The following is a 114,894-nucleotide window of genomic DNA, read 5'->3' as shown; positions in this document are numbered from 1 at the left end:
GCGATGGTGAGGCGATGCCAGGCTGGCGGGTTGCGACGACGGTCTCATCTGGCGCCGGGCACCCATTCCGTTTCGATCAGCGGAATTTGCGGCGCGCAATCGCGCGGCAGGGTGCCCTTGATCCTGGGATCATCGGTGATTTCGAAACCGGTTGCATAGGGTTCAAATCCGCAAGCCCGGTAGAAACCGATAACGCTGTGATGATCGAAGCTGCTGGTGTGCAGCCAGATGCGGATGGGGCCTAGGCGCCATGCCTGGTCGAGCGCGCCCGCCATCAGCCGTTTGCCGAAGCCTTGGCCAGTCAAGGAGGGAAACAGGCCCAAATAGGTGATCTCGATCTCGTTGCTGTCGGCGACCGAGAATTCGACCATGCCGACATGGCCCCCACTCTCATCACGGCCGTAGTAGAGATGCTGACGTGGGTCGGCGAAATGCGCCGCGATGTCGGCGTCCGACATTTCGGCGGCGCGGTCCCAGAGCCAGGGAGCGCCGATCTCGAGGAAGACTGCGCGGTAGATGGCGGGATCGGGCTTGGTGACGCGGGTCATCGCTAGCGGATGCGCGAGACCGGGCACCGGGGCACGCGCCTCCATCCACGTCACCGCATTGATGATTTTGCCTGCCGGCACGCGCCGGTAACCCGGCGCCAGATCGGTGGTTTCATCCGGCAATGAGCCTTCAGTGACTTGCATCTGTCCTCGGTCCTCCGCCGCGCAGCCTGGCCGGCATGTCAAGAAGCTGATGCCAACTCTGCGACCGCCTGCCAAGTAGCTCCAGAGGTGGGCCATGATTTTGACCCGCCTGTCGCCTTGCCTTTTCGAAGAATGGCATATGAGATATGATACACCATCCCTGGAGAAGCGGAATATCATGCCTGAGCGAATTGCGGACGAGGCCATCTTGCGGGCGGTCGACGATGGCTTCGACCGCCAGCTCGCCTTCCTGGCGGACCTCGTACGCTTTCCCTCGCAGCGCGGTGAGGAACACGCCGCGCAATCCTTCATGGCGGCTGCCTATGAAGCCAACGGCTATGCGGTCGATATGTGGCGTGTCGATGTCGATGCGATCCGCGACCTGCCTGGTTTCTCGCCCGTAGCGGTTTCCTACGATGACGCGTTCAACGTCGTCGCCACCCACACGCCGAAAAACGCCACCGGTCGCTCGCTGATCCTCAACGGCCATATCGATGTGGTGCCGACCGGACCGCTCGACCGCTGGGTGCGAGATCCCTACGATCCGGCGATCGAGGATGGCTGGATGCATGGGCGCGGCGCCGGCGACATGAAGGCCGGCCTGTCGGCCTGTCTCTATGCGCTGGCCGCCTTGCGCGGCCTCGGCTATCAGCCGGCGGCGAAAGTGTTCCTGCAGTCGGTGGTCGAGGAGGAGTGCACCGGCAATGGCGCGCTCGCTTGCCTGCAGCGCGGTTATCGCGCCGACGCCGCCTTCATTCCCGAACCGCTGGAACCAAGATTGATGCGGGCGCAGGTTGGGCCGATCTGGTTCAAGGTCGAGGTCGACGGCGATCCGCAGCACGCGTCGGGCGCCTTTTCCGCCGGCGCCAATGCCATCGAGAAGGCGTTTCTCATCATCCAGGCGCTGAAGCAACTCGAAATCGTCTGGAATGCCAGAAAGGTTGACGACAGGCATTTCTGTAATCACCCGCACCCGATCCGATTCAACCTCGGCAAGATCCAAGGCGGCGAATGGACATCGAGCGTTCCCGCCCGCTGCGTCTTCGAGATGCGGGTCGCGACCTATCCCGGCCAGAAGCTCGAGGACGCCAGGGCCGAACTCGAGGCCTGCATCGCCGATGCCGCCCGCGCCGATCCGTTCCTCGCCAATCGCCCGCCCAGGATGACCTATAACGGCTTCATGGCCGAGGGCTATGTGCTGGAAGGCGCCGACGAGATGGAAGCCGTGCTGCGCCGCAGCCACACCGCCGTGTGGGGTGAGCCGTTGACGGAACATGTCACCTCGGCCACCACCGATGCGCGCTTCTTCGGCCTTTATGCCGACACGCCGGCAATCGTCTACGGCCCGATCTGCCGCATGCCGCATGGCTATGACGAGGCTGTCGATCTCGATTCCGTGCGCAAGGTCACCCAGACCATTGCGCTCTTCATCGCCGACTGGTGCGGCCTCGAACCCATCGATGCCGAGGTCAGGCCATGAACGCGGCCGTATCGGATGCTTTCGGCGAGACGCTCGCGGACGATGCGCCCGACGTCTCGATCGCCGAGGCGCTTGCCCTGTTGCGTCGCCACTATGGGCTCACTGGCAGCGCGCGCACGCTGCCAGGCGAACGCGACCACAATTTTCACATCCAGACAGAAGGCGAGGGTGAATTTGTCCTGAAGGTCTCGCATCCGGCGGAAGAGGCTGATTTCACCGATTTCCAGAACAAGGCGCTCGACCATATACTGACGGTCGACCCGGCTTTGCCGGTTCCCTCGGTGCGCAAGAGCCTCGAAGGCGAAGCGCAGTTCATGGTCGGCATCGGCGGATCGGCGCCGCGCATCGTGCGGCTCGTCACCTATCTGCCGGGACAGCTGCTTTCGCGCTCGCTCACCTCATCGGCACAGGATCGCAATCTCGGCATCTTCCTCGCCCGGCTTGGCCGGGCGCTTCGCGGCTTCTTCCATCCGGCCGCCGGCAGTGACCTGTTGTGGGACATCCGCAAGGTCGCCAAGACGCGGCCCATGCTGGCGCATATCGTCGATGCCGGCCATCGCGCCATGGTCGAGCGCGCCATCGACGCCTACGAGGAGCACGCGGCGCCGGTTATTCCCGGGCTGCGCGCCCAGATCGTCCACAACGACATGAACTCCTACAATGTGGTGATGGACGCTTCGCGACCGGAAATGGTCAACGGCATCCTCGATTTCGGCGACATGATCCATTCGCCGCTGATCTGCGATCTCGCCATTGGGGCCGTCTATCGCTGGCCGGCCGAAGGTCATCCGCTGGCGCCCGCCGCGCGCTTCGTCGCCGGCTATCAGTCCGTGCAGCCGCTCGAGATCGAAGAACTTGGCATCCTCTTTCACCTCATTCGTGCCCGCCTCGCACTCATCGCCAACATCGCCAGCTGGCAGGCCGAGCGTTTTCCAGCCAAGCGCGACTATGTCCTGCGCCTCATCACCGAGGTCTGGGCCTCGCTTGAGCGGCTGGACGGACTGTCGTCCGCGGACGCCCGCCGCTATTTTCTCGACCATTCCAAGCCGGAGTAGATGCCGTGTCCCTGTCCTCGCCACATCCTGCAAATGTCGATTCGGCGGCATCCGAGCAAGCGCTGCTCGAACGTCGCGCCAGATTGCTCGGGCCGACCTATCGCGCCTTCTACCGCAGTCCGATCCATCTGGTGCGTGGCAGCGGTGTCTGGCTCTACGATGCCCAAGGCCGAAAATACCTCGACGCCTATAACAACGTCGCCTCCGTCGGACACTGCCACCCGCGCGTCGTAGAGGCGCTGTCTGGGCAGGCCGCCACGCTCAACACGCACACGCGCTATCTCAGCGAGATCATCCTCGACTACGCGGAAAGGCTGCTCGGTACGCTTCCCTCCCATCTCGGCCATGCCATGTTCACCTGCACCGGCAGCGAGGCCAACGATCTCGCCATCCGCATCGCCCAGCACTCGACCGGCAACACCGGCGTGATCATCACCGACTTCGCCTACCACGGCGCCACCATCGCGACAGCACAGCTGTCGCCGGCTGCGGTGGGGGCAGCGGGCGTGCCCGCGCAGCATCGGGCCGTGGCAGCGCCGGACACGTTCCGCGACGGCGGCCGCGCCGCGCATGATTTCGCCAGAAATGTCGCCGCTGCCATCGAGGATATGCGCGCGCAAAACATCCGCCCGGCGGCGCTGCTGCTTGATTCCGCCTTTTCCAGCGACGGCATTTTCTTCCCCGAGGCTTCCGTCATGCGCGAGGCGGCCGATCATGTCAGGAAGGCCGGCGGCATCGTCATCGCCGACGAGGTCCAGTCCGGTTTCGGCCGGCTCGGCCAGGGCATGTGGGGCTTCGCCAACTATGGCCTCGCGCCTGACATCGTCACCATGGGCAAGCCGATCGGCGACGGGCATCCCATGGGCGCGGTGATCGTGCGGCCGCAGCTGGTGAGCTCGTTCGGTTCGAACACCGGCTACTTCAACACTTTCGGCGGCAATCCGGTCGCCGCCGCGGTCGGCATCGCCGTGCTCGATGTGATCGAGGGCGAGGGGCTGATCGAGAACGCGCGGACGGTTGGCGCCTATACAGGAGAATTGCTGGACGCCTTGCAGAGCCGTCACGGCATGGTCGCCGATGTCAGGCACAACGGCCTTTATTTCGGCGTCGAGCTGATGGCGGAGGATGAGGCTGCTGCCAAGACTTCATCCGTCGTTGAAGCCATGCGCGAGGACGGCGTGCTGATCTCGTCGTGCGGTCCGCGCGGCAATGTGCTGAAGATCAGGCCGCCGCTGCCCTTTGCCAGAGACAACGCCGAGCAGCTGGCCGAGGCGCTCGATCGCGCATTGTCGAAATGGTGAGCTGAGCGGGTACGCATGCTGAAGCTCGAGCATCAAACCCTCAATGACCGGGCCTACGGCGCGCTCAAGCAGGAGTTGATCTCGGGCGGCTTCAGCCCGGGCCAGATACTGGTCATCCGCAAGCTTGCCGAGAGCTTTGGCATTTCGACGACGCCGATCCGCGAGGCGCTGCAAAGACTGGTCGCCGAGCGACTTCTGGAAACGCAGAACAACCGCTCGATCATCGTGCCCTTGCTCTCCGCGCCCGCCTTCTCGGAACTGACGCGCATCCGCATCGCCGTCGAGGGACTGGCAGGCGAGATGGCCACGTCACGGATGACTGAAAGCGGGCTGGCCGACATCCAAGCCGCGCTCGCCGGCATGCAGCGGGCCATCGAGACGCAGGACGCCACGGCCTATCTGGCCCTGAACGAAGCCTTCCATTTTGCTATTTATGAGCACGCCGGCGCGCCGATCCTCTTGAACATGATCCGAGATCTCTGGGGGCGCGTCGGACCCTATCTCAAGCTCCTGATGCGGGCCGATCGCTACATTCCGCAATCCAATGACGCACACCGCAGGATCGTCGCTGCATTGGAACAGCGCAACGGCCCGGCCGTTCGGGCTTCCCTTGAAGAGGATATCTCCGTGGCGGCCGCGGTCCTCTGCGACAATCTTCACATGGCGCACTGACCGCAGGCTCGGTCGGCCTAAGCCGTCTCGTCCATCCGGTCGCGCAGGATGCTCCAGCCGAGCAGCATGTTGGGCGCGTGCCGCAGCAGGGCATGGAACGGAATTGGCGCCGGCGGTGCGAAGGGCAGCGGCAAATCACGCGCTTCGGTTCCAGCGGCCCAGTCGGCCAGCACCTTGCCCATCGCCGTGGTCATGGCAATGCCGCGTCCATTGCAGGCGCGACCGGCGATCAGCCCCGGTCCGAGGTCCAGGAGATGCGGCAGGAAATCCGGTTCGACCGCCGCCATCCCCGACCAGCTGTAGGCAAGGGGGGGCAAATCAGGCAGGTCGAGGTGCCGGCCGAGCCGTCGCCAGATTGTTTGCGGCACGCGCGTATCGGCGCCGGCGCCAAGAATATGCATGCCGCCGCTGATCAGCCGGTTATCGGCGTCGAAGCGAAAGGTGAAGAGGTTGCGCCTGGTGTCGCCGACGCCTTGTCCGCCAGGCAGCAGACGCGTTCGGATTTCCTGCGGCAGAGGCGCGGTCGCGATCTGGAAGACCTTCAGCGGAATATAGGTTCGCCGCAGCAACGGATCGAGCGACCCGCCATAGGCGTTGGTAGCGATCAGCACCTTGGCCGTGCGTACCAGGCCCAACCGTGTTTGAAGAGCCCAACCATCGGCGACGCGATCGATCGAGGTGACCGGCGTGTGCTCGAAAATCTTCGCGCCGGCCTTCTCCGCCGCATCGGCGAGCCCCCGCGCATAGGCGACCGGATTGAGCACGCCGCTGGAACGATCCATCCAGCCACCGACATAGCCGCGTGCGCCGGTCAGCGCTTCGACCTCTTGCCGATCCAGGGTGACGACAGGCCGGCCGCGCCGCGCCCATTGGTCCGCGCGGGATTTGACCTTCTCCAGGGCCGCCGGCGAGTGCGCCGGCTGGATCCATCCGTTCTGCACCGCGTCGCAGTCGATGCCGTGCCGCCGGATCAAGCCGAAGACGAGGTCGGCACTGCCGGCGGCAAAATCGATGAGGCGTTCGCCGCGCTCGGGGCCAAGATGCGCGAGGATGCTGTCGGGGTCCATCCTAGCGAAGTTCGGCACGACGAAACCGGCATTCCTGCCGGTCGCGCCCCAGGCGATGATCTCGGCTTCGAGAACGGCGATGGAAAGTCCTTTTCCGGCGGCGTGCAATGCGGTTGAAAGGCCAGAAAATCCGCCGCCGACAATGGCAAGGTCGACATCGAGGTTGCCACTCAGCGCAGGCCGCTTGCGGCGATCGCGGCTGATGGCATGCCAAAGCGAAGTGCCGTTCGCACTCTGCCGGACCAGGGCATTCATGAACCGGAACCGCTTTTGTCCGTGGCGATCCGCGTGCGCTTGCCGAAGCGCGTCCGCAGCGGCCTGTCGCCGAACAATCCGTTCGGCCGCATCAGCAAGATCACGCAGAGCATCACGCCGATGGCGACGATCTGCAGCGAAGCGGCGCGCGCCTGCTGCTCGGGCGGGAAGAACACGCTGGTCAGCGTGCCCGATCCGGCCCAAATCCCCCAGACCAGGACACTGCCGATGACCGCGCCGAGATTGCTGCCCGAGCCCCCGACGATCAGCATCACCCAGACCTGAAAGGTGAGGATCGGCAGGTAATTGTCCGGCGCGATGAAGCCGGTGAAATGCGCCTGCAGCGCGCCGGCCAGCGCCATGATGGCGCCGCCGACGGCAAACGCCTGGACACGGTAGAAGCGCGCGCTCTTGCCGAGAGAAATCGCCGCCCGCTCGTCTTCGCGGAGCGCCTTCAGCACACGGCCCCACGGACTGCGCGACAGGTGCTCCAAGGCGAGATAGGCAATCAGCGTCACAGCACAGACGACCGCAAGGTTCGACAGGTTGAACAGCAGCGGCGTCTCCGCAAGGCCGCCGAAGGGGCGCGGGATGAAGCCGATGCCGAAGGGTCCGCCGGTCAGTTTCTGCGCGTTGAGCGCGACCAATTGCACGACGACGGCAACGCCGAAGGTGGTGATCGCCAGATAGTCGGATCTAAGACGCAACGTCGCCATGCCGGTAAGCGCGGCCGCAATGCCGCCAACGAACATGGCGCCCACCCAGCCGGCGAGGATGGGCAGGCCGAAGCCGCCGAGCCGCGCGGGATCGTCCGGTGTCGTCAGCAGCGCCGAGGTGTAGGCGCCGATGGCGACGAAGCCCGCGAGGCCGACATTGAACAGGCCGGTCAGGCCCCATTGCAGGTTGAGCCCCAGCGTGACCAGTGAGAAGATCAGCGCCGTGGTCAGGAAGAAGGCGCCGTATCCGACCAGATCGATCATCTTTCCCGAACTCCGAAAAGGCCGATCGGCCGCACGAACAGCACGGCCATCAGGATGATGAAGGAAACGGCGGCGCGCCATTCGGCGCCGATCAGCTGCACCGCGCCGGCTTCGGCGAGACCGATGATCAGGCCGCCGAGCACCGCGCCCGGGATGCTGCCGATGCCGCCGAGGATGGCGGCGGCGAACATCGGCAGCAGCATGTCGAAGCCCATGAACGGGCGGATCTGCACCAGGATGCCGATCATCACGCCAGCCACGCAGGCGAGCGCGCCGCCGATGATCCACGTCACCCGCACCACGCTGACAACGTCGATCCCGACGACGCGGGCCAGTGCCGCGTTCTGGCTCAAGGCCTGCATGGCGCGGCCAGTCTGCGTGCGCGTCATCAACAGATGCACGCCGAGCACGAGTATGGCGGTCAACACGAGCAACGCGATCTGGTCGGGCGTGATGCGGATGCCGAAGCCGACCGGCATGGCGATCTGGATCGCTCGGCTGAAATAGGTCGGCCGTGAGGTGAAGGTGAATTCGAGCAGGCTGCGTAGCGCCATCGAGGCCCCGAAGCTCGCCATGACCACGATGATCGCCTGGCCCTGCGAGCGCAGCCGCGAAAACAGGATCTTGTCGAGCAGCAGTGCAAGCAGGGCGGTGAATACCATGCCGGCGACCAGGGCAACAAGAAGCGGCCAGCCGAAGGACAGCGGCCCGATCGGCGCCACCTTGCCGAACATCGCACCGATGGCACTGACCACGGCCAGCGTCGCATAGGTGCCCCAGGCCATGAAGTCGCCATGGGCGAAGTTGGAGAAACGCAGGATCGAATAGGTGAGCGTCACGCCGATTGCGCCGAGGCCGATCATCGAGCCGGTCAGCAATCCGTCGACGATGAATTGCAGGCTCATGCCGCGCCTCCCTTACCTACGTGAGAAGGGCGCTGGCCAAGATAGAGTTCGGCGACGACAGGGTCGTTCCACAATTCGGAGGCTATGCCTTCGTGCCGGTCCTTGCCTTCGGCCAGCACATAGGCGCGGTCGCCGATGGCAAGCGCTGCCTTGGCGTTCTGCTCGACCAAAAGGATGGTGACTCCGGACTTGCGGATGCCGGCCAGCATCTCGAATACCATCGCGACGAACTTCGGCGACAGGCCGGCGGACGGCTCGTCCAGCACCAGCACCTTGGGATGGACGATCAGCGCCCGCGCCACGGCAAGCATCTGCCGCTGGCCTCCCGACAGATTGCCGGCGGCGGTGCGGCGCTGGCGGACAAGGTCGGGGAAGGCGGCGTACATTTCCTCGATGCGGGCCGGGATTTCGCGCCGCTCGAGGATGCCGCAGGACACCTTGAGATTGTCCTCCACCGACATCAGCGGAAAGATGTTCTCGGTCTGCGGCACGAAGGCGAGGCCAAGCCGCACCATGGTGTGGGCGGGCGCGGCGGTGATGTCCCTGCCGTCCAGCAGCACCGTGCCACCGGTGATCGGCACGAGGCCGGCGATCGCCTTGATGAAGCTCGACTTGCCGGCGCCGTTGGGGCCGAGCACGACGACGATCTCGCCTCTGTCGACGGTGATCGAGGCGCCGCGCACGATCGGCACGCCGGGCTCATAGCCGGCTTCGAGGTCGCGGACATCGAGAACGGTCTCGCTCATGCGGTGCCTCCGAGATAGGCCTCGATGACGCGCGGGTCGCGCGCGACCTCTTCTGCCGTGCCTTCGCTCAGCAGTTGGCCGCTCGCCATGACAAGGACGCGGTGGCAGAGCCGCGTCACCATGTCGATGTTGTGCTCGATCAGCAGGAAGGTGATGCCGCCCGCGTTGATGTCGCGGATGCGGTCGATGATGACTTCGAGCAACGTCGCATTGACGCCGGCGGCGGGTTCGTCAAGCAGGATGATCGCCGGGTCGGCCATCATGACCCGGGCAAGTTCGAGCAGCTTGCGCTGGCCGCCGGACAGCACGCGCGCCGGCTCATGGGCGAGATGGCTGAGGGTGACGAGTTCGAGCAGGTCGAGGGCTTTCGTCCGGGCGGCTTTTTCCTGTGCCGCCACCCGCCACGGCGTGAGGAAGTTAGCCAGCAGCTTTTCGCCGGCCTGGCCCTGTGCCGCGAGCATGATGTTTTCGATCAGCGTCAGATTGGGTAGCGGGCGCGGGATCTGGAAGGTGCGGCCGAGCCCTCTGCCGATGCGCAAATGAGCGGCTTCGCCCGAGACGCGCGTGCCGTTGAGAAGGATGTCGCCGCTGGTCGGCAGGATGCTGCCTGCGAGCAGGTCGAACATGGTCGTCTTGCCGGCCCCGTTGGGTCCGATCAGGCCGAGGATTTCGCCGGCTTTGACATGAAACGAGACATCGTTGACGGCGACAAGGCCGCCGAACCGCCTGACGACGTTGCTTGCCGTCAGAACCGGGACACGGGTCTCCTTCCCCTGCCTTTCCGCTGCCTCGCTCATCAAACCCTCTGGCCGAAGACGGTCGTCGCCGTCTTCTGATTATGATTTGTGATCACACTTGCTTTGATCACGCTATTCGGCTTTAATTTCATCCGCAAGCCGAAAACCCGCCGAGAACGGAATTCCATGCAAAAGGCTGCCATCGAGAAAAACAACGAGGCGATCGCGGCCCAGCTGGCTCCGGTCGGCCGCGAGACGGTGCAGGATCGCGTCTATTCCGAGCTGCGTCGGGCCTTGATCGGCGGCCTGTTCGAGCCAAGCCAGGTGCTGACTATCCGTGGGCTGGCCGATGCGCTGGTCACTTCGACAATGCCGGTGCGGGAGGCGCTTGGCCGGCTGATCACGGAAAAGGCGCTGGAGGCGCTGCCCAACCGTTCGGTGCGGGTGCCGCCAATCACGCTGGAGCGCCTCGACGATCTCTTGCGTGCCCGCGTCCTGATCGAGGGCGAGGCGATCGCGCTGGCCGCCGCCCGCATGGGGCCGCGCCAGATCTCCACCATCGAAACCATTCTCGGCGAGTGGGACGAGATGCGGGCGCTGAAACACAAGAAGGATGTCGACCGCGAAGTGACGCTCAACCAGAGCTTTCACTTCGAGATCTATCGCTCCTGCGGCTCGGCCGTGTTGATCCCGATGATCGAGAGCCTGTGGCTGCAATCAGGTCCATGCATCCGCGTCGCCATCTACGCTTTCTCGGAAGCCGGCGAGGTCGACACCGCCCAGTATCACCGCCGCATCGTCGAGGCGCTGGCCACGCAGGATGCTCGGGCGGCGCGCGAAGCACTGGTCGCCGACATCAGCCGGCCCTTCACCTTCCTGCGCAGCAAACTGCAATCCGCCGCCGCGAAAGGCCAGATATGACCTCCATCAGGATCAGCGAGCCCCGCTCCAAGCTTTCCGTCACTGCGCTGCTGCTGCCGGAAAAGGCGCCGGAGAATGCGGCCTTTCTCACAGCCTATCTCGCCACGCCACGTGTCGTCCCCGCCATTCACGCCATGTGGACGGGACCTGAGATCTCCTCTCCGGTTCCATCAGCCGATCTCGAGGGGCAGGCCTATGCCCAGCCGCTGCCGGCGGAGAACGCGACCCTGACGCCGCAGCCAGGTGACATCGTGTTGTCCTACGTGCCGCCGCGCATGTGGGGCGGCAACCCCAACGCAATCTTCGACATCGGCCTGTTCTACGGGCAGGGCGCGCGTCTGCTGTTCCCGATCGGCTGGCTGGCCGGCAGCGTCGTCGCGCAGGTGAGACTCGAGGAGCGCGATCAATTCGCGGCTGCCTGCGGCATCATCCGCCGCAACGGCGCCTGCGACATCACCTTCAGCCTGGTGGAGGCCTGAAATGGCTGACGACAGTTTCGAGCTTTTCGATCTTCGCGTCGAGGCGGTCATTCCGCAGGGCAAGCCGATCTATTGCGGCGCCAGGGCCGGCGACTATTTCGAGCTCAAGGGCGAGATGCTGTCGATGCCGGCGGGGCAGGGCTTTTCGATCTATTCGATCTCGGCGGTGCTGCCGCTGCTGGCGGCGAAGCAGCGCCCGACCCACCCGAATGACTGGATGACCTCGGACGCGGAGATCGCCTGTCCTGATCCGAACTGCGCCAGCAGGCTGCGGATCGTCAGGCTGGCCAAGCGGCGGTTCAGCCATGCCGAAACCACGGCCGTGCCGCTGCCGAAGGGGAATGACTTGACATGACCGCCAAGGCATTCGAGCTCAGCCCGGGCTACGCGATTTCGCGCGTCATACGCGGTGGCTGGCAACTGGCCGGCGGCCATGGCGCCATCGATCGCAGTCAGGCCGTAAGCGACCTGATCGCCACCTTCGATGCCGGCATCTGGACCTATGACTGCGCCGATATCTACACCGGCGTCGAGGAATTGATCGGCGCCGCGCGCTTGCGGCTGGCCAATGAGCGTGGTCTCGATGCAGCCGCCAAAATGAAGGTGCACACCAAGCTCGTGCCCGACCTTGAACGGCTCGCTACGATCAGCCGCGACTATATCAGGGGCATCGTCGACCAGTCGCTGCGCAGGCTCAAGACCGAGCGGCTCGACCTCGTGCAGTTTCACTGGTGGGATTATGCGCAGCCGCGCTATGTCGAGGCGATGGGTTGGCTCGACGAGCTTCGGCGCGAGGGCAAGCTGCGCAATCTCGGCACCACCAATTTCGATACGCCCCGGCTTGCCGAAATCCTGTCAGCCGGCATACCGCTGGTCAGCCAGCAGCTGCAATATTCGGTGCTCGACCAGCGTCCGGCGAACAGCCTCGCGGCGCTTGCGAAGGAAAACGGCGTCAGCTTCCTCTGCTACGGTTCTGTGGCCGGCGGCTTTCTCAGCGACAAATGGCTTGGTGTCGCCGAACCCGGCATGCCGCTCGAAAACCGCTCGCTGGTCAAGTACAAGCTGATCATCGACGATTTCGGCGGCTGGGACCTGTTCCAGCAACTGCTTCGCGCGCTGAAGGTGGTGGGCGACCGCCACGCCGTCGACATCGCCACCATCGCCAGCGCCTGGGTGCTGGAGCAGCCGCGAGTGGCCGCGGTCATCGTCGGTGCCCGCAACCAGGCGCATGCGCTGGCCAACGCCAAGATCATGGATGTCGTACTCGACGCCGATGACCGTGCGCGGATTGCAGCCGTGATAGCGAGGGGCAACGGCCTTGAGGGAGATGTCTACACGCTGGAGCGCGACCGCCACGGCCGCCACGGCTCGATCATGCACTACAATCTCAACGCGGGCCGGATATGAAGACCATGGACGACAGGTTGTTTTCGCAGGCCAGCGCCGAAGTCGTCGATCTGCATCGCTTTTTCGTCGACTGGTTTGTCGCCTCGCGCGCCGACAAGGTGGATTTCGGCCGCTTCGAAGCTGTCATGGGCGAAGGCCTGACCATGATCGCACCAGGCGGCCAGATCCTCGACCGCGATGCCGTGATCGACCATGTGCGCTCCAGCCGTGCCACTTGCGACGACGGCTTTGCCATCTCGATCGAGGACATCAGGCCCGGCTGGCAGAATGGCGACACGATCGTCGTCCTCTATGTCGAGGCGCAGCTGCGCGCGGGCAAGCACAGCCGCCGCCAGTCGAGCGCGGTCTTCACCACCCGTTCATCGGCGCCCAACGGCGTCCAATGGCGGCATCTGCATGAAACCTGGCTGCAGGTGCCGGAACACTGAGACTTTCCAGACGTCAAATCAGTTCGTGTAACTCAAGGGGAACAACAATGAGAAAGACGATACTCCAGCTCACCACGGCACTTGCTCTCGTGACGATGGCGGGTGCCGCACAGGCCGCCGACTGCAAGATCACCGTCGGCCTCGTCATGGAACTGACCGGTCCGGCCGGCGAATACGGCCAGGCCGGCGCCAAATCGGTCGAAATGGCCTTCCGCGACATCAACCAAGCCGGCGGCGTGCGCGGCTGCGATCTCGTCACCGACACGCGCGACAGCCAGAGCCAGGGCAACATCGCGGTCGATGCCGCCACCCAGCTGGTGCAGGTCAAGAAAGTGCCTGTGATCATCGGTGGCATCATTTCCTCGGTGTCGATCCCGATCCTGACCTCGGTGACCGCGCCGGCCAAGATCGTCCAGGTCTCGCCGGCGTCGTCCTCGCCGACGCTGACGACACTCGGCCGCGACGGCAAGACCAACGGCATCTTCTTCCGCACCATCACCTCGGATGCGCTGCAGGGCGTCGCCGCCGCCAAATACGCCGTCGACAAGGGCTTCAAGAAGCTGGCGATCATCCACGTCAACAACGACTTCGGCGTCAACATGGTGGCCGAATTCTCGCGTGCCTACAAAGCGCTCGGCGGCACCATCGTCTCCGACACCCCCTACAACGAGAAGCAGTCGAGCTACGCCTCGGAAGTCACCGCGGCGATGGGTGGCGAACCGGATGGACTGTACCTGGTCAGCACGCCCGTCGACGGCGCCACCATCGCCCGCACCTGGATTTCGCAGGGCGGCGTGCAGAAATTCCTGCTCAATGACGGCATGAACAGCCCTGATTTCATCGAGTCCGTCGGCGCCGATTATCTGAAGGACGCCTATGGCACGTCTTCCGGCACCAGCCCGACCGCCTCGACGGAGTATTTCACCAAGAACTACAAGGCGTTTTCCGGCATCGAACCGTCAAATCCCGCGGCAGACCGCTCCTATGATGCCGGCGCCATTGTCGGGCTCGCCATCGCGATTGCCGGCTCCGAGGACCCGGCCAAGATCAAGGACGCCATGTACAAGGCGGTCGATCCCGCCGGCACGCCGATTTATGCCGGCAAGGAAGAATTCGCCAAGGCGCTCGGCCTGATCAAGGACGGCAAGCCGATCCGCTATGAAGGCGTCATCGGTCCCGTCGCCTTCGACAAGTTTGGCGACATCACTGGCCCGTTCCGGCTGTGGAAGATCGCCGACGGCAAGGTGACGACCGATGGTGAAATGACCACCGATGACGTCAACGCGCTGCAGGCCAAGCTCCAGTAAGCCGACGCTGTACTTCCGGCATCGATCTCGCCCATCGCGATCGATGCCGGCATAGCCTGAGGCAGCTCGATATCGCTTGCACGACAAGCGGGCGCGAATAGGATCGGCCGGCTGCAATTCAGGGGATGGCGAGCGTGCTGGACAAGGATACTCATCGGGCGATCCGGTTGTTGGACGCTGACGATGCGCCCTGTCACGCAGGCGCCTGAGCCGGATGTCACCTGAAATACAACGGCTGCTCTCCGCGCTTGGCAACAGACTGGGCGCGGGCGGCGTGCTCGCCGGCTCCGACGTGGACCAGCGCTATCGTGACGATCCCGACGGCAAGCTCGGCGTGCTTCCCGAAGCCGTGCTGCGCCCGCGCGATGCCGAGGGTGTCGCGGCGGCACTCGCCGCGTGCAACGCTCTTGGCCAGCCGGTCGTCGTCCAGGGCGGGCGCACCGGGCTGGCCGGTGGCGCGCGCGTCCAGCCGGGCGAGGTCGTGCTGTCGCTGGAGCGCATGACCGGCCTTGCCGCCCCGGATTGTCAAGCCGCCACCATCGTCGCCGAAGCTGGCGCGACGCTGCAATCGGTGCAGGAAGCGGCCGACGGCGCCGGGCTGATGTTCGGCGTCGATATCGGCGCGCGCGGCTCCGCCACGGTCGGCGGCAACATCGCCACCAATGCCGGCGGCATCCGCGTGCTGCGTTATGGCATGTACCGGGCACAGGTGCTGGGGCTGGAGGCGGTACTCGCGGATGGCACCGTGCTGACGTCGCTCAAGGGCCTGCCCAAGGACAATTCCGGCTACGACCTCAGCCAACTCTTCATCGGCGCGGAAGGGACGCTTGGCGTCGTCACCCGCGCCGCGCTCCGGCTGCATCCCAAGCCAGCATCCGAGGTGAACGCCTTCTGCGCGCTGCCTTCGCTCGATGCGGCGATTGGCCTGCTTGGGCTGCTGCGGCAAAAGCTCGGCCCGCTTTTGTCCGCCTATGAGGTCAATATCGCGCCGCTCTATGACGTCATGGTCGCGAGCATGGCCATGCCGGCGCCGCTTCCGGCCGGATCACCCGTCTATGTACTGGCCGAAATCCAGGGCAGTGAGCCAGAACGTGACGGCGAGCGCTTCGCCGAGGTCTTGATGCAGGCGGTCGAGGACGGCGTCGTCGACGATGTTGTCGTCTCCCAATCGCCGCGCGAATTCCGCGCGCTGTGGGATGTGCGGGAGGACGCCAACCGCGTCCTGTTTTCGATGAAAGGCCTGATCGGCGTCGACATCAGCATCCCGTTGGCGCGAATGGGGGCGTTCCTGCAAGAAGCGGATGCCGCCATCCACGCGGTCGATCCCGGTGCCGACATCTACGTCTTCGGCCATCTCGGGGACGGCAACCTGCACTATCAGGTGCTGACGGCGGACCCGGCGGCGGCCTACGGTATCATCTATCGCGGCGTGGCGGCGGCCGGAGGTGGCGTGTCGGCCGAGCATGGCATCGGCCTCGACAAGAAGCAGTGGCTGAATCTGGTGCGCAGTGACGCCGAGATCGCCACGATGCGGCGGCTGAAGACGGCGCTCGATCCGAAGAACATCCTCAATCCCGGACGAGTCTTCGACCTTGACCCAACCGTTTGAAACTCAGGTACGTTCCGTCGCCATTTGCCTGGGAATGAGAAAACGGGCGGCGAGCACGCACAGCAGCACGGTGAACATCAGGATCAGCGCCACCAGAGCGTTGATGTCGGGCGAGAAGCCTAGCCGCATCATCGCCCACAGCCGGACCGGCAGCGTGCTTTGCGTGCCGGTGACCAGGATGGTGATCATCGTCTCGTCGAACGACAGCGCGAAGGCCAGGATGGCGCCGCCGACCATGGCGCTCGACAGGTTCGGCAGGATGATGCGCCAGAAGGTCTGCCAACCGCTGGCGCCGAGATCGTAGGATGCTTCGACCAGCGTGCGGCTCATCGACTGCAGCCGCATCAGCACAGTGCGGTAGACGATCGCCAGCACGAACACGGTGTGGCCGATGACAACCGTCAGCAGCGAGCGTTCGAGGCCGATCTCGCGGAAGAAGATCAGCAGCGCCAGGCCGCTGATGATAGGCGGCATCAGGAATGGCAGGAAGATGATGAACTGCAGAACCGAACGTCCCGAGCGGCGGCCGTGATAGTAGAGCGCCAGTAGCGTCCCGCTGACCACCGACAGGATTACGGTACAGACGCCGACGATCAGCGTGGTGCGCAACGCGGTCAGGATGTCATGGTTTTCAGCCAGCGCCACATAGGTCGAAAAGGTCGGCGACGACCAGTCGACATTGCCATGCGAAATGGTGAAGAACGACGACACGATCGGCACGAACAGTGGGCTGTAAAGCAGCACCGCGACCAGCGTCGTAATCGCGGCCAGGAAGACAGTGGAAGGCCGGGGCAGCGCGCTCATACCGACGTCCCCCGGCTGCGCCCGAACCGTTCGCCAATGAGAATGGCGGCGATCACCACGATCGCAAGCGCCACCGACAGCGCGGCGCCGAACGGCCAGTTATAGGCCGTGCCGAACTGGCTGTAGAGGATGCGGCCGAAGGTGAAGCCGCTGATCCCGCCGACCATTTGCGGCGTCAGGAAATCGCCGATCGCCAGTACGAAGACGAAGCTCGCCGCCGAGGCGACGCCGGGCAGGCTCAGCGGCAAGGTGATGCGCAGGAATGTCTGCAGGCTGCTGGCGCCCAGGTCATCCGAGGCGCGCAGCAAGGTCTGCGGAATCCGCTCCAGCGACAGGAAGATCGGCAGGATGGCGAACGGGATCAAAAGCAGGCTCAGCGTCAAGAGGATGGCGTTCATGTTGAAGACGAAAAGCGTCGATGGCTGATCCAGGATGCCGAGCGCCACCAGCGCGTTGTTGAGGAAGCCGTTGAGGCCGAGGATGCTGCGGATCGCGTAGATCTTGATGACGTAGCTCATCAGCAGCGGCACCAGCAGCAACATCAGCAGGGCGTAGCGCCACCGCCCCTTCAGCGTCGTCAGGAAGTAGGCGGCGGGATAGGCGAGCAGGATACAGATGACGGCCACCGATACGCACAGCACGATGGTGTTCCAGAACACCGGCAGAAAGATCGGGTCGGTGAAAAACCTGACATAGTTGCCGACCGTCGGTGCATGGACGATCGTACCCTGGTCGACGCTGAAGAAACTGTAGACCAGGAAGATTGCCAGCGGCACGAGGACGAAGATAACCGGCAAGGCGAATGCCAGCACCGTCACCAGCCCTGACAGCCGCCGTTGCGCGGCGTGTGTCGAGCCGGTTCCGCTCATGCCAGCACCAGATGGCCTTCATGCGGCGCAAACGAAAGCGAGACCGTCTCGCCGGATTTCAAGATGCTGCCGTCGATCCGGCTCGGCATGCGCAGCCGCAGGCGCTGCGCGGCATCGTCCGGCCCCGCCATGATCGTGGCGACCGTCGACGAGCCGGCAAAGGCGAGATCGGCAATGGCACCGGAAAAGCGATTGGCGCCATCACGGGCGTCCGCGAGATGCAAGGCTTCGGGGCGGAACGCCGCGAAAGCCGCGGCGCCATCCGGGGCAATCTTCAGATGCGGCTGGTCGCTGATCGAGCACACCAGCCGTCCAAGTGTCGTCTCGATCGGTCGCTGCTCGCCTTGCACCGGACCGAGTTTTCCGGCCACCAGATTGTTCTCGCCGAAGAAGCGCGCCACGAATTCGCAATTCGGCTTGTAGTAGAGCTCATGCGGCGTGCCGAGCTGGCGGATATGGCCGGCCTGCATGACGCAGATCCGATCGGCCATGCCGATCGCTTCTTCCTGGTCGTGGGTGACGAACAGGAAGGTGGTCTTGATCTCGCGCTGGATGGATTTCAGGAACTCCTGCATCTGCCGGCGCAATTCGAGATCGAGTGCCGCCAGCGGCTCGTCGAGCAGGATCAGGCGCGGCTGGCAGATCAGCGCCCGGGCGAGCGCGACACGCTGGCGCTGGCCGCCGGAAAGCTGTGCCGGAAAGCGCTCGGCGAAACGTCCGAGCTGCACCAGATCGAGGGCTTGCGCCACGCGGCTGGCGATCTCCTTGCGCTTGATATGGCGCACCGAAAGCCCATAGCCGACATTGCCGGAGACGGTCATATGGGGGAACAGCGCATAGTCCTGGAACACCGTGTTGAACGGCCGCTTGTTGATCGGCATGCGGCTGATGTCCTGGCCGTCCAGCCGGATCTCGCCTGACGTCAGCGGCTCCAGCCCGCCGATCAGCCGCAGGACCGTGGTCTTGCCCGAACCCGACGGCCCAAGAACGGTCAGGAACTCACCGTCCCGGAGCGACAGGTCGATGCCGTGCAGCACGGGAACCGTGCCGTAGGATTTCGAGACGGACCGCAGCGTCAAGAGGTCGGTGTTCTGGCTCATGGGATATTCTCGCATACGCTTCGGCGGTCCGGAACGTCCGGACCGCCGGGTCCTTCGAAGTCAGGCGCGGAAGGGATCAGGGCGTCGCCTTGACCTCGTTCCACAAGTCCGAACGCTTGAGCGGATCCTCGACATTGTTGAGCCAGACCAGCTTGTCGTTGCCGCCCGCACTGCTCGACTCGACCACCGTGTTGCCGAATCCGGTGCGCTCGGAAAGCGCGCCGCTGACCTTCTTCGTCAGCATGAAGTCGATCCACTTCTCGGCCGCGGCATTGTCGCGGACACCCTTGGAGATGACCCAGTTGTCGAGCCAGGCAAGCGCGCCTTCGCTCGGATTGACGTAGGCGACATGGGCGCCGATCTTCTGCAGTGCCTTCACCTGCTGCTGGCCATAATTGGCCCAGATCAGCGCAACATCATTGTTTTGATAAATCTGCTGCGCCTCGTCGGCGGTGGTGTAGAAGCTCAGCACATTGCGCTTGAGCTCGACCAGCTTGGCCTTGACCGCCGCCATCTGTTTTTCGTCGAGGTTGAACGGATCCTTGTAGCCGAGCGTCAGCGCGGTGAACGAGAAATTGTGCTCGCCATTGTCGTAGGCGAGGATCTTGCCCTTGTAAGCCGGATCCCACAGGACGGACATCGAGGTCGGCGCCGGCTTGACCTTGTCGGTGTCGTAGATCAGCCCGATGGAATCGAAGCAGAACGGAATACCGTAGACCTTGCCGTCCTTGGTGTCGCCGCTGACCTGAGACAGATCACGGAAGCGCGGCAGCACGTCCTTCTGGTTCGGCAGCTTGGTGATGTCGATCGGCGACACCAGATCGGCCTTGATGTAGCGCTGCAACTGGGCGGTGTTGACGGCGAAGACGTCGAAGTCCTGCCCTTCGCTGCCCTTGATCTTGGCCCAGATTTCGTCATCGCTGCCGATGAAGACGACATCGACGCCGATGCCGGTGGCGGCGGTGAAGTCCTTCACCCAGTCCGGGTCGGCATAACCGTCCCAGGCCAGCACGCGAAGGTTCGCGGCCAGCGCCGCCGACGTCATCAGGCCGATGCCGAGCCCGATGGTCGCTAGTCTCAGAAACGCTTTCTTCAGTCCCATTTTTAATCTCCCATTGTCGTTCTGGTGGACCGTAATTTCCGGGGCTATCGCCGTCATAGCTGGGTGACGGCGACCAGTCCCTCGTCCGGCACCGACACCATCCGGTTGCGCAACGGCTTGCCGAATGTCTGTGCCTGGATTTCATACTCGTCGCCGGAAGCCGTCTTGACGCCGGAGGCGTAGCTCATCACCGCCGCTCCGAAGAAATAGGCGTGCAGGTCGCCCGCCCTGCGGTGCATCGGGTAGCGGAAATGGAAGTGTTCGAGATTGGCGATCGAATGCGACATGTGCGCTTCGCCCGACAGGAATTCCTGTTCCCAGATAACAGTGCCGTCGCGCAGAATGCGGGAATGGCCACGCACTTCTTCGGGCAGGTCGCCGATCAAAAGCTCCGGTCCGATCGAGCAGGAGCGGAGTTTCGAGTGGGCGAGATAGAGGTAGTTCTCGGCCTCCGTCACATGGTCGGAATATTCGTTGCCCAGCGCATAGCCTATGCGATAGGGGCGGCCATCCGGCCCATTGAGGTAAAGGCCGACGATCTCGGCCTCTTCCGCGCCGGCTTTCGCGAAGGCAGGCATCGGCAGATCGGCGCCAGGCGGCACGACACAGGTGCCGACGCCCTTGAAGAACCATTCGGGCTGGATGCCGATCTTGCCGGCGCCGGGCTTGCCCCCGTCCAGGCCCATGCGGAAGATCTTCAGCGAATCCGATTCCTCGGCGTCCTCGCCATGGGTCAGCACATGCATCTTGTCGCGCGCGGCGGCACTTCCGGTGTGGGTGAGGCCGGTGCCGGTGACCAGGAAGCGCGCCGGTTCCGGATGGTCGACGGGAGCGAGCACGCGGCCACCGCGCAGCAGTTCGCCATAGTCGATCGTGGCCGCAGCCGTCCGCTTCTCGACCAGCGCCGCGATCGACGCACCCTGGGCGATCGCCGCTTCGGCGAGCTCCAGCACGGTGCTTGTCTTGTCGAGTGGATGCAGGCGATTGCCGTCGTCATCGGAAACGCGGCCGACCCGCCTGCCGCCATCGATCGTTGTGTACTGAACAAGACGCATCAAATACCCTTCTTCCCTAGAGGCCGTACGGGGTCACACCCAGCCCGCGTCGACGATGAACTGTTGGCTCGTGCACATCAGGCTGTCGTCGGCGGCGAGGAACAGCGCCATGCGCGCAATGTCGGATGGCTGCAGCCGGTCGGGCAGGCACTGCCGCTCCGCGATCTGGCGTTCGCCGGCGGGGTTCAGCCATAGCCGCATCTGGCGCTCTGTCATCACCCAGCCAGGCACCATGCAGTTGACGCGGATGCGCTCGGGGCCGAGTTCGCGGGCCAGCGCCCGCGTCATGCCGTAGACAGCGGCTTTCGCGGTGACATAGGCAGGGCAGTCGGGATCGCCGACCATCCAGGTGATGGAACCGAAATTGATGATCGAGCCGCCGCCCAGCGAGCCCATTTGCGGACGCACCGCCTGGGCGGCGAAGAACTGGTGGCGCAGATTGACCGCCATGCGGTCGTCCCAATAGGCCACCGTGACGTCCTTGGTCTGGTGGCGGTCGTCATTGCCGGCATTGTTGCACAGCGCCTGGATCGGGCCGTTGTGCCGCATCGCCTCGACGGTCGCCGCCTGCAGCTGCTCGACATTGCGCAGGTCGCAGGGAATGAACAGCGGCGCGGCATGCCCTTCGGCCGCGATCGCATCGACCAGGCGCCGTGAAGGCTCCTCGGCCAGATCGACGAAGGCGACGCGGCTGCCTTGCGCGCAGAAATGGCGCACCAGGCTTTCACCGATGCCGCTGCCGCCGCCGGTTATGAACACGCTGCGGCCCTTCAGGCTGGGGTAGGTCGCGTAGCTGCCGATCTGATCCGTCATCGCGCCCCTCTCTAATGGGAATGCCGGGGAATGCCGGCATCGCGCCGACCGACGAGAAAGTCGAAGTCGCAGCCCTTGTCGGCCTGCAGCACGCGCTCGACATAGAGGCTCTGGTAGCCACCCTGCGGCGGCTCCGGCGGCTTCCAGTCACGGCGGCGGATCGCCAGTTCCTCGTCCGAAACCAAAAGCTCGAGACGGCGGCCTGCGACGTCGAGCTCGATGAGATCGCCGTCGCGCACCAGGGCCAGCACACCACCGGCCGCGGCCTCCGGCGCCACATGCAGCACCACCGTGCCGTAGGCGGTACCGCTCATGCGCGCGTCCGAAACGCGCACCATGTCGGAAACGCCTTCTCTGAGCAGCTTGGCTGGCAGCGGCATGTTGCCGACCTCGGCCATCCCGGGATAACCGCGCGGTCCGCAATTCTTCAGCACCATCACCGAGGAGGCGTCGATATCCAGCTCCGGATCGTCGATGCGGGCATGGTAATGCTCGATGTTCTCGAAAACGACCGCCTTGCCGCGATGCTGCATCAGTTCGGGCGTTGCCGCGGACGGCTTGATGACCGCTCCGTTGGGCGCCAGATTGCCACGCAGGATCGAGATGCCGCCCTCCTTGGTCAGCGGCTCGCGCAGCGGCCGTATGACCTCACGGTTATAGTTGGGCGCGCCGTCGATCAGTTCACCGATGGTCTTGGCGCTGACGGTCATGGCGTCGCGATGAAGAAGCCCCACTTCATCAAGCGACGCCATGACCGCAGCTAGCCCCCCGGCATAGTAGAAATCTTCCATCAGGAACCGGCCCGACGGCATCAGGTCGACAATGGTTGGCACGCCGCGGCCAAGGCGGTCCCAGTCATCGAGGCCGAGATCGACACCGACCCGGTTGGCGATGGCGATCAGATGCAGCACCGCATTGGTCGAGCCGCCGATCGCTCCATTGACGCGAATGGCATTCTCGAAGGCTTGCCTGGTAAGGATCTTTGCAATCGTCACGTCGCGGTGGACAAGATCGACGATCTGCCGTCCGGCCAACTGGGCAAGCACGCTTCGGCGCGAATCCACCGCCGGGATCGCGGCGTTGTCGGGCATGCCGATGCCGAGCGCCTCCACCATGCTGGCCATGGTCGAGGCGGTGCCCATCGTCATGCAGCTGCCGGCCGACCGGCTCTGGCCCTGCTCGGCGGCAAGGAAGTCGGCGACCGGCATGCGGCCGGCCTTGACCTCCTCGGCGAATTTCCAGACATGCGTGCCCGAGCCGATATCCTGTCCGCGGAACTTGCCGTTCAGCATCGGCCCACCGGAGACGGCGATGGTCGGCAGGTTGCACGAGGCAGCCCCCATCAAGAGCGCCGGCGTGGTCTTGTCGCAACCGACAAGCAGGATGACGCCGTCGACCGGATTGCCGCGGATGGATTCCTCGACGTCCATGCTGGCCAGGTTGCGAAACAGCATGGCGGTGGGGCGCATGTTGCTCTCGCCCAGCGACATCACGGGAAATTCGAACGGCAGGCCGCCGGCCTCATAGACGCCACGCTTGACGTGATCGGCGAGCGCCCGCAGATGCGCATTGCATGGGGTCAGTTCCGACCACGTGTTGCAGATGCCGATCACCGGGCGGCCGTCGAAAGCGTCAGCGGGAATGCCCTGGTTCTTCATCCAGCTGCGGTGCATGAAAGCGTTCTTGCCTTCACCGCCGAACCAGGCTTCCGACCGCAATTTGCGTTTGGTCTCGGTCACGATTGCAGGCCCCGCTCGTTGCGGCGTTTGTTGCGGTTCTCGACGCTGCGGCGCACGTCATCCTCGGCATTGTCGATAAGCACCAGCAATGCCTTTTGCGCGCCGGCGGCGTCGCCGTCGGCAATCTTCTCGGCGACTTCCCGGTGCAGCGGCAAGGAATGGCGCTGCCCTTCCGGATTGTCGTTGGAGAGGCGAAAGCTCATTACCAACGCGGTCTCGACCAGTGCGGCCAGCGAGCCGATCAGCTCGTTGCCGGTCATGCGCAATATGGTCTGGTGGAACACCAGATCGGGCTTAGCGAAGCGGTCTCCGTCATCGCTCAGTGCTTCCATTTCAGCCAGCGCTGCATGGATCTCGGCGATCTGAGCCGGCGTCGCACGCTGCGCGGCAAGGGCCGCCGACATCGGCTCGATGGCGCGGCGCAGTTCAAACAGCGCCCGCACATCCTCCGCACTGACACCGCCGGTATAGCGCCAGGACAGGACGTCGGGGTCGAGGAAATTCCAATCGGCGCGAGGACGCACCCGCGTGCCGGTCTTCGGCCTGGATTCGACCAGCCCCTTGCCCGCCAGCACCTTGATCGCCTCGCGCAGCACGGTGCGGCTGACCCCCAGCATCTCGCTGGAATCGTCGGCATTAGGCAGCGCCTCGCCGGGCAGGAAGTCGCCCTGCACGATGCGCAGCCCGATCTGCTCGACGACGGTGGCGTGCAGCGCGGTGGAACCGCTGGAAACCGCGACCGCGACTCGTGACGTGCGGGCTGTGCTGAATGATTTTCTATTCTTCATACTATTCATATGATATGTCTTATAGGCGTGGGGATTGGAGTCAAGGGATTGGGGGAGTGCCGATGACAAAGAATTTCGCTGTGGCCGTCGCGCAGTACACGGAACTGGTCTCGATCAGCGACGGCATCGCGACGGTCGAAATTGCTCCCGCCGCTGGTGGAGCGCTGGCGTCGTATCGATGGTGGCGGGATGGTTCGGCCGTGGATTGGCTGCGTGCGGCTCACCCGGCGGCGATCGGCCGTGGCGATGCCGTCGCCATGGCCTGCTTTCCGCTCGTGCCCTATTCCAACCGCATAAGGAATGGCCGCTTTGAATTCGCGGGGCGCCCCATTCGATTGCCGACGGCCCCGGACGATCCACACCATGAGCACGGCCATGGCTGGCGTCACCCGTGGACGGTCGTGAGCCATGAAGCGAGCATGATCGTCCTGCGCTATCGCCACGCCGCCGATTCCTGGCCGTGGAGCTATGAAGCCGAGCAAGTGATCTCGCTGGCCGAAGGCAGGCTTTGCATGACCGTTGCCGTGCGCAACCTGTCGGACGCGCCGATGCCGGTTGGCCTCGGTCTCCATCCTTACTTCCCGTCGACACCGTGGACGCATGTCCAGGCACGGGTATCAGGCGTGTGGGAAACCGATGCGGAGGTGCTGCCCATCCGGCATGTCCCGCCGCCCGTGGGGGCCGACCCGTCGATCGGCTTTGACGTATCGGAAGTGGACTTCGACACGGTCTTCACCGGATGGGCGCGCCGCGCCCGGATTACCTGGCCCGAACACGGACGGCAGCTGGACATCGAGGCAGAGGCGCCGCTCGACTTCCTCGCCCTCTACACGCCGCCGGGCGAACCGTTCTTTTGCGCCGAGCCGGTCAGCAACATTACCGATGCTTTCAACCGGAGGGGCGACAAGGACATCGACACCGGCTGCATTGTGCTGGCCCCTGGCCAGAAACAATCCGCAAGCGTCCGCTTTATACCGTCGCTGGCTGTTTGATCTTCGCCGCGACTTGCCCGAAGCGAGGCCATTGCAGAACGGATAGTGCTGGCCCGGCTCCTCGATCGTCACCCAGCGCAAATCGGTGAATTCGGCGATCGAGGCCTTGCCGCCGAAGCAACCATAGCCGGAGCCCTTGACGCCGCCGCTGACGCGCATCGCGATCTGGCGTTGCGCCGCACCACGTGGGCCCTGGTGCCACAGCCATGAAAGTCGGGATCAGCCGGTTGCGCTGGCATAGATCTTGAGAACGTCCGTCACGCCTGCGATGAGGAGTTCCCTGGCCTTTGGCGCGACGGATCCGCTCGCTACCGCGCTGTCGAGGCGGCCGAGATACTGGCTGATCAGGGGTGAGGGGATGTCGCGCTCGCCCAGCGCCTGCATCAGCGCGTTCACGGCCTGCCGCGCCGCCGGCGCAGGCCAGTAGTAGCGGATACGATCGCTGTAGGAAAAATGCCGCTCGATCCGCTGCTCGGCCTCGGAGCCGTGATAGTAATTCTTCCAATTGCCGGGCGCCGCCAGCATGACGCGCTCCATGGCCGCCGGCAGGCTTTCCCGCGATGGGTCGGGAACCAGAATGTCGGCGATATGGCTCAGACCATAGAGGGCTTCGCGCAGCGCGAAGGTCAGCCAGGGCCCGACCTTGAGTATGGCAAAACCGTCGTCGACCAGCGCGCTCAACGCCGCAGCGGGCTGGTAGTCGGTCGAGTGGGCCTCGAAGACGAATTGCGGCAGGTCTCGCAGCGTGCCGGCAAGCGCCCGGGCGCGTTCCGGCCGGTAGGTGATGACCTCGGCATTGCCGAATTCGACGCCCGGCTGCACGACGACGCCGATCGCCCGCGAGAAAGCCTGGTCGAGGCCGCGCCGGCTAAAGGCATCGTGGTGGATGCGAACCGTCTCACCCGCAGCCTCCGGTGTCGTCACCGCCAGATGGTCCATGGCCTCCTGTGCGCCGCCCGGCACCGGCACTTCCGTGCCGATGACATAGACAGGCCTGGTGCCGCCTGTTCGTTCAACCGCGGCCTCCGCCACCTCGGCCAGTTCGGCGGCGCGCGCGGCGATGGTGGCGTCGGGCGGTGCCGCGCCTTCGCCGGCGCAGCCCATGCTGGCGTCCAGGTGGATCTTGGTGAAGCCGGCCTCGGCATAGGCATCCACCATGCGTGCGGCTTTTTCCATCGCCTCGGGCGCCGGCAGGTGCTTCCAAGGATTGGGGCCTAGATGGTCGCCGCCGAGCACCAGCCTGTCCAGGGGACAGCCGGCCTTGCCGGCGATCGTCTCGACGAAGCGGCGGAAATCGCGCGGTGTCATGCCGGTATAGCCGCCCTCGTGGTTGACCTGGTTGCAGGTGGCCTCGATCAGCACATCGGCGCCGCGCGCCTTGCCGTGGCGCAGCGCCGCTTCGACGACCAGCGGATGGGCCGAGCAGATCGAGGCGATGCCACAGCGTTCGCCGGCCGCACGGCGCGTGGCGATGCTAGCCAGTCGATCGGTCGCCTGGCTCATGCCGGTGCTCCGGTCCGGGCGGTCTCGATGAACGCCTCGACGGCGGCGAGCGAGGCGATGCCTTCCATCGGTCCCTTCTTCGTCACCGCCAGCGCGCCGCAGCCATTGGCTATTCGCAGTGCCCTTTCCGGTGCCTCTCCACGCAGCCAGAAGGAGACGAAGGCCGCGGTAAAGCAGTCTCCGGCGCCGGTCGGATCGATTTCCTCGACGACGAAGCCGGGTGAGGCTGTGCGCCCCGACTGGTCGTAGTGGACGGCGCCCTGCGCGCCCTTCTTGACGACGATAGTGGAGATGCCGCGGTCCAGCATTTCGCGTACCGCGCTTTCCTCGTCGTTTGCCTCGGCGAAGATGAAGAGTTCCGGCCCGCTCGGCAGGAACACGTCCGTCTTTGACAACACGAAGTGCAAGGCATCGCGCATGCCTGGTAGATCGAGCATCTCCTTGCGGATGTTGGGGTCGAAAGAGACCGTGCCGCCGCGCGTCTTGACGGCTTCGATCCCGTTGCGGGCAATTTCGATCACCTCGGGCGAGAACAGCGATGTCCCCATGACGTGAAAATGGTCGGCGCCGGCCAGCAGCGCGCGCGCTTCCGCGCCCATCTCGATCAGGCCGGCGGCACTCTGCTTGATGTTGTAGACGAAGTGCCGGCTGCCATCGCTCTCATAGGTGACGAAGGCGGTTCCGGTCGCGGCACCGTGATGGACGGTGATGGCCGAGATGTCGGCGCCGTCGGCACGCAGGCGCTCGATGTTCAAATGGCCGAAATCGTCGTCGCCCACTGCCGCGATCAGCCCCGCCGGCTGGCCGAGCCGCGCCGCCTGATCGACGAAGATGGCGGGAGCGCCCGAGGGAAACGGACCGACCAGCGGGCCGGGAGCGCGAAAACTCTGGCCGATCCGCTCGGCCATGATCTCGACCAGGATCTCGCCGGCACAAACCAGTTTCTTCATGTCCTCACCATCTGCCGGACGGACGGCCTCCGCTTGGCCAGAAATTCCTTTATCCGTGCATGTTCAAAACCTAAGTTGTCGTTTTCGGAGCGTCAATAAATAATTTGACGTGCGCAATGCTTCTGCGTTGTACTGGAAACCGTGGAAATTTGACTGAATAAGTTGGCTCAAGCAATGCTGCCTCACCGCGACGATCGCAAGACTGATTCTCGCCAGAGCGTTAAGGCTGGCATCGAGGATAAGGGGCCTGAAATATAGATGGCGGAAAAAACCCACCGGACGATGGATGATTTCGCCAGGGCGTCCGGCGTTTCGCGGCCGACCCTGTCGAAGTATTTCGACGATCCGGCCAGCGTGAAGCCGGCGACCCGGGCGCGCATCGAGGCGGCGCTTAGTTCGTCCGACTATCAGCCGAATGTTTTTGCCCGCAACCTCAACCGCAAGCGCACCCGCAATGTCGGCATCGTCGTACCGGCGATCACCGATCCGTTCTACGCCGAGATGGTCAGCCGCATCGAACGGCGCTGTCGCGACGAAGGGTTTTGGCCGATCGTCATCTCCTCGCACGGTTCGCCGAAACTGGAGGCGGAATCGGTCAGGACGCTGATGTCGCTGAAGGTCGCGGGTGCTATCGTCGCGCCCTTGGGCTTGGTCTCCGAACCCGGCGTCTTCGAACGGATGAGCGAGGACATCCCGATTGTCTATTTCGACACCTATATCGAAGGCGACACGCCATTCGTCGGGAATGACAACCACCAGAGCACCTCGACCATCGTCGATTATCTCTGCCGGTCCGGCGAACCGCCTGTCTATGTCGACATCCCGCACGTCAACCACAATTCGGGCGAACGCCTGCAGAGCTATATCGACGCGATGCAGGCCGCGGGCCTGGAGCCCACCGTTCTCAAGGCGGCGGGCGACTATAGCTGGGACTTCGAGCGCATCGGCCATGAATGGATGGACAGGACGCTCGAGAAAGGCGGCCTGCCGGCCCGCACGCTGCTCTGCGCCAATGACCGTCTCGCCTTCGGTGTGATGGCGGCCGCCTTTTCGCGCGGGCTGAAGATCGGCCGCCGCGCCGATTGCGATTTTCGCGTCGCCGCCCACGATGATCATCCGTTGAGCCGCTACACCTGTCCCGCGCTGACCACCATGGCGCAGGACTTCGCCGCCATGGCCGGCCGCAGCGTCGAGATCCTGCTGGCGTTGCTGGACGAGGCCGATCCGTCCGGCCATGATCTGGCGCGCAACGTCAAGCTTGGCGCCACCCTGGTGATGCGTCAGTCGGCCTGAGTGATCGGCTCCGGCGTCTGTAGGCGGAGCCAAGCCGCCGCCTCGCTTACCGTTTGCCGCGCGGCCAGGATGTGGCGGCCCATCGAGACGAAGCCGTGGATCTGACCCGGCCAGTGTCGCAACGCCAGCGGCACTCCGTCGGCGCGCAGGCGCTCGGCATAGGCCGTGCCTTCGTCGGCAAGGATGTCGTGGCCGGCGATCACGACGAAGGCCGACGGTGCGCCGGCGAGGCTGGAGGCCAGCAGCGGCGATACGCGCCAGTCCGCGATATCATCGGGCGTTCGCACATAGTGGTCGCGGAACCAGGCCATGGTGGCGGCGGTGAGTCCGAAGCCTTCGCCGAAACGTCGGTAGCTGTCCGCCGTCTGGCGGGCATCGGTGTTGGGATAGATCAGGATCTGGGCGGCGAGCGGCGGCGCCAGCCTGTCGCGGGCGAGCAATGCCAGCACGGCGGCAAGGTTGCCGCCCGCACTGTCGCCGGCGACGGCAATACGGGTCGGGTCGATGCCGAGTTCTCCAGCAGCCATGAAGCGCAGCGTTGCCGCGCAATCCTCTAGCCCGGCGGGAAACTTGTACTCCGGCGCCAGCCGGTAATCGGGACAGACGACGACGGCGTTGCCGAGATTGGCCAGCCAGCGGCAGATCTCGTCATGCGAGGCGAGATTGCCGATCACCCAGCCGCCACCATGCAGATAGAGCACGGCGCGCGCCCCGGTCCGCGGCGCGCCGACACCGCGATGGATGCGGATCGTCACCGGACCGTTCGGCCCGTCGATCTGCTGCCGCTCGGTTGCCGCGACCGGCTCATGCTCGCCCTGCAGTGTCGGGAACGAAGCGTTGTACGTGGCCCGCGCCGCCGCGACGCTGCCATTCTCGAAGGGTTCGCCGCCGGCGGCACGGCCGATTTCCAGGGCACGCAGCGCATCTGGGTCGAGCGTCATCGTCATCTCCGTCAAAGCAATTCCAGGAAAAGTGTGCAGCGGCTTTCCGTCCGGAATTGCGTGAAAACAAAGAACGCTTAGGCGAGCAGGCCGCGCGCTTCGTCTTCGCCAAGCAGGGCCGGCTGGACGACGTCACCTGCTATGGCGACCGAACTCCCCGTCTCGCCCGAATGCAGGATCGCTTCCATGATCTCCAGCACATGCAGCGCCAGGTTGCCGGAAGCGCGGGGCGTCGCGCCTGTCTGCAGCGAATGCATCAGGTCGGCGACGCCGAGCATGCGGTAGTTGGCGCGGTCGGGCGCCGCGTAAGGCCAGTTGCGGGCGCCGTAGAGTTCGCCTTCGCTGGCGAAATCCTTCCAGTCGGCGCCGCGTTCCGACAGCGACACCGTGCCGCCGAACGTATCCGGGTCGGGCAGCCGCAGCGAGCCTTCCGTGCCGTGCAGTTCGATCGGATGATTGGAATGCCTGAAGACATCCCATGAAGCGCCGAAAGTGACGGTCGCACCGGAGCGGAATTCGAGCAGCGACAGCACATTGGTCGGCGTCCCGACCTTGAATGTGGTGTTCTTGAACGGCCCTTCGGCCGATATCATCCGTTCCTCCTGGCCTCTCGTCGCCATCGCCATGACGCGCGCGACCGGGCCGAGCAGGTTGACCAGCATCGTCAGATAGTAGGGACCCATGTCGAACACCGGGCCGCCGCCCGGCTCATAGTAGAATTGCGGATTGGGATGCCAGTGTTCCATGCCGCGCCCCATCATGAAGGCGGTGCCGGTGACAGGGCGGCCGATGGCGCCCTCGTCCATCAGGCCGCGCGCTTTGCGTCCGGCTGCGCCAAGGAAAGTGTCCGGAGCCGAGCCGAGCAGCAGGCCGCGTTTGGCCGCCTCCGCCACCAGGCGGCGGCCGTCGCCGGCCGAGGTTGCGAGCGGTTTTTCAGTGAAGACATGCTTTCCCGCCGAAAGGGCGGAGAATGAAATATCGAAATGCGCCGCCGGAATGGTCAGGTTGAGGACGAGGTCGATCTCGGGATCGGCCAGCAGCGCATCGACGCCAAGGGGCCGGATACCGTATTCCTTGGCTCGCAGCGCCGCCATCTCGGCTGAAATATCGGCGCAGGCGCGCAATTCGATGCCGCCGAAAAGCGCGGCATTGCGCAGGTAGGTCATCGAGATGTTGCCGCATCCGATGACGCCGATGCCGAGTTTGGCTTGTGAGTTTGCCTGCATTTCTGTCGTACCTCCCCATGCGATCACGTCTGCCCGATCCGTCGCGACGGTGCCGGATCGGGCTCGAAATGGCTATACAACGTTTTAAATATTGACGCGCGTAAAATTTTTATAGAACATGCGGAAATACCTGCGCGGTGTCGGGAGGCTGCTGGCTCTGGGAGGAGAAAATGACGGACATGAAAACCGGCCGATCGCGGGCGCCAAAGCCCGTGGGTCATTCGGCCTCGGATATTTCGAGGGCGGCCAGGGATCGCGACGGGTTAAGGCATAGATCACCATGGCCCCGATCCTATCAAGCTGGCTGCGTATTGGACCGGGCAGGCCATCGTCCGTGATCACCACGTCGACGCCAGACAGCGAAAATGCCTTGGAGGTCCCGCTGACGCCTCATTTGCTCGAATCCGCATGACCCAGGCTCGGTCAAATAGGATGTCCCTCCCAAGGAGACTGACGGGTCCGTGTGTTGCAATGGATGATTGGACCCTGTCTGCTGGCGGGCGATATCGCCGCGCCTCTGCCGTTGTCACCGTTCCGCTGATTGCACTCGTGCCGTTCTTCCATCATCGAAGGGCTGACGCAGGGCGGCATCAAGGAATGGGCGGGATCAAGGAATGAAAGGATGAACGTGGAAGACCTCAAAGTCGGCTGCCAGACCTTCACCTGGGAAATGCTGGGAGACCGGTTCACCGGCGGCCCCGACGATCTGTTGAAGGCGATCGCCGATGGTGGCTATGCCGGCATCGAGATCACCGACACCATGATCGGCCACTATGCCGGCAAACCCACCGAGTTCGCCGCCGCGCTGAAGTCGTCCGGTCTGGCGCTCGTTTCCTTCGCCTTCGGCTCCAGGAGCGGCTTCACGCTCAAGGACGGGATCGGCACCGATCTCGAAACCGCCAGGCGCTGGATCGATTTCGTGGCAAACTTTCCCGATGCGCTGGTGTCGATGGGCTCGGCCACCGTCGTCTCCGACGGGCCACGCCACGACAAATTCGCTGTCGCGGCCGAGGTTTACAACAAGGCCGGCGAACTCGGCCGCAAGGCGGGTGTCCAGGTGGCGGTGCATCCGAGTTCGCACCACAACACGCTGCTGTTCGACCGCGCCGATTACGACGCGATTTTTGCCTTGCTCGACCCCGATCTGGTCGGCTGGGTGCCGGATACCGGTCACATCCTGCGCGGCCACAGGGACATGGCCGACACGCTCACCACCTACCGCGACCGCATCCGCTACATCCACCTCAAGGACGTCGATGCCGACGGCACCTGGGCGATGCTGGGCCAAGGCGTATGCGACACGCCTCAGGTCATCGAGATCGCCGGTACCGCGCCGAACTTCAACGGCTGGCTGGTGCTGGAAGAAGAATCCGACACCGCCGCCGCCGATCCGGCCGGCGCGGTCAAGACCAACCGCCGGACGATGCGCGGCTACGGGGCCTGAGACGATGATCAAGAAACAGGACAGACGCCTCAGGGTCGGTGTGCTCGGCTGCGGCCCGATCGCCCAGTTCGCGCATCTGGAATCCTGCGTCAAGGCCGGCAATGCCGACCTCTACGCCATCTGCGATGCGGCACCCGATTTGCTCGCCCGCATGGGCGCCACCTATGAACCAAAGAAGATGTATGCCGACTATGACGCCATGCTCGCAGATCCCGAGCTCGAAGCAGTCATCGTCGCCACGTCGGATGCCTATCACGTGCCAATGTCGATCAAGGCGCTCGATGCCGGCAAGCATGTTCTCTGCGAAAAGCCGATCGGTACCTCGGTCGAGGAAGGCGAGGCCTTGGCAGAGGCGGTCAAGCGCTCCGGCAAGGTGCTGCAGGTCGGCCACATGAAGCGCTTCGATCCGGCGCTGGAGGCCGCCCGCGACTTCGTTCGCGACGAGATGGGCGAGGTGCTGGCACTGAAGGCCTGGTATTGCGACTCCACCCACCGCTACACCAACACCGACGCCGTGCAGCCGCTGCCAGTCACCAGCAAGCTCGCAAAAAAGCCCGGCGGAAATCCCAAGGCTGATCTCAGGCGATATTTCATGCTGGCGCACGGATCGCATTTGGTTGACACCGCCCGCTTCCTCTGTGGCGACATCGTTGCCGTGCGCGCCCGCCTCAACGAGCGCTTCGGCGCCTATTGCTGGTTCGTCGAAACCGAATTCGCCAGCGGCGCGCTCGGCCATCTCGACCTCACCGTCGCCGTGCGCATGGACTGGCACGAAGGGTTTCAGCTCTATGGCGAGAACGGTTCCGTCATCGCCAAAACCTTCAATCCTTGGTATTTCCGCGCCAGCGAGGTCGACATCTTCCATGAGAAGGACGCGACCTCGCGAAAACCGCTTGGTGCCGACGGCCACTTCTTCCGTCGCCAGCTCGAGGGCCTTGCCGACACCGTGCTCACCGGCGCGCCGATGCGCGGCGCCAATGTCGGGGACGGCATTGCGTCGATCCGCGCCATGGTGGCAATTGCGCGCTCTGTGGAGACTGGCGAGCGGATCGAGCTTGCCTCGGTTTCGGGTGCGGCCTGATGCGCCTCGGCATCTTCGCCAAGACATTTGCGGGCACCGACCCGGCCACCGTGCTGGCTGCCGTGAAGCAGGCCGGCTACGAGACGACGCAGTTCAATCTCGCCTGCGCCGGCCTGCCGTCGATGCCGGATGCCGTGCCGGCGAATGCCGTCGCCGCCATTGGTGCCGCCGCGCGATCGTCAGGCGTTTCGCTGGCCGCGCTGTCGGGCACCTACAACATGGCGCATCCCGACAAGGCTGCGCGCGACGACGGGCTGAGGCGCCTGGCGGTGGTCATCGACACTGCAGTCAAGCTCGACATCCCGCTGGTGACGCTCTGCACCGGCTCGCGCAACGCAGCCGACCAATGGGCATACCATCCCGACAATGCCGATCCGTCGGCCTGGTCCGACATGGCCGTCGAAATGGCGAAGGCACTGGCGCTGGCCGAGGAGGCCGGCGTCGATCTCGGTATTGAGCCCGAGCAGGCCAACATCGTCACCTCGGCCATGGATGCGACCCGGCTGATCGCCGAGATGGGTTCGAAGCATCTGAAGATCGTGCTCGACCCCGCCAACCTGTTCGAGCATGCAAAGCCCGATGAAGCGAGAGCCATCGTCGCCGCCGCGATCGATGAGGCCGCTGGCCACATCGCCATGGCGCACGCCAAGGATCGTTTTGCCGACGGCCGCTTCGCAACATCAGGCCAGGGTGTCGTCGACTTCCCGGATTTCGTCGCGCGGCTGAAGGGGGTGGGTTTCGATGGCGCGCTCGTCACCCACGGCTTGTCCGCCGACGAGGCTCCTGGCGTCGCAACCATCCTGCGGGGGCTGCTCTGATGGGTGCCGCGCCGACGATCATGCTGCGCGACGACGCTGCGCTCCACGTCTTCGACACGGGGCAGGGGCTTCCCATCGTCTTCCAGCATGGCCTCGGCGGCGATGCCGCGCAGGTGGCGCTGAACTTTCCCGACAGTCCGTCGCGCCGCCGGCTGACTGTGGAATGCCGCGCGCAGGGCGGCTCAGGTGCCGGCGGCAAGCGTCCGTTTTCGATCGGGATGTTCGCCAACGATGTGCTCGCCGCTGCCGATGCAGCTGGCATTGAGCGCTTCGTTGCCGGTGGCATCTCGATGGGCGCCGCCATTGCACTGCACCTGGCGGCCCGCCACCCGGCTCGCGTCACCGCTCTTGTGCTGGTGCGCCCGGCCTGGACCTTCGACGCGGCCCCGCAAAACATGCGCCCTTACGTCGAAGTGGCGGAACTCATCCGCGACCACCCGCTGGAAGAGGCGCGCGACATCTTCGCGGCTTCGGCAACGGCGGCCCGCTTTCGCAGCGAGGCGCCGGACAATCTCGCCTCGTTGCTCGGCTTCTTCGCGCGTGAAAACGCGAGCGTTTTTGCCGAGGTGATGCAGGCGATCGCCAATGACGGGCCTGGCGTGACGCGGGCGATGGCGACCGGCCTCGCAATCCCGACGCTCGTCGTCGGCAGCGGCATAGACCTCGTCCATCCCCTGGCGACCGCCCGCGAACTGGCTGAGACCATCCCCGGCGCCGCCTTCACCGAGGTGACGCCGAAAGCCGCCGACAAGGATCGCCATTTCACCGAAATCCGCGCCGCCATCGGCGGCTTTCTCGATAGAAATTTCAACAACCAGGACCAATCATGATCTCGAAACCTTTGTCAGGCCCGGCCGCCATCGCCGCACTGCCGCGCGACCGTCTGATCGCCGAATTCTCATCGTGGTCGGCCAATCTCGCCAATTTCGAGAGCGACTTGCAGCGCATCGAACCCTATGTCGATGTGCACCACATCGACGTCGCGGACGGCCATTTCGCGCCGTCCTTCCTGTTCTTCCCCGATCTCGTCGCCCGTATCGCCAAACTGACGGCCAGGCCCGTCCACGTCCATCTGATGGTCGACCAAGCAATCGTCGAAGAACAGACGCGCCAGTTCATCGAGGCCGGCGCCGACATGATCAGCGTCCATGCCGAGAACGGCGAGGCGGGTCTGCGCGCGGTGCGGCTGGCGCATGAACTCGGCGCCGAGGCCGGCGTCGTGCTGAGGCTGGAGACCCCTGTAGAGGCGATGAAGCCTTTCGTCTCCGAAGTGGCGTTCGTCACGCTTCTTGGAACCGCGATCGGCGTCAAGGGCCAGGGCCTGTCGGAGAAGGCCTGTGACAGGCTGGGCGAAGCCCGCGCCATCCTGAGGAACGCTGGTCGTGAGTCGGCCGTGGTGCTCGCCGCCGATGGCGGCATCCGCCACGAAACCGTGCCGCTGCTGCGCGCCGCTGGCGCCGAGACCGTGGTGCTCGGTTCGCTCGCTTTCGGCGACGAGGATCTCGCCAGCCGCATCGGCTGGCTGCATGGTCTGAAGGTCGCGGCCTGATGAGCATTGAAGTCGCCCTCGCGATCGATCTTGGCGGCACCGAGCTTCGTGCCGCCCTGGTCGACCGTGACGGCAAGATCCTGGCCTTCGCGGCTGTGCCGACGCAGGCGCAGGCCGGCCCCGACGTGGTGATCGGCCAGATCGAGGCGCTGGCCGCGACCATTCATGCCGAAGCGCCGGGGCTGTCGATCCTCGGCGTCGGCGTCGGTGCGCCGGGCCCGCTCGATCCGCTGGCCGGCATCGCCGTCGGACCGCCGACGCTGGCCGGCTGGCAGGACGTGCCGCTGGCCGACATCCTCGAGCGGCGGCTCGGCCTGCCGGTGCGGCTGGAGAACGACGCCAATGCGGCAGCGCTCGGCGAATGGCGCTTCGGCGCCGGCCACGGTGCGCGCTCCCTGGTCTTCGTCACCGTCTCGACCGGGATCGGCGGTGGCGTCGTCGCCGACGGACGCATCCTGCACGGCCGTCGCGGTCTTGCCGCGGAGATCGGCCACATGACCATCACCAACGAAGGCGAGCGCTGCGTGTGCGGCGTCGTCGGCTGCTTCGAGGCGATCGCTTCGGGAACCGCGCTCGGCCGCCGCGCCAATGCCGCAACGTCTCCTTTGGACGGTTCGACGCTGCGCCGCCTCTCGGCCAACGCCGAGGTCATGGGTCGCCACGTGGTCGAGGCCGCGCGGCTGCAGGACGACCTCGCTCTGGCTCTGCTCGAGGAGGAGGCGCGCTGGCTGGGCGTCGGCTTCACCAACCTTTTGCACCTATATTCGCCCGACGTGCTGGTCGTTGGCGGCGGCATCGCCAATGGCTTCGACCTGATGGCGCCCGTCATCGGGGCGACCATCCGCCAGCGCGCCATGCGCGCCTATCGCGACGTGCCGGTCGTCCAGGCCCGGCTCGGCCGCCATGCCGGGCTGGTCGGCGCGGCCAGCCTCGTCCTGTTCGATGATTTGGGCACGTTGGCGGCTCCCATGCCTGTCGGCCCAAGCACATATCCGGACACGCGGAGGGACTTCAACGGCTGAGCTCAAGCTGGCGCGGTCCTGTCTCGCCGCAAGCCGGTCCGTCGCGCTGCGACCCCTCGTGGCAGATGGCAAGGCCGTGCCACCGCTGCGCAAAGCCGCCTGATAGCGATGAAACATGACCATGGCCGCAAGCGGCGTGCTTGCGGCCATTGTCCGTCGTATGAAACCGTGGATCACTCGGCGGGAACGATGTCCGCCGGCAGGCTGTCGTCGGCGGTCCCAGCCAGCGCTCTCGCCAGCTTCGCTTCGTCGAGTTCGCCTTCCCAGCGCGCCACCACCAGCGTCGCCACCGCATTGCCGACGAAGTTGGTCAGCGCCCGGCATTCCGACATGAAGCGGTCGACGCCGAGGATCAGCGCCATGCCGGCGACCGGCACCGAGGGAACCACCGAAAGCGTGGCGGCCAAGGTTATGAAGCCTGCCCCGGTGATGCCGGCGGCACCCTTGGACGACAACATCGCCACCAGCAGCAGCAGGATCTGGTCTGATATCGACAGATGGATGTTCGTCGCCTGGGCGATGAACAGGGCGGCAAGCGTCATGTAGATGTTGGTGCCGTCGAGATTGAAGGAATAGCCGGTCGGGATGACCAGTCCGACCACCGAACGCTTGGCACCGGCCTTCTCCATCTTCTCCATCAGCGAGGGCAATGCCGCTTCCGACGACGAGGTGCCGAGCACCAGCAGCAGCTCTTCCTTGATGTAGCGGATCAGCGACAGGATCGAGAAGCCGTTGTAGCGGCACACGGCACCGAGCACGACGAACACGAACAGGAACGAGGTCGCGTAGAAGGTTCCGACCAGCATGGCGAGGTTGATGACCGAGCCGATACCGTATTTGCCGATGGTGAAGGCCATCGCACCGAAGGCGCCGATCGGGGCTGCCTTCATCAGCACGCTGACCAGCTTGAACATCGGCGCCATCAGCGCCTGCAGGAAATTGAGCACCGGCGTGCCCTTCTCGCCGACCAGCGCCAGCGCGATGCCGAACAGCACCGAGAAGAACAGCACCTGCAGAATGTCGCCGTCGGCGAAGGCGCCGACGATCGTGCCGGGAATGATGTTCATCAGGAAGCCGGTGACCGACTGGTCATGTGCCTTGGCGGCGTAAGTGTTGACCGTCGAGGCGTCGAGCGTCGCCGGGTCGATGTTGAAGCCGGCGCCCGGCTGCACGACATTGGCCACGACAAGGCCGATGATCAGCGCCAGCGTCGAGAAGGTGAGGAAGTAGAGCATCGCCTTGCCGGCGACGCGGCCGACTTTCTGCAGGTCGCTCATGCCGGCGATGCCGGTTGCCACCGTCAGGAAGATGACCGGGGCGATGATCATCTTGACCAGCTTGATGAAGGCGTCGCCGAGCGGCTTCATGCTCTCGCCGATCGCCGGATAGTAATGGCCGAGCAGGATGCCGACGGTGATCGCCACCAGCACCTGGACGTAGAGCTGGGCATAGAGGGGCTTGCGCTGCGCGGCGGGCGCGGCGGATTGGTCTGGGATATGCATCGAACTCTCCCTGGCCGGATGGACGGAACCCGCCCTGCGTGACTTCTCCCATCGCGGCGTTCCGGTCGCCCGCCGCTGCACGGATGTTTGCAAACGCTGTGCCAGATGCCGGATAGGCCGGAATCCCTGGGTTCAGCCGTTCCTGCCTTGCCTTTGACGGGGAGTTGTGCGGATTTCCGCACAGGCCTTGTTTGCCCGGGCGGAATTTCGCATTAGACTGGGGGCAAAGCCGGGGAGCAAAGGGAGAGGGCCGACGCCACAACAGCGCATCGATAGCGGATCCCCCGGGTTTGCCGGCCGCGACCTGCTGCGCGAAGCGGTAGCGCGCCTGCGCGGCCGTTGGCTGTTTGCGGCAATAGCGCTCGCTCTGCTTGCCGGCGCGGTTGCCACCACCGGGCGCATCGCCGAGGGTCAGGCCGCCGATGACCTGCGCGACGGGGCATTGGCCGCCTTGCCGCTGGCGGCCGGAACCCTGACCGGCGAAATCGAAAAGCAACGTCTCGTGCCGCTGGTGCTGGCGCGCGACGATGCGGTGCGTGATGCGCTCCGCCGTGCCGGGAAAGTCGAGGAAACAGCGCTCGACGCCAAGCTGAAGGCCATAGCCGGCGATGCGTCGGCCTCGGCCATCTATGTCATCGATAAGGCGGGCATGGCGATATCGGCCAGCAATGCCGGCCAGCCGGACAGCTTTGTCGGCATCGATTATAATTTTCGCCACTATTTCACCGATGCGATGGCCAAGGGCGCGGCCAGCCAGTATGGCCTCGGCACGATCAGCGGCAAGCCGGGACTCTACCTTGCCGGCCGTGTCGACGACGGTGGCAAACCGCTTGGCGTCGCGGTTCTGAAGGTCGAACTCGGCGGTGTCGAAGCCAATTGGCGGGCGAGCGGCTTTCTCGTTTTCGTCACCGACGAGCGCGGCGTCGTTCTGGCCACCAGCCAGCCCGACTGGCGGTTCCATGCGCTGGCGCCGCTCTCCGCGGCGGATGCCGCCGCGGCGCATGACCAGCTTCAACTGGTCGACGCCGCCTTCGAGCCGCTGCCGATACGGCGTGGCGCCGGTGACGGCTTGGCGACGATCGAAGAAGCCGGAAAATCGCGCCGGTTCGTCGAGGTGGTGCAGGACTTGCCCGGTGCCGTCCCCGGCTGGCGCCTGTGGCTGCTGACGCCCGCCGATGCCGCCTTGACCGCCGCCGCCAACACGGCGCGCCTGACGACACTGCTCGGGCTGCTGCTGATGGGGCTGCTTGCCTATGTGTTCACCCGGCGCCGGCGCACACGCCGGCTGCGGCAGGAGGCGCTGGCGCGCATGAATGCCGAACTCGAAAGCCGGGTCAGTTCCCGGACCGCCGAACTGACGCGATCGAACACGGCCCTTGCCGGCGAAATCGCCGAGCGCGAAAACGCCGAGGCCAAGGTCCGCCGGCTGCGCGACGATCTTGCCCAGGCCAACCGGCTCTCCATCCTCGGCCAGATCGCCGCCGGCGTGGCGCATGAGATCAATCAGCCGGTCGCCGCCATCCGCACCTATGCCGAGAATGCCCGCCGCTTTCTCGAGGCCGGCAAGACCGAACCGGCAAGCGGCAACCTGACCTCGATCGTCTCGATGACCGAGCGCATCGGCGCGATCACCAGCACGCTGCGCACCTTTGCGCGACGGCCTGGCGTCGCTGCCTCGCCCTTGCCGGTACGCGAGGCGATCGAGGGCGCGCTGTCGCTGCTGTCCGGCCGCATCCGCGATTCCGGCGTCACCATCGTCAAGCCGGGCGGCACCGCATCGCCATTGGTGATGGCAAGCCGCATCCGGCTGGAGCAGATCCTCGTGAACCTGTTGCAGAACGCGCTGGACGCCATGAAGGACCGGCCTGATCCCCGCATTGAGATCGACCTCGCCGAACGCGGCGACCGCGTGCTGATTTCGGTGCGCGACAATGGCCCCGGCCTCGATCAGGACGCCGCCGCCAATCTGTTCATGCCGTTCCAGACCACCAAGGAGAAGGGGCTTGGCCTCGGCCTGGTGATCTCGCAGGAGATCGCCCAGGAATTGGGCGGCACGCTGCGGCTCGACCCCGGCACCGCCAGCGGCGCATCCTTCACCATCGACTTGAGGCGGATCGAATGACGCAGGGATCAGGGCTGGTCGCGCTCGTCGACGACGATGCGGATCTGCTGCATGCCACCACGCAACTGCTCGAACTTGCCGGCTTCACGGTGATCGGGCTCGACGCCGCCGAGGCAGCGCTTGGTGTCGTCGACAGGGACTTCGAGGGTGTGGTCGTCAGCGACATCCGCATGCCCGGCATGAATGGGCTGCAACTCTTCGACCGCGTCAAGGCTGTTGATCCCGACTTGCCGGTGATCCTGGTCACCGGGCACGGCGATGTCGATCTTGCGGTCGCCGCGCTCAAGGATGGGGTCTATGATTTCATCCCGAAACCCTATGCGGGGGAGCGTCTGGTGGAGGCGCTGAAGCGTGCATCGGAGAAACGGGGGCTGGTGATGGAAAACCGGCGGCTCCGCGAAGCCGCCGCACTTGCCGCGGACGGCATGCCGTTGATCGGCGAAGCGCCGGCCATAAGGCGGTTGCGCGAGACCTTGCGCCAGATTGCCGACATGGACGTCGACGTGCTGGTGGAAGGCGAGACCGGAACCGGCAAGGAAGTGGTGGCCGACCTCCTGCACCGGTGGGGCCGGCGGCGTGCAAAGCCGTTCGTGGCACTGAACTGCGGCGCTCTGCCCGAAACCGTCATCGAAAGCGAGCTGTTCGGCCACGAGGCCGGCGCGTTTACCGGGGCGCAGCGACGGCGGATCGGCAGCATAGAGCATTCCAGCGGCGGCACGCTGTTCCTCGACGAGATCGAATCCATGCCGCCGGCCCTGCAGGTCAAGCTGTTGCGGGTGCTGGAGACGCGCAGCCTCACCCCGCTCGGCTCGAACGAAACAAGGCGCCTCGATCTCCGGGTCGTCGCGGCGACCAAGGTCGATCTCGGCCGGCAGGACCAGCGCGGCGATTTTCGCGAGGATCTCTATTTCCGCCTCAACGTGGTGACGCTGCGCATTCCGCCGCTGCGCGAGCGGCGCGGCGATATCGAGATGCTGTTCGGCCACTTCCTTGGCAAGGCGGCGAAACGGTTTGGCCGGCCTGTCGCCAAGGTGAACGCCGCCGTGAGCCATCATCTCCAGTCGCACGACTGGCCGGGCAATGTGCGCGAACTCGCCCATTTCGCCGATCGCGTCGCGCTCGGTCTTGGTCCCGATGACGAAACCAGGTTCTCGCCCGCACGATTGCCAGCGCCCGCCGCCGCACTGCCGGAGCGGGTCGGGCATTACGAGGCGCAGCTCATCCGCGACGCGCTGCGCGACCATGGCGGCGACGTGCGCGGCGCCATCGACGCGCTCGGCGTGCCGCGCAAGACGTTCTACGACAAGCTCAAGCGCTATGGCATCGCCGCATCTGATTTCCGTCCCTCTTGATCTTTCCAAGCGAGTATCGCGAAAGCCATGAACACGACACTTGAAACGACCGCCGATCCCCTGCCGGAAGAACTCGCCTTTCTCAGTGAACGGCTGACGGCGTTCAACGACGGCGATGTCGGCGCGTCCGAAAAGAAGGCGCTGGCGGTGTTCGTGCGCGACGAGATCGGGGCGATCGTCGCCGGCATTTCAGGCTACACCGCCTGGGGCTGGCTCTACGTGCAGTGGCTGTGGGTCGACGAAGGGCTGCGCGGCCAGCACATGGCAGGCCGGATGCTCGACGCGGCCGAACGCGAAGCCGTGGCGCGCGGCTGCCAAAACGCCTGGATCGACACATTCAATCCCAACGCCGCCAAGGTCTATCAGAGGCAAGGCTACCAGCCTTTCGGGACGCTGGCCGATTTCCCTGTCGGCCGCAGCCGCATCTTCCTGCGGAAGAAACTGGTCGACTGATCAGCCAGCCAGCTTTCCGCCGCGCATCGGCCGCGGCGCGCCCGTCGTGCTCGGGAAACTGATCGGCAGGCCGCGCAGCACGCGAACCGCGAGGAAGGCAAAACACTCCGCCTCCACCGCGTCGCCGCTCCAGCCGAGGCTTTCGGCCAGTACGACCTCGACCTCGGCGCGGCTGGCGAGCATCGCCATCATTGTCGGGTTGTGGCGACCTCCACCGCTGACCACCAGCTTCTTCGGCCGGCTGGGCAGAAGGTCGAGCGCCTTGCCGACAGCGGACGCCGTGAAGGCGGTGAGCAGGGCCGCGCCATCCTCGGCGCTCAGGCCATCGGCCATGGCCGCGCCGAAGTCGAAACGGTCGAGTGACTTTGGGTACGGCTTGGTCAGATAGGGATGCTGCAGCAGCTTGGCGAGGCGGGCTTCGTCCACCTTTCCCGCGCCGCCAAGTGCGCCGTCGCGGTCCATTTCGCCGAACCCTTTCGACTTGATGAAATCGTTGAGCGGCGCGTTGGCGGGGCCTGTGTCGAAGGCGATGACATTGTCGGCGCCGTCCCACCAGGTGATGTTGGCGACGCCGCCGAGATTGAGCACGGCCACCTCGCCGCTGGCGCCGGCGCCGCGCATCAGCGCGGTGTGATAGGCGGCAGCCAAAGGCGCGCCTTGTCCGCCTGCGCGCATGTCGGCCGAGCGGAAATCGTAGGCGACCTTGGTGCCGAGGATGGCATGCATGAGCTCGCCGTCGCCGAGCTGCCGGGTCTGGCCGAGCCGTCCGACCTGCGGCGCGCGATGCAGCACGGTCTGGCCGTGGAAGCCGACGACCCCGATCTCGGCCATCGTCATGCCGTAACCTTCCACGAGTTCCTTCACCGCCGCCGACTGCGCGCGCGTCAGCGCCTCTTCGGCCTTGCGGAAAATCGCAGGTTCCGGCCCAGTGAAATTCCAGGCCCGCGCCGCCGCCAGCGTCTCTTCCAGCAGCGACCGGATCGACGCGGGATAGGGCATCAGCCGGTAAGTGCCGAAATCGTCTATCCGCTCGCCATCGGTCTTGATCAGGGCGACATCGATGTTGCCGTCAAGCACCGTGCCGGTCATCAGGCCGACGGCCCAGATTGGTTCCATCATTGAGCTCCATTGATTAGGTCGCCGACCGCTTGCCGAAGCTGAACGATGCCGCTGTCGAAATGACGTGTCGGATGGATCCGGTTGGTAAGCAAGGTCCACGCCTTGCCCTTGTCGAAGTCGATCCACAATCCTGTGCCGGTGAAGCCGGTGTGGCCGATCGTTCCCGGACCGCACAGCGCACCGCCGGACCAGCCTTGGTAAGGGCGCTCCCAGCCATGGGTGCGGGTGGCCGACAGGGGCTCGCGCATCAGCGCGATCAACCGTTCGGATGCGCCGGTTCCGTCCAGCAATCCCCAGGCGAAATCGAGCACCGAAGCGGCCGTGCCGAACAGACCGGCATGGCCGGCGCCCTGCAGCGCCGAGCAATTGTCGTCGTGGACCTCGCCGGACAGCACGCGATGGCGCCAGGTGCAGTCCTCGGTCGCCGCGGCGGCATCGGGTTCCGCGAACCAGGCAAAGCCCGGGCCGGGTTCCACTGCGCGGATGCTCTTGCCCGACAGCCGCTCCATCGCAAAGCCGAGCAGGATGAAGTTGATGTCGGAATAGACAGGGTCGCGCGCCCGCCATTCGCGCTGCAGGACGAAGGCGCGCAGCAGTTCGGGGTCGCGCCCATAGGTGTAGATCGGCTCGACGGCCGGAAAGGGCGTCTGGTGGCCCAGGCACTGGCGAAACGTCACCTCCCGCTCCCATGCGTTCGCGTCATACTGGCGAAGGTCGGGAAGCAGAGAGATCAGCGGCGCGTCGAGATCGATGATGCCGTCCTGCGCCAGCGCCAGGATACGCGGCGTGGTAAAGATCACCTTGGTCAGCGACGCCAGGTCGAACCAGGTCTCAACAGTCATCGGCCTGACCTTAGGCACAAGCTGCGCGGAGCCGATCGCTCTGGTGATGCGCTCGCCATTTCTGCCGACCAGGCCGAGCACGCCGCCGGGAATGCGCTTGGCCGCCACTGCCGCCGCGAGCGGTTGGAACGCGCGGTCGAAGAGCTGGGCGAGGGGGCTCAATGCCGGCCTCCGCACGTGGGCATGTCGTCAAACGGAAAAGTCGGCGATCCTTCGCACCCCCCTCTGTCCTGCCGGGCATCTCCCCCGCAAGGGGGGAGATTGGCCGTAATAGCGGCTTTCGCCAATCGCCGACGTCGCAGGAAGGGGCGGGATGCCGAAGCTGCTAATCTCCCCCCTTGCGGGGGAGATGGCCGGCAGGCCAGAGGGGGGTGCTGTCCCGCCGACCTTGCATATCCCAGTGCACCGTCCATCACAACTCCACCCTCGCCATATGATCCCCGCCAAACTGCTCCCATCGCGCCGGCGCCGGCTCAAACCCTCTCGGGCGCACCAGCGAAGGCACCTGGCGCGTATCCAGTTCGAAACGCTCATGTCGCCGGTCGATGGTCGGAACGGCTGATATAAGCTTCTTCGTATAGGAATGCTTCGGCTTCGACAGCACGGACTGTGCGTCGCCGATCTCGACGATCTGGCCGGCATAGATGACGGCGATGCGATGCGCGATCCGCTCGACCACCGCCATGTCATGCGAGATGAACAGATAGGCCAGCCCAAACTCGCGCTGCAAGTCGACCAGCAGCTCCAGCACCTTGGCCTGCACCGACACATCGAGCGCCGACACTGCTTCATCGAGGACCACGACGGACGGGTTGAGCATCAGCGCGCGGGCGATGCACAGCCTTTGCCGCTGGCCACCGGAGAACTCATGCGGATAGCGCTCGAGGCTGTTCTTGGGCAGGCCGACGCGTTCCAGCAGGCGCGCCATTCTGGCCCGCGTTTCGGCATCCACCCGGCCGCCGGTGGCGATCACGGGTTCCGCCAGAATGCTCTCGATCGCCAGCCTTGGATTGAGAGAGGCATAAGGGTTCTGGAACACCATCTGCATGGGCCTGGCGCCGCGCCTCGGCGAGGCCGCTCGGGCGCCGACCGAGAAGCTGCCGCGCGCCGGCCGCACAAGCCCCAGCACCGCCTTGGCGGCAGTGGATTTGCCCGAACCGCTCTCGCCGACGATGGCCAGCGTCTCGCCGTGCATCAGGTCGAAATCGACGCCGTCGACGGCATGCACCGCGCCGGTGGCGCGGCTGAAGAAACTGCTCTTGAGGGGAAACCGAACCACGAGGCCATCGACCTTCAAGGCCGGTTCGGCGCTCGCGCCGTTGTCACGTTGCCCATCCGAGCGCGTCGCGCGACCGCTGGCGAAATGCGGCACGGCGTGCAGCAGATGCTGGGTGTAGGGATGCTGGGGGCTGTCGAGGATCCGGTTGAGCTCACCCTGTTCGACGGCCTGTCCGTTCTGCATCACCATCACCTTGTCGGCGATGCCGGCAACCAGGCCGATATCGTGGGTGATGAAGATGACGGACATGCCGCTTTCGCGCTTCAGCTCGGCAAGCAGCGCCATGATCTGCGCCTGCACCGTAACGTCGAGCGCCGTCGTCGGCTCGTCGGCGATCAGCAGGCGCGGGTTGCAGGCCAGTGCAATGGCGATCATCACCCGCTGCAGCATGCCGCCGGACAGCTGGTTGGGCGTGTATTTCAGCCGCCTTGCGGCATCGGGAATGCGCACGCGGTCGAGTGCGTCCTTGGCTGCCGCAGTAGCCTGCCGGCCGGTCAGGCCGCGATGCAGGCGGAACGATTCCTCGATCTGGGTGCCGATGGTCAGCACCGGGTTGAGCGAGGTCATCGGTTCCTGAAAAATCATGCCGATCTCGGCGCCGCGAATGCCGGTCAGTTGCGGTTCGGTCGCGGTCGTCAACTCGAAGACGGTCCCATTGGCCCGCTTGAGCTTCATCGAGCCGCCAGTGATGCGGCCGCCACCGAAATCGACGAGCCGGTTGATCGACAGCGCCGTCACCGACTTGCCCGAGCCGCTTTCGCCGACAATGGCCAGCGTCTCGCCATCGGCGATATCGAAACCGACGCCGCGCACCACCTCGTTGGCCCGGGGGTCGCGGCCGAAGCCGACGCGCAGGTCCGAGACTGACAAGAGCGGGGTCATGCGAACGCGCTCCGCATCCTCGGGTCGAGGATGTCGCGCAAGGCGTCGCCCAAAAGGTTGAAGCCCAGAATGCTGATCATGATCGCCAGGCCTGGGAAGATCAGCAGCCAGGGTGCCGTTTCCATCAAATTGCGGCTGTCGCTCAGCATCAGGCCGAGCGACGCGGCGGGCGGCTGCGTGCCAAGGCCGAGAAAGCTCAAGCCGGCTTCGGTCAGCAGCGCCCAGGCGAGCGCCAGCGTCACCTGCACAGTCAACGGCGCCACGAGGTTGAGCAGCAGGTGGCGCGTGACGATATAGCTCGAACTGCTGCCGAAGGTGCGCGCGGCATCGACGAATTCGCGTGTCTTGAGCGACAGCGCGGGGCCGCGCACCACGCGGGTGAAGATCGGCGTGTAGACGATGCCGATGGCAACGACGCTAGTCCAGGTGCCGGGGCCGGCAACGGTGACGATGAGCAGCGCCAGGAGGATCGCCGGGAAGGCCAGCAGCACGTCCATGATCCGCATCACGACGCCGTCCCAGCGGCGCCCGAGCCAGGCGGCGGCCAACCCCAGGATCGTTCCGGCAAGCGCCGCGAAGGCCACCGAGAAGAAGGCGACGGTAAAAGACTGGCCGATGCCCGCCATCAGGCGGCTGGCGACGTCGCGGCCGAACAGGTCGGTGCCCATCCAGTAGGCGGCGCTGGGCGCATGCAGCCGGTCGATACGGTACTGCGTGATCGGATTGTGCGGCGTCAGCCCGAGCAGGCCGAGGATGGCAAGCAGCAGATAGACGCACACGATGACGCCGCCGATGCGGCCGCTGCCATGGCCGAAGATGGCACGCAGGATGCGCATCACTGTTCCCCCAGCCGGATGCGCGGATCGAGCGCGACATAGGCGAGGTCGACCAGGAGATTGACGGTCATGAAGTTGAAGGCGATGAAAAGCACGCTGCCCTGCACCAGCGCGTAATCGCGCTGCAGGATGGCGTCGAGCACCATGCGCCCCAGGCCGGGCAGCGCATAGATCTGTTCTACGATGACGGCGCCGCCCAGGAGGTAGCCGAATTCTATGCCGCTCAGCGTCACGACAGGGATCAGCGCATTGGGAAGCGCATGCCGCCAGATGACGCTGCGCGCCGAAGCGCCCTTGCTGCGCGCGGTGCGCACATAATCGTCGCTCAACACGTCGAGCATTGCCGAGCGCGCAATGCGGGTGACCGACGCCGCGAAGGCAAAGCCGAGCGTGATGGCGGGCAGGATCAACTGGCTGAGATTGCGCAAGGGATCCTGCCAGAGCGGCACGAATTCGCCCATCGCCGGCAGCACGCCGAAGCCCGCCGACAGCGTGTAGATGATCAACAGGCCAAGCACGAAGCTCGGCGTCGACTGGCCGATCATGGCGACGACGCGCACACCGAGGTCGGACAGCTTCTCGCTGTGGGTGGCGGCGTAGATTCCCGCCGGCATGCCGACCAGGAGCGCGATGATCATAGAGAGGAGCGCCAGCTCCAAGGTCAGCGGGAAGCGCTCGAGGATGACGTCGAGAACCGGCCTGCCATAGGTGACGGATATGCCGAAATTGCCGTGCAGGATGCCGCCGATCCAGCGCCAGTATTGGACGAACCAGGGCTGGTCGATGCCGAAATAGGCGGCGAGCGAATCCCGTTGTGCCGGCGTCAGCAGGCCGGCCTCGGTGCCCAGCATCGCCGTGATCGAATCGCCAGGCACCATCCGGATCGCGACGAAGACCAGGATGGACACGCCAAGCAGCACGAGAGGAAACGTCGCCAGCCGTCGCAGGAGATAGTTCACGCCAGGAAGACCTCTCGTCCCGTTGCCGAAGCTACTGGATCGTCACCTTGCTCAGGCTGAACAGCGTGCCGGTCGGCGTCGGCACGAACCCGGATATGTTCTTCTGTTGCGCCGTATAGCTGTAGGAGGTGTAGAGCCAGATCCACGGCGACATTTCGGCGAGGTGCTTCTCGAATTCGGCGAAGATCGCTTTGCGTTTGGCCGGATCGGTCTCTGCGCGGCCCTGCTGCATCAGGCTGTCGAGCGTATCGTCGATGTAGTTCGCCACCTTTTGCAGATTGCCTGATTTGGTCCAGTAGCGGTTGTACATGGTATAGGGGTCGGCCCGGCCGCCATTGAGCGCGATCGCCATGTCGAAATCCCCCTTCAGCCAGGCGTCGACATAGACGTTGAGCTCCATCATCTTGATATCGAGTTTGACGCCGATTTCGGCGAGCTGTGACTGGATGACCTGGGCTTCGGCCGCTGCCGTCGGCGGCTCGCCCGTGGCGCCGATCACCGTCGCCGAAAAGCCGTCGGCAAAGCCGGCCTCGGCCATCAGCTTCTTGGCCCTTTCGACATCGCGCTTGTAGCAGAACAACTGGCTGGGATCGGTGGCCAGCGCCGGGATGGTCAGCGGTCCGGTGACCTTGCCTTCGCCCAGCGCGGCGGTGTCCAGCACCTCCTGCCGGTCGATGGCGCAGGAGATCGCCTGGCGCACCTTGAGCTCGGTCATCGGCTTCCGCGACGGGTTGAGCTGCAGCACGTTGTAGGCCAGCACCGGCACGCGGTTCAGTTGCAAGTTGGCTTCCTTCGGCACCAGCGTGGCGACGAGCGGATCGTTGAGCAAGGCGAAATCGATCTGCTTGGTGCGCATGGCGGCGAGGATCGCCGCCTCGTCGGGCAGCACACTGATCTCGATGCCGTCGACGCCGGTCGCGCCGCCGGCCCAGTTCTTGTTGGCGCTCAAGACTTCCTTGGCGTTGGGATCCCACTTGTCGAGCTTGAACGGGCCCGAACCGACCGTCCTGGTGCCGATCGAGCCGGCCTTGATCTCGGTCGCCGGAACGATGGCCGCGTTGACGTCGCTCATCGCCGTCAGGATAGGTGCGTCGGCCTGCGACAGGTGGAACACGACGGTCGCCGCATCCGGCGTGTCGATGCTGGCGATCGACAGGAAGTTGGCGCGGGCAGCGGCACCGGTCTTCTCGTCGAGAATGCGCTCGAACGACGCCTTGACGTCGGCGGATGTCACGGCGGTGCCGTCCTGGAATTTCGCCTTGGGATCGAGCTTGAAGGTCAGCCCCTTGCCGTCCTTCGAAAACTCCCAGGAGGAGGCGATGGCGGGAATGATCCGCAGGCTGGCGTCGACGCGCACCAGCGGCTCATAGATCAGCTCCAAAAGCCGCAGCGAGGAAAAGGCCGTCTGCTTGTGCGGATCAAGCCCGGTGGCGTCCTGGGACCAGGCCATGTGCAGCGTCGCCGCCTGCGCCGAAACCGTCGCGATGCCGAGCATCGCGGCAAGGGTGATGCCCGAAAGCAGCCTTCTTGTAAGATGAACCATTCTCGTCTCCCATTATTGAACTCGGTGCCTTGCAGTTTCCGAGGACCGCTTCCAAGGCACACATGCTATGGAGTGTCGGCCCAGTCTATGCGGCTTGACGCCGTCTTGTCTAAAGTGGCTTCAGGTTGCTTCGTCGCCGATCGCCTTTCGCAGGAACCCTCCGGCCCTGGACAAAGCGGCCCGCGCCGCGTCCACGTCGAGGCCGGTGATGGTCACCAGGATCGCCAACTTGACGTCCTTGCCGGTCCGGTCGAGCGCCTGCCGCGCCTGCGGCGCGGTACAGCCGGTCGTCTGCATGACCATCCTGATCGCCCGGGCCACCAGCTTCCTGTTCGATGGGTTCAGGTCGACCATCAGATTCTGGTAGCTCTTGCCGATCCGGATCATCGAGGCCGTGGTCAGCATGTTGAGCACCAGCTTCTGCGCGGTTCCCGATTTCAGCCGCGTCGAGCCGGTGAGCACTTCGGGGCCGACGACCGGCGAGATCGCGATGTCGGCGATACCGGCAATGGCCGATGCCGGATTGCAGGAGAGGGCGACCGTCGTTGCGCCGATCTGCCTGGCATGGGTCAGCCCGCCGATGACATAGGGCGTGCGTCCGCTGACCGCGATGCCGACCACCACGTCGTCGGGTGTGAGTCCGATCCCCTGCAGGGCCTTGGCGCCCATCTTCGGGTCGTCCTCGGCGCCTTCGAGCGAGCGCACCAGCGCGTCGGACCCGCCGGCAATCAGGCCGACCACCATGCCTTCGGGCACGCCGAATGTCGGCGGGCATTCCGAAGCGTCGAGCACGCCAAGCCGACCGCTGGTGCCGGCGCCCATGTAGATGAGGCGTGCGCCCCTCTCGAAGGCAAGCACGATCCGGTCCACCGCGGCGGCAATCTCGGGCAGCACCTTTTCGACGGCCGCTGGGACGATCTTGTCCTCGTCATTGATCCTGCGCAGCACGTCGAGGGTCGGCAGCAGATCGATGTCGACGGTCCTTGGGTTCCGACCCTCGGAAACCAAGCGATCCAGCTCAGACATCAACCCTTGCTCGGTCATCCCAGCGCTTTCAAAAATTCTGCCGCACGGCGCCCGGCATCGCTCGACTGGCAACCAGTGCAGACGGACCTTGGGTCCGTCATCGCAGTTTTTCTTTGTTAACTTTTTAGAATTTGATATTCACATCGTCAACAAAGATTTGGAATATTCTATTCCTGTCCACGTTGGCTATCCCTTGCGAACCGAACGCTTGGCAAGAATGATCGCGCTGGATACGGCGTCGCCGTCGGCGGGCTTCAGGCGGCGGCGCACATCGGGAGAAAGCCAGGGTTCGAGCGGGCTGGCGAGGCCGCCCAGCAACGTCACGCGCGGCGCGCCCTTCTCGAACAGCACCCGCACCAGCGTGTCGATCTGTTCGGCGGCACCTTGCACGATGCGGCGCCCAACGGGATCGCCCTGGTCGGCATGGCGCATCACCATGGGTGCAAGCGCGGCATAGTCCGTGGCGCTGGCGCGGTCCATCCAGGCGACAGCCTCCATCGGGTCGCCCGCGAAGCGCTGCATGACCTCCGCCAGCAGCGCCGTGCGCTCGTGGCGGCCGTCATGGGCGCGCAATGCCAGTTGCACGGCTTTCAATCCAAGGTCGGCGCCGCTGCCCTCGTCGGAGATCGGAAACCCGTAGCCGCCGGCGCGCAGGTCGCGGCCCTCGACGAAGCCGAGGCCGATCGAGCCGGTCCCGGCGATGACGATGGCGCCGTCCCGGCCGGAATGCGCGCCAAGGCAGGCACCGATGCCGTCGCTGACGAAGTCGATGCTGGCAAAGGGATGCGCGATTGCCCGCAACGCCTCAAGCGCGCCTTTGCGGCCGATGCCGGCAAGGCCGATGCCGGCATGGATCTTGGCGGTTTCGGCTGGCGCGAAACCTGCTTCCTCGATCGCCGCGCCGAAAGCTTTGGCGATGGAGGCCCAGGCTGCCTCGATGCCGAGCCGCGTCGTCGCCGGCCCCGACAGGCCCTGTCCCAGCACCGTGCCTTGCGCGTCCTCGAGACGGGCGCGGCAACCGGTGCCGCCGCCATCGACGCCGAGAAAATAATCCGCTTCGGTATTCATGCGCCCAGCCGCTCGATGTCGGCGCCGCACAGACGCAGCTTGCGGTCCAGCTGCTCGTAGCCGCGGTCGAGGTGATAGACGCGGTTGATTGTCGTCTCGCCTTCACAGACCAGCGCCGCCAGCACCAGCGACACCGAAGCGCGCAGATCGGTGGCCATCACCTGCGCGCCGTGCAATTTCTCGCCGCCGCGCACCAGCGCCATGGTGCCTTGCAGCTTGATGTTGGCGCCGAGCCGCATCAGTTCGGGCACATGCATGAAGCGGTTCTCGAAGATGGTTTCGCGCAGCAGCGACGCACCCTGGGCGCAGCACATCAGCGCCATGAATTGCGCCTGCAGGTCGGTCGGAAACCCCGGATAGGGTTCCGTCGTCAGATCGGCGGCCTTGAGCGGCCGGTCGCGCGAGACGATCAGACCGCGATCGCCTGGCCAGACGCTGACGCCGGTCGCCTCCAGCAATTGCACCACCGAGGCCATGTGCTCGAGCCGGGCGTGCGTCAGTTCGAGCTGGCCGCCGGTGATGGCGGCCGCGATGGCATAAGTGCCGGCCTCGATGCGGTCGGGGATGATGTCGTGCCTGGCGGCGTGCCAGCTGGTGTCGCCCGCGATCAGGATACGGTGCGTGCCGGCGCCCTCGATGCGCGCGCCCATGGCAACGAGGCAGGCGGCGAGATCGGCCACTTCCGGCTCGCGCGCCGCGTTCAGGATCTCGGTTTCGCCCTTGGCCGCGGTTGCCGCCATCATGGCGGTTTCCGTCGCGCCGACCGATGGCGAGGGGAGCACGATGCGCGTGCCGGTCAGCCCGTTCGGGGCCGAGGCGACGATCAGGCCGTTCTCGACGGCGATCCTGGCGCCGAGCGCGGCGAGTGCGGCGACATGCATGTCGACCGGCCGCGCGCCGATCGCGCAGCCGCCCGGCAGCGAAACCCGGGCATGGCCGAACCGCGCCAGCAACGGCGCCAGGACGAGCACCGTCGCCCGCATTTTCCGTACCGTGTCGTAGGACGTCTCCTTGGAAACGGCGGTACTTGTGTCGATTGTGGCGGCATGGGCGGACCGGGTGATTTCGGCGCCGTGAAGTCGCACCACGTCGAGCATGTTTTCGACGTCGGTCACATCGGGCAGATTGGTCAGTTCCAGCGGGTAGGGGCTGAGCAGCGCAGCCGCGATCTGCGGCAAAGCGGCATTCTTGGCGCCCGATATGGTGACCGCGCCTTCCAATCTCCGTCCGCCGACGATCCGCAATCTGTCCATGGCTGAAACCTTGACGGCCACATCCGGTGACCTGCCCGGGGAATCCCCGAGCGACCCCGGGTCGAGCTGAGAATTAATTCCGCGTTCTTGGCTGTCAATCAAAATTGGAATAATTTATTCCTCGTCTTGCAGTGAAGAGCGAGGGGTTTCCGTGTCCGTCTTAAGCAGGATCAGTGCCGAGCTCGACGGCATGGCGCCCGGCGATCGCGAGATCGGCCGTTATATCATCGACAATCCCGACCAGATGCTGCGGCTGTCGACGGCCGCGCTTGCAGCCGAGATCGGCCGCAGCCAGTCTAGCGTCGTCAAGTTCAGCCAGAAGCTCGGCTATGCCAGCTACCAGGAGCTCAAGCTCGCCGTCAGCGAGGCCAAGGCGCAGGATTGGCAGGTGCCGGCCGGCGTCATCCATGGCTCGATCGAGGTGGGTGATACTTTTCCGGTCATCCTGAAGAAGCTGATCGGCAGCAAGCTGCTGTCGATGCAGCAGACCGTCGCCGCCAACAGCGAGCGCATCCTCTCCAGGACGCTGGACCTGCTGGATGGCGCGCGGCGCATCCATCTGGTCGGCGTCGGCGCCTCCTCGCTGGTGGCGCGCGATTTTTCATACAAGCTGATGAAGCTCGGCCGCAATGTGCTGCATGACAGCGACAGCCACATCCAGATGGCCAACGCCTCGACGCTCGGGCCTGACGATGTGCTGTTCGCGCTGTCCTATTCCGGCGCCAGCATCGAAACCTTGCGTATCGCGGAGCTTGCCAGCAAGCGTGGCACGACGGTGATCGCCGTCACCGGCCTGCACGACAATCCGCTGAGCCGCGTCGCCGACATCCGCCTCTACACCCTCGCCGACGAGGAACGCGCGCGCTCTTCCTCCATCACCGCGCGCGACGCGCAGCTGACGCTGACCGACCTTCTGTTCATCCTGCTGGTACAGAAGCAGCCCGACGCCAACGACTACGTTCACAACAGCGAGGCGGCGGTCACGGTGCTGAAGGCCGAGCGCTCGTCGTAAAGGCCTCAGACGCTTTCGAGATAGGTCTCGATCTCGAAATCGCTGACGTTGAGGGCAAACGTATTCAATTCCTGTCGTTTGCAGGCGACGAAGGAGTCGCGCAGGATCGCCGGGAAGATCTCCGCCACATGCGTCCCGCCTTCAAAGGTTGCGATCGCCGACGCCCAGTCCGGCGGCAGTTTGGCCGGGGCGACGCCTTGACCGTCATTCCCCGCCGGGTCGCCTGGCGACATCTGCTTCTCGATGCCGATCAGCGCGGCGCCCAGTATGGCGGCAAGCACCAGATAGGGATTGGCGTCGGCTCCCGAGACGCGATGTTCGATGCGGCGCGCGCCGGTCGGGCCGCCGGGGATGCGGATCGCGACCATGCGGTTCTCGTAACCCCAGGCGACCGCGGTCGGCGCGTAGGATCTCGGGCGCAGCCGGCGGTATGAATTGAAGTGCGGCGCGAACACCAGCGTGCTTTCGGCCATCGCCGCCAGCAGCCCGCCGACCGCGTGTCGCATGGTGTCGGAACCCTGGTCGGTGCCGTCGTCGAACACGTTGCGCCCATCGGCATCGACTAGGCTGAAATGGACATGGAAGCCGTTGCCGGCGCGGTCGCCATAGGGCTTGGCCATGAAGCAGGCGGCAAAGCCGTGCTTGCGGGCAATGCCCTTCACCGTGCGCTTGAACAACACCGCATCGTCGGCGGCCCGCAAGGCGTCGGCGACATGGTTCAGGTTGATCTCGAACTGGCCGACGCCGTTTTCGGCGATTGCCGTATCGACGGGAATGCCTTGCGCGCGGCAGGCTTCATAGATGTCGTGGATGAAGGCTTCGAAATCGTCGATCTCGTCGATCGACAGCGCCGCGTCGGAATCGAGGCGCCGCCCGGTGACCGGCGAGACCGGCCCGACCGGCCGCTGCGATTGCGGATCGACCAGGTAGAATTCGAGTTCGGTCGCCGCGACAGGCGTCAGGCCGAGCGCCTTGTAGCGATCGAGGATGCGGGCCAGTGCCCGCCGGGGGTCGCCGAGATAGGGCGCTCCGCTCTCATCGGCGAGCCAGAGCGGGACGAGCGCCGTCGGATGCGCCGTCCATTCCACCGGCAGAATGCCGCGACCCGTCCATTGGCAAAGGCCATCGGCATCGCCGGTCGAGAAGACCAGGCTGTTGCCTTCGATGTCCTCGCCCCAGACGTCGAGCCCGATCAGCGAGTAGGGCATGCGCAGCTTGCCCTCCAGCGCCTTGCGGGCCTGCTCGACGGGGATGCGTTTTCCCCGCATGATGCCGTTGAGGTCGCACACCGCGGCCCTCAGGCTCTGGATGTCGCTTCGGCTTTCAAGCCAGTTCAAAACGTCCGCAATTGCATCGCCCAATTTCAAACCTCTGGTTCCCTGCGGTGTCGCGTCTGAGGCGAGCACCCTATTTCTACGACAAAGCAGCTGATGAGTTCATGAAGGCACCTCCGACATCGGTCGGAAAAGTTTCCTTCATTTTTTCAAGCAGTTAGCCGGTATGTCGGGAGGCATTTCAGGAACCAATTGCGCGATCTGCGATCGCAACATAGCGACAAGGCAAGGGAAAGCCAAGCGGCATCTGGGGTGCAGGAGACACCGGCCTAGCTCCTCGCTTCCGGGAATCTGACCTGCCGCAGGATGTGGGCAGCACCCTCGTCGATGTCGCGAACGATGGCCGCCCGCGCTCGCGCACCGTCCTGCGCCTCGATCGCGGCAACGACTTCCTCGTGATAGTCGATGTCCAGGATGGAGGAGAGGTCGTCCTCGAACCCCACGGCGAGGTTTCTGAGAAACGGGCCGACCTGCATCCACACCGTCTCGATCAGGAAGATCATCTGCTCGTTGCCGCAATGGCGATAGATCGAGAACTTAAAATCGTGGTTCTTCCTGAGATAGTCGCCGATATCGCCTTTGCGGGCCGTCAGGGTCAGTTCTGTGCAATGGCGTCGGATCGCCCGCAGATTGTTGCCGTTGATCAGTTTCGTCGCAAGCTCGGTCGCCGGGCCTTCGAGCAGTGTGCGCACGGCGGTCAATTGCGAGAATCGCTCGGCCGAGATCACCGGCACCTCGACGCTGCCATTCGGCATCGGGCTCAGTGCACGCAATGCCTGCAGCCGCATGAAGGCACTGCGCACCGGCATGTCGCTGGTGCCGAGTTCCCTGGCGAGCTTGCGCGAGGTCAGCTTCTGGCCGGGCAGGAATTGGCCCGACATCAGGGCTCGCACAAGCTCCAGATAGACCTTCTCGTGCAAGGGCACGGTGTCGACGGCGGTCAAACCGAAATGTGTTCTGCCGGCCATTGGCGGGGCGCACCTTCATCCGTTCTGAAAATGACCTGACGACACGCGCCGTGGACAAAGCTTAGGCCCGGCACGGCGGGAACACCCAAGCCGCCGATTGATCGGGCATGATAGACGCTTCGGTCGTTGCGCGGCAAGCCAACCGCCGGAGCCGGCGCGGTGCGGCGGGCTGCCTTCTTTTCCGGCTATCGATCCGGGGCCGGCCCGCTCTTTTCCAGCGCCAGATGCGTCAGCAAATTCCTGGTGATCCGGCCGACGTCGTTCATGGCATCGCCCGCGGGCAAGGCGCCGCACCAGGCGACCGAACTCGCGCAGAAGATCAGGCCGCCCGAGGGCAGATGGCGCAGCGTCATCTCCGCGCAGCGGCGCTCGTCGCGCTCTCTGTCACCTCCTTCGTACCAGCGCGTCGCGTCATGGACGAAGCTGTCCGGGAACCCGGTCGCACGGGCAATGACCATGGTGTCGGGGGATGTGCCCAGATGCGGGTCGGTGGCATCGACCTCGTAGCCGGCGGCGCCGCCAAGCACGATGCCCTCGTCGCCGAAGGTCTCGCTGGTGACGCCGTCGAACAACCACGCGGCCGAGGGCTGACGGCTTTCCGGCGTACGCGTGAAAGGCCGCGCGCCATCGAAACCCATCAGCGAGATGGCGACGCCGGTCAGCGAGAACTCGCCGCGCCCGCTGGCGCGCAGGTAGCCTCCCGGCTGGTTGGTAATCGACAGTGACTGTTCGGCGATGGGGCCGTCCCAGGTCCGGCCCGCCTCGAGCGGCGAGCGGCGCAATTCCATCAGATCGTCCTGGAACGCCACCTTGCCGGCAAAGCCATTGCCGCCGAGATAGGCGATGCTGCCGCCCGCCGCCGCGAATTGGCGCAGCGCATGCTCCATCTCGACCGACATGTATTCGGGATGGCTGCCGGTGATGACCGCCTGATACTCCTGCAGGCCGGCAAGACCCAGTTCGTGCAGGTCGCGGTCGGTGATGAGATCGAAGGCGATATCATTGTTGTGGCAGAAGCGTAGAAAATGCAGGTCGACCGGCAGATTGTGCGGGCAGCCGCAGAGCGGATACTTGTAGTCGTCACGCAGCGTCGCCTTGGGCTTCCTGGTGGAACAGATCGACACGCCGCTGAGGTCGCTGTGATAGTCGTAGAGCGACTTCAGATTGTTATCGATCGCGAAGCGATGGCCGCGATCTTCGCACATCCATTCGTAGAGATGCGCCGGCAGGAATTCGTCCGCGTAAGCGAGATAGGTGGCCGTCGGCACCAGGAACAACAACGGCGCCCGGCGCTCCGACGAAGTGATGAAGAAGACGATACGCTCCGATCCTTCATCGTGACCGACCTCGAAGGCATAGACCCCGGCGGGCGCCTCGGCGGGAACCTGCAATTGGTATGAGGCCGGCCACTGCAACGCCTCCATGTCGTCGTCGTGGCAATGCACGGCGTCGTAATGCGACGGCACCAGCCGGGGGTCGAAACTCGACCCGTCCCAGCGGCGCGAGGTCATGCAGAAGGCGGGCTGGTTGACCGTTTCCAGGAAGAGGACGCGATCGGTGCCTGTCGAGGCGAGCGGGCCTCTCGGCAGCAGGGTCGGAAACGTCCAGGCGATACGGCCAGCCGCGGTTTGCAGCGAGATCGTCGAGAATTTCGCGTTGAGCGACCTGACATCGTTTGCCGTGCTGGTGCCGAAGACCATGTCACCGGTCAGGAGCCGCCACGGCAGGTCGAATCGACGATCCAGGCGAAACGGCGACAGGAGATCGTCCGAATCGATCCGCAGCACGGTCGCGCCGTCGTTCGACGAAATCTCGACCTTGAGCCAGGTGTTTGCCGGCAAGACCACGTCGCTATCGGGCGAGTTGCCGTCGCCGCCTGATATCAGCCGCCCGTCCTGCAAGCCGAGGCGCAGGTTTCCGCTTTCGAACAGCACGCGGGCGCCATCGTTGGGGGTCAAGTATACTTCGAAGGCGACGCCTTCGATCTCGGTGGCCTTGGCAAGTTCCGCCGCCGCGACCCTGAGGAAGGATCCGTGATCGAAATCGCGACGGGACACGGCATTTCCCGTCGGCTCGACGCGCCAGCCCATCGGCTCGGCCGCTTGCGTGTCGAGCCGCACGACGTGCACGTCGCGTACCGGCCGCGACGACGAGACATGGAGGGCGACTGGTGTTCCTGCCGCTGTATGCCAAGGAACGGTATAGCCTGAGACGGCCATGGCGCCGTGGTCGACGGGGCGTTTCATCGCCGCAAAAATCCGCGTCGCGATCCCGGCTGTCGCACTCTCCCCGGCTGTCGCACTCTCCCCGGCTGTCGCACTCTCATTGATGGCAAACTGGACAATTCTTTCATACCTTTGGGTCTGGAGGGCGCATATATCCCCTCGGCCTTGCTTGCTGATGAAGTCCGTAGAAATCTCGCTCAGCCATCGATGGCCTCGGCAATGCGAGTTCTAGGCATCCGTCGCAGGCATCTGCTTGGTGCCTGATCGACGACGACATTATCGCGATCGTCCGAAACCGGACAGTCGTTCTCGAAGGTCGGCCTCTTCATCACAAAACTTGACCTTCACGCACTTGCACGTCCGGCCGCTCTCTGGCTTTTTGGGGTACCCATCCGAACGGACTGATTCGCGTCATGCCGCTCGATTGCAATGTCTTGCAGGCAGTCTGCTTGTGGGTCGTGAAGCGCACGCAATTGGCGAAGGAGAAGCAGGCATGGCCGAGTTCAAGAAGCCGGAAATCTCCGAGATGAGACCCAAGATCACCGTGATCGGCGTCGGCGGCGGCGGCGGCAACGCGATCAACAACATGATCGTGGAACAGCTTCAGGGAACCGAGTTCATTGCCGCCAACACCGATGCCCAGGCGCTGACCATGTCGAAGGCGACGCGGCTGATCCAGCTTGGCGCGCACGTCACGGAAGGCCTTGGCGCCGGCTCGTTGCCCGAGATCGGCCGTGCCGCGGCCGAAGAATCGCTCGACGAGATCATGGATCATCTGGCCGGCACCCACATGTGTTTCGTCACTGCCGGCATGGGCGGCGGCACCGGAACCGGTGCGGCCCCGATCATCGCCCAGGCGGCGCGCAAGGCCGGCATCCTGACGGTCGGCGTCGTCACCAAGCCGTTCACCTTCGAGGGCAGGCGCCGCATGCAGATGGCGGAAGAGGGCATCGAGCGGCTGCGCGAGGCCGCCGACACCGTGATCGTGATTCCCAACCAGAACCTGTTCCGGATCGCCGATGCCAAGACCACTTTTGCCGATGCCTTCGTCATCGCCGACAGGGTGCTTTATTCCGGCGTCAGCTGCATCACTGACCTCATCGTCAAGGAAGGCCTGATCAATCTCGACTTCGCCGACGTCAAATCGGTGATGCGCGGCATGGGCCGCGCCATGATGGGAACCGGCGAGGCTTCGGGCGACGGCCGGGCGATGAAGGCGGCGGAAGCCGCGATCGCCAATCCGCTGCTCGACGAAATGTCGATGAAGGGCGCCAAGGGCGTGCTGGTGTCGATTTCGGGCGGCCGGGACATGACCCTGTTCGAGGTCGACGAGGCGGCTACGCGCATCCGTGAAGAGGTTTATGAGGACGCCGACATCATCGTCGGCGCCATCTTTGACAAGAGCATGGAAGGCCGCTTCAGGGTCTCGGTGGTGGCGACGGGCCTCGATCGTTCGCTCAGCGAGGGTGATGCCGATGCCGGCATGGCACATGGCCATTCCGTGCCGTCCGCCGCACGGACCTTGCAGTAACCTTTCTCTTCGATTGACCTCCCGGGCAGGCGACCCGCGGTATCTGCCGCGTCCCCGGGGCGGAAAAATTGCTCTTCAGGACGCCTTCTCGCCGATGAACTCGAATCGCTCGATCTCGCATTCGCGCGCGACCAGCGCCAGGATTTCCGTCGAGGGTTCGGCGGCGTCGGACTGTCTCCATTCGAGATTGAACGAGTACACGAAGCGGTCGCGGCTGGGATCATGCTCGATCTTGGCAAGGCGCGCGCCGTAGCCGAGCGGCCGCACCATCTCCGGAAGGTCAGGTGGGGATTCGTTTGCCCAGGAAACCGACAGGATCGCATGGTGATCGCGCGGCAACTTGAGGTCGACCCATTTCAACACCTGAAGTGTCAGTAGCGTCAGCACGGTCGCAATTGCCGCAAGACCAAACTGGCCGCCGCCAACGGCAAGTCCGATCATCGTCATGATCCACATGGTGGCCGCGGTGGTGATTCCAGTCACGAGATCGCCGCGCCGAAGGATGGCGCCGCCGCCGATGAAGCCGACGCCGGTCAGCACGCCAAGCGGCAGACGCAGCACGTCCATGCTGGCGAAGAAGTCCATTCCCTTGCCCGTGGTATCAAGCAGTATGTTGGCCTGGATCATGGCCACAGCGGCTGCCAGGGCGACCAGGATGGTCGTGCGAAGCCCGGCGGTGTGGCCGCGCGCTTCCCTGTTCAGGCCGATGAAGAAACCAGCCAGCAGCGCAAGCAGCAACCGGGCGACAAGATCGGGCCATGTCGGATGAAGTGGCATATCGCAGCAAAGCGGCTCGAACATCGCCCTGTCAGGGCGGCGCTGGTGCTCCGCCCTCCATTTTTCTCAGGATTTCGGCGCCCTCGCTGACGACGTTGCTTGCGGCTGGCCGGTACGTCGCGACCTCGGGCTGTCGATGTAAGAACCTTTTTGCCTTCGTGAGGTTCCCGGCGAACCGTCGCGCGGCAGCCGACCAAACGCCATGCAATTTGAAGGTGGCGCTTGACTTCGTCCGATCCGTGTGAAAAATTTTGCAGCAACTGATAAAAATATCACCGGGATGGAAACGTGGTTGGTTTTGGAAACGGCCTTTTGCGGGACGATGATGCCAGCATGGCGGCGCGGGCCGCGTGGCTTCATTACGCCGGCGGCCTGACCCAGTCCGAGGTCGCCAAGCGGCTGGGGCTGACCAGCCTCAAGGCGCACCGCCTCATCACCAAGGCCAACCAGGAAGGCCTGGTGAAGGTCTATATCGACGGCGAAGTGTCGGAATGCGTCGAGCTCGAGGACGAATTGTCCCGCCGCTACGGCCTCGACTATTGCGAGGTGGTTCCGGATTTCGATTCCGAGGATCTGCCGCTCAAGGCGCTCGGCATCGCCGGCGCGCAGTTCCTCAAGCGCGAGATCGAGCGCGGCGAGCAGGCGCTGATCGGCGTCGGCCATGGCCGCACGCTCGCGGCCTGCGTGGAATATCTGCCGCGCACCACCACCGACCGCATCCGTTTCGTCTCGCTGCTTGGTGGCCTGACGCGGAAATTCTCGGCCAACCCGCATGATGTCATCCACCGTCTCGCCGAACGCACCGGTGCCGAAGCCTATGTGATGCCGGTGCCGATGTTCGCCAACACGGCGGAGGACCGCATCGTGCTGCTGGGCCAGAAGGGCATTAGTGAGGTCTTCGATCTCGCCAGATCCGCCGACCTGTTGTTTGCGGGCATCGGCACCGCCGAACGCGAGGCTTCGCTTGTCGCCACCGGCATGATCGAGAAGGGCGAGATGGAGGAGATCCGTCGCAATGGCGGTGTCGGCGAATTGCTCGGCCATTTCTTTGACGAGGCCGGCAAGGCAGTGGCGACGACCGTTTCCAACCGGGCGCTGGCACTGGCGCGCGAGGATATCGCCAGCCGCCGGATTGTCGCCGTCGCCGGCGGCAGGATTAAGGTTCGCGCAATCAAGTCGGTGCTGGAGGGGCGCTATCTCAAGGGCCTGATAACGGACGAGCGCACGGCGCGATCGCTCGTGGAAGAGACGCCGGTCGGGTAGCCGGCAACAGTCCAGTTGAAACTACCCTGTGGAGGAGAAGACGAAATGCATGAGAAAGAGAAAGACCTGATAGATGCCTTCCTGCGCGGACAAGTCGACCGTCGTGGACTGATCAAGGGCCTGGGTGCCATGGGTCTCGCCGCCGGCACCGCCGGCACGCTGCTCAACCTCGGCCAGACCCGCGCGCTTGCCGCGGACTTCGACTGGCAGGCGCATAAGGGCAAGACCATCAAGCTCTTGCTCAACAAGCATCCCTATGCCGACGCCATGATCGCCAATCTTGAGAACTTCAAGAAGCTGACCGGCATGAACGTCGTCTACGACGTATTCCCCGAAGACGTCTATTTCGACAAGGTGACGGCCGCATTGTCGGCGAGCTCGCCCGAATATGATGCCTTCATGACCGGCGCGTACATGACCTGGACCTATGGCCCAGCCGGCTGGATCACCGACCTCAACGAATGGATCAAGGATCCGGCCAAGACCAACCCGAACTATGCTTGGGACGACTTCCTGCCAGGCGTCAAGAATTCCTGCGCCTGGAACGGCAAGCCGGGCGGAGCTTTGGGATCGGAAGACGCCAAGCAGTGGTGCATTCCGTGGGGGTTCGAGCAGAACAACATCACCTACAACAAGGCGATGTTCGACAAGGCGGGCGTCAAGGTTCCCGGCAATATGGACGAGATGGTGGCCGCTGCCGCCAAGCTCACCAAGGATGTCGGCGGCGGCGTCTACGGCATTGGTGTGCGCGGCTCGCGCTCCTGGGCGACCATACACCCGGGGTTCCTGTCGGCCTACGCCAATTTCGATCAGAAGGACCTGAACGTGTCGGCCGACGGTAAATTGTCGGCCGCCATGAACACCGCCCAGTCCAAGGCTTTCCACAAGCAGTGGGTGCAGATGATCCAGGAGAGCGGCCCGAAGGACTGGTCGACCTACACCTGGTACCAGGTCGGCACCGATCTGGGCGCCGGCGCCTCGGCGATGATCTTCGACGCCGATATCCTTGGCTACTTCATGAATGGTGGCGACAACAAGATGGCCGGCAAGCTTGCCTTCGCCGCCTTCAAGGCGAATCCGGAGGCCAAGGCACCAACGCCGAACATCTGGATCTGGTCGCTGTCGATGTCCAACTTCTCCAAGGACAAGGACGCCACATGGTACTTCATGCAATGGGCCTCCGGACCTGAGCATGCGCTGTTCGGCGCCACCAAGATGGATTTCGTCAACCCAGTCCGCCAGTCGGTCTGGAAAGATGAGGTCTTCCGCGAGAAGCTGAACAAGAGCTATCCGGGCTATGTCGAGATGTTCGACGCCTCGGCACCCGGCGCCTCGATCAAGTTCACGGCGCAGCCGTTGTTCTTCGATCTCACCACCGAATGGGCGGCGACGCTGCAGAAGATGGTGTCCAAGGAAGTGCCGGTCGACGAGGGCCTCGACAAGCTCGCCGAGAGCATCAACGGCCAGCTCAAGGAAGCCGGCCTCGGTTAAGTCGCAACGAGGGCCGGCCTGCTTGGCGGTTCGGCCCTCGCCACATCTTTCATGTTTGCGATGCGGTGCCGAAAGGTGGCCGCCATTTCGCCCCACCGGCCGCCTTGCTCCCTTGGGCGGCCGGCCGGGCGAAGCGACAGCAACAACGGAGCAGCTCGATGACTGCGGTGGTATCGCAAAGGCTCAAGCCATCCGGCTTCAGGATCAGCAAGCGGGTGCTGCCCTATGTGCTCAGCCTGCCGGCCTTGCTGGTCTGCATAGGCATCCTGATCCCGTTCCTGACCTCGGTCGTTTACTCGTTCCAACGCTATCGTCTGAGCCAGCCCTGGGCGCGCCAGTTCAACTGGGGCGACAACTACATTTCCTTCTTCACCGACCCGAAATTCTGGAACACGTTGAAAGTGTCGCTGCTCTATGCCGGCACCACGGTCGTGCTGGAACTGCTTCTCGGTCTCGCCATCGCGCTGCTGCTGCAGAAGCGCTCGACGCTCAACAACTTCATCTCGATCATGCTGTTGATGCCGCTGATGACGGCGCCCGCGCTGGCAGCACTGATGTGGAAGCTGATGACCAATCCGGGCTTCGGCGTGCTGAGCTATCTCGCCAGCCTCATCGGGCTGCAGGATTTTCGCTGGGCGTCGTCACCGTCGACGGCGCTGTTCACCGTCGTGCTGGTCGACATCTGGGTCTACACGCCCTTCATCATGATCCTGCTGCTTGCCGGCCTGCGCAGCCTGCCGACGCAGCCCTTCGAGGCCGCCGCGCTCGACGGCGTGCCGAGGAGCTTCGTCTTCTTCCGCATCACCTTGCCGATGCTGACGCCCTACATCCTGACGGCGACCTTGTTTCGCCTGCTCGATTCCATCCAGCAGTTCGACATCATCTACGCCATGACACAGGGCGGGCCGGGCGACACACTGACCGTGTTCCAGGTCGAGGCCTATCTCAACTTCTTCCAGTCGACCAATGTCGGCCGCTCGGCGGCGCTGATGATCATCCTGTGGGCGATCACCTATTTCCTCTCCAACATCTTCATCAAGAACTGGCTCAGGCTGCGCGAACGCGCCCGCGGCCAGGCATAGGAGGCGGCGATGGAACATACCTCGCTTCTCGAACGCATCCTGCGCGGCGCGGCACTGACGCTGGTCGTGATCTTCTTCATGTTCCCGATCCTGTGGATCTTCATGATGTCGTTCCAGACCAACGAGACCATTCTGCGCATCCCGCCGCAGCTCATCTTCGAACCGACGCTCGCCAACTACACGGCGTTGATCACCGGCAAGCTGATGACGGCCGCCGGCACGCTCGACATCGCCTTCATGCGCAACCTCTGGAACTCGGTATTCCTGTCGGTGACCTCGGTGGCGGTTTCACTGCTGCTCGGCGTGCCGGCGGCCTACGCCTTCGCGCGCCACAAATTCCGCGGTTCGGAAGACATCGCCTTCACGCTGCTGTCGTTCAAGTTCGCGCCGGCACTTCTGGTGCTGCTGCCGCTGACCCTCTATTTCCAGAAGCTCGGCCTGGCCAACACCTATATCGGGCTGATCTGGGTCTACCAGCTGATCTGCCTGCCGCTGATCCTGTGGATCGTGCGCGGCTATTTCGAGGATATTCCGGCCGACATCGAATATGCCTACCGCATCGGCGGCCATTCCTGGTTCGCCACCTTTCGCAAGATCGCGCTGCCGCTCGCCGGCCCTGGCATCGCGGCGGCCGGCCTGCTCGCCTTCATCTTCGCCTGGAACAATTTTGTCTTCGCGCTGGTCTTGGCTTCGGCCGACAAGCAGCCGGTGACCGTCGGCGCGTTGGCCTTCATCACTTCATCGGGCATCCAGTACGGCCAGATTTCGGCGGCCATCGTCCTGTCGATCACGCCGACGTTGGCTCTCGCCCTCTACGCACAGCGCTATCTGGTCGAAGGCCTGTCGCTCGGCGCGGTGAAAGGATAGAAATGGCCAGCCTCGAACTCAGAAACGTCGTCAAGCGCTACAAGAGCCAGACCGTCCTCGACAATCTGTCGCTGACCGTCGCCGATGGCGAAACGCTGGTGCTGTTTGGTCCCTCGGGCGCCGGCAAGACTGTGCTGTTGCGGCTGGTCGCCGGCGTCATCGATCCGGACGAAGGCAAGATCCTCATCGGCGGCGAGGACATGACCGATGTCGACGCGGAATTCCGCGGCGTCGGCATGGCGTTCCAGAATTTCGCGCTGTTTCCGCATATGAGCGCTTTCGACAATATCGCGACGCCGCTGGCGGCCAAGCGCTCGTCGCAGAGCGCGATCAAGGCCGGTGTCGAGAGCGTCGCCAAATTGTTGAAGATCGGCCATGTGCTGAGCCACAAGCCGCGCGCGCTCTCCAACGGCCAGAAGCAGCGCACGGCCCTTGCCCGCGCTTTGGTCGGTTCGCCGCCGCTGCTTCTGCTCGACGATCCCTTGCGCAATGTCGACGCCAAGCTGCGTTTCGAGATGCGGCTCGAACTGCCGCGGCTGCTCGCCGATCGCGGCGCCACCGTCGTTTACGTTACCCAGGACTACAAGGAAGCCATGGCGCTCGGCGACCGCATCGCGGTGATGTCGCAAGGCGTCATCAGGCAGCTTGGCACGCCCGAGCAGATCTATCGTGAGCCGGCCAACGTCGAGATCGCGCGGCTGTTCGGCGATCCGACCATCAACCTGCTCGACGTCAAGCCCGGGCGCGATGCCCGGGGGGTCTATGTCGGCCTGTCCAACGTACAGGTCCATCTCGCCGATGCTCCGGAGGCCGCCATCGGCCGCGACTGCATCATCGGGCTGAGACCCGAGGCCCTGCATTTCGTTGGCGAAAACGAACCCGGCGCCATTCCGGTAACGGTCGAGGCGGAGACGCCGCTCAACGAAAAGATCGTCACCCTGGTGCGCACCGTGCGCGGCCGTGAAATCCTGGTCTCGCGCCCGGCCGGAACGCCGGGGCGCAGCGAAGGCAAGGCGCATATCGCCGTCGACGGCAAGAGCGCCCTGCTGTTCGATCGGGCGAGTGGCGAGCGCATCGGCGCCAGGAATGTCGTCAAACTGCGCAACGGAGAAGCGGCATGAGCCCGAGCGCGCTCACCATATCAGGCGTCGACAAATTCTATGGCCCGATCGACAGGGGCGTTCACGCCGTCAAGAACCTGACGATGGAGATCGGCAAGGGCGAAATCGTGGCGCTGCTCGGCTCGTCGGGCTGCGGCAAGACCTCGACCTTGCGAATGATCGCTGGCTTCGAGGAGGTGTCGCGTGGCGCGATCGCGGTCGCCGGCCGCAAGGTACACATCTTGCCGCCGGTCAAACGCAATGTGGCGATGGCCTTCGAGGGCTATTCGCTCTATCCGCCGCTCACCGTGCGCGAGAACATGGCCTTTGCCCTCAAGGCCGCAAGGCTGCCCAGGAGCGAGGTCGACGCCAAGGTCGCCAGCATCGCAAAGCTGCTGGAGATCGAGGACATATTGGAGCGCTATCCTAGCTCTATTTCGGGTGGCCAGCAGCAGCGCGCCAGCCTTGGCCGGGCGCTGATCCGCGAGGCCGACCTGCATCTGCTCGACGAGCCGATGGGGCAGCTCGAGCCGCAGCTTCGCGCCGTGCTGCGCGGCCGCATCAAGCACTTCATCAAGGAACGCGGTCTGACAGCGATCCTGGTCACCCACGACCAGACCGAGGCGAACGCGCTGGCCGACCGCATCGCGGTGATGGAGGGCGGCGTGCTGCAGCAGTTCGACACGCCGGACCGGATCAAGGAGCGCCCTGCGAACCTGTTCACCGGCACCTTCGTCGGCGAGCCGCCGATGAACGTCTTCGAAGCCTTTGTCGGCACGACCGCCGGCCGCATCAGTCTCAAGCTGCCCGACGGGCTGTCGCTCGACTACGACAAGGACGCTTTCAGCGCTCCGGTTCGCGACCAGCTGCTCAGCCGCGAGCGGGTGGTCATCGGCATCAGGCCCTATGCGGTCCGGCGTTCGAAGGAGGGAGTTCCGGCTAGGGTCTCGGCCAACCAATGGCTCGGCGACCAGACCCACATCGCCGCCGACTTCGCCGGCGGCTCGCTGGTCCTGGTGGAGCATGACCGCACCCGGCTCGACCTCGGCGCGCCCATCAATGTCAGCATCGATCCCAAAAACCTGCACGTCTTCGACCAGGCGAGCGGCATTGCGATCTCGCACGGCATGGAGCTCGCGTGATGCGCGATCTATTAATAGGCATCGATGCCGGCACTTCCGTCATCAAGTCCATCGCTTTTGACACGAAGGGCCGCCAGATCGCGGCCGCGGCAACGCCGAACCATTATGAGACGCTGCCGGGCGGCGGCGCCGAACAGGATCTGGCCCGCACATGGGCCGATGCCGCCACCACCTTGCGCCAGCTTGCCGACAAGGTGCCCGATCTCGCCAGCCGGACCGTCGCCATCGCGGTGACCGGGCAGGGCGACGGCACCTGGCTGATCGACGGCAAGGGCGAGCCGGTGGCCAAGGGTTGGCTCTGGCTCGACGCGCGCGCCGCCGGCGTCGTCGAGGAAATCCGTGCGCGGCCCGATGACCGGCTGCGCTTCGAGAAGACCGGCAGCGGGCTCGCCGCCTGCCAGCAAGGCTCGCAGTTCGCCTTCATGAAACGCACCATGCCCGAAATGCTCGGCAAGGCGGCGACCGCGTTCCACTGCAAGGATTGGCTCTATTTCAAGCTGACCGGCGAACGCGCCACCGATCCGTCCGAAGGGACCTTCACTTTCGGCGACTTCCGCACCCGTGACTACAGTGGGGACGTGCTCGACGTCCTCGGCGTCACCGATCTCAGGCACCTGCTGCCGCCGATCGTCGACGGCACGAGCCACAGCGCCGGACTGTCGCCGGCCGCCGCCGGCGTCACCGGCATGCTTGCCAGCACACCCGTCGTGCTCGGTTATGTCGACGTCGTCTGCACCGCGCTCGGCGCCGGCCTCCTCGACCGCGAGCGCAAGCCCGGCTGCTCGATCATCGGTTCCACCGGCATGCATATGCGGCTGGCCGAGACCCCTGATGATGTGCAGCTCAACGAAGCGGCGACCGGTTATACGATGGCAATGCCGGCGCCGGGCGTCTTCGCGCAGATGCAGTCCAACATGGCGGCGACGCTCAACATCGACTGGGTGCTTGGCCTCGCTTCGGGCATTCTCGCCTCGCAAGGCATAACCCGCAGCAATGGCGAGATGATCGCGCTGGTCGATGCCTGGATCGCGGCCTCGCAGCCGGCTTCGCTGCTCTACCAGCCCTACGTGTCGGAAGCCGGCGAGCGCGGACCGTTCGTCGATGCCAATGCCAGGGCAGGCTTCGTCGGCATTTCGTCGCGTCACGGCTACGCCGATCTGGTGCGCGCCGTCTTCGAAGGCTTGGCCTTCGCGGCGCGCGATTGCTACGCCGCCATGGGCCCGCTGCCGCGCGAAATTCGCCTGACCGGCGGCGCCGCCAGAAGCCCGGCGCTGCGCAAGATCCTGGGTGCGGCCATTGGTGCCGACACGCGCACCAGCGCGCGCGAGGAGGCCGGTGCGGCCGGTGCCGCAATGATCGCGGCGGTCTGCGTCGGTCAATACGCCTCCATGGACGAATGCGTCGGCGAATGGGTGACGCCGCTGCTCGGCGAGGCCGAGCCGAGCGACCCGGATCTCGCCGCGATCTACGACAGGATGACCCCGTCCTACATGCTGGCGCACCAGGCCCTGCGGCCGGTCTGGCGTGCCATGGCGACATCGCAGGAAAATTGAGAAGTCGAGTATGCTGAGGAAAATAGCGATCATTGGCGACAACTTCATGCTGCCGGAGGTGTTTCGCGCCAAAATCGAGAAGGTGGCCAGTGGCGACCTCGATATCAGGACATTGCAGACGGCCTGGCCCGACGAGCCGATGGAGTTCGGCAACGCCGCGCTCGGCCTCGACAAGGTCAAGGAATATTTCGGCCATCCCGACGAGGTCGTCGACTTCATCGGCGATGCCGAAATCCTCGTCACCCAGCTTGCGCCCCTGTCGGAGGGCATGATGCGGCGCCTGCCGGGGCTCAAGCTGGTCGCGGTGTCGCGCGGCGGCCCGATCAACATCGACATGGAAGCGGCCAGGGTGCACGGCATCACCGTGGTCAATGTGCCCGGCCGCAACGCCACTGCCGTGGCTGAGTTTACCATCGGCGCCATCCTGGCCGAGACGCGGCTGATCCGGGTCGGCCACGAGGCCTTGCGCAAGGGGGAATGGCGCGGCGATCTCTACCGCGCCGACCGCACCGGCCGCGAGCTCGGCGAAATGACCGTCGGCGTGGTCGGCTACGGCAATATCGGCACGAAGGTGGTGCGCCTGCTGCGCGCCTTCGGCTGCCACGTCCTGGTCAGCGATCCCTATGTGCAACTGAGCGCCGAGGACCGCAACGCTGGCGTCGAACTGGTTGCGCTCGACGACCTCCTGTCGCGCTCCGATGTGGTCACGCTGCATTCACGGGTGACGCAGGAGACACGCGGTCTGATCGGCAAGGACACCATCGCGCGGATGAAGCCGGGCGTGATCTTCGTCAATACGGCGCGTGGCCCGCTGGTCGACTACGACGCACTCTACGAGGCGCTGGTTTCAGGGCAGATCGCCAGCGCCATGCTGGAAACCTTCGCGGTCGAACCGGTGCCGTCGGACTGGCCCTTGCTGCAGCTGCCCAATGTGACGCTGACGCCGCATATCGCCGGCGCTTCGGTGCGCACCGTGACCTATGCCGCCGAGCAGGCCGCCGAGGAAGTGCGCCGCTACCTGGCCGGCCTGCCTCCGGTCAATCCGTGCTGAGAGCGATGGCCATGATGCGAAAATCAGGCAGTGGGGCGACGGCAAGATGAGCGTCGGCCCTGACATAGTCGACCTCTTCGTCATTGGCGGCGGCGTCAACGGCGCCGGCATCGCGCGCGACGCCGCCGGCCGCGGGCTTTCCGTCATCCTGTGCGAAAAGGACGATCTCGCCGAAGGCACCAGCTCGCGCTCGGGCAAGCTCGTCCATGGCGGTCTGCGCTACCTCGAATATTACGAGTTCCGCCTGGTGCGCGAGGCGCTGATCGAGCGCGAGGTGCTGCTGGAATCGGCGCCGCACATCATCTGGCCGATGCGCTTCGTGCTGCCGCACAGCCCGGACGACCGGCCGGCATGGCTGGTGCGGCTCGGCCTCTTCCTCTACGACCACCTCGGCGGCCGCAAGCGGCTGCCCGCCACGCGGACGCTCGACCTGCGCACCGCGCCCGAGGGGGCGCCGATCAAGGACAGCTTCAAGCGCGGTTTCGAATATTCGGACTGCTGGGTCGACGATGCCCGCCTCGTCGTCATCAATGCGCTCGACGCCGCCGAACGGGGAGCGAAGGTCCTCACCCGCACCGCCTGCACCGCGGCCAGCCGCGAGGGCGGCCTCTGGGTTGTCGAGATGCGCGACGTCAGGACCGGCATCAAGACCAGTGTACGGGCCCGCGCGCTGATCAATGCCGCCGGCCCTTGGGTCAATGACATCGTCAACCGCGTTGCCGGCCAGAACTCCAGGCGCAACGTCCGCCTCGTCAAGGGCAGCCATATCGTCGTACCCAAATTCTGGGAGGGAAGGCAGGCTTATCTCGTCCAGAACAACGACAAGCGCGTCATCTTCATCAATCCCTACCAGAACGACCTGGCCTTGATCGGAACCACCGACATCCCCTACGAGGGCCGGCCCGAGGATGTGAGGGCGGATGAGAGCGAGATCGATTACCTCATCAAAGTGGTCAACCGCTATTTCAAGCGCGGCCTTGCGCGGGGCGACGTGGTCCATTCGTTCTCCGGTGTCCGGCCGCTCTATGACGACAACGCCGACAATCCGAGCGCGGTGACGCGCGACTATATTTTCGAACTCGACGCGCCGGACGCGCAGGCGCCACTGCTTTCCGTCTTCGGCGGCAAGATCACCACCTTCCGCAAACTGGCCGAGCACGCGCTGGACAGGATCGCACCGTTCTTTCCCCGCATGGGCAAAGCCTGGACCGCGAAGGTGCATCTGCCCGGCGGCGACATCGCCAATGCCGACTTCGAACAGTTTCTTGGCAACCTCGCAAGCGAGTATCCATGGATGCCGGCATCGCTGCTCAAGCATTACGGCCGGCTCTATGGCACCAGGACGCGGTCCGTGGTCGGCGGCGCCCGATCACTCGCCGCACTGGGGCGGTGCTTCGGCAAGGATTTCTTCGAGCGCGAGGCGAACTACCTCTTTGAACAGGAATGGGCGGAAGACGCGGCCGACATTCTCGAACGGCGCACCAAGCATGGCCTGCATTTGTCCTCCGAGGAGAAGTCGGCCTTCGAGCATTGGTGCGCGAGCCGGCAGGCGAGGGCAGGTTGATGGCGCTCATCGCCCCTGTTCTGCGCCCGCGTTGAAGGGATCGCGACCTTGGCTTTCACGCTCTCCCTCAACACCAATCCGCTGGTCAACCGCTTCGCCGAGCCGGACGATCTGATCGATACCGTCGCCTATGAGATCGGCATTCGCGACGTTCAGCTCACGCATGAATTCGTCAACCCAGGCTGGCCGGCGGCGACGATCGTCAAGTTCGTCCGCCTGTTCCGCAACGCCTTGGATCGCACCGGCGTGCGCGTCACCTCCGGCATGACCGGCCCCTATGGCCGGCTGAACCATTTCGGCCATCCGGATGCCGATGTGCGCCGCTACTATGTCGACTGGTTCAAGACCTTCGCCGACATCTCGGCCGAGCTTGGCGCCAGCGGCATGGGCACGCAGTTCGCCATCTTCACGCATCGGGACTATGACGATCCCGCCCGTCGCGCCAGGCTGTTCGACATCGCGCTGGACTGCTGGCGCGAGGTCGCCGAGCACGCCCGGGCGGCAGGCCTGACCTATCTGTTCTGGGAGCCGATGTCGGTCGGTCGCGAATTCGGTCACACGATCGAGAATTGCCGGATGCTGCAGGACGCGATTGACGCGGCCGGCATGGCCATTCCGCTGGAGATGATGGTCGACATCGACCATGGCGACGTCACTTCCTCCAATCCGGCCGACATCGATCCCTATGCCTGGGCCGAAGCTTTTCCCCTGAAGTCGCCGATCATCCACATCAAGCAATCGTCGATGAACAAGGGTGGCCATTGGCCATTCACCGCGGCCCACAACAAGGACGGCCGCATCACGCCTGAGAAGCTGCTGGAGACGGTGCGACGCGGCGGCGGCACCGACAACGAAATCTGTCTCGAACTATCCTTCCGCGAGCGCGAGCCGGTCGACCATCAGGTGGTCGCCATGATCCGCGAGTCGGTCGACTTCTGGGCGCCCTTCATCGAGACCGGCAGGCCTGGCCTGCTGCCGAAAGCCGGATAGAAATCGGACAGGAGCCCATGGGCTCCTGTCCATGAAATGCAACCGGATCGAACTCAGGCGAATTTCGGATCGAGGCTGCCCGACTTGTAGCGCTTGGCCATTTCCGAAACCGGTAGCGGCTTGATCTTCGGCGCATTGCCGGCGGTGCCGAACTGCTCGAAGCGCTCCTTGCAGAGCTTCCTCATCGCCGCCATCGCCGGCGTCAGATATTTGCGCGGATCGAACTCGCTGGGATTTTCGGTCAGCACCTTGCGGATCGCGCCGGTCAGCGCCATGCGGTTGTCGGTGTCGATGTTGATCTTGCGCACGCCATGCTTGATGCCGCGCTGGATCTCTTCCACCGGGACGCCCCAGGTCGGCTTCATCTGGCCGCCATATTTGTTGATGATCTCCTGCAGGTCCTCCGGCACCGAGGACGAGCCGTGCATGACCAGATGCATGTTCGGCAAGCGCCGGTGGATCTCCTCGATCACGTTCATCGCCAGCACCGCGCCGTCAGGCTTGCGCGAGAATTTATAGGCGCCGTGGCTGGTGCCCATGGCCACCGCCAGCGCATCGACATGGGTATCGCGCACGAACTGTTCGGCCTGCACCGGATCGGTCAGGAGCTGGTCGTGGCTGATCGCGCCTTCGACGCCGTGGCCGTCTTCCTGCTCGCCGCCGCCGCTCTCGAGCGAGCCCAGCACGCCGATCTCGCCTTCCACCGACACGCCGCCCCAATGCGCCATGTCGACGACGCGCTTGGTGATGCCGGAATTATAGGCATAGTCGGCCGGCGACTTGCCGTCTTCCTTGAGTGAGCCGTCCATCATCACCGAGGTGAAGCCGTGCTGGATCGCGGTGACGCAGGTGGCTTCGTTGTTGCCATGGTCGAGGTGCATGCAGACAGGGATGTCGGGATGGATTTCGACCAGCGCGTCGATCAGCTTGGCCAGCACCACGTCATTGGCGTAGGCACGGGCGCCGCGGCTCGCCTGCAGGATGACCGGGGACTTGGTCTCCTCGGCAGCCTCCATGATGGCGAGGCCCTGTTCCATGTTGTTCATGTTGAAGGCCGGCACGCCATAGCCGTATTCGGCGGCGTGATCGAGCAATTGTCTCAGTGTGATGCGAGCCAACGATTAGTCTCCCGTATCTGGTTTCGAACTGTGGTTGCGGGCCGCCCGCGCATCGTTCAGCCCACCGATGCTTCTGGCCGGAATCCCGCGCAACCGCAACCGTGACAGACCGTCCCGGCAGCAATTCTTGTTACAGCGGCGCGATAAAAGCCGGCGAAATATCCCACGGAAATATCTCATTATCACAAAAATTATGATACTTACGCGATCATATCTGTTATATCTTCGCTCGATCAAGGAGCCAGGCTTCTGCGTTGGCGGGTCGGCGAGAATGAAGAGCGACAACAGACGCCAAGGCATCATTGACTTCCTGGTGGACGCCGGCGCGGCGAGCGTCGACGATCTTGCCTCCCGCTTTGGCGTCTCCAGGATGACCGTGCATCGCGACCTCGACGAGCTCGAGGAGAGCGGTTTGCTGCGCAAGGTGCGCGGCGGCGCCTCGATCCAGCCGAGCAGCCTTTTTGAAAGCGATTTCCGCTACCGGCAGAAGCAGGCGATCGGGGAAAAACAGCGCCTTGCGGCGGCGGCCGTGGCTATGATCGAACCCGGCCAGACGGTCATCATCGACGACGGCTCGACCGCGGGCGGTATCGCGCGGTATCTCGCCGATCTCAGGCCGCTGACGGTGATCACCAACAATCTCGCCGTCATCCAGGATCTGGCCGGTGCCGCAGGCATCAACCTGATCGCGCTTGGCGGCCAGTACTCGAAGAAATTCCACGGCTTCTTCGGCCTGCTCGCCGAGGCTTCGCTGCGGTCGCTGCGCGCCGATGTCGCCTTCCTGTCGTCGTCCGCCATCCATGGCGCCTCCGCCTTCCATCAGGACCAGGAAGTGGTGCAGGCCAAGCGACTGATGATGGCCGCGGCGACACGCAAATATCTGCTGGTGGATCACGGCAAGTTTGGCCGCAGCGCGCTGCATTTCCTGGCCGATCTCAAGGCATTCGACGCCGTCTTCACCGGGCGCGGGCCGGAGCCCGGAATGCGCGACACGCTGGATGCGGCCGGCGTCTCGCTGACGGTGGTCGCCGACAAGGATTGATGATCAAACGGGGACTGAGGACCAAGGAGTGTACGCGTGGTTTACTGGGTCGGTACAAGCTGGAAGATGAACAAGACGCTCGCCGAGGCGCTTGATTTTGCAGGCGCACTGGCCGGCTTCGTGGCGGGTTTCGACGATCGCATCCAGCCTTTCGTCGTCCCGCCTTTCACGGCGGTGCGAGAGGTCGGGCAGGCGCTGTCGACGACGCGCGTCAAGGTCGGCGCGCAGAACATGCATTGGGCCGACGCCGGCGCCTGGACTGGCGAGATCTCGCCGGTGATGCTGAACGATTGCGGCCTAGACCTGGTCGAACTCGGCCACAGCGAAAGGCGCGAGCACTTCGGCGAGACCGACCGCACGGTCGGGCTGAAGACGGCGGCGGCGGTCAAGCACGCACTGATACCGCTGATCTGCGTCGGCGAGACGCTGGCCGAGCGCGAAAGCGGCAAGGCCGATGCGGTGGTGACCGGCCAGGTCGAGGGTGCACTGCAATTCCTCGAGGGCGAGGCGAGGGGAGCAAAAATCCTGTTCGCCTACGAGCCGGTCTGGGCGATCGGCGACAAGGGCATTCCGGCCAGTTCCGACTATGCCGACAAGCAGCAGGCGCTGATCAAGAAGGTCGCGGGGGGTCTGCTGCCGTCCGTGCCGCCGGTGCTCTATGGCGGCAGCGTCAATCCCGGCAATGCCGCGGAACTGATCGCCCAGCCCAACATCGACGGCTTGTTCATCGGCCGCTCGGCCTGGCAGGCCGAAGGCTACATCGACATCCTGCGCCGCGCGTCGGCCGCCATCTGAATCATCGAACTGGAAAGGACAAAAAATGAAAATAGCCATTGGAGCCGACAGCGCCGGCAAGCCGCTGCTCGACGTCATATCAGCGCATCTGGCGACCAAGCCGGGGCTCACCGTCAGCGACCTCAGCCAGGCCGGCTTCTATGCCGATCTGTCGCGGAAACTTGCCCAGACGATCGTCGACGGCGAGAACGATCGCGGCATCCTGTTCTGCGGCACCGGCATCGGCGTCTCGATCTCGGCCAACAAGGTGCCGGGCATCCGCGCCGCACTCACCCACGACACCTATTCGGCCGAACGCGCGGCGAAATCCAATAACGCCCAGATCATCACCATGGGCGCCCGCGTCATCGGCCCGGAACTGGCCAAGGCCATTGTCGATACCTGGCTGGCCTCGGAGTTCGACGAGAAGGGACCGTCGGCCGGCAACGTCCAGGCGATCGACAGGCTCGATGCGGCGAAGAGCTAAGCGAGACTGTCGCGCATCGCGCCGATGACGGTGACGGCCGAAGCCGCACCGGGATCGATATGGCCGAGCGAGCGCTCGCCGAGCCGCGACGAGCGGCCCTTGGCGGCGATCATGTCCTTGGTCGATTCCGCGCCGCGCTCGGCGGCGGCAAAAGCGGCCTGGAGGCTTTCGGCAAGGTTTTTTCCTGCTGCATTGCTGGCGCCGGCCGCTTCCGCCGCCGGTTGCCAGGCGTCGACCATTGTCTTTTCGCCGGTTTCGGCCTTGCCGCGATCCTTGATGCCTTGCGCCATGGCCTGCAGCAGCGCGACGACATCGGCATCCGCCAGCGTTGCCTTGCCCTTGACGGCGGCGGCGGCGCGCATGAAGGCGGTGGCATAGAGCGGGCCGCAGGACGCGCCGACGGCATTGAGAAACGATTTCGCCGCGGCGTTGAGGAGCGCGGTCGGCTCGGCCGCCGTAAGGTCGAGCGATGCCAGAGCATCGCGCGCGGCGTTGAACCCGAGCGCCATGGCAATGCCGTGGTCGGCGTCGCCGATGACGCCGTCGAGCTGACAAAGCCGGTCCCTGTCGGCTTCCATCGCCACGGCGATCGCATCGAACATTCTTTTCAGGTCGAACGCGGCGATGGTCATGGAGCGCTCCTCAGCCGGCACGGAACATGGCGCAGTCGCAGGGGTGGTCGAGCATCGCCTGCAATTCTTCGTCGAGATGGAAAAGCGTCACCGAAGCGCCGGCCATTTCCAGCGACGTGCAGTAGTTGCCGACCCAGGTCGCGTGGACCGAAACGCCGATGGCGTCGAGCCTCTGCTTGACCCGGCGGTTCATGATGTAGAGCTCCATCAGCGGCGTCGAACCCAGCGAATTGACCAGCACCGCGACCTTGTCGCCGCGCTTCGGCGCCATCTCGGCGAAAATCTTGTCCAGCATCGCGTCGGTGATTTCGTCGGCGGTCCCGAGCTTGCCGCGGGCGATGCCGGGTTCGCCATGGATGCCCATCCCGATTTCCATCTCGTCCGTGCCGATCTCGAAATTCGGCCGCCGGGTCTGCGGCAGAGAGCAGGGCGACAGTGCCACGCCCATCGTGAAGGTGCGGTCGTTGGCCTTGCGCGCGACGCGCTCGCATTCGTCGAGGGAGAGCATCAGGTCGCAGGCGGCACCGGCCGCCTTGAAGATGAAGAAATTACCGGCGACACCACGGCGCTTCCGCCGCTGGTCACGCGGCGCCGAGGCGACGTCGTCGGTGGTCAGCACCGTGCGCACCTCGATGTCGTCCATGGCGGCCATCTCGGCCGCCATGTCGAAATTCATCACGTCGCCAGCATAGTTGCCGTACATGAACAGCACGCCGGCGCCGCCGCTGACCGCCTTGGCGCATTCGAGGATCGGATCGGGCGGCGGCGAGGCAAAGACGTTGCCGACAGCCGCCGCGTCCGCCAGCCCCTTGCCGACAAAGCCGAGAAAGGTCGGCTCGTGGCCGGAGCCGCCGCCGATCACCAGCCCGACCTTGCCGGGCCGTGGTCCACCGCGGGCGATGATCGAGCGCGGACTGCCGTCCGCGCTCCCGAGATGGCGAGGATGCGCGGCCAGGATCCCTTCGAGCATTTCGTCGACGGCACGGTTGCCGTCATTGATGATCTTCTTGGTCTGCACCGGCATCCTCCCGAACTCAGTATTTTCCGGGATACTACAGCCCGTTACCGGGATTTCCACCCCGGCAGCGCCGCTTCAGGCCGCGATCTTTTCCCGCGCGGCGAGTATCTGCACACAGGCGTTTGCCGCTTCCTTCCCCTTGACCGTGAAATGCTCGAAGAAGAAGCGATGATGCTCGGCGCTGTCGTGGAAATTGTGGGGCGTGAGCACCGCCGAAAGCAAGGGCACGCCGGTCGACAACTGCACGTTCATCATGCCGTCGATAACGGCATTGGCGACGAAGTCGTGCCGGTAGATGCCGCCATTGACGACGAATGCCGTGCCGAGGATCGCGGCGTAGCGGCCGGTCCCGGCAAGCGTCTTGGCATGGAGCGGAATTTCGTAGGCGCCGGGCACGTCGAAGATGTCGACGGCAAAGCGTCCGCCGCCAATCTCGGCCAGTTCCGCCCCAAAGGCTTGCACGCACTGGTCGACGATGTCGGCATGCCAGCGCGCCCTGATGACGGCGATGCGGATTGTTTCATAGTCTTTGTGGGAATGCTGATTCATGGGTCCATCCTTCCGTTTCGAACCAGAATCAGGACGCACGATACGAAATGCGGCCCGCCGGGGCGGTCCGTCTTCCGTTTCGTTCTCTTTCATCCGGACTGTAACCGTCGGCTCCGGAATCACACCGGATCTGCTGACCTCTCCGATAGCGGAAAGCGCTCGCGGGCTTGGGCCGAAGCCGTTACCGCCGGTGGGGACTTTCACCCCGCCCTGAGAACATTAACGCGCTTTGTATGGGAGGATGGTGGGGCCGCTGTCAACGCAGCAGGTGCCCTTGGCCAATCACGTTTTGCCGACTGGAGCAATGCAACAGGCGGATCGTTCTAGCGTGTGCGCCATGCCGCCGCGCCAGCGGCAATCAGCATCAGCAAGGCCGCAACTGCCGCGCATGTGGCGAAGCCGAAGCCGGAATAGAGCGGCCCGAAGCCGGTGGTGCCGACGAACACCGCGAGGTAGGTCACCGCGCTGTTCAGCCCCATGATCGTGCCCCGTCGCGACGGATCGAGCGCCGACAGGCGCATCACCAGCACGTTCAGCCCGAAATGATTGGCAAGCCCCCAGGCGGCGACCATGGCGAGCGTCAAGCCATAGCTGCCGCTGGTCGCGGCGATCGCCACGTAGACGATGGCCACGAGAAGATAGGCGAAAGGCATGACACGCCCGGCGCCCAGCCGGTCGATGATGCCGTCGAAGAGCGCCGCCGTGCCAAATCCCGCGCCATAGGCGAGGGCCGCCAGCCCGTTGGCGCTGACCGGCTGCCCCAGCCCGCTGTGGAGGTGGTCGCCAAGATAGCCATAGACACCGTAGAAGGCGGTCATGAAAGCACTGCAGGCAACCAGGAGGGGCACAATGCCGGGGATGTTCAACGCCGCCAGCGGGGCGGGCGCCGGTCCGGCCTTCCGGACATCCGGGAGCGACGATGCGCTGAGGCCGCCAAGCGCCAGCGTCGCCAGCACGGCCACGGCGACAAAGACGGCGCGCCAGTGCACGAGATCGGCAAGCACCGCCGACAGCGAAACGCCGGCCACCATGCTGAGCGTCCACCCGGTCAGCACCACGCCGATCGTGCCGCTTTCCCGCCCGGGCGGGGCGATGGCCGCGGCACTGGCATAGATTGCCGGCATGGCGACGCCGGCCGCGATCCCAGCGACAAGCTGCGCGGCAACCAGCGCGCTCACCGTCGGCGCGGCCGCGCTGGCGACCAAGGCCAATGCCAGCAGCAGCAAGGCCGCCCGCAACATCCGGCGCGCGCCGAGCCGGTCGATATGGCGTGCCAGGAACAGGGCGCTCGCCGATGTGCCGAGGCCGAACGCGGCCGCCGCCATCATCACCATGGGGACGCTGGTCGAGAACGACACGGCCACTGCCGGAGCGATCGGGCCCAGCACCAGCGAATTCGAGCCGATCACGGCGATGCATCCGGTCAGCAGATAGGCGAGGGCCGGGATGGGCAGCCTGGTGTCCGCGCCCAAGGCTGTAGCTTGATCGTTGTTCGACATATCATCATAATGGCCGTATTAAATTCCGTGACAATCGGGAATACCGCTATGGATGAAGAAACAGATGGCATTCCGCGGAACAGGCCGGCGGCCCGGGATGTCGACGCGACCGACCGAAAAATATTAGGCGTTCTCGTCGAAGACGCGACCGTCAGCTATGCCGAGCTCGGCGATCGCGTCGGCCTGTCGCCGCCGGCAGCGCACGAGCGCGTCAAGCGGCTTCGGCGCAGCGGCGCCATTCGCAACACGGCCGCCATCATCGATCCCAACGCGGTGCGAAAGCCGCTGCTCACCTTCGTTCACATAGACACCAGCGGCTGGGGCAAGACCCCGGAACTGATGGCGATCTCGGAATATCCCGAGGTCGAGGAGATCCACACCGTCGCCGGCGATACATGCGTATTGCTCAAGGTGCGCACCGAGGACACCAAGGCGCTCGAAGGCCTCCTGTTGCGTCTCTACGAGACACCCGGCGTCACCTCGACGCGCAGCTACGTGGTTCTGGCGACCTACCTCGAACGGCCGGTGCAACCCGGCATCACGGCGCAGTGGCCGACGCCGAAGCACATGGGCAAGCCGTTGTATTGAACGGCTTGGCTCGTCGCTTAGCTTCCCAGCCGGATCGTCTCGAAATAGGCGTCGGTGCCGACCTGGCCGCCTTTCAGCGCTATTTCGAGGCCATCGATCTCACCGCCGCCATGGGCGACGCAGAGCGGAGATCCCGGCGATTGCGGTAACGGCATGCGCACGGTCAGCGCGTCGATGGCCAATTGTCCGAGCGCGTGGCTGGACGTATCGCCACCGGCGATCACCGCGCGCTTGAGTTTCTGCTCGGCGATCAGACGGCGCAGGATGGTCCCCAGTGCCCGCCCGAGCGTATTGCGGGCGCCCTCGATCCGGTCGATCTCGGCACCGCGATCGGCCTGTGGACCAAGCGCGGTGTAGAGGATGACGCTGCGGCCCTTGGCAAGGCTCGCCAGCCCGGCCGCGACCGCCTGCTCGATCGCTTCGCCGGCGCCCTCGCGGACCAGCCGCATCGCATCCATCCCAATACCGTCGAACCCGTGGGCGAGTGCGTGGCGGATTTGCTTTTCCGTGGTCGGGGAGACGCTGCCCGACACCACGGCGAGCCGATCCACCGGACCGGGCGACGCGAATGCCGCATGCCCCGACACGATGCCTTTGGCGGCCCACTCGGCAAGCAAGGCATATTCGGCGCCGGAGGATCCGACGACAAAACCATGGCCCTTTTCATGGATGCGCCACAGCTGTTCGCCGACCCGCCGCTGAGTCTGGAGGCTATCGACGTCGAACAGGACGATGTCCTTGTCTTGCAGGACCTGGTCGACCGTTCGCGCGAGATCGTCCGCCTGCAGCGCCGCCAGGTCGACCAGACCGGAACTTAGGCTGGTCTGGCGCGAAAGGTGGATGAGCAGGTCGGCCTCGTCCATCGGCGTCACCGGATGCCTGCTCATCACCGGGTGCCGGTCGATGCGGAAATACGCGCCGCGGAATGCCGCGAAGAGATTGCCGAAGGCGGTGTAGCGCTTGAGCTGCGGCGCCCCGACCACCATCGGCACGCTCGCTCCGCCGAAAATACGCCTGCCGATTTCGGTGGCGCGGCCAATGCTGCCGACCGCCGGGCTGGAATCGAAGGTAGAGCAGATCTTGTAGTGGCAGATCGCCGCCCCGAGGCCTTTCAGCCATTCGAAGGCCGGCGTCAGGTTTTCCTCCATCCATTGCGGCGTTTCGCTTCGGCTGGTGCCCGCCAATCCAACCGCGCGGCAATGCGAAAATCGCGCCAGCAAGGACGGATCGGGCTGGTTCATGAACAGCACCGTCGGAACGCCGCCGAGCTCAAGCGCCTCCATGACGTCCGTCGAACCGGTAAGGTCGTCGCCATAATAACTGAGGAGCAGGTTTTGCGCGGCCATGCTCATGCTGCCTTGCCGTCGCCGAACTTTTCGATCGATCGGGCCAGTTCGATGTGATCGCGGGCATAGTCCGCCAGCGCAATGCCCTCGACCGCCGCCTGCCAGGCTTGCAGCACGGCCCGCACGCCGGCACCGGGTCCGTCCGGATGGCTGACGATGCCGCCGCCGCAGAGGTAGAGGAGGTCGACCGTGCGGCCGGTGCGCTCATAGGTTTCGGGTGCCTGGCCGCCCCATTGGCCCGAGCAGGCCACGGGCAGCGCGCAATCGTCTGATGAAAACAGCGGCGTCGTCACTGCCTCGAAGGAGCGGATAAAGGAATCGTCCGGCTCCCAATATTTCGAGCCGATGCCGTTGATCTGGAACTGGTCGACGCCGAGCAGCCGCCAGAATTGCTGCCAGACCTTGAAGTCCATGCCGAGGCCGGGGTGGCGTGTGAGAATGTCCCAGCCATTGCGATGGGCATGCAGCACCAAGCCGGAACGCTTCCGCAGAAAAGCCATGCCACCGAAGCCGATCGAGTTGATGTTGACGACCGCGCAATTGCCGCCGGCTTGGAGCACAAGATCGTGGTTGCGCATCATCTCGTCGGGATCGGCATGCGAGATGCCGAAGGCATACATCACCTTCTTGCCGGTCTTCTGCTCATGGTCGAGAATCCCTGGCATGATCGCCTTCACCCGCTCCGCCAGCGGCGAATAGGCAGGGCTCATCAGCTTCTCGTCGTCCTTGATGAAATCGACGCCGGCCTCGATCAGTTCGCCCACCATCGCGGCCGTCTCGTGCGGCCTGAGACCAAGCGCCGGCTTGACGATGGTACCGATGATCGGGCGGCCCTCGACACCGGTCAGCCCGCGGCTGCCCGCAACGCCGAACTGTGGACCCGGATGGGCACCCCGGTATTGTTCCGGCAGCTTCATGTCGATGACGCGGATGCCGGACAGGCCCCTGATCGAATAGGTGCCACCAATGGCAATGGTCATCAGTGCCGACAGGTCGGTGCCGATAGCGTCGAAGGGGAAGGCGATGTCGACATCGGCGCGCCGGAAGGGCCCGCTGCCGGATCCCGGGAGAGAGGGTTGCGTGGCATCCGGCAGGTGCCGGATCGCCAGCACGCGCGCCGCCACGCGCGCCTTCAGCTCCTCGGTCTCGCCCGGCAGCGCGACGAAGGTGCCGGTCGACTGGTCGCTGGCGATCTTGGCGGCCAGCGCCTCGATGCTGCCAGGGGTTTCGATGCGATAGGTAAGCGTGATCATGGTCGGTCGGCCGCTCGAAAAGGGTTCGAAAAAAGTTTCGTCGCGCAGGAAATCTGGTATAATGAGTACATAAGTATTGCAAGAAATATCCGCGCCTCGACAAGAGCGGTGGGCTGCGGCAAAGCTGGAGCGAACCCGCTCCAGGCGCGGGCATTCCGGTAATCCTGCCGGGAATGCTAAACAGGAACCGGGCTAGGGAGTGATTCGTCACGATGAACCGTTCGGAGCCGATCGTCCGGCGCAAACTTTCCGACGAAGTCTTTGCAAGACTGAAGCGGCTGATCACCAGCGGCGAACTGCAGCCGGGCGACGACATGCCGTCCGAGCGCGAGTTGATGGAGCGCTTCGAGGTCGGCCGGCCGGCGATCCGCGAGGCCATGCAGGCGCTGAGCAATATGGGGTTGGTCGCCATCTCGCATGGCGAGCGCGCCAAGGTGCTGCAACTCACCGCCAAGTCGATCATCAAGCAGGTCGACGGTGCGGCCAAGATCATCCTGTCCTCGTCTCGGGACACGCTGGAGCACCTGAAGACCGCGCGCATCTTCTTCGAGCGCGGCATGGTCAGGGAAGCCGCGGAAAGGGCCAAATCAGAGGATGTGCAATTGCTGAAGGCGACCGTGGCCGAGCAGCGCGCCGCGCGTGGCGATTCCGAAGCCTTTATCTCCGCCGACATGAAATTCCATACCCAGATCGCGTCCATTTCAGGCAATCCGATCTATGTCGCCGTCAGCGAAGCCACACTGGGCTGGCTGAAGGAATACCACACCGAAATGCTGATCTGGACCGGCAAGGAAAAATACACGCTGACCGAGCACGAAGAGATCATCGACCGCATCGAGCACGGGGATGCCGACGGCGCCGAGAAGGCGATGATCAAGCACCTCGAGCGCTCGCGTGCGCTCTATGTGATGAATTCCGAGAAGTAGCCGATCCTGGTAATCGCATAGGGAGACATCACGAGATCGCCCTGGCCAAGCGCGGAAGCGTCGACCCGCATGTCGTTCGGTGTCAGGTTCGCCAGCCAGACGACGGTCTCGCCCGACGCGGAGCGGCCGGCCAGCGCCAGCACCCGCGTCTCGTCGCTCGTCGTGGCGGAAACATGCGTCAGCCCGGCCAACTCACAAAGCCCTTTGACAGCCTGGAAAATCGGCCGCGGCGATCCCTCTGCGGCGGGTTCGCCCGATCCCGCGACCACGCCGAACGGTCCAGCGAAACTGGACAGTGTCAGCATCTCCAGTCCCGCCGGCGCGACCCGCGCGGCATAACCGATCGTCCATGCGGCGGCGAACCGCGCGGCGTGGCGCGGGTCGCGGTTCGCCATGGCGATGCGCTGTCCCTGAGGATTGTCCTTGGTCGCGCCGCCATACGGGTTCTGGCGCATGGCAATCGTCGATGGTCCGATCCGGTACGGCTTTGTCCCGAAGATCGCCCGCATGGACCGGGTGATGAAGGGCAGCGCCTCCAGCGACTGCATCACGCTGAGATCGTCGGCGGCATGCACGATCGGGTTGGTGCAGTGGGTGATGAAGTCGAGCTGGCCGGCTGGAACGCGCTTGCGGTTGAGTTCGGTGAAATAGCTGAACATGCCGCCGCCGAGGCGGAGGCCGGGAAAGGCGCGGCGGGCGGCCGCGTAGACGTCCTCGAGCGGTGGGCATGCCGGCCAGGCACTGCCCGGCGGCGTCGATTGCCGGTCGACCGCAGGCGACACCGCGATGGCGTCGAGCCGCAGGCCTGCCCGGCGCACCATGTCGGCGAGCTCGGAAAGTTCGGCGTCCAGATCGCCGGCACAAGCGACCACGCACTCCAGCGTCGTCGAAACAGGATAGGCGGCCGCCAGCCGGGCATGGGCGCGCAGCGCCTCGAGGCCGTGACCACGCGTCGGGTCGAAGTGGAAAAGCAGTTGCCGGGGACCGAGCCCTCGCAGCAACGGCAGGTCGGCAAGTGCCGCCTCGATCTCCTCGGGATAGACCACGATGCCGATATCGGGCAGCTTCGCGCCGGCCTGCCCAAGCTCGACGCGGACCGGTTCGGCTGGCGCTGCCGAGGCAGGCACACTGGCATCACCGGTGATGCGCAGGCTGATCGTCTGGCGCAGCGCCTGCCCGGCCGGCAGCACATACGGCCATGGCAGCGCCAGGGGCCGGACATAGGTCTTGTAGGAGGCGTCGGACCAGTTGCGCTGGTCCTCCATCTCGAATGCGTCGCCTTCCATCCGGCATTGCGCGACAACGCCGGACCGCACCTGATGCGTGATGGCGCGCAAATCCTTGAACGGCTGCCACGGGTCGATCAGATCGGGGAGTTCCGTCTCGACCACGCTGCCGTCGGTGTGCTCGACCGTCACCGGGCTGCCGGCGAGGCCGGCGATCGGGTGCAGGATGCAGAAGCCGCAGCGGTTGGTTTCGAAATCGCTCTCGGGGAGCGCGGTCACATCGAAGACCAGCCTGCCGTCGGCCGAGCCTTCGATCGTCGCGTGGAAGCCGAGCCGGCTGCCGTCCGGACCGAGGCAGCTTGCCGCGTAGCTGACGGAGAAACGGTCGTCCGTCTGGTCGATGGTCAGGTCCGTGAGGTCAGGCTCATAGGTGCCCCAGTCGCGGTCTCGCACGATGTAAGCTATGGCACGCAGCACTTCGGTGCCGCCGTGGCGGATGGTGCGCAGATTGCCGTTGACCAGTTCCGCGCTCAATGCGCCCGCACGCAGCGTGACCGGCTTGGGCTCGGCCGCGCGCGTGCCGTAGAGCTGGAAAGCGTCTGCCGTCATCTCAGCAGCGCGTCGATCTGCACCGGTTCTCGGCTGGCGGCACCCGCATAGGCAGCCTCGACCAGGGCGAAAGTCCTCAGATTGTCCGCGCCTGACGTCGCCGGTTCCTGGCCTGATGCAAGGCAGTCGACCCAGTGCCGCTGGATGGCGGCAACGCTTTCCTGGATGTTGTGCCACGGTCGCGAGGCCCAGGGCAGCAGCGGCGGCGAGACGTCGCTCACCCTGGTTCCGCTCTTGCCGGTGACGGTCAGCCGATAGCCTTGCGCCAGCCGGATCGTGCCGTCGCTGCCGTCGAGTTCGATGAGCGTCTCCGGGAAAGGCTCCACGGCAAGCTTGGTCGCATAACTGCAATCGACCACCGAGGTGGCGCCGCCAGCGTGGTCCATGAGGATCGTGGCGACATCCTCGCCGGCGATGGCCGGGTTAATGCGTTTGGTCCGCGCGGTCAGGCTCGACACATCGCCGAGCAGGAAGCGGGCGATATCGAGGATGTGGATGCCGAGGTCCTCGATGATGAAGCGCTTGCCCGTCGCGAGATAGGGCTGGCCGGAGAACACGTCATAGCCGGAGCGGAAGGAGATGCGGCCGAAGAAGGGTGTGCCGATCTCGCCGCTGTCGAGCACCGCGCGCACCGCCTGGATCGGCGATTGCCAGCGAAAATTCTCATGCACCATCAGCGGCACGCCGGCATCCGCGCAGGCTTTCACCATCGCCTTGGCGTCGGCCAGCGTTGGCGCGAACGGTTTCTGGCAGATCACGGGAACGCCATGCGCGGCCGCCATCTCGACCAGCGGCCGATGGCTGCCGACCGTGGTGGCAATGTCGACGAAATCGAGCGTCTCGGCGGCGAAGAGTTCCGCCGCATCGGTGTAGCGCCGCGTCACGCCGAACTGGTCGCCGACTATCTTGAGCCGCTCGGCATCGCGGTCGCAGACGGCGATGATCGCGGCGCCTTCGATGTCACGCCAGGCATGCATCTGGTTGACGGCGAAGAAGCCGCAGCCGATCAGCGCTCCACTTAAGCTCGCCATGCTCAACCCGCCTTGGCCATCTGCATCAGGGTGACGCGCTGCTGCAGCCGGCGCTGCGCCTGGTCGACGACCACGGCGACGATGATGACCAGCCCCTTGATCACCATCTGCCAGAAAGAACTCACGCCCATCATCACCAGCCCGTCCGACAGGATGCCGATGACGAAGGCGCCGACGATGGTGCCGCCGATCGTGCCGCGCCCGCCCGACATCGAGGTGCCGCCGAGCACCGCCGCGGCGATGGCGTTCAATTCGAAGCTCTCGCCCGTCGCCGGATGCGAGGCCATCAGCTCCGAGGAGATGATCAGGCCGACGATCGCCGCGCAGAAGCCGGAAAACATGTAGACGAACATCTTGACCATGTTGACGCGCACGCCTGAGATGCGCGCCGCCCTCTCATTGCCGCCGACGGCGAAGATGTGCCGGCCGAGCGGGGTGTAGCGCGCGAGATAGGCAGCCCCCAGCGCCACCACGATCAGAATCCAGATCGACACCGGCAGGCCGAGCAGCCGGCCGGCGCCGAGGAAGCCGAAGCCGGTGGTGCCGAGTTCCGGCTTGCCGACCAGGTTGGGGAAGGTGCGGCCGTCGGAGGACAGCAGCGCGAAACCGCGCGCGACATAGAGCACGCCGAGCGTGGCGATGAAGGGTGCGACGTTGAGCCTGGTGATCAGCAGCCCGTTGACGGCGCCGATCGCTATGCCGACCAGAAGCGTGATCAGGGCGATCTCGACGACGTTGAAATAGATGGTGTAGCCGATCTGCAGGTCGATGCCGTTGAGCACGAGATAGCCGGCCACCATGCCGCACAGGCCGACGATCGAGCCGACCGAAAGATCAATGCCGCCGGTGATGATGACGAAGGTCATGCCCATGGCCAGGAAGGCATTGAGCGCCACGTGCTTGGCCATCAGGATCAGGTTCGCCGCAGACAGGAAGTTCGGCGCGGCGATCGAGAAGAACACCAGGACCGCGATCAGCGCGATAAAGGTCCTGAGCTTCATCAGTGTCAGCAACGCGGAGCCGCCGGAGGCGGAAGGAGCGGTCGCCTTGGCCGGAATGTCAGTCATCAGCGTTGCTCCCCATGTGCGGCCGGTCCGTGGCCCAGCGCCGATGCGGCGACGATCACCGCCTCCGTCGCTTCGGCGCGGTCGAACATGCCGGTCAATCTGCCATTGCTCATCACCGCGATGCGGTCGGACAGCGCCATCACCTCGTCGAGATCGGAGGTGGCGAACAGGATGCCCAGCCCGTCGCGCGAAAGCTTGCGCATGGTGCGGAAGACATCGGCCTTGGCGCCGACATCGATGCCACGGCTGGGCTCGTCCATCAGAAGCACTTTCGGTCCGGTGAGCAGCGCCTTGCCGATCACCACCTTCTGCTGGTTGCCGCCCGACAGCGACGAGACTTCCTGCGCCGGGTCGGCTACCTTGATTGCGAGTTCCCGCACCATCTGCATCACCGCCTGCCGCTCGGCGCCGCCGCGGATGTGGAACAGGCGCACGAAACGCGACAGGCTCGCCAGCGTCAGGTTGCTGGCCACCGAGAGGATCGACACCAGCCCTTCGCGCTGGCGATCCTCGGGGATCAGTGCAAGCCCGCGCTGGATACGGCGCGTCGTGTCGCGCTCCTTCACTTGCCTTCCGGCGATGAAGATCTTGCCGCTGGCATGGCCGTGGCGGCCCATGATGCAGTCGAACAATTCGCTGCGCCCGGCGCCCATCAGCCCGTATATGCCGAGGATTTCGCCGGCGCGCAGCGACAGCGAGACATGGTCGACCGCCAGTCCGCCGGTAACGCGCGGCAGGCAGATCTCCTCGGCGCGGAAGATTTCCTCGCCTGGCTGGTGGCCGTCGGCCTTGGCGAAATCCTTGGCATCCGAGCCGATCATCTGCCGCACGATCCACTGCGTGTCGACGTTCTTCATTTCCTCCTGGCCGGTGATGCGGCCATCGCGCAGCACGGTGACGGTGTCGCCGATGCGGATCAGTTCTTCCAGCCGGTGCGAGATGTAGACGATAGCGACGCCGCGCGCCTTGAGGTCGGCGATCACCTTGAACAGGATTTCGACTTCCGTAGCACTCAGCGCCGAGGTCGGCTCGTCCATGATCAGGATCTTGGCGTCGAGCGATACCGCTTTGGCGATCTCGACCAGCTGCTGCTGGCCGATGCGCAAGTCCTCGACCAGCATGTCTGGCCGGATGCCGGCCTCGAGCCGGTCGAGGAATTCGCCCGCCCGCTTTTCCTGTGTCTTGCGATCGATCTTGCCCAGCCGGTTGGTGATCTCGCGTGTGGCGAAGATGTTCTCGGCCACGGTCATATTGCCGAACAGGTTCAGCTCCTGGAACACCATGCCGATGCCGCGCGCGACCGCGTCTCCCGACGAGGAGAAGGAAACCTCTTCGCCTTCGAGCAGGATACGGCCGAGGGTCGGCTGCTCGACGCCGGCGATGATCTTCATCAGCGTCGACTTGCCGGCGCCGTTTTCGCCGACCAGCACGTTGACGGCCCCCTTGTGCACCTCGAAGTTCGCCTGCTTGACCGCGACCGTGCCGGCATAAACCTTCGAGACGTCCTCCAGCTTGAGGATAACCTCGTGAGCGGGGCTCATGGCTTCGGCCCGATCTCGGCCTCCGCCGGGGTCACCAGCGGCAGGTCCTGGCCGCCTTCGATCGTATAGGCGCCGATCACCTTGGCGGTGCGGCCCTCAAGCGCCTCGCGAGGCAGTTTGGACAGCACGGTCTTACCGGCATAGGCGTTGAAGGCCTTGCCGAACTGGGCGAAGTCGATCTGATTGGTGAAGTCGTTGAACTGGACGAAATCGAGGCTGTCTCTAAGTGCAGTGCCGCGTATCGCCGGCCCGATCTGGACGCGCGCATCGGCCTTGTCGTCGCCGTCCACGTCGACATCCATCGTTGCCGCGCGCGACTGCGTGTTGGCGGCGACGATCTTGCCCTCGACGCGGACCGCGAAGGTCCATGGCGAATTCGCCTGCTTCCTTGGATTGCCGTATTTGGCGCCGGCCGCCGCCGGATCGGTTTTCGCCAAGGCATGGACCTCGGCGAACGGCCCAGCCTTCTGCCTGAGGTAGGGGATGACCTTCGGGACCCAGATGTCCTCGACCATCTTGTCCGGGTTAAAGGCAGACGCGCTGTTTTCACTCTGCGCCACCGGCGTCGGCAGGATTTTGCAACCGCCGAGGCCAAGGCCCGCGAGCGCGACAAGCGTCAGCCAACTAAAAGGGGTTAGCCAGGTCAATGTCTTCGGCATGGCGGTCAAAAGCACCCGGAACGTGAAATTAGAGCAATTCCAGGAAAACTGTGAAACGGTTTCCCGTCCGGAATTGCATCAAAATAAAGCACTGAGGGGCGAACGCGTGTCCGCCCCTCGCAATTATATCGTGCCGGCTCAGTTCTTCAGCGCGAAGGTTTCCAGCTTGGCGGCATTGTCGCCATTGATGAGCACGCAGTCCATCAGCTGCTTTTCCTTCTCGGGTGACTTCTTGTTCTTGATGAAGTCGTTGGCCTGTTCGACCGCCATCTGCGCCTGGGCGTAGGCCGGCTGCAGCACCGTCGCCTTGATGCCGCCCGAGGTGATGGAATCGCGCACGTCGTTCGAACCGTCGAAGCCGACGACGATGACATCCTTGCGGTTCGCCGCCGCGAGCGCCGCATAGGCGCCCATCGCCATCGTGTCGTTGCCGGAGATGACGCCCTTGATGTCGGGGTTGGCCTGCAGGATCGATTCCATCTTGGAATAGGCCTCGGTCTGGCTCCAGTTGGCCGATTGCTGCGCGACCATTTTCAGGTCCGGATAATCGTCGATGACGTCATGGTAGCCCTTGGAGCGGATGCCGGCATTGGTGTCGGATTCCTTGCCGACCAGCTCGACGAAATTACCCTTTTCGCCCATCAGCTTGACGAACTCCTGCGCGCCGAGCTGGGCGCCCTGGTAGTTGTTGGAGACGATCTGCGCCACGGCAACGCCTGTGGCGTTGATCTCGCGATCGATCAGGAAGGAGGGAATGCCGGCGTCCTTGGCCTTCTGCACGGCGGCGACGGTCGCGTCGGCGCCGGCATTGTCGAGGATGATCGCCTTGGCGCCGCGGCCGATCGCGGTATCGATCAGCTCGGACTGCTTGTTGGCGTCGTCGTCATGCACCAGCACCAGCGCCTCGTAGCCGAGTTCCTTGGCCTTGGCCTCGGCGCCGACGGCTTCCGCCTTGAAGAACGGATTGTCGTGCGATGGGGTGATGATGGCGATCAGGTCCGCCGCGTAGGCGGGCATCGCCGTGCCGAGCGCCAGCACGCCGGCGAAGGCGGCAAGCGTCATTCTGCGTGTCAGTTTCATGAAGTCCTCCCGTTTGAAAAGCCTGTGTCTCGATCGTTCGAGCCACTTGTCTGTGTTTGAATTCGTCAGCGTGTGAAGGTTGCGGAACGCCCGGGCTCAAGCCACCAGCTCCGCCAAGGCAAGTTCCTATTCCCCCATCCTCCACCCGTCTCAGCATCGAACTCCCGGCGAAGCGTGATCCGAGCGAACATTAGCTTAGCTAACTGGTATGATGAGTCAACCACAAATTCAGGTGATCTGTACCTAAGGCAGATCTGTACCTAAGACGCTCAAGTGATCCGCTGGATGCTGGCCGCGATCTCTTCGGGCTCGAAGACGCGCTTCCAGTCGTCGCGCATCAGCACCGGCTTGCCAAACTCGATCGCCTTGTTGCAGGCATCCGAGAACACCCCCTTGGTTTCGCCGAAGATGACGGCGCCGAGCACGTTCATGTGGCCAAGCAGGAAGTCGAGTGCCGCCTGCTGGTCGACGCCGCGCGCCACCACCTCGTCGACCGCTTCCTTCATGACGACCAGCAGCGAGGCGCACACCGTTTCCGAAAGTCCCGGCTCGAGCAGCGCCATCTGTTCGACGGAAACGCGGTGCGAGCGCATTACCGGCGCCCAGATGATCTTGGCGATAGCCTCCCCCTTGGCGTAGTCGGCCTCCGGTCCCTGCATCAGTGCGCTGACCATGTGCTGCTTGGCCTTGACGCCGCCGAAATAATCCTTCTTGGCCGCCATGTCGGTCTCGTCGTTGAAGATCGGCGGATGACAGGGATGGGTGACGAAGTAGGTCAGGTCGGGACGATTAGGCAGATGGCCGGCAAACGGTGCGGCGGCATCGAGCACGATGACCATCGTGCCCGGCGCAAGCTTGCTCTCGATGCCGGCCGCGACCTTGCCGATATGGGTGTCCGGCACGGCCAGGATCACCACGTCCGCGCCTTCCAGCGCCTCGTCGGCGCTGACCGTGTCGAAGCCCAGTCCGGTCTTCAGCCGCTCGCGCCCGGCCTCGCTGACCTCGACATGGCGGATCGTATAGGGCGAACCGCGGAAATTGGTCGAAAGGCGGTAGCCCATTTTGCCACCGGCACCGAACAGCGCAATCGTCGTCATCTAGCCCTTGCTCCTTGGTCGCGGGACGCCGGCATTGCCGATCGTCATCATATCTACTGGTATGATCACTCTACCACAGCTTGGCAAGAGAAATCATCACTCGGATTTCAGCGTGCCGTCGTCGCCTGCGCGGTCGACGGCGGCTCGCCTCGACAGCACCTGCCGGCCGGCCAGCGCCAGAACGAAGATGACGACGATGCCTTGCACGATGTCCTGCGCACCTGGCGGCAGGCCGACGATCTGCATGGTGGTGACGATGAGGATCAAAAGGATGCTGGCGAACAGCGTGCCGACGGCGCTGGCCGAGCCGCCGAAGATCAGCGTTCCGCCAAGAACCACCGCGGCGATCGACTGCAGAAGATAGGGCTGGCCCATTTCGAGGAAGGCGCCGCCTATATAAGCGCCGAGCAGCAGCCCGTTGAGTGAAGCCAGCACCGCCGAGATGATGAACGCCGACGCGATGATCCGGTTGTTGCGGATCGCCGCCAGTCGCGCGGCGGTGCGATTCTGGCCGACCGCCGACAGCAACTGTCCGAACACCGTGTAGCGCAGCACGAACGCGGTCGCGGCCACGCCGACAATGGCGATGACGGCCATGATCGGCACGCCGGAGACGCGGCCCGTCGCCAGCGTCTTCAAGAGCGGGCTGACGGCGAAACCCGATATGGCGCGGTTCGACAGCAGCGTTGCCGTCGCCAGCACATAACCCGTCGCCAGCGTGGCGATGATGGCTGGTATGTTCAGCCCGACGACGAGCAGCGAGTTCAAGCAGCCGACCGCAAGGCCGAGCAGGATCGCCGCACCCACGCCGATGGCGAGGTTGGCATCCTGGCCCTTGATGGTGAGCAGCGCCACGAAGGCGCTGAGCGTGATCACCGACGCCACCGAAAGGTCGATATTGCCGCGCCCGGTGGTGACGACGAACATCTGGCCTATGCCGACAACGGTCAGGAACGACGCCGATAGAATGATGCCCGACAGGCTGGAGAGGCTGAACCGGTTGGTGACGATGGACAGCACCAGCCAAAGCACGAGCACGCCGATCGCCGACCAGACCCAGCGGTTCTTCTGCGCCCACAGGCTGAAGGCGGCGAGGCCGTTCATTGTTCGCTCCTGCGGTCGGCGGTCAGGCTGCGCAGCGTCAGCAGGGCGATGAGGATCAGCCCTTGCGTTGCCGCGTTGAAGTCGCTGCTCACGTTCAGCGTGCCGAGCAAGGCGCCGATCAAGGCCAGCGTGACCGCCCCGGCGACGGCGCCGACCGGCGAGATGACGCCGCCCAGCAGCGAGCAGCCGCCCATCACCACGGCGGCGACGCTGAGCAGCGTGAACGAATTGCCGGAATTGATATCGCTTGCCGTGTTGATCGCGGTCAGCGACAGGCCGGCGGCAGCCGCGAACAGTCCGGCGACGAGGTAGCGCACCAGCGCATAGCGCGTCGGCGACCAGCCGGAGCGGATCATGGCGGTCGGATTGTTGCCGAAGCCGCGCAGCACCACGCCGAGCGGCAGCCGGTCGATCACCAGCACCACCAGCGCGACCGCGGCGATTAAGATGATGGAGGTGGGCAGGAAACCCAGTGACCAGCTGAACATCGCCGACAGCCATTCGGGGCTGGCGCCGCCCGGCGTCGGCTGCAGCGCGTAGCCCAGTCCCATCCAGATGAAAGAGGCGCCAAGCGTGACGACGATGGCTGGGATCTTGCGTGCCTGGATCAGGCCGCCAAGCCCGGCATAGGCGGCGACCGCCGCCGCCAGCGCCAGCGCGCCGAGCCATGGCTGATCGTAGAGCAGTGTGGCGGAGAGCACGCTGACCAGGCCGGCAAAGGCGCCGACGCCGAGATCGATCTCGCTGCCGCCGACGATGAACATCTGCGCCGCCGTCACCAGCACCAGCGACAGCGCCGGCATCAGGAGCAGGTCGAGCCCGAAGATCGAAGCGACCGCCGGGTTGGCCGAGATCATCACCGCCAGCACGGCGGCGAGGCCGATGAAGGGAGCCGCGTTCACCAGCCGGCGGGCAAGCCCGGCGCCGGCGGTGCTGTGTCGCGGGCCGGCGCGCGTGTCCGCCTGCTGGGCGAAGGATGCGCCGACGACGGCCGATTCCGTGATCGCCGCTCCGCTCAATTCCTTGACGATGCGCCCGCCCGAAAACACCAGCACGCGGTCGCAGGCCAAAAGCTCGGCATCTTCGGTCGTATGCCAGACCAGCGTGCGCCCGCTGCGCGCTATCTCGTTGCAGAGCCTGTAGAAGTCCTGCTTGGTGGCAATATCGACGCCGCGCGTCGGATCGTCGAGCAGCAGGATCGGAGCGTCGGCGACGAGCGCGCGCGCAACCAGCGCCTTCTGCTGGTTGCCGCCGCTGAGTTCGAGGATGTTGGAGCCGAAGCGCTTGTCGTCGAGCCGCAGCCGGCCGGCCGCTTCGGCCGCCGCCTCGCGGTTGGCACGCTGCGAAACCAGCCCCAGTGCCGGACGGCGGGCAAGGCTGCCAATGCTGATGTTTCCAAGCACGCTCCACAGCGGGAACACGCCTTCCTTCTGGCGGTCGCCGGCAATGAAACCGGCATCGCCGCTCCGGGTCACCGCGGCCCCCCTGGCGGAATCCGGCTCGAAAATGGCGTGCAGCAACTCCTTCTGTCCGCTGCCCTCGAGCCCTGCCAGTCCGATGATCTCGCCGCGGCCGATCTCGACGTCGCGGCCGAGCCCGGCAGTCAGGAAGCCGGACAGTTTGACCAGCGCCTCGCCGCTGCTGGCGGCAGTGGCGCTGTGCTGGTGGATCGAATTGGCGTCGCCGCCCATGAGCTGCACAAGTTGGCCAATCGAAGTGCCGGCGACATCGCCGCGCCAGGCGGTGCGCCCGTTGCGCAGCACCATCACCTGCGTGGCGATGTCGATGATTTCCTGCAGCTTGTGGCTGATGAAGATGAAGGCAAGGCCGGATTTGGCTCGTTCGCGGATGAAGGCCCGCAACTGCCTCGAGCGGTCGAGGTCGAGCGAGGAGGTCGGCTCGTCGAGCACGATCAGCTTGACACCCGGCGTGGCGGCGGCGCGCGCGATCTCGACCATCTGCCGCTCGGCGATGGAGAGATGGCCGACTTCGGCGTTCACATCGATGCCGTTGGCGGGAAAGACGGCGTCCAGCGCCGCCCGGGCGCGGGCTCGATAGAGCACGCGCCAGCCCGGCCGGTTGCCTGCGTCGCCTGGCGTCTCCAGGAAGAAGTTCTCGGCCACGGAAAGGTTGGCGCACAGCGACAGTTCCTGATGCACCATGCGGATGCCGCGCCTTTGCGCCTCCGCCGTGTCGTAGTCGGCGAAGCCCACATCCTGGCCGGTGAACGAAATCGAGCCGAGGGTCGGTGGCGTCGCCCCGCACAGGATGCGCATCAGCGTCGATTTGCCGGCGCCATTGCCACCGACCAGGCCGATGATTTCGCCGGCCGAGACGGCGAGGTCGATTTGCGCATTCGCCAGCGTCGGCCCGAAGCTCTTGGTGATCCGCGACAGCGAGACGACGTTTGGCATGGTGTCGGGCACCGTAGCGGCAGCGCCCTCCGGATCGGTTACGGCAAGATGGGACATTCGTCCTCCGATTCTTACGGGCAGGGACCGGGCGCGGCCGTTTGGCGGCGCCCGGTCCCTGGCAATGGCAGCCCTACTTGCTGAGCAGGTTCTGCTTGACCCAGTCGAGCGAATAGGTAGGGCTGATGATCTGGCCGCCCGGCAGCTTCGCATACTCCTTGAGATTGCTGGCATCGACCGTCGCCACCGGCATGATCATCAGCTTCGGTGCCTTGCCGCCCTTGAGCAGCGAAAGGCCGAGCCAGAACGCGGCGCCGCCAATGCCCGGCGTGGTGTTCATCGAGACGGTCTGGTAGCCATTCTTGGCATTCTCTTCGGCCCACCATTTGACGAAGTCGGTGCCGCCGCCGCCTTCGATGATCGGCATCTTGCCGGCATAATCGCCGCCAAACTGGACGAAGGCCTGGGCGATGCCGACATCATCGCTGCCGCCCTGGCCGAGCACGGCGTCGACATGTGGCAGCGAGGGCAGGACGTTGGCGATCGCCGCCTGCGCGACCGAGGCGGTCGCCTGGCCGTAAACGGTGGCGACAACCTTGATGTCGGGATATTTCGCCAGCACCGACTGCTGCGCATTGAACATGTCGTTGTCGGGCGCAGAGCCCTTCACGCCGCGCACCTGGATGACGTTGCCCTTGCCGCCGATCATCTTGAAGACGGCTTCGGCCTGGGCCGCCTTGTAGCCCTTGAAGTCGAAGTTGAGCTGGTAGTTGCAGGGCGCCGAAGCAACCGAATCGAAGGAAACGACGATGATGCCGGCCTTGCAGGCCTTTTCGATGATGCCGTTGACCGCGGTCTCCGAGGCGGCGTCGACGGCGAGCACATCGACCTTCTTGAGGATCAGCTCGGCGATCTGGCTGTTCTGCTGCGCCACCGAGCCGTCACCGTTCATGATGATGTAATCGGCGATCTGGCCACCCGCCTTGGCTTCCTTGGCCGAGGCCTCGAACGCCTCCACCATCTGGTGGCGCCAGGTGTTGCCGTAATAGGCGTTGGCGAGCGCGATCACCGGTTTGTCCGACGATGCGATCGCCGGCAAAACAGAAGCACTGGCCAGCGCGGCGCCGGCAAGCGCCGCCACAATTGAAAACTTCATGATCTCTCCTCCCAAAAATCGGCCGACCTGATCGGCTCGTCTGTCACTCCGTAAAGGTGTCTCTTCCGAAGGACACCATACCAGCTACATGTTATACCAGCATACCAAATAGGCAAGCCACTCGGAACCTCATTTGACCGCGTCCACGGGAGCAACGCGCCCGCCGGGTTCTCCGTCTCATCCCTGGCCAGTCGGGCCGTGCCGACACTATGTTTGCCGTCACGCGCCGCGTTGAGACTGGCCACACTGGACGCTAGGTCATCATATATGTAATGTCAATTATTAGCGGGGACCTTGCCTGTTGGTGCGACTCGGGATCGATTGCCCCCGGGAAACGATCAGGAGAGATGCGGATGGAACCGGTCCAGAAGAAGAAGTTGTATGTCGAGGTGCTCGATCGGCTGATGGCGGCGATCTCGACATCCGAATTTCCGCCCGGTTCCCAATTGCCGTCGGAAAAGGAACTGATGACGATGATCGGCGTCGGGCGGCCGTCGATCCGGGAAGCGATGCTGACGCTGCAGCAGATGGGGCTCATCCGGATATCGCACGGCGAACGGGCGCGCGTCATCAACCCGACGCCGGAGGTGATCGTCGATCAGGTCTCCGCGGCAATGGTCATGATGCTGGCGACGAATTCGCGCGGCCTCGAAGAACTCAAAGAAGTCAGGCTCTTGCTGGAAACGGGCCTGGTTCGGATCGCCACGCGACGCGCCACGGCCAAGAGCCTGGAACGGCTTGCCGGGACCTTGCGCCATCTGCGCGAGGCGAAGGGCGACCAGGCTCGGTTCGTAACCGCCGACATGGAATTCCACGCCGTCATAGCGGAAATGAGCGGCAATTCGATGATCGCGGCCGTGGCCAAGGGCATGCTCGAATGGCTGTCGCGCTTCAAGCGCGATCTCGTGGCCGTGAAAGGCGCCGAGCGTCTGACGGTCGAGGAACACGAACGCATCTACAAGGCGATCGCCAGCGGCGACGCCGAAGGCGCCAGCGCCGCCATGGCGGACCATATAGGCCGCGCCAACGAACTCTATTCGAAACTGGCGGGCAACAACGGCGGGGACTGACAGTTGCAAATTTTTTGACCGGGAAAACTCATGTGATGACATGATGTCCTTTTGATGCTATCGCTCCCGTTATGAAGTTCATTCCAGCCGGGAAGCCTGCATTGACCGGTCGTCTTAACGCCACCTACCTGATCGAAACCCGCTATCCCATGGAGGTCGCCGCGGCCGCGATGGCGGGTGAGCAATCGAGCGGGACATTCCGTCCGATCCCTGGGGAGACGCCAGAACTGCTGCTCAGATTTGGCGCGCGCGTCGAATTCATCGAGGATCTTGGCGAGGTCGATGGCGAGGCGTTGCCGTTTTCGCGCGCGCCCGGAGATGCGGCGGCCGTCAGGCCGCGCCGGGCCAAAGTGGGTCTTTCCTGGAACATCGAGAACATGGGCACCGTGCTGGCTTCGGTCTGGTCGACGGTGCTCGGCAATCTGTTCGAGCTGCATCATTTCTCGGCCATGCGTCTGCTCGACGTCAGCTTTCCCGATGTCTTCGCTGATGCCTATCCGGGGCCGGCTTTCGCTGTCGAAGGCACGCGTCGTCTGACCGGCGTCACGGGACGGCCGCTGATCGGCACCATCGTCAAACCGAGCGTCGGCCTTACGCCGCGGGAGACCGCGACCCTGGCCGATACGCTGATCTCAGCCGGCCTCGACTTCATCAAGGACGACGAACTGATGGGAGATCCCCCGCATTCGCCGTTCGAACAGCGGTTCGAGGCGGTCATGGCTGTCATCGACCGGCACGCCGACAGGACCGGGCGCAAGGTCATGTACGCGGCCAACATTTCCGGCGACATCGACGCCATGCGCCGCCAGCTTGACCTGATCGAGCGCCGTGGCGGCACCTGCGCCATGCTTGTCCTCAATTCCGTCGGCCTGTCGGGTGTCGTCAAGATGCGCCGGCATTCCGCCGTCGCACTGCACGGCCATCGGGCGGGCTGGGGTCTCTTCAGCCGTTCTCCTGATGTCGGCATGAGCTATCTCGCCTACCAGAAATTCTGGCGCCTGGCCGGCATCGACCACATGCACGTCAACGGGCTGTCCAACAAGTTCTGCGAGCCCGACGATTCGGTGATGGCATCCGCCCACGCCTGCCTCACTCCGATGTTCGGCCGGGCCGACCGGCCAGATACGGTGATGCCGGTGTTTTCGTCCGGACAGACCGCGGTGCAGGCGGGCGAGACCTATGGAAGGCTCGGCACGAACGATTTCATCTATTGCTGCGGCGGCGGGATCATGGCGCATCCCGGCGGTCCGGCCGCCGGCGTTCAAAGCCTGCACGATGCTTTCGAAGCCGCGGCGGCAGGCATTCCCGCGCGCGACTACGCCGCCACGCATCCGGAGCTCGAGGCCGCGCTGCAAGCGTTCGGCTGAATCTGCGCCATCGGCGCGCCATCAAGAGGAAATGGGAGAGAAGCAAATGATGACATCCGTGGCGGTGCTTGGAGCCGGAGGGAAGATGGGCTTCCGCGTGACGCGCAAGCTGATCGAAGCAGGCTACGATGTCCGCGCCGTGGAGATCGGCGAGGCCGGCCGCAAGCGGTTGGGAGAAGCCGATATCGCCGCCGTCGCCATGGAGGAAGGCATTCCCGGCGCCAAGGTCGTGGTGATGGCTCTGCCGGACAACATCATCGGCCAGGTGACGCGGCAAATCTCGCCGATGCTTGCCAAGGGCACCATGATCCTCGTTCTGGATGCGGCCGCACCCTATGCCGGCGACCTGCCGAAGGACAGGCCAGATCTCACCTATTTCGTCGGCCATCCGTGCCATCCGCCGCTGTTCGGCGACGAGACGGAGTGGGCCGCGCGTCGCGACTATCATGGCGGCATCGCCAGGCAGTCGATCGTCTGCGCCCTGATGCAGGGACCTGAAGAGGACTACGCGCTTGGCGAGGAGGTGTGCAAGGCGATGTGGTCGCCGATCATCGACAGCCACCGGGTGACGGTCGAACAGCTGGCGATCCTGGAGCCCGGCCTGTCCGAAATGGTCGCCATGCCCTTCGTCGACACGATGGTCGAGGCCGTCGAGGAGTGCGAGCGCAAATATGGCATTCCAAGGCAAGCCGCGCTCGACTTCCTGATCGGTCATCTGAATGTCGAGATCGCCATGTGGTTCGGTTTCTCGCCGAAAGTGCCGTCCGACGCCGCACTGCGCCTGATGCGCTTCGCCAAGGGCGTCGTGGTCCGTGACGACTGGCGCGAGGCACTGTCGCCGGCCAAGGTGAAGGAAGCCTCGGAATTGATCGTCTACGGCAAGGGAGCCTGAGCCCTGCCTTCGCGGATCATGTCGGTATCGACCGCTCTCTTCGACGGCTATTCCATGGAATTGGCCGTCGAGGAGATTGCCGCTGTGGGTGCCGCCCATGTCGAGCCGGCCTTTATCAGCGGCTATGTCGATTTCGACGAGGGTCTGTTTGCGGCTGCGCACGCCGCGAAGCTGCGCCGGGCAGCGGAACATGCCGGGCTGGGCATCAACGCCGTGTCGGCTCATCTCGACCTGTCGGGGGCCGATGCCGCCGACGCCTTGTCCCGGCGCATCGGCTTTGCCGCCGGTCTCGGCGCGTCGTTCCTGATCACCAATGCCGGCCCGGCGAGAAACAGCGCGGCGATCCGCGCGACGATCGACGCTCTCCTGCCGAGGCTGGAGGAGGCCGGCATGGTTCTGGCGCTCGAAAACCCCGGACATGGCAGTGGCGATCTGCTCGGCAGCGCGCGATCGGGGGCAAGCTTCGTCCGCGACATCGGATCGCCGTACGTCCGCCTGAACCACGATGCCGGCAACATCTTCACTTACAGCGGCGAGACGATGCAGCCGGCGCAAGATATCGCCGATGCCATCGATACGGTTGGACATGCTCATCTGAAGGATGTCGTCAGCACCGGCGAGGGATGGGCCTTCTGCGCCATCGGCGACGGCTCTGTCGACTATGCATCCTACTGGGCCGTGCTGCCCGCCACGCTGCCAGTCAGCATCGAACTGCCGTTGCGGCTGCAGCGCCCGCAGCGCAATGATCCCCAGCGGCGAAGCACGCCGGTGGATATCGGCACCATTCGCGGCGCCTTGCGGCGCTCGCTGGAATTTGTGAACGCACTGGACAATGCCGAGTTCTGAGCGCGGCCCGCCTATCCCCGCTCGGGGAACATCGCCTTCAGCCCCTCGCGCGACGCTTTGGCGATGCCGCGCTCGGTGATCAGCCCGGTGACCAGCCGCGCCGGCGTCACGTCGAAGGCGGGGTTTGCCGCAGGCGTTGCTTCGGGCGAGACGCGAACCTGGGCGATCTCGCCGCTCGCTGTCTTGCCCCACACCAGCGAAACCTCGTCGCCGGAGCGCTCCTCGATCGGGATTTCGGCAAGTCCGTCGCCCACCGTCCAGTCGATGGTCGGCGAAGGCAGCGCAACGTAGAACGGCACGTCGTTGTCCGCGGCGGCGAGCGCCTTCAGATAGGTGCCGATCTTGTTGCAGACGTCGCCGTCGGCGGTGGTGCGGTCGGTGCCGACGATGACCATGTCGATTGCGCCGCGCTGCATCAGATGGCCGCCGGCATTGTCGACGATCAGCGTGTGCGGCACGCCGTGGCCAGCCATCTCCCAGGCGGTGAGTTGGGCGCCCTGGTTGCGTGGGCGTGTTTCATCGACATAGACATGGACCGGAATGCCGGCTTCGACAGCGAGGTAGATCGGTGAAGTGGCTGTCCCGTAGTCGACCGTCGCCAGCCAGCCGGCATTGCAGTGGGTGAGGATATTGACCGTCTCGCCCGGCTGCTTGCGCGCCGCGATATCCTTGATGATGGCGAGACCGTTCTCGCCGATGGCGCGGTTGAGCCCGACATCCTCGTCGGCGATCTCATTGGCACGCCGGTAGGCGGCCGCAGCGCGTTCACCAAGCGGCAACGGCCGCAGGAAACGGCGCATCTCGTCGAGCGCCCAGCGCAGGTTGATCGCCGTCGGCCTGGTATCGTGCAGTATCTCCCACACAGTGTCGAGCGCTTCGTCGGATGCATCATCCGTCATCTGCATGGCGACGCCATAGGCCGCGGTGACCCCGATCAACGGTGCGCCACGCACCCACATGTCGCGGATCGCGGTGGCGATGCCGGCGACCGTGACGAGCTTCTCGATACGGAACTCATGCGGCAGCCAGCGCTGGTCGATGATCTCCACCGAGCGGCCGTCGTCGCTCAGCCAGATGGTCCGAAAGTGGCGGTCACCGACGTTCAAATGCTGTTCTCCTGTTCGATCAGCGCGGCCAGATTGTTGACCTCGTCGATGCTGTGGATCTGGCGCCGGTTGACGGCGATGTGGCGGCCGAATTTCAGTGCCTTCGCCTCACAACTGGCGCGCAGATCTTCATCGGCAATGGTCTCGAAGTCTGCATTGTGGGCGAGGCCAAGGATGCGCCTGTGAACCTCGATGCCGGCAAAGCCGAGCAGATCGTCCCAGATCTGATGCAGGACATTATCGAGTGCCTGCTCGGCGCCCAGCCGGTCGCCCTGATCCTCGAACAGGCTTTTTTGATAAAGCATGCCGGTGCGCTCGGTGCGCCATAACAGCGAGAACTCGGCGCGGAACACGGCCCAGGTCTCGGCCGTGACGCCGAGCAGATAGGCACGCATGGCGTCGCGCCTGCCGTTCTGCTCATGCCCGCGCTGCGAGAAGAAGGACATCCAGAAATTGGCGAGCAGCATGCCGACGTCGAAGGCCATCGGGCCGTAGAAGGCGAACTCCGGATCGATCATCCGCGTTTCCTGGTCGGTGATCATGATCGAGCCGGAATGCAGGTCGCCATGCAAAAGCGTCTCGGCATTGGCGGCGAACATATGCTTCAGCCGTTGCGCCTCCACCTTGAGGTCGCGGTCGGCCCGCAGTTCCGCCACCAGCCTATCGAGCTGCGGACTGGTGTGGCGGTTCATCTTGGCGTCGAAATAGGGGTCGGAAAACACCAGGTTCTCGGTGATGTCGCAAAGCTCGACATTGTCGGCGAACAGCGCCAAATCCGCCTTGCGCTCCTTGGTCACCATCGACAGGTCGGAACCGCGAAACAGCGTGCGGGCCATGAACAGGCCGATATCCCTGGCAATGTTCGGCAGCTGGCGCCCATCGATCAGGGCGCGCCTGAGAATGATGTGGGGCGGTGCCAGATATTCCATGATGATCAGCGCCTGGACCTCGTCGAAGTAGTAGATCGCCGGCACCGAGCCCGGCGCGCGCGCCTCTTGCCGGGTCAGCGCGTGGTATTCGAAGAAGGAGCGTTTTAGCGGCAGCGGCCAGCTGTCGCCGACGAGGCGGACATAGGGCAGGGCCTGCTTGACGATGGCGCCGCCACTGGCGCCTTCGACGATGAACACCAGGTTCAGATTGCCGTCGCCAACCTCGCGAACTTTCCAGGCGCTCGCATCCTTGCCGATCTTCGCGCACAGCGCTTCGTTCGTGCCGAGACGGGTTGCGAGCGTCTCCACCGACAATGCTTCGAACGGCAAGTTCCCAGTCATCCTTGTTCCCTCCCGCCTATGTGCTCCGATCATAAGGAGCCCAAGCGGCGGGGCCAAGCTAGGAAGCTGTCTGGCAATTGTCAATCGTGTTGACAATTGCCGACGTTGACCATAGCGTCATGACTAGGGAGGAACGCATGGTCGGCAATGTCGTGTTCCGCGTAGAGGGACTGAGGAAATCCTTTGGCCGCAACGAGGTGCTTGGCGGCATCGCGCTGGACCTCCATGCCGGTGAAGTAACCGTGCTGATGGGCGCCAACGGCGCCGGCAAATCCACCCTCGTCAAGATCATCAGCGGCGTCTACGAGCGTGGCGGCGGCTCGATGACCCTCGCCGGTGCGGAGTTCGCGCCGAACACGCCGGCGGAAGCGATCCGCGCGGGTGTCGTCACCGTGCACCAGAACATCAATGACGGCGTGGTCGCCGATCTCGATGTCGCCACCAATCTTACGCTCGACCGGCTGAGCGGTCGGGGCGTGCCGACCCTGTTCAATCCCGCTCGCGTGCGCCGTGAGGCCAAGGCGGTCGCCGACCGCATGGGGCTGGCCATCGATTTGAAGGCGCGCGTCAGCGATCTTTCGCTGGCCGACCGCCAGATGGTGGCGATTGCCCGGGCGCTGGCGCACCAGCCGAAAGTGCTGATCCTCGATGAGCCGACCTCGTCGCTCTCCAGTGCCGAGGCCGACAGGCTGTTCGCGCTGGTCGACCGTCTGCGCGAGCAGGGCGTGGCGATCCTCTATATCTCGCACCGCATGTCGGACATCAGGCGGCTCGCGGATCGCATCGTCTCGATGCGCGACGGTGTCGTATCGGGCGCCTTCGATGCCAAGCCGCTCGATTATGAAGGTGCGGTCAACGCCATGCTCGGCCGCAAGATCCATCTCGACCGGATCGTGGCCAGGAGTTCCGCCAGGGCGGTCCTGAGCGTCGAAGGCCTGCGCATCGCGCAGGGCGCCAAGCCGATGTCGCTGACACTCGGCGATGGCGAGGTCGTCGCCATCACCGGCCTCGTCGGCGTCGGCAAGACCGCTCTTGCCGAGACGCTGTTCGGTGTGCGCCGGCCGCTCGACGGCACCATGACGATGAACGGCAAGCCTTACGCGCCGCGCTCGGCGGGCGACGCGATCGCCGCCGGCGTGTTCCTCGTCGCCAAGGATCGTGCGACCAGCGGCATCGTCGACGGCTTCAACATCGAACGCAATGTCAGCCTGCCGTTTCTGAAGCGCATGTCCGGTCTGAGCGTGCTCAGGCGCCGCCTCGAACGCGCCACCGCGCGCAGGCAGATCGAGCAACTGGGCATCGTCTGCCGCTCCGAGAAGGACGAGATGTCGGCGCTGTCGGGCGGCAACCAGCAGAAGGTGATGGTCGCCCGCTGGATGGCGCAGAATGCCGCGCTGTTCATCCTCGACGAGCCGTTCCAGGGCGTCGACATTTCCGCCCGGCGCGATATTGCCGCCAAGCTGAGGGCCAGCGCCAATGGCCGCGCCACGCTTCTGTTCGTCACCGAACTCGATGAAGCGCTGGAGACGGCCGACCGCATCCTGGTGATGTCGGAGCACACGATCGTCGGCGAACACCGCAATGCCGATGTCGACCTCGACCGCCTGCTGGCCGAGGTTGCCGGTGGACCGCTGCACAGCGCTGCCTGAGCGTGGCGGCCGATGGAATTGGAATGGAGAGACCATGGCTGCGAGTTGGGTAAATGGGGCAGCGGCGCCGGGGTGCGCCGAATGACGCTGCGCGACTACGCCATCCGCTATGGGTTCATCGTGCTGCTGTTCGGATTGGTCGCCTATTTCGCGATCGCCGCCGACGGGTTCGTTTCGCCGCAAAGTGCCGTCTTCATCTTCCAGTCTGTCGCCATCACCGGTGTGCTGGCGCTCGGCGTTACCGCCACGCTTGTCGTCGGCGGCTTCGACCTGTCGATCGGTTCGGTCGCAACCTCTGCCATGATGGCTGCGGCCTATGTGATGGTGGTGCTGGAGCAAAACGCGTTCGTGGCGGTCATCGTCTGCCTGTTGATTGGCGCCATTGTCGGCCTGATCAATGGCTGGCTGATCGTCTACATGCGTGTACCCGATCTGCTGGCGACGCTCGGGATGATGTTCCTGCTGGTCGGCCTGCAGCGCATCCCCACGGAAGGCCGCTCGATCGCCACCGGCATGACCATGCCCGATGGCTCGGTCGCCAGCGGCAAGTTCTCCGATGCCTTCCTGGCGCTCGGCCGCCACCGCTTCGACTTCTTCATCCCAAACCTCATCCCGGTCTCGGTCGTCGTGCTTCTGGCGCTGGCCGTGCTGATCTGGTTCTTCCTCGAATACACCCGCTTCGGCCGCATGATGTATGCGGTCGGCAGCAATGAGCGCGCCGCCGAACTCGCTGGCGCGCCTGTCAAGGCATACAAGATCTGGGCCTACGTTATTTCAGGCGTTTTTGCCTCGATCGGCGGCATTTTGCTCGCGGCCCGGCTTGGACGCGGCGACATCGCCTCGGGTAATAATCTGCTGCTCGATGCGGTTGCCGCGGCGCTGATCGGCTACGCGGTGCTCGGCGCCGCCAAGCCGAACGCCTTTGGCACCGCCATCGGCGCGCTGTTCGTCGGCATCTTGCTGCAAGGCCTGACAATGATGAACGCGCCTTACTACACGCAGGATTTCGTCAAGGGCGTGGTTCTGGTCGTCGCCCTTGTCTTCACCTTTGCCCTTTCGGGCAGGGGCAGGAACTAGCATTCGGCCGGATAGGATTTTGGGTTCAACAAAAGTGGAGGAAAACAAGGTGAACATCACTAGAAGACTTCTGGGGAAAGTGGCGCTCGGGCTCGCCGGCGCAACCATGCTGATGCAGGGGGCATTTGCCGCCGACAAGCCGGCGCCGTTCGACAAACCCGGCGTCAAGATCGCACTGGTTCGCTATCTCTCGACCGGCGACTTCTTCCAGGCGTATCTGTCGGGCGTCGAGGCGCAGTCGAAGGCGCTCGGTATCGACCTGCGCGTGCTCGACAGCCGCCAGGACGCCGCCCTTCAATCCGACATGGTCGACCAGGCCATCGCGCTCGGCGTGCAGGGCATCATCATCCAGCACGGCCTGACGGAATCGATGAAGGATGCCGCCCAGCGCGCCGTCGACGCCGGCATCAAGGTGGTGGCATTCGACGTCAATGTCGAAAACCCCAAGATCCCGCAAATCGAACAGTCGGACAAAGATCTGGCACGGCTGGCGCTCGAACAGGCAGTCAAGGACAATGGCGAAAGCTGGAACGCCGGCTATGTCTATGTCGCCGGCATCGCTCCGCTCGACCGCCGCAACGAGACCTGGGTCGACGTCAAGAAAAAATATGCAGGCATAAAGGAGGCCGCCATGTTCGGCACGCTCGACAATCCGATCGCCAACTCCGTCGCCAACCAGGCGCGCTCGGTGCTGTCGGCGCACCCCGACATCAACGTGATGTTCGCGCCCTATGACGAGTTCGCCAAGGGCGTGAAGATCGCCGTCGACGAAGCCGGCCTGAACAAGAAGATCAAGATCTATTCCGCCGACATTTCGACATCCGACATCGCGGCGATGCGCGAGCCCGACAGTGCCTGGGCGGCTACCGCGGCGACCAACCCGGCAGTCGTCGGCCAGGTCTCGGTGCGCGCCCTGGCGCAACTGCTCGCCGGCGAAGATCCCGGCCACAACGTCATCGTGCCGCCGACGCTGATCACCCAGAAGGAGCTGATCGACAAGGACATCAAGAACATGGAGGACCTGTCGGCCAAGCTGCCGCAGTTCGCCCATGCCGACGTCGCCATGCCGGCATGGATGCCGAACCCGAACGCGAAGTAGCTTCGGCACAGACTCTTGCTGATTATGGAGTCGAGACGAAATGAAAGCCGCCCTGTAGCAGTCGCTGCGGGCGGCTTTTTCGATGTGGTTCACTCGTTGAACAGGTCGGAATGCGAACCGGTACGGGCAAGCTGCAATTCGTCGTCGACAACGCGATAGATCAGGAGCCAGTCCGGCTCGATATGCGCGTCGCGAAGCCTTTCCAGTCCCCTTTCAGAGGATGATCCTTGTACACCGCAGGCAGTTCTTGTCCGGCGATGAGCAGGCCTAACAGATCGCGCAACTTGCCCAGGTCCTTGCCACGCTTTTCCATACGCCTCACATCCCGGCGAAATTGCCCGGAGCGACTGGGAACTGGCATGCCTAGATCCCCAAATCCTTGAACAACTCATCGGCCGAGGCAAGGCGCTTGCCCTTGCCTTTTTCCAACTCGGCCATGGCCTTTCTGGTGGTCGCGTTGGGTACTTTCACTGGAAAGGGAAATTCCTTATCGGCAGCGACGCGCACCAGAAGCAGGCGAATGGCATCGGAGACCGACAACCCCATGGCGGCCAAAGCCTCCGTTGCCCGATCTTTCGTTGCGCTGTCGATGCGAGCGCGGACCACTGAATCCGTTGCCATATCGTGGCTCCTTCATGCTGAGCCACAATGTAGCTACGGTGCGCAACTCTTGCAAGCAGATTGCTGCGACCATTCGGCAGCAAGCCTACCTCAGCGCCGCCGCGATGTTGCCACCGTCGACCGTCGTCACATCGGCGGTCGTCCGGTCGGCCAGGGCATGGTGCAGGAAGGCCTGCGCCACGTCCTGCGCGGTCACTTCCTGGCCGAGCAGATTGCCGGACATGTAGTCCTTCTCCGACACGCCGCGTGCGCCCGAGCGGCTGGCGATCATGGCGTCGGTCAAAAGCCCGGAGCGGATGCGGTCGGCGTTGACGGCGTTGGAACGGATGCCATGGGCGCCGTAGTCGAGCGCGTATTGCCTTGACAGGAACAGCGTCGCCGCTTTCGGCACGCCATAGGCGCCGAATTTCGGACCCGGATTGACCGCCTGCTTGGAGGTGTTGAACAACAGCGCCCCACCTGTACCTTGTTCCAGCATGATGCGCACGGCGTTCTGCGCCGCCGACTGGTGAGCGAAGAAATTGAGCTCGAAGCTCTTGCGCAGCAGCGTATCGTCAAGCTCGCCGATGCGGCCTTCCCAGGCAGCACCCGCATTGGACACCAATATGTCGACGCCGCCGAAGACGGCGACCGCCTTGTCGAAGGCGGCACGCATCTGGTCCGGGTCGGTGATGTCGGCGCCGACGCCAATCGAATTGTTGCCGGCTTTCCTGGCGGCATCGGCGGCCTTTTCGGCGTCGAGATCGACGACGACGGCATGAGCGCCATTGTCGGCGAACAGTTTTGCGGTCGCCGCACCAATCGCACCGGCGCCGCCGGTGATCAGCACCACCTGGCCGGTCAGCGGCTTCGGCTTGTTGGAGGCGAGCTTGGCCTGTTCCAGCGACCAGTATTCGAGCGGGAACAGGTCGGCCTTGGATAGCGGGTGGAAACGCCCGACGGCCTCGGCGCCGCGCACGGCCTCGATCCACATCTCGCCAACGTCCGAGGCGATCCTGGCATCCTTCAGCGTGCGGCCATGGCCGAACATGCCGAGCCCCGGCACCAGCGTCAGCCGGGGCATCGGATCGAGCATGGTGCGCTTGACGTCGTCGAGCGCGTCATTGGTCTCGAAATAGGCGCGGTAATCCTTGACGAAAGCGTCGACATGGCTCTGGATTACGGCCTTGTAGTCGCCGATCTTGTCGGCGTCGGGCGCCGGCACGGCCAGCGGCCCGGTCTTGATGCGGATCGACAGATCCGGCGTCGACACGCCGCGTCCTGCATAGTCGGCGATCTCTGCGGAATTGATGAAATCGACAATCGCGTCCGAGGTGCGGAAGTCAGAGATCATGCGGTCGAAGCGGCCTTCGCCGCGTGGCGCCGCTACAGCGCCGCGCAGCATGGGCGCGATCGCCGCCGGTGACGCTAGCCTTGCCGGCAGCGCTATCTTCGCAGTCTTCGGTTTGGCATGCTCGGCCACATGATCCTCGGCGACGTTCACATAGTGGATCATCCGGTCATAGGCCTGCCTAGCATCGTCGCCGAAAGTGAAGATGCCGTGCTTGTCGAGGATCAGGCCTTCCACCGTCGGGTCGGCGTCGAAGACGTCGGCCGCTGCCTTGGCGAGATCGAAGCCCGGCATGATGTAGGGCACATAGCCCATTTTGGCTCCGAACACCTTTGCCACCAGCGGCTTGCTGTCTTCCTGGTCGACGATGGCCAGGATGGCGGTCGAGTGGGTGTGGTCGACGAACTTGTGCGGCAGGAAGGCATGCAGCAGGGTCTCGACCGAAGGGTTGGGCGAGGCGGGGTCGATCAGGTTGGCCCGCTGCAACGCGACCATGTCCTCGTCGGAAAGCCTGTCCAGCTTGCGCGCCTTGAGCAGGGCGCCCATCTTGACCGCCGGCAGGCCCTGCGGCTCGATGACCGCCATATCCCAGCCGCTGCCCTTGACGCACAGCACGTCCCATTCGTCACCGACGAGATCGGTCGCCTTGATCTTGCAGGAGGTGTTGCCGCCGCCATGCAGGACCAGTTGCGGCACGCCGCCCAGAAGCCGCGTCGTGTAGACACGCAACGCCAGATCGCGGCCGACGCCCTTCTTCGCATAGTCGGCAACGAGTTGTTCGGCCACGTCGTCGTTCCACAGATTCTTCATGTTCGCTTCGTCCAGTTGCTGTCTTTGATGGTGAACAGGAATGCCGCGACGCCTTGATGACAAATGCGTCGGCAAAGGATTGGTTTTCAGGACGCCTTTTCTGCTGACGTTCCGGCATGATCGAGCAGCCGCTGCGCCATATGCGCGCCGACCACCAGATGCGTGCAGAGGCCGCCGGCGATCGCGGCGAGCAGCGGCTCGAACTTGCTGTCTTCCTGCACGACCATCAGCCGCTTACCGATGACGCGCAGTGAAGCAAGCCCCGCCGAGATGACCCGCCGGTTGTAGCTGCAGTCAAGCAACTCGCCACGGGCATCGATGATCTGCCCGGCAATGACACCCGCGGCACCTTCCCTGCGCAGCGCCGCCATCTCGGCTGCCGTCAGCGCGCCGCACTTCACCAGATGGCTGTCGGCATCGACCGCGCCGATGGAGTAGAGCGCAAGATCGCAGTCGCTGATCCCGGCAAGCTGGTCGCGGATCACAGGTTCGGCGCGCAGGCCTTGCGCCAGTTCCTCGGTCGACAGCACCAGGGGCGCGTAGAAGTTGAGGCCCTTGGCATTGAGCCGGCGCGCGATTTCCATAGTGCATTGATCGGGCCGGTAGGAATAGGGTGCGCCGAGATTGCCGCAGAGCTGCACCACGGTGACGTCCTGCAGGTCGGCATAGGACATGATGTCGGCGATGGTGTAGACGGTGCGGCCCCAGGCGACGCCGATGCGGTCGCCTTTCCCGACGAGTTCCAGGAAAACGCTTGCCGCCAGCACCGCGATATCGGTCGAGGGGTCGGCGAGATAGGCGTTCTCAGGCGCGATCCAGACGGCGTCGAGCTTCAGGGCGTCTTCCAGCCTGCGCGCCATGACGTCGTCCGTGAAGAGCTGCGTCGAGGTCGAGATGTTGACGATGCCTGTCTCGCGCGCCTTGCGCAGATACATGGCGACGGAGGCGCGCGAAATGTTGAGTTGATTGGCCACTTCGTCCTGGCGAAGCCCATGGGCATAGTAAAGCCAGGCCGCCTTGTGGATGAGCTGTTCTGCCGGTCGGATCGCCATGCCGCCTCCTTGGCTGACATTAGTCACGGCTCTCGACAAAAGTCAAATTTGGATAAACAGGAAGAGATTTCCTGCCGGCGCGGCACAGATCCCCATTCTAGCAAGTCGGTGCAGGATAGCATTCTCGGCCCATCAGGGGGATAGCGTGACGACGAGCGTAAGGTTAGAAAGCTCGAAAAGACTTTGGGGAGAATGGGATGGCCAATCCCTACGAACAGGATCTCGACAGGAACGCGGCCAATCACCAGCCGCTGACGCCGCTCACCTATCTGGAGCGCGCGGCAAGAACCTATCCCGACCATGTCGCCATCATCCATGGCAGCCAGCGCATCAGCTACCGCGATTTCTGGCGCCGTTCGTTGAAGGTCGCCTCGGCCCTGCACAAGCATGGCATCGGCAAGGGCGACACGGTGACGGTCATGCTGTCGAACACGCCGCCGATGCTGGAAGCGCATTTCGGCGTGCCGATGACCAAGGCGGTGCTTCACTCGCTCAACACGCGTCTCGACGCCGCCGTCATCGCCTTCCAACTCGACCATGCCGAGACCAAGGTGCTGATCGTCGATCGCGAGTTTTCCGGCGTGGTGCGGGAAGCGCTCGATCTGGCCGTGGTCAAACCGCTGGTCATCGACTACGATGATCCCGAATACGCCACCGACGCGCCCTATCCGAAAGGCGAGAGGGTCGGCACGGTGGACTATGAGGCCTTTGTCGCCAATGGCGACGAGGCGTTCGCCTGGTCGATGCCGGACGACGAATGGGATGCGATCTCGCTCAATTATACTTCGGGCACGACAGGCAATCCCAAGGGCGTCGTCTACCATCACCGAGGTGCTGCGCTGATGGCCTACACCAACACCATCCATGCCGGCATGGCCAAGCACGCGGTCTATCTCTGGACCTTGCCGATGTTCCACTGCAATGGCTGGTGTTTTCCCTGGACGCTCGCCGTCCAGGCCGGCACGCATGTCTGCCTGCGCTGGGTGCGACCGAAGCCCATTTATGACGCTATCGCCGATTATGGCGTCACCCATCTGTGCGGGGCGCCGGTGGTCATGTCGGTGCTGATCAACGCCAAGGACGAGGACAAGCGCGCATTTGCGCAAACCGTCACCTTCAACACGGCGGCCGCCCCGCCGCCCGAAGCCGTGCTGTCGGGCATGGCCGATGCCGGCTTTGCCGTCACCCACCTCTACGGCCTGACAGAGACCTATGGGCCCGCTGTCGTCAACGAATGGCACAATGGCTGGGACGCACTCGACAAAGGGGCGAGGGCGGGCAAGAAGGCACGGCAGGGCGTGCGCTATGCCGCGCTCGAAGGCCTTACGGTAATGGATCCCGAGACCATGGCCGAGACGCCCGCCGACGGCGAGACCATCGGCGAGGTGATGTTTCGTGGCAACATCGTCATGAAGGGTTACCTGAAGAACCGCAGGGCGACTGACGAGGCTTTCGCCGGCGGCTGGTTCCACTCGGGCGATCTCGGCGTCATGCACCCGGATGGCTATATCCAGCTCAAGGACCGCTCCAAGGACATCATCATCTCCGGTGGCGAGAACATTTCCTCGATCGAGGTCGAGGAAGCGGTCTACAAGCATCCCGCCGTCGCCTCCTGCGGCGTCGTGGCGCGCCATGACGACAAATGGGGCGAGGTGCCTGTCGCCTATGTGGAACTGAAGCCGGGCAAGGAGGCGAGCGAGGCCGAGATCATCGAGCACTGCCGGACGCTGCTCGCCCGCTTCAAAGTGCCGAAAGCGGTGATCTTTGCCGAGATACCGAAGACCTCGACCGGCAAGATCCAGAAGTTCCGGCTGCGGGAAATGGCCAAGGTCGCCTGAAGCCCCCGGCGGTCTTCGAGAGAATATTTTCAATGGTCCGCATCCTGAGGGCGCCTTGTGACGTCTACTGGATGTCACCAATTGTCACCTATCGTACGCGTACACCGAATCCGCGTTGACACCTCGCTCGTTTAGATTTACGAGTGATGAAAATCGAAATTCGTCACTCGTTATTTGACAGAGAGCTATGTCCGAAGCCGCCAACATCGTCGCCGACGTCGCCCGACAGGAAAATGTAACGCGCATACTCGATTGCGCCGAGCGCCTGTTCCGGCACTATGGCTACGGCAAGACCAATGTCGCCGACATCGCCCGCGAACTCGGCATGTCACCGGCCAACATCTATCGTTTCTTTGCGTCCAAGGTTGAAATCCACCAAGCCGTATGTGGCCGGATGCTCGGCGCCAGCTACAAGATGGCTTACGAGATCATGCACCTGCCGATCAGCGCCGAGGAGCGGCTGCGTCGTTATGTGCATGCACAATACAAGCTGACGATGGAGGTCATGCTCGACGACCAGAAGGTCCACGAGATGGTCATCGTCGCGCTCGAGCGGGACTGGGGCGTCATCGACAAGCATGTCGACAGCATTCACGATCTTTTCGCCGAGGTGATCGGCGAGGGCATCGAGGCCGGCGAGTTCAGGAAGCAGGACCCGGTGACCGCATCGCGTTGCTTCGGTGCCGCCACCGTCATCCTGTGCCACCCGCAGATGGTGGCGCAGTGCCTCGCCAAGACCAATCGGGCAATGCCCGACGACCTCATCGATTACGCCATCAGAGCCTTGAAATAGCCGTCGCCAGCCGATGCCGGTGTCGACAGTCCGTCTCCAGTCGGGAGTACCGAAATGTTTTTGCCCAGTTCCATCCTTCGCATGCTGCCAGCTGCCGGCCTGATCGTCGCATCGCTTGGGCTTGCCGGCTGCTCGCAGGAAAAAGCCGAGGTGAAGGACATCATCCGTCCGGTCAAGGTCGTCGAGATCGCCCAGGCGCATGACACCCGCACGCTGTCCTATTCCGGATCGGTGCGCGCCCGCACCGAGAGCACGCTGGGTTTCCGGGTCAATGGCAAGATCACTGAGCGTCTCGTCGACATCGGCCAGCACGTGGCGCCTGGCGACGTGCTCGCCCGCATCGATCCCTCCGACTATGACCTGTCGGTCAAGAGCGCGCAGGCGGCACTCGATGCCTCCGAACGGCAGGTCGAGACGGTCGAACTCGCCCGCAAGCGCGCCGAACAGCTTTTCGCCAAGAACTTCGCGCCGAAATCGCAGCTCGAACAGGCGACACTGACCTATGACCAGGCAGTCGCCACGCGCGACTCCGCCCGCTCTACGC

103 protein-coding genes, 1 pseudogene and 1 riboswitch (1 of these 105 running past the window's edge) are annotated in these 114,894 nt (G+C 64.6%); of the genes and pseudogenes, 49 read left to right on the top strand and 55 right to left on the bottom strand.

Annotated features, from left to right (window positions below; genetic code table 11):
- Positions 1–44: 44 nt before the first annotated feature.
- Positions 45–692, bottom strand: a complete 648-nt coding sequence (locus tag LB557_RS10810) for a GNAT family N-acetyltransferase (RefSeq protein WP_224640974.1) — start codon at positions 690–692, stop codon at positions 45–47.
- A gap of 178 nt (positions 693–870) precedes the next feature.
- Here LB557_RS10810 and LB557_RS10805 point away from each other — a divergent pair, with 178 nt between their 5' ends.
- The 4 genes from LB557_RS10805 to LB557_RS10790 are packed head-to-tail and all read left to right on the top strand — an operon-like array spanning position 871 to position 5,200.
- Positions 871–2,172: an ArgE/DapE family deacylase gene (locus LB557_RS10805; RefSeq protein WP_224640973.1), complete on the top strand. Its 1,302-nt coding sequence runs from the start codon at positions 871–873 to the stop codon at positions 2,170–2,172.
- Positions 2,169–3,227: a phosphotransferase gene (locus LB557_RS10800; RefSeq protein WP_015319031.1), complete on the top strand. Its 1,059-nt coding sequence runs from the start codon at positions 2,169–2,171 to the stop codon at positions 3,225–3,227. The genes LB557_RS10805 and LB557_RS10800 overlap by 4 nt, the downstream gene beginning before the upstream one ends.
- A gap of 5 nt (positions 3,228–3,232) precedes the next feature.
- Positions 3,233–4,528 (top strand): aspartate aminotransferase family protein, encoded by a 1,296-nt coding sequence (locus tag LB557_RS10795; RefSeq protein ID WP_224640971.1) that lies wholly within the window; start codon positions 3,233–3,235, stop codon positions 4,526–4,528.
- A 15-nt stretch (positions 4,529–4,543) separates the two neighbouring features.
- The gene (locus tag LB557_RS10790; RefSeq protein ID WP_224640969.1) at positions 4,544–5,200 is read left to right on the top strand and encodes a GntR family transcriptional regulator; all 657 of its coding nucleotides are present in this window, start codon (positions 4,544–4,546) and stop codon (positions 5,198–5,200) included.
- A 17-nt stretch (positions 5,201–5,217) separates the two neighbouring features.
- Here the strand turns inward: LB557_RS10790 and LB557_RS10785 are convergent, their stop codons facing one another.
- Genes LB557_RS10785 through LB557_RS10765 form a run of 5 tightly spaced genes read right to left on the bottom strand, consistent with a single transcriptional unit; the run spans position 5,218 to position 9,950 of the window.
- Entirely contained in the window at positions 5,218–6,522 is a 1,305-nt protein-coding gene (locus LB557_RS10785) for an NAD(P)/FAD-dependent oxidoreductase (RefSeq protein ID WP_224640967.1), read from the bottom strand.
- A complete protein-coding gene (locus tag LB557_RS10780) occupies positions 6,519–7,502 on the bottom strand; it encodes a branched-chain amino acid ABC transporter permease (protein WP_181174597.1) in 984 nt (327 codons plus the stop codon). Before LB557_RS10780 ends, LB557_RS10785 begins: the two co-directional genes overlap by 4 nt.
- A complete protein-coding gene (locus LB557_RS10775) occupies positions 7,499–8,407 on the bottom strand; it encodes a branched-chain amino acid ABC transporter permease (RefSeq protein ID WP_224640965.1) in 909 nt (302 codons plus the stop codon). Before LB557_RS10775 ends, LB557_RS10780 begins: the two co-directional genes overlap by 4 nt.
- Positions 8,404–9,153 (bottom strand): ABC transporter ATP-binding protein, encoded by a 750-nt coding sequence (locus LB557_RS10770; RefSeq protein WP_140823437.1) that lies wholly within the window; start codon positions 9,151–9,153, stop codon positions 8,404–8,406. Before LB557_RS10770 ends, LB557_RS10775 begins: the two co-directional genes overlap by 4 nt.
- Positions 9,150–9,950 carry an ABC transporter ATP-binding protein gene (locus LB557_RS10765; RefSeq protein ID WP_140661551.1) on the bottom strand — a complete coding sequence of 267 codons (801 nt, stop codon included), beginning with the start codon at positions 9,948–9,950 and terminating at the stop codon, positions 9,150–9,152. Before LB557_RS10765 ends, LB557_RS10770 begins: the two co-directional genes overlap by 4 nt.
- A 126-nt stretch (positions 9,951–10,076) precedes the next feature.
- Between LB557_RS10765 and LB557_RS10760 the strand changes: the two genes are divergently transcribed.
- The 7 genes from LB557_RS10760 (at position 10,077) to LB557_RS10730 (ending at position 16,041) form a co-directional block, all read left to right on the top strand.
- Positions 10,077–10,811, top strand: coding sequence for a GntR family transcriptional regulator (locus LB557_RS10760; protein ID WP_140617453.1), 735 nt, complete (start codon positions 10,077–10,079; stop codon positions 10,809–10,811).
- Entirely contained in the window at positions 10,808–11,290 is a 483-nt protein-coding gene (locus tag LB557_RS10755) for a DUF3830 family protein (RefSeq protein WP_140724481.1), read from the top strand. The genes LB557_RS10760 and LB557_RS10755 overlap by 4 nt, the downstream gene beginning before the upstream one ends.
- A gap of 1 nt (position 11,291) precedes the next feature.
- Positions 11,292–11,645 (top strand): TIGR04076 family protein, encoded by a 354-nt coding sequence (locus tag LB557_RS10750; RefSeq protein WP_023782304.1) that lies wholly within the window; start codon positions 11,292–11,294, stop codon positions 11,643–11,645.
- Positions 11,642–12,697 carry an aldo/keto reductase gene (locus tag LB557_RS10745; protein WP_140724483.1) on the top strand — a complete coding sequence of 352 codons (1,056 nt, stop codon included), beginning with the start codon at positions 11,642–11,644 and terminating at the stop codon, positions 12,695–12,697. The genes LB557_RS10750 and LB557_RS10745 overlap by 4 nt, the downstream gene beginning before the upstream one ends.
- A 5-nt stretch (positions 12,698–12,702) precedes the next feature.
- Positions 12,703–13,125 (top strand): DUF4440 domain-containing protein, encoded by a 423-nt coding sequence (locus LB557_RS10740; protein WP_140661547.1) that lies wholly within the window; start codon positions 12,703–12,705, stop codon positions 13,123–13,125.
- Between the two features lie 47 nt (positions 13,126–13,172).
- Positions 13,173–14,432, top strand: a complete 1,260-nt coding sequence (locus LB557_RS10735; RefSeq protein ID WP_224595535.1) for an ABC transporter substrate-binding protein — start codon at positions 13,173–13,175, stop codon at positions 14,430–14,432.
- Positions 14,433–14,646: 214 nt separating this feature from the next.
- A complete protein-coding gene (locus tag LB557_RS10730) occupies positions 14,647–16,041 on the top strand; it encodes an FAD-binding oxidoreductase (protein WP_224640963.1) in 1,395 nt (464 codons plus the stop codon).
- Positions 16,042–16,044: 3 nt separating this feature from the next.
- On the opposite strand, the gene LB557_RS10725 is transcribed toward LB557_RS10730, so the two are convergent.
- The 8 genes from LB557_RS10725 to LB557_RS10690 form a co-directional block, all read right to left on the bottom strand.
- Positions 16,045–16,845 carry an ABC transporter permease gene (locus LB557_RS10725; RefSeq protein ID WP_140724495.1) on the bottom strand — a complete coding sequence of 267 codons (801 nt, stop codon included), beginning with the start codon at positions 16,843–16,845 and terminating at the stop codon, positions 16,045–16,047.
- A complete protein-coding gene (locus LB557_RS10720; RefSeq protein WP_224640961.1) occupies positions 16,842–17,714 on the bottom strand; it encodes an ABC transporter permease in 873 nt (290 codons plus the stop codon). Before LB557_RS10720 ends, LB557_RS10725 begins: the two co-directional genes overlap by 4 nt.
- The gene (locus tag LB557_RS10715; protein WP_224640959.1) at positions 17,711–18,814 is read right to left on the bottom strand and encodes an ABC transporter ATP-binding protein; all 1,104 of its coding nucleotides are present in this window, start codon (positions 18,812–18,814) and stop codon (positions 17,711–17,713) included. Before LB557_RS10715 ends, LB557_RS10720 begins: the two co-directional genes overlap by 4 nt.
- 76 nt (positions 18,815–18,890) lie before the next feature.
- Positions 18,891–19,916: an ABC transporter substrate-binding protein gene (locus LB557_RS10710; RefSeq protein ID WP_023782299.1), complete on the bottom strand. Its 1,026-nt coding sequence runs from the start codon at positions 19,914–19,916 to the stop codon at positions 18,891–18,893.
- Positions 19,917–19,969: 53 nt separating this feature from the next.
- Complete coding sequence (araD1, locus tag LB557_RS10705; RefSeq protein ID WP_224640957.1) at positions 19,970–20,971, bottom strand: AraD1 family protein; 1,002 nt, start codon at positions 20,969–20,971, stop codon at positions 19,970–19,972.
- Positions 20,972–21,004: 33 nt separating this feature from the next.
- Positions 21,005–21,784 carry an SDR family NAD(P)-dependent oxidoreductase gene (locus LB557_RS10700; protein ID WP_015319011.1) on the bottom strand — a complete coding sequence of 260 codons (780 nt, stop codon included), beginning with the start codon at positions 21,782–21,784 and terminating at the stop codon, positions 21,005–21,007.
- Between the two features lie 11 nt (positions 21,785–21,795).
- Entirely contained in the window at positions 21,796–23,523 is a 1,728-nt protein-coding gene (locus tag LB557_RS10695) for an IlvD/Edd family dehydratase (protein WP_224640955.1), read from the bottom strand.
- Positions 23,520–24,320: a FadR/GntR family transcriptional regulator gene (locus LB557_RS10690; protein WP_224595545.1), complete on the bottom strand. Its 801-nt coding sequence runs from the start codon at positions 24,318–24,320 to the stop codon at positions 23,520–23,522. Before LB557_RS10690 ends, LB557_RS10695 begins: the two co-directional genes overlap by 4 nt.
- A 71-nt stretch (positions 24,321–24,391) precedes the next feature.
- Between LB557_RS10690 and LB557_RS10685 the strand changes: the two genes are divergently transcribed.
- Complete coding sequence (locus LB557_RS10685) at positions 24,392–25,303, top strand: aldose 1-epimerase (RefSeq protein ID WP_224640953.1); 912 nt, start codon at positions 24,392–24,394, stop codon at positions 25,301–25,303.
- A gap of 219 nt (positions 25,304–25,522) precedes the next feature.
- Here LB557_RS10685 and LB557_RS10680 read toward each other — a convergent pair whose 3' ends face one another.
- The gene (locus LB557_RS10680; RefSeq protein WP_224640950.1) at positions 25,523–26,806 is read right to left on the bottom strand and encodes a D-tagatose-bisphosphate aldolase, class II, non-catalytic subunit; all 1,284 of its coding nucleotides are present in this window, start codon (positions 26,804–26,806) and stop codon (positions 25,523–25,525) included.
- The gene (locus LB557_RS10675) at positions 26,803–27,756 is read right to left on the bottom strand and encodes a sugar kinase (RefSeq protein WP_224640948.1); all 954 of its coding nucleotides are present in this window, start codon (positions 27,754–27,756) and stop codon (positions 26,803–26,805) included. The genes LB557_RS10680 and LB557_RS10675 overlap by 4 nt, the downstream gene beginning before the upstream one ends.
- Positions 27,757–28,014: 258 nt before the next feature.
- Here LB557_RS10675 and LB557_RS10670 point away from each other — a divergent pair, with 258 nt between their 5' ends.
- Entirely contained in the window at positions 28,015–29,049 is a 1,035-nt protein-coding gene (locus LB557_RS10670; protein WP_015319005.1) for a LacI family DNA-binding transcriptional regulator, read from the top strand.
- Here the strand turns inward: LB557_RS10670 and LB557_RS10665 are convergent.
- Complete coding sequence (locus LB557_RS10665; RefSeq protein ID WP_224640946.1) at positions 29,037–29,990, bottom strand: alpha/beta hydrolase; 954 nt, start codon at positions 29,988–29,990, stop codon at positions 29,037–29,039. The genes LB557_RS10670 and LB557_RS10665 overlap by 13 nt on opposite strands.
- Before the next feature lie 77 nt (positions 29,991–30,067).
- Complete coding sequence (locus LB557_RS10660) at positions 30,068–31,216, bottom strand: Gfo/Idh/MocA family protein (RefSeq protein WP_224640944.1); 1,149 nt, start codon at positions 31,214–31,216, stop codon at positions 30,068–30,070.
- Between the two features lie 622 nt (positions 31,217–31,838).
- Here LB557_RS10660 and LB557_RS10655 point away from each other — a divergent pair.
- The 6 genes from LB557_RS10655 to LB557_RS10630 are packed head-to-tail and all read left to right on the top strand — an operon-like array spanning position 31,839 to position 37,130.
- On the top strand, positions 31,839–32,660 hold the full coding sequence (locus tag LB557_RS10655) for a sugar phosphate isomerase/epimerase family protein (protein ID WP_140617435.1): 822 nt from the start codon (positions 31,839–31,841) through the stop codon (positions 32,658–32,660).
- A gap of 4 nt (positions 32,661–32,664) precedes the next feature.
- Positions 32,665–33,741, top strand: a complete 1,077-nt coding sequence (locus tag LB557_RS10650; RefSeq protein WP_015318994.1) for a Gfo/Idh/MocA family protein — start codon at positions 32,665–32,667, stop codon at positions 33,739–33,741.
- Positions 33,741–34,559: a sugar phosphate isomerase/epimerase family protein gene (locus tag LB557_RS10645; RefSeq protein ID WP_224640943.1), complete on the top strand. Its 819-nt coding sequence runs from the start codon at positions 33,741–33,743 to the stop codon at positions 34,557–34,559. Before LB557_RS10650 ends, LB557_RS10645 begins: the two co-directional genes overlap by 1 nt.
- The gene (locus LB557_RS10640) at positions 34,559–35,389 is read left to right on the top strand and encodes an alpha/beta fold hydrolase (RefSeq protein WP_224640941.1); all 831 of its coding nucleotides are present in this window, start codon (positions 34,559–34,561) and stop codon (positions 35,387–35,389) included. Before LB557_RS10645 ends, LB557_RS10640 begins: the two co-directional genes overlap by 1 nt.
- Positions 35,386–36,108 (top strand): ribulose-phosphate 3-epimerase, encoded by a 723-nt coding sequence (locus LB557_RS10635; RefSeq protein ID WP_140661532.1) that lies wholly within the window; start codon positions 35,386–35,388, stop codon positions 36,106–36,108. Before LB557_RS10640 ends, LB557_RS10635 begins: the two co-directional genes overlap by 4 nt.
- Positions 36,108–37,130: an ROK family protein gene (locus tag LB557_RS10630; RefSeq protein ID WP_224640939.1), complete on the top strand. Its 1,023-nt coding sequence runs from the start codon at positions 36,108–36,110 to the stop codon at positions 37,128–37,130. Before LB557_RS10635 ends, LB557_RS10630 begins: the two co-directional genes overlap by 1 nt.
- A 173-nt stretch (positions 37,131–37,303) precedes the next feature.
- Here the strand turns inward: LB557_RS10630 and LB557_RS10625 are convergent, their stop codons facing one another.
- Positions 37,304–38,632 (bottom strand): dicarboxylate/amino acid:cation symporter, encoded by a 1,329-nt coding sequence (locus LB557_RS10625; RefSeq protein WP_224640937.1) that lies wholly within the window; start codon positions 38,630–38,632, stop codon positions 37,304–37,306.
- Between the two features lie 166 nt (positions 38,633–38,798).
- On the opposite strand from LB557_RS10625, the gene LB557_RS10620 reads away from it, so the two are divergent.
- The 3 genes from LB557_RS10620 to LB557_RS10610 are packed head-to-tail and all read left to right on the top strand — an operon-like array spanning position 38,799 to position 42,559.
- On the top strand, positions 38,799–40,754 hold the full coding sequence (locus LB557_RS10620; RefSeq protein WP_224640935.1) for an ATP-binding protein: 1,956 nt from the start codon (positions 38,799–38,801) through the stop codon (positions 40,752–40,754).
- Positions 40,751–42,106, top strand: a complete 1,356-nt coding sequence (locus LB557_RS10615; protein ID WP_224640933.1) for a sigma-54-dependent transcriptional regulator — start codon at positions 40,751–40,753, stop codon at positions 42,104–42,106. The genes LB557_RS10620 and LB557_RS10615 overlap by 4 nt, the downstream gene beginning before the upstream one ends.
- Positions 42,107–42,133: 27 nt before the next feature.
- Entirely contained in the window at positions 42,134–42,559 is a 426-nt protein-coding gene (locus LB557_RS10610; RefSeq protein WP_224582777.1) for a GNAT family N-acetyltransferase, read from the top strand.
- On the opposite strand, the gene LB557_RS10605 is transcribed toward LB557_RS10610, so the two are convergent.
- From LB557_RS10605 to murA, 9 genes are all read right to left on the bottom strand, one after another.
- On the bottom strand, positions 42,560–43,675 hold the full coding sequence (locus tag LB557_RS10605; RefSeq protein ID WP_224640931.1) for an anhydro-N-acetylmuramic acid kinase: 1,116 nt from the start codon (positions 43,673–43,675) through the stop codon (positions 42,560–42,562).
- Positions 43,675–44,682, bottom strand: a complete 1,008-nt coding sequence (locus LB557_RS10600) for a serine hydrolase domain-containing protein (RefSeq protein ID WP_224640930.1) — start codon at positions 44,680–44,682, stop codon at positions 43,675–43,677. Before LB557_RS10600 ends, LB557_RS10605 begins: the two co-directional genes overlap by 1 nt.
- A 250-nt stretch (positions 44,683–44,932) precedes the next feature.
- Entirely contained in the window at positions 44,933–46,681 is a 1,749-nt protein-coding gene (locus LB557_RS10595; RefSeq protein WP_224640929.1) for an ABC transporter ATP-binding protein, read from the bottom strand.
- Positions 46,678–47,517: an ABC transporter permease gene (locus tag LB557_RS10590; RefSeq protein WP_140617422.1), complete on the bottom strand. Its 840-nt coding sequence runs from the start codon at positions 47,515–47,517 to the stop codon at positions 46,678–46,680. The genes LB557_RS10595 and LB557_RS10590 overlap by 4 nt, the downstream gene beginning before the upstream one ends.
- Positions 47,517–48,476 carry an ABC transporter permease gene (locus LB557_RS10585; RefSeq protein ID WP_224640928.1) on the bottom strand — a complete coding sequence of 320 codons (960 nt, stop codon included), beginning with the start codon at positions 48,474–48,476 and terminating at the stop codon, positions 47,517–47,519. The genes LB557_RS10590 and LB557_RS10585 overlap by 1 nt, the downstream gene beginning before the upstream one ends.
- 31 nt (positions 48,477–48,507) lie before the next feature.
- Positions 48,508–50,019 carry an ABC transporter substrate-binding protein gene (locus LB557_RS10580; protein ID WP_224582784.1) on the bottom strand — a complete coding sequence of 504 codons (1,512 nt, stop codon included), beginning with the start codon at positions 50,017–50,019 and terminating at the stop codon, positions 48,508–48,510.
- A 120-nt stretch (positions 50,020–50,139) separates the two neighbouring features.
- Entirely contained in the window at positions 50,140–51,063 is a 924-nt protein-coding gene (murQ, locus tag LB557_RS10575; protein ID WP_224640927.1) for an N-acetylmuramic acid 6-phosphate etherase, read from the bottom strand.
- Positions 51,064–51,231: 168 nt separating this feature from the next.
- Positions 51,232–52,113, bottom strand: a complete 882-nt coding sequence (locus LB557_RS10570; RefSeq protein WP_224640926.1) for an N-acetylglucosamine kinase — start codon at positions 52,111–52,113, stop codon at positions 51,232–51,234.
- Positions 52,110–53,366 carry a UDP-N-acetylglucosamine 1-carboxyvinyltransferase gene (gene murA, locus LB557_RS10565; RefSeq protein WP_224640925.1) on the bottom strand — a complete coding sequence of 419 codons (1,257 nt, stop codon included), beginning with the start codon at positions 53,364–53,366 and terminating at the stop codon, positions 52,110–52,112. Before murA ends, LB557_RS10570 begins: the two co-directional genes overlap by 4 nt.
- Positions 53,367–53,517: 151 nt before the next feature.
- Here murA and LB557_RS10560 point away from each other — a divergent pair, with 151 nt between their 5' ends.
- On the top strand, positions 53,518–54,378 hold the full coding sequence (locus tag LB557_RS10560) for a MurR/RpiR family transcriptional regulator (RefSeq protein WP_140661518.1): 861 nt from the start codon (positions 53,518–53,520) through the stop codon (positions 54,376–54,378).
- 5 nt (positions 54,379–54,383) lie between these two features.
- On the opposite strand, the gene LB557_RS10555 is transcribed toward LB557_RS10560, so the two are convergent.
- The 3 genes from LB557_RS10555 to LB557_RS10545 form a co-directional block, all read right to left on the bottom strand.
- The gene (locus LB557_RS10555; protein WP_015318975.1) at positions 54,384–55,739 is read right to left on the bottom strand and encodes a glutamine synthetase family protein; all 1,356 of its coding nucleotides are present in this window, start codon (positions 55,737–55,739) and stop codon (positions 54,384–54,386) included.
- A gap of 242 nt (positions 55,740–55,981) precedes the next feature.
- The gene (locus tag LB557_RS10550; RefSeq protein WP_015318974.1) at positions 55,982–56,680 is read right to left on the bottom strand and encodes a GntR family transcriptional regulator; all 699 of its coding nucleotides are present in this window, start codon (positions 56,678–56,680) and stop codon (positions 55,982–55,984) included.
- Between the two features lie 185 nt (positions 56,681–56,865).
- Positions 56,866–58,926, bottom strand: a complete 2,061-nt coding sequence (locus tag LB557_RS10545; protein WP_224713057.1) for a N,N-dimethylformamidase beta subunit family domain-containing protein — start codon at positions 58,924–58,926, stop codon at positions 56,866–56,868.
- A 472-nt stretch (positions 58,927–59,398) separates the two neighbouring features.
- Here LB557_RS10545 and ftsZ point away from each other — a divergent pair, with 472 nt between their 5' ends.
- Positions 59,399–60,436: a cell division protein FtsZ gene (gene ftsZ, locus LB557_RS10540; protein WP_015318972.1), complete on the top strand. Its 1,038-nt coding sequence runs from the start codon at positions 59,399–59,401 to the stop codon at positions 60,434–60,436.
- A gap of 75 nt (positions 60,437–60,511) precedes the next feature.
- Here the strand turns inward: ftsZ and LB557_RS10535 are convergent, their stop codons facing one another.
- Positions 60,512–61,237 (bottom strand): MgtC/SapB family protein, encoded by a 726-nt coding sequence (locus LB557_RS10535; protein WP_224640923.1) that lies wholly within the window; start codon positions 61,235–61,237, stop codon positions 60,512–60,514.
- Positions 61,238–61,501: 264 nt separating this feature from the next.
- Between LB557_RS10535 and LB557_RS10530 the strand changes: the two genes are divergently transcribed.
- From LB557_RS10530 to LB557_RS10485, 10 genes are all read left to right on the top strand, one after another.
- Complete coding sequence (locus LB557_RS10530; RefSeq protein ID WP_015318970.1) at positions 61,502–62,476, top strand: sugar-binding transcriptional regulator; 975 nt, start codon at positions 61,502–61,504, stop codon at positions 62,474–62,476.
- A gap of 45 nt (positions 62,477–62,521) precedes the next feature.
- On the top strand, positions 62,522–63,967 hold the full coding sequence (locus tag LB557_RS10525; RefSeq protein ID WP_141906558.1) for an ABC transporter substrate-binding protein: 1,446 nt from the start codon (positions 62,522–62,524) through the stop codon (positions 63,965–63,967).
- A 158-nt stretch (positions 63,968–64,125) separates the two neighbouring features.
- Positions 64,126–65,049: a carbohydrate ABC transporter permease gene (locus tag LB557_RS10520; RefSeq protein ID WP_015318968.1), complete on the top strand. Its 924-nt coding sequence runs from the start codon at positions 64,126–64,128 to the stop codon at positions 65,047–65,049.
- A 9-nt stretch (positions 65,050–65,058) separates the two neighbouring features.
- Complete coding sequence (locus tag LB557_RS10515; protein ID WP_015318967.1) at positions 65,059–65,916, top strand: carbohydrate ABC transporter permease; 858 nt, start codon at positions 65,059–65,061, stop codon at positions 65,914–65,916.
- A 2-nt stretch (positions 65,917–65,918) separates the two neighbouring features.
- Positions 65,919–67,037 (top strand): ABC transporter ATP-binding protein, encoded by a 1,119-nt coding sequence (locus LB557_RS10510; protein ID WP_224523694.1) that lies wholly within the window; start codon positions 65,919–65,921, stop codon positions 67,035–67,037.
- Positions 67,034–68,158, top strand: a complete 1,125-nt coding sequence (locus LB557_RS10505; RefSeq protein WP_224640922.1) for an ABC transporter ATP-binding protein — start codon at positions 67,034–67,036, stop codon at positions 68,156–68,158. The genes LB557_RS10510 and LB557_RS10505 overlap by 4 nt, the downstream gene beginning before the upstream one ends.
- A complete protein-coding gene (locus LB557_RS10500; RefSeq protein ID WP_224640920.1) occupies positions 68,158–69,711 on the top strand; it encodes an FGGY-family carbohydrate kinase in 1,554 nt (517 codons plus the stop codon). The genes LB557_RS10505 and LB557_RS10500 overlap by 1 nt, the downstream gene beginning before the upstream one ends.
- Positions 69,712–69,721: 10 nt before the next feature.
- Positions 69,722–70,762 carry a 2-hydroxyacid dehydrogenase gene (locus LB557_RS10495; protein ID WP_181172955.1) on the top strand — a complete coding sequence of 347 codons (1,041 nt, stop codon included), beginning with the start codon at positions 69,722–69,724 and terminating at the stop codon, positions 70,760–70,762.
- A 46-nt stretch (positions 70,763–70,808) separates the two neighbouring features.
- Complete coding sequence (locus LB557_RS10490) at positions 70,809–72,326, top strand: glycerol-3-phosphate dehydrogenase (RefSeq protein ID WP_224640919.1); 1,518 nt, start codon at positions 70,809–70,811, stop codon at positions 72,324–72,326.
- Positions 72,327–72,374: 48 nt separating this feature from the next.
- Complete coding sequence (locus tag LB557_RS10485) at positions 72,375–73,316, top strand: sugar phosphate isomerase/epimerase family protein (RefSeq protein ID WP_224640918.1); 942 nt, start codon at positions 72,375–72,377, stop codon at positions 73,314–73,316.
- A gap of 53 nt (positions 73,317–73,369) precedes the next feature.
- Here the strand turns inward: LB557_RS10485 and fba are convergent, their stop codons facing one another.
- On the bottom strand, positions 73,370–74,434 hold the full coding sequence (gene fba, locus LB557_RS10480) for a class II fructose-bisphosphate aldolase (RefSeq protein WP_015318960.1): 1,065 nt from the start codon (positions 74,432–74,434) through the stop codon (positions 73,370–73,372).
- A 271-nt stretch (positions 74,435–74,705) separates the two neighbouring features.
- Here fba and LB557_RS10475 point away from each other — a divergent pair, with 271 nt between their 5' ends.
- The 3 genes from LB557_RS10475 to LB557_RS10465 are packed head-to-tail and all read left to right on the top strand — an operon-like array spanning position 74,706 to position 76,737.
- Positions 74,706–75,476, top strand: a complete 771-nt coding sequence (locus tag LB557_RS10475) for a DeoR/GlpR family DNA-binding transcription regulator (RefSeq protein WP_224640917.1) — start codon at positions 74,706–74,708, stop codon at positions 75,474–75,476.
- 36 nt (positions 75,477–75,512) lie between these two features.
- Positions 75,513–76,271 carry a triose-phosphate isomerase gene (locus LB557_RS10470; RefSeq protein WP_224640916.1) on the top strand — a complete coding sequence of 253 codons (759 nt, stop codon included), beginning with the start codon at positions 75,513–75,515 and terminating at the stop codon, positions 76,269–76,271.
- A gap of 25 nt (positions 76,272–76,296) precedes the next feature.
- Positions 76,297–76,737, top strand: coding sequence for an RpiB/LacA/LacB family sugar-phosphate isomerase (locus LB557_RS10465; protein WP_140617404.1), 441 nt, complete (start codon positions 76,297–76,299; stop codon positions 76,735–76,737).
- On the opposite strand, the gene dhaL is transcribed toward LB557_RS10465, so the two are convergent.
- From dhaL to LB557_RS10445, 4 genes are all read right to left on the bottom strand, one after another.
- On the bottom strand, positions 76,734–77,369 hold the full coding sequence (gene dhaL, locus LB557_RS10460) for a dihydroxyacetone kinase subunit DhaL (protein ID WP_140617403.1): 636 nt from the start codon (positions 77,367–77,369) through the stop codon (positions 76,734–76,736). The two genes, LB557_RS10465 and dhaL, sit on opposite strands and share 4 nt — an antisense overlap.
- Before the next feature lie 10 nt (positions 77,370–77,379).
- Positions 77,380–78,387: a dihydroxyacetone kinase subunit DhaK gene (locus LB557_RS10455; RefSeq protein WP_224640915.1), complete on the bottom strand. Its 1,008-nt coding sequence runs from the start codon at positions 78,385–78,387 to the stop codon at positions 77,380–77,382.
- Between the two features lie 75 nt (positions 78,388–78,462).
- Positions 78,463–78,936, bottom strand: coding sequence for a 6,7-dimethyl-8-ribityllumazine synthase (locus tag LB557_RS10450; protein ID WP_224640914.1), 474 nt, complete (start codon positions 78,934–78,936; stop codon positions 78,463–78,465).
- 77 nt (positions 78,937–79,013) lie between these two features.
- A riboswitch (FMN riboswitch) is annotated at positions 79,014–79,158 on the bottom strand.
- Positions 79,159–79,259: 101 nt separating this feature from the next.
- Positions 79,260–80,435: an MFS transporter gene (locus LB557_RS10445; RefSeq protein WP_224640913.1), complete on the bottom strand. Its 1,176-nt coding sequence runs from the start codon at positions 80,433–80,435 to the stop codon at positions 79,260–79,262.
- A gap of 48 nt (positions 80,436–80,483) precedes the next feature.
- On the opposite strand from LB557_RS10445, the gene LB557_RS10440 reads away from it, so the two are divergent.
- Positions 80,484–81,023, top strand: a complete 540-nt coding sequence (locus LB557_RS10440; RefSeq protein ID WP_015318952.1) for an Lrp/AsnC family transcriptional regulator — start codon at positions 80,484–80,486, stop codon at positions 81,021–81,023.
- Positions 81,024–81,040: 17 nt separating this feature from the next.
- On the opposite strand, the gene LB557_RS10435 is transcribed toward LB557_RS10440, so the two are convergent.
- Entirely contained in the window at positions 81,041–82,369 is a 1,329-nt protein-coding gene (locus tag LB557_RS10435; protein ID WP_224640911.1) for a four-carbon acid sugar kinase family protein, read from the bottom strand.
- A 2-nt stretch (positions 82,370–82,371) separates the two neighbouring features.
- Positions 82,372–83,622 carry a 3-oxo-isoapionate-4-phosphate decarboxylase OiaX gene (gene oiaX / locus LB557_RS10430; protein WP_140617399.1) on the bottom strand — a complete coding sequence of 417 codons (1,251 nt, stop codon included), beginning with the start codon at positions 83,620–83,622 and terminating at the stop codon, positions 82,372–82,374.
- 212 nt (positions 83,623–83,834) lie between these two features.
- Here oiaX and LB557_RS10425 point away from each other — a divergent pair, with 212 nt between their 5' ends.
- A complete protein-coding gene (locus tag LB557_RS10425) occupies positions 83,835–84,548 on the top strand; it encodes a transcriptional regulator NanR (protein WP_140617398.1) in 714 nt (237 codons plus the stop codon).
- On the opposite strand, the gene LB557_RS10420 is transcribed toward LB557_RS10425, so the two are convergent.
- The 10 genes from LB557_RS10420 to LB557_RS10375 form a co-directional block, all read right to left on the bottom strand.
- Positions 84,524–86,383: a hypothetical protein gene (locus LB557_RS10420; protein ID WP_224640909.1), complete on the bottom strand. Its 1,860-nt coding sequence runs from the start codon at positions 86,381–86,383 to the stop codon at positions 84,524–84,526. The genes LB557_RS10425 and LB557_RS10420 overlap by 25 nt on opposite strands.
- A complete protein-coding gene (locus tag LB557_RS10415) occupies positions 86,380–87,414 on the bottom strand; it encodes a Gfo/Idh/MocA family protein (protein WP_224640907.1) in 1,035 nt (344 codons plus the stop codon). The genes LB557_RS10420 and LB557_RS10415 overlap by 4 nt, the downstream gene beginning before the upstream one ends.
- Before the next feature lie 2 nt (positions 87,415–87,416).
- Positions 87,417–88,481 (bottom strand): ABC transporter permease, encoded by a 1,065-nt coding sequence (locus tag LB557_RS10410; RefSeq protein WP_140661496.1) that lies wholly within the window; start codon positions 88,479–88,481, stop codon positions 87,417–87,419.
- On the bottom strand, positions 88,481–90,022 hold the full coding sequence (locus tag LB557_RS10405) for a sugar ABC transporter ATP-binding protein (RefSeq protein WP_140715156.1): 1,542 nt from the start codon (positions 90,020–90,022) through the stop codon (positions 88,481–88,483). The genes LB557_RS10410 and LB557_RS10405 overlap by 1 nt, the downstream gene beginning before the upstream one ends.
- Positions 90,019–90,681 carry a DUF2291 family protein gene (locus LB557_RS10400; protein ID WP_224640905.1) on the bottom strand — a complete coding sequence of 221 codons (663 nt, stop codon included), beginning with the start codon at positions 90,679–90,681 and terminating at the stop codon, positions 90,019–90,021. The genes LB557_RS10405 and LB557_RS10400 overlap by 4 nt, the downstream gene beginning before the upstream one ends.
- Before the next feature lie 138 nt (positions 90,682–90,819).
- Complete coding sequence (locus LB557_RS10395) at positions 90,820–91,761, bottom strand: D-ribose ABC transporter substrate-binding protein (protein WP_015318943.1); 942 nt, start codon at positions 91,759–91,761, stop codon at positions 90,820–90,822.
- A 269-nt stretch (positions 91,762–92,030) separates the two neighbouring features.
- Positions 92,031–92,858, bottom strand: coding sequence for a phosphogluconate dehydrogenase C-terminal domain-containing protein (locus tag LB557_RS10390; protein WP_015318942.1), 828 nt, complete (start codon positions 92,856–92,858; stop codon positions 92,031–92,033).
- 96 nt (positions 92,859–92,954) lie between these two features.
- Positions 92,955–93,962 (bottom strand): ABC transporter permease, encoded by a 1,008-nt coding sequence (locus LB557_RS10385; protein ID WP_015318941.1) that lies wholly within the window; start codon positions 93,960–93,962, stop codon positions 92,955–92,957.
- On the bottom strand, positions 93,959–96,433 hold the full coding sequence (locus tag LB557_RS10380; protein ID WP_015318940.1) for an ATP-binding cassette domain-containing protein: 2,475 nt from the start codon (positions 96,431–96,433) through the stop codon (positions 93,959–93,961). Before LB557_RS10380 ends, LB557_RS10385 begins: the two co-directional genes overlap by 4 nt.
- A gap of 73 nt (positions 96,434–96,506) precedes the next feature.
- Complete coding sequence (locus LB557_RS10375; RefSeq protein WP_015318939.1) at positions 96,507–97,529, bottom strand: ABC transporter substrate-binding protein; 1,023 nt, start codon at positions 97,527–97,529, stop codon at positions 96,507–96,509.
- A 353-nt stretch (positions 97,530–97,882) separates the two neighbouring features.
- Here LB557_RS10375 and nanR point away from each other — a divergent pair, with 353 nt between their 5' ends.
- The 4 genes from nanR to LB557_RS10355 all read left to right on the top strand — a co-directional run bounded on the left by nanR (position 97,883) and on the right by LB557_RS10355 (position 101,704).
- Complete coding sequence (gene nanR / locus LB557_RS10370) at positions 97,883–98,599, top strand: transcriptional regulator NanR (RefSeq protein ID WP_140715148.1); 717 nt, start codon at positions 97,883–97,885, stop codon at positions 98,597–98,599.
- A gap of 71 nt (positions 98,600–98,670) precedes the next feature.
- Positions 98,671–99,966: a ribulose-bisphosphate carboxylase large subunit family protein gene (locus tag LB557_RS10365; RefSeq protein ID WP_140715146.1), complete on the top strand. Its 1,296-nt coding sequence runs from the start codon at positions 98,671–98,673 to the stop codon at positions 99,964–99,966.
- Positions 99,967–100,015: 49 nt separating this feature from the next.
- Complete coding sequence (locus LB557_RS10360; protein ID WP_281406177.1) at positions 100,016–100,858, top strand: phosphogluconate dehydrogenase C-terminal domain-containing protein; 843 nt, start codon at positions 100,016–100,018, stop codon at positions 100,856–100,858.
- Positions 100,859–100,876: 18 nt separating this feature from the next.
- Positions 100,877–101,704, top strand: coding sequence for a sugar phosphate isomerase/epimerase family protein (locus LB557_RS10355; protein WP_015318935.1), 828 nt, complete (start codon positions 100,877–100,879; stop codon positions 101,702–101,704).
- An 11-nt stretch (positions 101,705–101,715) separates the two neighbouring features.
- Here LB557_RS10355 and mtnA read toward each other — a convergent pair whose 3' ends face one another.
- Together mtnA and mtnK are read right to left on the bottom strand one after the other, a co-directional pair.
- Complete coding sequence (gene mtnA, locus LB557_RS10350) at positions 101,716–102,810, bottom strand: S-methyl-5-thioribose-1-phosphate isomerase (protein WP_140617387.1); 1,095 nt, start codon at positions 102,808–102,810, stop codon at positions 101,716–101,718.
- Positions 102,807–104,081, bottom strand: a complete 1,275-nt coding sequence (mtnK, locus tag LB557_RS10345) for an S-methyl-5-thioribose kinase (protein WP_224640901.1) — start codon at positions 104,079–104,081, stop codon at positions 102,807–102,809. Before mtnK ends, mtnA begins: the two co-directional genes overlap by 4 nt.
- A 137-nt stretch (positions 104,082–104,218) precedes the next feature.
- Between mtnK and LB557_RS10340 the strand changes: the two genes are divergently transcribed.
- The 3 genes from LB557_RS10340 (at position 104,219) to LB557_RS10330 (ending at position 107,906) form a co-directional block, all read left to right on the top strand.
- Positions 104,219–105,730: a sugar ABC transporter ATP-binding protein gene (locus tag LB557_RS10340; protein WP_224640899.1), complete on the top strand. Its 1,512-nt coding sequence runs from the start codon at positions 104,219–104,221 to the stop codon at positions 105,728–105,730.
- 81 nt (positions 105,731–105,811) lie between these two features.
- Positions 105,812–106,807, top strand: a complete 996-nt coding sequence (locus tag LB557_RS10335; RefSeq protein ID WP_140715142.1) for an ABC transporter permease — start codon at positions 105,812–105,814, stop codon at positions 106,805–106,807.
- Positions 106,808–106,856: 49 nt separating this feature from the next.
- The gene (locus LB557_RS10330; RefSeq protein WP_140661484.1) at positions 106,857–107,906 is read left to right on the top strand and encodes a substrate-binding domain-containing protein; all 1,050 of its coding nucleotides are present in this window, start codon (positions 106,857–106,859) and stop codon (positions 107,904–107,906) included.
- Between the two features lie 89 nt (positions 107,907–107,995).
- Here the strand turns inward: LB557_RS10330 and LB557_RS10325 are convergent.
- The 4 genes and pseudogenes from LB557_RS10325 to LB557_RS10310 all read right to left on the bottom strand — a co-directional run bounded on the left by LB557_RS10325 (position 107,996) and on the right by LB557_RS10310 (position 111,719).
- A pseudogene (locus LB557_RS10325) lies at positions 107,996–108,267 on the bottom strand (type II toxin-antitoxin system YafQ family toxin).
- 2 nt (positions 108,268–108,269) lie between these two features.
- Positions 108,270–108,527, bottom strand: a complete 258-nt coding sequence (locus LB557_RS10320) for a type II toxin-antitoxin system RelB/DinJ family antitoxin (protein WP_140661483.1) — start codon at positions 108,525–108,527, stop codon at positions 108,270–108,272.
- Between the two features lie 85 nt (positions 108,528–108,612).
- Entirely contained in the window at positions 108,613–110,667 is a 2,055-nt protein-coding gene (locus LB557_RS10315) for a bifunctional aldolase/short-chain dehydrogenase (RefSeq protein ID WP_224640896.1), read from the bottom strand.
- Between the two features lie 86 nt (positions 110,668–110,753).
- Positions 110,754–111,719: a sugar-binding transcriptional regulator gene (locus LB557_RS10310; protein WP_140715138.1), complete on the bottom strand. Its 966-nt coding sequence runs from the start codon at positions 111,717–111,719 to the stop codon at positions 110,754–110,756.
- Between the two features lie 197 nt (positions 111,720–111,916).
- On the opposite strand from LB557_RS10310, the gene LB557_RS10305 reads away from it, so the two are divergent.
- The 3 genes from LB557_RS10305 to LB557_RS10295 all read left to right on the top strand — a co-directional run.
- Complete coding sequence (locus LB557_RS10305; RefSeq protein WP_224640894.1) at positions 111,917–113,557, top strand: acyl-CoA synthetase; 1,641 nt, start codon at positions 111,917–111,919, stop codon at positions 113,555–113,557.
- 187 nt (positions 113,558–113,744) lie between these two features.
- Positions 113,745–114,350 (top strand): TetR family transcriptional regulator, encoded by a 606-nt coding sequence (locus LB557_RS10300; protein WP_015318925.1) that lies wholly within the window; start codon positions 113,745–113,747, stop codon positions 114,348–114,350.
- A gap of 54 nt (positions 114,351–114,404) precedes the next feature.
- Positions 114,405–114,894 carry the 5' portion of an efflux RND transporter periplasmic adaptor subunit gene (locus LB557_RS10295; RefSeq protein ID WP_224640892.1) on the top strand. The gene runs 653 nt beyond the window's last position, so only the first 490 of its 1,143 coding nucleotides appear in the window; its start codon is at positions 114,405–114,407; the stop codon falls past the right edge of the window.

The sequence above is a fragment of the Mesorhizobium sp. BR115XR7A genome, assembly GCF_020165315.1.
Taxonomy (GTDB): Bacteria; Pseudomonadota; Alphaproteobacteria; order Rhizobiales; family Rhizobiaceae; genus Mesorhizobium; species Mesorhizobium australicum.
The sequence above is the reverse complement of the archived record's forward strand: the minus strand, read 5'-3'. Positions and strand labels throughout refer to the sequence as shown.

Coding starts and splice junctions, on each gene's coding strand:
- LB557_RS10410 (WP_140661496.1), bottom strand. CDS start 88,481: ATGACTGACATTCCGGCCAAGGCGACCGCTCCTTCCGCCTCCGGCGGC.
- LB557_RS10800 (WP_015319031.1), top strand. CDS start 2,169: ATGAACGCGGCCGTATCGGATGCTTTCGGCGAGACGCTCGCGGACGAT.
- LB557_RS10550 (WP_015318974.1), bottom strand. CDS start 56,680: ATGGCCGGCAGAACACATTTCGGTTTGACCGCCGTCGACACCGTGCCC.
- LB557_RS10500 (WP_224640920.1), top strand. CDS start 68,158: ATGCGCGATCTATTAATAGGCATCGATGCCGGCACTTCCGTCATCAAG.
- LB557_RS10720 (WP_224640961.1), bottom strand. CDS start 17,714: ATGAGCGGAACCGGCTCGACACACGCCGCGCAACGGCGGCTGTCAGGG.
- LB557_RS10640 (WP_224640941.1), top strand. CDS start 34,559: ATGGGTGCCGCGCCGACGATCATGCTGCGCGACGACGCTGCGCTCCAC.
- LB557_RS10645 (WP_224640943.1), top strand. CDS start 33,741: ATGCGCCTCGGCATCTTCGCCAAGACATTTGCGGGCACCGACCCGGCC.
- LB557_RS10690 (WP_224595545.1), bottom strand. CDS start 24,320: ATGAATAGTATGAAGAATAGAAAATCATTCAGCACAGCCCGCACGTCA.
- LB557_RS10790 (WP_224640969.1), top strand. CDS start 4,544: ATGCTGAAGCTCGAGCATCAAACCCTCAATGACCGGGCCTACGGCGCG.
- LB557_RS10735 (WP_224595535.1), top strand. CDS start 13,173: ATGAGAAAGACGATACTCCAGCTCACCACGGCACTTGCTCTCGTGACG.
- LB557_RS10635 (WP_140661532.1), top strand. CDS start 35,386: ATGATCTCGAAACCTTTGTCAGGCCCGGCCGCCATCGCCGCACTGCCG.
- LB557_RS10595 (WP_224640929.1), bottom strand. CDS start 46,681: ATGACCCCGCTCTTGTCAGTCTCGGACCTGCGCGTCGGCTTCGGCCGC.
- LB557_RS10785 (WP_224640967.1), bottom strand. CDS start 6,522: ATGAATGCCCTGGTCCGGCAGAGTGCGAACGGCACTTCGCTTTGGCAT.
- murA (WP_224640925.1), bottom strand. CDS start 53,366: ATGGACAGATTGCGGATCGTCGGCGGACGGAGATTGGAAGGCGCGGTC.
- LB557_RS10680 (WP_224640950.1), bottom strand. CDS start 26,806: ATGAGCCAGGCGACCGATCGACTGGCTAGCATCGCCACGCGCCGTGCG.
- oiaX (WP_140617399.1), bottom strand. CDS start 83,622: ATGATCACGCTTACCTATCGCATCGAAACCCCTGGCAGCATCGAGGCG.
- LB557_RS10665 (WP_224640946.1), bottom strand. CDS start 29,990: ATGACGCTCGACCCAGATGCGCTGCGTGCCCTGGAAATCGGCCGTGCC.
- LB557_RS10780 (WP_181174597.1), bottom strand. CDS start 7,502: ATGATCGATCTGGTCGGATACGGCGCCTTCTTCCTGACCACGGCGCTG.
- LB557_RS10385 (WP_015318941.1), bottom strand. CDS start 93,962: ATGAACGGCCTCGCCGCCTTCAGCCTGTGGGCGCAGAAGAACCGCTGG.
- LB557_RS10715 (WP_224640959.1), bottom strand. CDS start 18,814: ATGAGCCAGAACACCGACCTCTTGACGCTGCGGTCCGTCTCGAAATCC.
- LB557_RS10710 (WP_023782299.1), bottom strand. CDS start 19,916: ATGGGACTGAAGAAAGCGTTTCTGAGACTAGCGACCATCGGGCTCGGC.
- LB557_RS10810 (WP_224640974.1), bottom strand. CDS start 692: ATGCAAGTCACTGAAGGCTCATTGCCGGATGAAACCACCGATCTGGCG.
- LB557_RS10740 (WP_140661547.1), top strand. CDS start 12,703: ATGGACGACAGGTTGTTTTCGCAGGCCAGCGCCGAAGTCGTCGATCTG.
- LB557_RS10630 (WP_224640939.1), top strand. CDS start 36,108: ATGAGCATTGAAGTCGCCCTCGCGATCGATCTTGGCGGCACCGAGCTT.
- LB557_RS10360 (WP_281406177.1), top strand. CDS start 100,016: ATGACATCCGTGGCGGTGCTTGGAGCCGGAGGGAAGATGGGCTTCCGC.
- nanR (WP_140715148.1), top strand. CDS start 97,883: ATGGAACCGGTCCAGAAGAAGAAGTTGTATGTCGAGGTGCTCGATCGG.
- LB557_RS10545 (WP_224713057.1), bottom strand. CDS start 58,926: ATGAAACGCCCCGTCGACCACGGCGCCATGGCCGTCTCAGGCTATACC.
- LB557_RS10670 (WP_015319005.1), top strand. CDS start 28,015: ATGGCGGAAAAAACCCACCGGACGATGGATGATTTCGCCAGGGCGTCC.
- LB557_RS10320 (WP_140661483.1), bottom strand. CDS start 108,527: ATGGCAACGGATTCAGTGGTCCGCGCTCGCATCGACAGCGCAACGAAA.
- LB557_RS10510 (WP_224523694.1), top strand. CDS start 65,919: ATGGCCAGCCTCGAACTCAGAAACGTCGTCAAGCGCTACAAGAGCCAG.
- LB557_RS10650 (WP_015318994.1), top strand. CDS start 32,665: ATGATCAAGAAACAGGACAGACGCCTCAGGGTCGGTGTGCTCGGCTGC.
- LB557_RS10570 (WP_224640926.1), bottom strand. CDS start 52,113: ATGAATACCGAAGCGGATTATTTTCTCGGCGTCGATGGCGGCGGCACC.
- LB557_RS10490 (WP_224640919.1), top strand. CDS start 70,809: ATGAGCGTCGGCCCTGACATAGTCGACCTCTTCGTCATTGGCGGCGGC.
- LB557_RS10315 (WP_224640896.1), bottom strand. CDS start 110,667: ATGAAGAATCTGTGGAACGACGACGTGGCCGAACAACTCGTTGCCGAC.
- LB557_RS10310 (WP_140715138.1), bottom strand. CDS start 111,719: ATGGCGATCCGACCGGCAGAACAGCTCATCCACAAGGCGGCCTGGCTT.
- LB557_RS10435 (WP_224640911.1), bottom strand. CDS start 82,369: ATGGCCGCGCAAAACCTGCTCCTCAGTTATTATGGCGACGACCTTACC.
- murQ (WP_224640927.1), bottom strand. CDS start 51,063: ATGACCGAGCAAGGGTTGATGTCTGAGCTGGATCGCTTGGTTTCCGAG.
- LB557_RS10440 (WP_015318952.1), top strand. CDS start 80,484: ATGGATGAAGAAACAGATGGCATTCCGCGGAACAGGCCGGCGGCCCGG.
- LB557_RS10405 (WP_140715156.1), bottom strand. CDS start 90,022: ATGAGCCCCGCTCACGAGGTTATCCTCAAGCTGGAGGACGTCTCGAAG.
- LB557_RS10425 (WP_140617398.1), top strand. CDS start 83,835: ATGAACCGTTCGGAGCCGATCGTCCGGCGCAAACTTTCCGACGAAGTC.
- LB557_RS10725 (WP_140724495.1), bottom strand. CDS start 16,845: ATGAGCGCGCTGCCCCGGCCTTCCACTGTCTTCCTGGCCGCGATTACG.
- LB557_RS10675 (WP_224640948.1), bottom strand. CDS start 27,756: ATGAAGAAACTGGTTTGTGCCGGCGAGATCCTGGTCGAGATCATGGCC.
- LB557_RS10610 (WP_224582777.1), top strand. CDS start 42,134: ATGAACACGACACTTGAAACGACCGCCGATCCCCTGCCGGAAGAACTC.
- LB557_RS10400 (WP_224640905.1), bottom strand. CDS start 90,681: ATGCCGAAGACATTGACCTGGCTAACCCCTTTTAGTTGGCTGACGCTT.
- LB557_RS10450 (WP_224640914.1), bottom strand. CDS start 78,936: ATGAATCAGCATTCCCACAAAGACTATGAAACAATCCGCATCGCCGTC.
- LB557_RS10300 (WP_015318925.1), top strand. CDS start 113,745: ATGTCCGAAGCCGCCAACATCGTCGCCGACGTCGCCCGACAGGAAAAT.
- LB557_RS10580 (WP_224582784.1), bottom strand. CDS start 50,019: ATGGTTCATCTTACAAGAAGGCTGCTTTCGGGCATCACCCTTGCCGCG.
- dhaL (WP_140617403.1), bottom strand. CDS start 77,369: ATGACCATCGCCGCGTTCGACCTGAAAAGAATGTTCGATGCGATCGCC.
- LB557_RS10775 (WP_224640965.1), bottom strand. CDS start 8,407: ATGAGCCTGCAATTCATCGTCGACGGATTGCTGACCGGCTCGATGATC.
- mtnK (WP_224640901.1), bottom strand. CDS start 104,081: ATGACTGGGAACTTGCCGTTCGAAGCATTGTCGGTGGAGACGCTCGCA.
- LB557_RS10495 (WP_181172955.1), top strand. CDS start 69,722: ATGCTGAGGAAAATAGCGATCATTGGCGACAACTTCATGCTGCCGGAG.
- LB557_RS10375 (WP_015318939.1), bottom strand. CDS start 97,529: ATGAAGTTTTCAATTGTGGCGGCGCTTGCCGGCGCCGCGCTGGCCAGT.
- LB557_RS10805 (WP_224640973.1), top strand. CDS start 871: ATGCCTGAGCGAATTGCGGACGAGGCCATCTTGCGGGCGGTCGACGAT.
- LB557_RS10335 (WP_140715142.1), top strand. CDS start 105,812: ATGACGCTGCGCGACTACGCCATCCGCTATGGGTTCATCGTGCTGCTG.
- LB557_RS10770 (WP_140823437.1), bottom strand. CDS start 9,153: ATGAGCGAGACCGTTCTCGATGTCCGCGACCTCGAAGCCGGCTATGAG.
- LB557_RS10730 (WP_224640963.1), top strand. CDS start 14,647: ATGTCACCTGAAATACAACGGCTGCTCTCCGCGCTTGGCAACAGACTG.
- LB557_RS10765 (WP_140661551.1), bottom strand. CDS start 9,950: ATGAGCGAGGCAGCGGAAAGGCAGGGGAAGGAGACCCGTGTCCCGGTT.
- LB557_RS10525 (WP_141906558.1), top strand. CDS start 62,522: ATGCATGAGAAAGAGAAAGACCTGATAGATGCCTTCCTGCGCGGACAA.
- LB557_RS10475 (WP_224640917.1), top strand. CDS start 74,706: ATGAAGAGCGACAACAGACGCCAAGGCATCATTGACTTCCTGGTGGAC.
- LB557_RS10625 (WP_224640937.1), bottom strand. CDS start 38,632: ATGCATATCCCAGACCAATCCGCCGCGCCCGCCGCGCAGCGCAAGCCC.
- LB557_RS10305 (WP_224640894.1), top strand. CDS start 111,917: ATGGCCAATCCCTACGAACAGGATCTCGACAGGAACGCGGCCAATCAC.
- LB557_RS10340 (WP_224640899.1), top strand. CDS start 104,219: ATGGTCGGCAATGTCGTGTTCCGCGTAGAGGGACTGAGGAAATCCTTT.
- LB557_RS10755 (WP_140724481.1), top strand. CDS start 10,808: ATGACCTCCATCAGGATCAGCGAGCCCCGCTCCAAGCTTTCCGTCACT.
- LB557_RS10745 (WP_140724483.1), top strand. CDS start 11,642: ATGACCGCCAAGGCATTCGAGCTCAGCCCGGGCTACGCGATTTCGCGC.
- LB557_RS10420 (WP_224640909.1), bottom strand. CDS start 86,383: ATGACGGCAGACGCTTTCCAGCTCTACGGCACGCGCGCGGCCGAGCCC.
- LB557_RS10760 (WP_140617453.1), top strand. CDS start 10,077: ATGCAAAAGGCTGCCATCGAGAAAAACAACGAGGCGATCGCGGCCCAG.
- ftsZ (WP_015318972.1), top strand. CDS start 59,399: ATGGCCGAGTTCAAGAAGCCGGAAATCTCCGAGATGAGACCCAAGATC.
- LB557_RS10605 (WP_224640931.1), bottom strand. CDS start 43,675: ATGGAACCAATCTGGGCCGTCGGCCTGATGACCGGCACGGTGCTTGAC.
- LB557_RS10590 (WP_140617422.1), bottom strand. CDS start 47,517: ATGCGCATCCTGCGTGCCATCTTCGGCCATGGCAGCGGCCGCATCGGC.
- LB557_RS10505 (WP_224640922.1), top strand. CDS start 67,034: ATGAGCCCGAGCGCGCTCACCATATCAGGCGTCGACAAATTCTATGGC.
- araD1 (WP_224640957.1), bottom strand. CDS start 20,971: ATGCGTCTTGTTCAGTACACAACGATCGATGGCGGCAGGCGGGTCGGC.
- LB557_RS10390 (WP_015318942.1), bottom strand. CDS start 92,858: ATGACGACGATTGCGCTGTTCGGTGCCGGTGGCAAAATGGGCTACCGC.
- LB557_RS10465 (WP_140617404.1), top strand. CDS start 76,297: ATGAAAATAGCCATTGGAGCCGACAGCGCCGGCAAGCCGCTGCTCGAC.
- LB557_RS10395 (WP_015318943.1), bottom strand. CDS start 91,761: ATGAAACTGACACGCAGAATGACGCTTGCCGCCTTCGCCGGCGTGCTG.
- LB557_RS10535 (WP_224640923.1), bottom strand. CDS start 61,237: ATGTTCGAGCCGCTTTGCTGCGATATGCCACTTCATCCGACATGGCCC.
- LB557_RS10515 (WP_015318967.1), top strand. CDS start 65,059: ATGGAACATACCTCGCTTCTCGAACGCATCCTGCGCGGCGCGGCACTG.
- LB557_RS10655 (WP_140617435.1), top strand. CDS start 31,839: ATGAACGTGGAAGACCTCAAAGTCGGCTGCCAGACCTTCACCTGGGAA.
- LB557_RS10415 (WP_224640907.1), bottom strand. CDS start 87,414: ATGGCGAGCTTAAGTGGAGCGCTGATCGGCTGCGGCTTCTTCGCCGTC.
- LB557_RS10445 (WP_224640913.1), bottom strand. CDS start 80,435: ATGTCGAACAACGATCAAGCTACAGCCTTGGGCGCGGACACCAGGCTG.
- LB557_RS10660 (WP_224640944.1), bottom strand. CDS start 31,216: ATGCAGGCAAACTCACAAGCCAAACTCGGCATCGGCGTCATCGGATGC.
- LB557_RS10365 (WP_140715146.1), top strand. CDS start 98,671: ATGAAGTTCATTCCAGCCGGGAAGCCTGCATTGACCGGTCGTCTTAAC.
- LB557_RS10750 (WP_023782304.1), top strand. CDS start 11,292: ATGGCTGACGACAGTTTCGAGCTTTTCGATCTTCGCGTCGAGGCGGTC.
- LB557_RS10520 (WP_015318968.1), top strand. CDS start 64,126: ATGACTGCGGTGGTATCGCAAAGGCTCAAGCCATCCGGCTTCAGGATC.
- LB557_RS10615 (WP_224640933.1), top strand. CDS start 40,751: ATGACGCAGGGATCAGGGCTGGTCGCGCTCGTCGACGACGATGCGGAT.
- LB557_RS10700 (WP_015319011.1), bottom strand. CDS start 21,784: ATGACGGATCAGATCGGCAGCTACGCGACCTACCCCAGCCTGAAGGGC.
- LB557_RS10355 (WP_015318935.1), top strand. CDS start 100,877: ATGTCGGTATCGACCGCTCTCTTCGACGGCTATTCCATGGAATTGGCC.
- LB557_RS10380 (WP_015318940.1), bottom strand. CDS start 96,433: ATGTCCCATCTTGCCGTAACCGATCCGGAGGGCGCTGCCGCTACGGTG.